A 115,343-nucleotide genomic window follows, 5' to 3' on the forward strand; every position below is an offset into this window, starting at 1 on the left:
GTATGCATCCTTGGCCGTGCAGGCGGAGAAGGTGCTGAAGCTCGATCCCTTTGTCGGGCATCTGTTTGTGTTCCGGGGCCGTCGGGGTGATCTGATCAAAATCATTTGGTGGGATGGCCAAGGCGCGTGTTTGTTCTCGAAGCGCCTGGAACGCGGCAAGTTTGTGTGACCTGCCACCAAGGAAGGCAAAGTGTCCCTCTCGCCTGCGCAACTGGCGATGCTTCTGGAGGGCATCGACTGGCGCACGCCGGGTAGAACCTAGAGACCTTTGCGCGCAGGTTAGGATTCCTTACGCAAATCCAATGGTGTAGGCTGCAGCCATGATGGCCGAAGCGATGACATTGCCGGAAGATTACGGAGAGCTCAAAGAGTTCACGACCCAGCTTCTTGCCGAGATCAAAGCCCAGGCCATGCTGATTGAGAAGCTTCTCCACCAGGTCGCGGGGCAAAAGGCCTGGCGCTAAGGATCGACCTCAGAACAGACCAAGCAGCTCATGTTGGCGCTTGAGGCAAGCGAAGTGGCCGAGGCCGCGATGACGGCCAAGATGAAGCCTCCCCAAATGAGCCCAAGGACAAACCAAAGCGCCGTCCGATCCCGGACCACATCCCACGCAATAACATCGAACTCTTGCCGCCAAAAGATCACTGCACATGCGGCGGTGCATTGCGCCAGATCGGCGAGGACGTGACCGAAGAACTGGAATATGTGCCGGGACGGTTCGTCGTGAACAAGATCACCCGCCGGCGCTTTGCCTGCAAACGCTGCGAGCAGTTCACCCAGGCTATCCTTCCATCTCGCCCCATCGAACGCGGTCGCCCAGGGCCCGGGTTGCTGGCGCATGTCTTGGTCAGCAAATATGCCGACCACTTACCGCTGTATCGCCAGAGCCAAATCTTCGAACGCGATGGACTTGATCTCGACCGTTCCACCTTGGCGGACTGGGTTGGCAAAACGACAACGCTTTTGGCCCCACTGGCAGATGCCATCGGCAAGCACGCCTTGAAGGGCAAGGCCATCTTCACCGACGATACACCCGTCAACATGCTCGCACCCGGAACGGGCAAGACCAAGACCGGACGCCTTTGGGTCTATGGCCGTGATGAACGGCCATGGGGCAGCGATGCGCCTCCCGCTGCTTGGTATCAGTTCTCCGAAGACCGGCGCGGGGCGCACCCGAAGGATCATCTCAGCAAATACAAAGGCTGGATGCACGCCGATGGTTATGCTGGGTATGAGGAGCTTTATCGCGACCACGGCATCAAAGAGGTCGTCTGCATGGCCCACATCCGGCGCAAGTTCGTGGATGTTCATCGATCTCAGGGCTCAAGCATCGCCGAAGAAGCGATCCTGCGGATCAGCCAGCTCTACGCCGTTGAGAAAGAGGCGCGCGGTTCACCGCCAGATCAGCGTGTTGCCATCCGGCAGGCCAAGGCCACACCTGTCTTCGATGACCTGCAGGATTGGCTGGGTAGGCAACTCACGATCATATCGGGCAAATCCCCGCTCGCTCAGGCGATCCGATATGCGCTGACGCGCACGCGGCGGCTCAGGCCTTACTTGGCCAATGGTATCCTAGATACTCGACAACAACACAGCCGAACGCGCCATGCGGGCTATCGCTTTGGGCCGCAAAAACTACCTCTTCGTCGGTTCACCCGCCGGTGGCCGCGCCGCTGCCGTGGCATACACGCTCATAGAAACGGCAAAACTCAACGGCGTTGATCCCCAAACCTGGCTCGCTGACACCATCGCGCGCATCCCCGACTACAAGATCACCCGCGTGAACGACCTGCTGCCTTGGGTAAACGGAAAGGTTATCTCATGACTGCTGAACGTCCTGCACTTGGTCTGCGTCAGGCTTCTTTGTCTTTGACCGAATACGACCCCAGATGGGCTGAATTGTTTGCCAAAGAAGCCGCGTTGATCGCACAGGCTCTGCCAGATGTGCAATTTGATATCGACCATATCGGCAGCACCTCAGTACCCGGTCTGACAGCAAAACCCATCTTGGACATTGCCATGCGCTCAACCCACGAAGAGCAGATTGCGACCGCTCTTACGAAGTTGGGTTACATCGACAGAGGCATTCGAAGCGGGCGGCTGTCTATCCGGCTGCGAGATGGTGACATCAGAACCCACAATCTGCACCTGTACCATCCCGACGATGCCGATTGCCGCGATCAAATCGCCTTCCGTGACGCGCTACGAGGCAACCCAATACTCCGGCATCAATACGAACACCTTAAACAGACGCTTGTCGAAGAACTCGGTGACTGAGCTACTCCCCGAAAATCGGACACTGACGTAAGCTACAATTTGCTGTCTGTTGATCTTCGACGCAGAGGAGATCAGAGATGTCGAAACGGAAGAACCATTCGCCTAAGTTCAAGGCCAAGGTCGCGCTTGAGGCTTTGAAGGGCGAGCGGACTGTCGCTGAGCTGGCAAGCCAATTTGGCGTTCATCCGACAATGATCCATAGCTGGAAGCGGGCGCTCCTGGAGGGCGCGTCCGGCGTATTCGAGCGTGGCGGCAAGAGAACCCCGGAGATTGATGAAGAGCAGGTCAAAGAATTGCACGCCAAGATCGGGGAGCTGGCCGTTGCCAACGATTTTTTGTCACGAAAGCTCAAACCCTGGATCGGCAAGTGAGGCGGAAAATGATCGGACCTGCCAATGCCAATGCCAATGCCAATCTGCCCATTGGCAAGCAATGCAAGCTGCTGTCGATCCCGCGGTCTTCGTTTTATTATCAGCCCAAGGGCGAGACGGTGCTGAACCTGGCGCTAATGCGCCTGATCGGCGAGCAGTTTCTGGAAACGCCGTTCTTCGGTGTTCGGCAGATGACTTGGCATCTTCGCAACGAAGGCCTTCTGGTGAACGCGAAACGGATCAGACGGTTGATGCGGCTCATGGGCTTGATGCCGATCTGCCAAAAGCCCAACACCCGCTGCCTGACAGTACATGCAAAGCATGTGCGAGAGGGGGCAAGGCGGCGAAGGGCCACAAGACGTATCCCTACTTGTTGCGAGGGTTGCGCGTCGACCGGCCCAACCAGGTCTGGGCCGCAGACATCACCTGCCAGCCAATGCGACGGGGCTTCTTGTATCTGGTAGCGATCATGGACTGGCATACCCGCAAGGTTCTGGCCTGGCGCATCTCGAACACGCTGGAAGCCGACTTCTGTGTCGAGGCTCTGAATGAGGCGATCCACCGCTTCGGCCCGCCAGAGATCATGAACACCGACCAGGGGAGCCAATTCACGTCCTTTGCCTGGACAGATCGTCTGCGCCGCTCCGGCGTGCGCATCTCGATGGATGGCAAGGGTCGGTTCCTCGACAATATCTTTGTCGAACGGCTCTGGCGCAGCCTGAAATACGAGTGCGTCTACTTGCACGCATGGGAAACAGGATCAGAAGCAAAGGTGGGCGTCGGCAAGTGGGTCGAATTCTACAACCGCAAACGCCCCCATTCCGCCCTTGGTGGCAAACCTCCGGCCGTGGTTTATTGGCTGAGAAAAGACGAAACCCAAACAGGTCAGCAGGAGCAGAGAGTAGCTTAAGTTACGCCGAAAGCTGTCCAACGATTGGGGAGTAGCTCACATTCAATACTGAAAGATGACCTTCAGAAAATTTCAGAAAATTTCAGCACCAGTTTCAGGACATCTGACCTCAGCGACCTGATGATGATTGTGCAAGGTTCATAAAGACAGGGCCTGCTGCCAATCATCAAAGCGAGGAACTCACTATGTCTACCCTTTTGACAATTAACGTAAAAAATCTTGAGCCGGCAACACAGGGCTTCTTCTTTTTCCAAGAGCCGGCAAACTATACTGGCGGTGCAACGGTGTATTCGAACAGTCTCTTTGCAGAGAACCTTGCCAACTATGGTTCGTCTGGCTCAATCCTGACCTTTCAGGTTGATCTGCAGTATTATGCGGGCATTCAGGAGGCCCATTCTGCGCCGGCCGTTGGCCAGTCCTCAGGCTATTCGTCTGCGAGCCGTGCGATCGATCTTGCGCCTGCTGGTGGCGGCGCTGCCAATGACTCCACGACCGCCAGCGTAAGCCCCGCACTTGGCCTATCGACACCGACGAACGAGGCCGGCGTACAGCCTGGCGCATTCCGGATCAACACACCGAGCTTCTCTTCACCGCCCTTCTACAACGTCGGCTCCGCGGTATCTGTAAACGGGGGGATCGTCTTGTCGAACTTCGTTCAGGCAAATCCACAGTCGCACGTCGATTGCGAGCCGATCCTGAAATACTACGTTGCGACAGGGACCTACACGCCTGGCACGGTGATGGATTTCACCGCTGCGTCAAAAACCTCGGCACTGTGTGATTTCACTGGGGGCTACACTGTGATTGACGTGGAGCTGGCAGCTAATGGGGATTGGAACATCACCAGCCGGACCTAGGCTGATCTTTCTTTGTCCCTGGTGGAACTTCGGAGCAGTTTAGGCTGGGCCGTAGAATGGACTGCACTCATGCCGTACACGCTGACCATAGTAATCAGGAACCTGTCTCAATCTAAAATGCAGTTCTATGCGTTTCAGCACCCTGCAAATTACCAGAGTTCAGGAAGTGTACTTCAGTCGTCATCGGCCAGCTTGGCTACGGGTGCAGTCCTCCCCTACAAATCATCTGGGTCCACGCTTCAGTTTCAATTTGAACGACAACCTTATGTGGCCGCATTTAGCAATCAAGCTAAACTCGCCATGCTTGTGAAGCCGCAACCTTATGAAAATGCTTCTCAAACGTCCGTTGTTGCCAAATGGCCAATTGCTCTGACGCCAAAAGACCAGACCAAGCAGGTGCCCAATAATACTCAGTTGACGGTCGGGTCGCTCGGTTTATCCATGCCGGCCTACGCGTCAGGCATCCCTGAAGGGAACTTTGGTATCCAGATACCAAGCTACACTCCCACTGGTGGTTTGAAGCTCCACTGCGGCAATGGGATCAAGGTGAGAAACACGCAGGTCGTCTTGTCCAGCTACGTCACCCCCGCACCAGTCAGTCACATATTCTGCGCGCCAAAACCGAAATTCTACGTAAAGACAGGCAATCACCCCGTCGGATCACCCATTTCGTTTTCGGTCGCAGGGGCTGTTCTGTGCGATTTCACTCAGGGCTATTCCACCTGCAACGTGGACTATCAGTCAGACGGCACATTCACAGTCCACCGCCAATAACGACTTGTTGCGGGGCCTTGTTGGGCCCCGGGAAACACTTCGCCGTATGGCGATCTCCCTCAAATCTATGGCGAATAAGGAATTTAGATATGACACTTCTTAAACGACTTGCTGCCACCCTCGTGCTGTTGGTTGCCTTGCCTGCCCTTGCGCATGCTGCATGCACAGCAACCAATAATACCGAATATTCTGCCGCCATTGCCCATGGCCACGCATACACGAAGCACTCAGCCGAATTTGTACATGGAAAGGTAATCGATGGCTTGGCATTCCCCGATCCGACGATTGCCAATGCGGATGAATTCGCAACATTCCTTCTGGGGATTATGAACGCTCCGACGGAGTCCAAGCCCTTGGCCAACAGTCGCTATGCATACTGGCATACGCCCACCGGTACGGTCATCATCACAAATGATAATGCCAACGACTGCGGCACCGCGTTTCGTCCATTGACCGGCAAGACCTACTACGACAACCTAAGTTGAGTTCAGTCCTAAATCCATGCCGCCTCTCCGATTTGAGGAGGGCGGCAGATTTAATGAGGAAAGCGCAATGCCTGACAAATCTCCAAACACGTTGACCGCAACAGAGTGCATGGCTTTGGCTAACTGTCTGAATCATATGATTTCACAGACAGAAACGGACGAATTTTCTACCCTTGTAGGTATTGACAAGGAAAGCGCGAAGTCCCTGATGATCAAGCTAAAAACTATGATCGCAAACTGACCAGAAGCTCGTGAACATTGCCCCTACCAGGGCAATGTTGCTCAACCTCTTTCAGGCCAACCAAAATCCACTGAAATATCAACTTGGCCGCCACCTGTTCGGGTTATGGCAGCCTTATTGTTGGGATCTTCGGCCTCCGCCAAGGAGCGCAGCCATTTGCGGTCAGTCTCAACCCCTTCGGAGGTCATTTGAACCGCGAGGCGCGCAACCCTGGGTGCGGCGACACTGGTGCCGCCCATGCGGGTCAAGCTGCCGCTGTTGGATCCCGCGCTCAATACGCCGGTCAAGACCGGACTGTCATCCGCAAGTGCCGCCGCATCCGGTCCCAGTCGGTTTGCCTTTTTCTTCCCCCGAGAAGGGGTAATCGGCCCTGCAGCGGAATAGTCTGACAGCAAGCGATTACTCTGGGTGAAGCCGGCAACCACCAGCGGTGTTTTCCCGCAGGCATAACCGTTCAACGTGCCGGCGCGCCGGATTGGGCTGGTTGTTCCCGCCGGATCCACCGGAAGGGGCGCGCCGAGTGCATTATAATAGACATAGTCAGCGTTGTTAAAATACCCTTGCCGACCACCGGGCAGAAAACCGGGCAAGGTTTCGTCACGCTCTATCCAGATTTGAACGTCGTCACTGCTGTTCATATCGCAGGACGTAATATCGACCCGCCAACGGCCAGCTCGGGCTAAGTCTATAGCAGATTGATGCGCAGTAGGATTGATACTGAAGGTTATCACCCCGCGACGTGTATGCCCCCCGTCGAACCGATACGTCAGGCGTGCGACCTCCTGGCCTTGCTCGTCAACCAGTCGCTGCCCGGTATTGCCGGATACATAAACTGTCTTGCTCGCAGGGCCAGATGGAACCGTGACACGGACCCCCACAAGCCGGGGCGGCGGATTGGTTGCGTGGTATGGCATCCACATCTGGAGATGGCTTGACGTTCGGTCATCCGGCTGAGCAACAAAATCCAGTTTCCACGATGGGTCCTTGGATTTGCTTTTCGCATTCTGAAGATTCAGGTCTGCATGAATACGACTAAGGTTACCATTACCCGCCGGTAGCACAATCTGGCGTGTTTGATTTGCATCGGGCTTCTTTGCTTGTGGCCCGAAATACCGGTCAATCACGCGGTCAATACCGCTGGTTCCATCGTGAGGCCCCGCGAAATTCCCATAGCTGAAGTTGAATATGACAGGAGGTTTACTTTTGTCAGGCAGCCGGAACCGCGCCGCCTGATTGCACAGGCGCTTGAGCGCTAGTTTAAAGCTGGGCAGCGTATTCTGTCCGGTAGAATCCTCAGTAACCCGGGAGGGCAACAACGCGCAGATAATTGGCCGGTTACTCGGGGCATTGCTCATCGAATATCCAGCGGCCAGCGCCATCACATGCGTGCCATGCGAACGACGCAAGGCGACGGCGGAGAGTGCTTTGCTACGCGCATTTACCAAACCTACCGCTGCATAAAATGCAGGCTCATCCAACAAGCCGTTGGTCGTACATTCCTGCAAGAGGGCGTCGATTTGGGCTTTACTATAGCTGCGTCCCGACGCCCCCACCCGAGAGAGCTGTTCAGGAGACGCTGACAGGATTGTTGCAAACTCCACCCGCGACGACACCAGGCCATCTCGAAACAGGTTATGGGCGAAGGCAATCGCATCGTCGATGACGGCTGTGATGACCGTTCCTTCGGGCACCTCAATGATCTTACGACGATTGCTGTCGTCATCATTTGTATCAACGTCAGACAGATCAGAGTCCGTAACAGTTGTTCCCAACGTCAAACCTATCACTGAATAATCGGCGGCGTGACGGTTGAACGCATCTAACAGCGGTTTGCGGGCAAAAATTGAAACGAATTGCGTTTCTTCGACCGTATCACGATCATCTGCATCATAATCAGCTGGGATGACCAGGTCGTCCGGGAACCGGCTTTGCGCACGCTCTTCAAACTCGCGGATACTAATATCTTGCAACTCAACAAGGGCGGACCACCAAGGTTGAGACGCCGCTGATGTAACGTGAATAAGTGGACGTGACAATCGATAGTCAGCAACGTCAGACAGCAGATCCTGCGAATGAAATGTTTCCCAATGCAATGGCATGATTATTGCTCCTTTTTCGGCAAGGCATTGGAGTTATAAGGTAAAATCCTGCCACTCGGCCTGCGCCTTCTTCCACAGCCATGTCAGGACCGGAGAAGCCATGTCCGGTGTCGTCGGGTGACGCTCGCTGGTGGCCCAAGGGTTGCGTTTTTTGCCCGCCTTTTTCGTTTGGCGATCTTCGCGTGCCAGATACAGCGCGTGCCAATCAAAGTCCTCCGCAGCATTGAACGCGGGGCCATTGAAACAGGCACTAGTCAGCTCATTTGCCTCTGGGTCACATACCGCGTGCAGATAGTCCGCTAACGTGAGCCCCAGCATTGCCCCTGCGGCACTATCAACTGGAAAGTGAACGCCTGCGACAGTTCGGTTCGTGGCAATCCGGGATGCCAAACGCATGAACATTTCGCCCCAGACGCCGTCTTTGTGATATTGCTCCGAGTTGGAGGCCCGCAGCAGTTTCCATAGGAGGCGCGCAGTCACGAAGGATTCCGTGGCATGGCCACTCGGCAAAGAGCCGTGAGTGGGCGTTGGGATTATTGGTTGAACCTGTGGCGAAAACTCTATCGGGCGTTTGGCGGAAATACTGTATTTCAAACGCATGCCACAATAGTTGGTGAACCCTAGTGCTGCAGACATCAATTCCAGCGTAAATGGGGTTCTTGCGGGATCCATAAAGGAAATCGACGCCAAAAAAGGCGTAATTGCGCTGGTCTGCGAAAGGATCTCCGCCGCCCGATCGCCGCGCAGGTCAGCATAGGCTGTGAGATAGGCCATCTGTTCCTTGAACTGATCAATCGTCGGGGCTGTGATTTGGACCAGGAGGCTATCTGCTTGAGGCGAACGACCCGCTGGCCGAGTATCCCGCCGCCAAAGGTTGGCGATAGCCGTCTCATCCATGGCATCCGAAAATGCAACCCGCGATCCTAGTTCGGACAAGTATAGGCTGGCCCGGACATCTGCCGACAACCGCGCCAGATTGCGCGGATCATGGGGACTACCCGGAGTAATGTGGGGATTCAGATCTAAGGGCGCACCGACAATACCATCGCGCGTCGTCAACAAAGCCTCAGCTGCGACCGTGCTCCCAGAGGTTCCAAAGCTATTAAAGCTGTTGAAGCTATTAAAACTATTGAAGCTGTTAAAACTATTCTCGGGCGAACCTTTGGCATTGAAGGGCAATTCAACTTTCCTTTGATAAATCATAGGGTGCTAGTGATAAATACCCGATCAGGAAGAGATCAGATGATATGTCACGGCTTTAAATTGATTGGGGCAAGGCTCGTATGAAGAAGTATGCTTAAATGACGCCACTCTATTGGCTGCGCGTACCCTGCCGTTCTCACACTGACCGACGTTCACACCCCCCTGCTGCCTCAAAAATTACCGGAAACCACCACTGGCGACCGATGCGACCCCTGTGCGCCAAGGCGCAGTAGCCACCACCTTAGGGTGTTCCTGGAAAAATGAAACAAAATAAAGTTGTACGCCTTGTCATCGCGCCATGGTGCCGTCAGAACGGCAGATCTGCTGGAGATTGTGCCTAGCTTTCGGGAATCCCGAGGTCCTTCAGTGTTTCCGCAAAACGTAGACCGACTTGATAAGAGGAACTGGGAGACCGCCTGAGCCACCCGTCGACAGTCAGATTAGGCTGCACTCTCAGCAGTTCCCTGGTAGTTTTACGTGCGTCGCTCTCACGTCCCAAGCGCAATTGTGCTACAGCTTTAATCCGCAAGGTAGAGGCATGTGACCGGTTCAGTCGAAGCGAAGCGTCCGCCAGTTCAATGGTACGGGGCAAATTATCAGCGGCGAGGCTCGCCCCGGCAGAAAGCGCCAGGAACATAAAGCGGTGCGGGTCGAGTGGGGCAAGATGCATGGCCAGTTCGGTGTCGCTGACCGCCAGATCTCCCTGTCCTTGAAACGCATAGAGTGTACCCCGCAGCAGGCGTCCGTTTGCATCGTTCGGGTTCACTTCCAGCGCTGTATCGTATCGATCTTGTGCAAGCTCCAAATCTCTAAAGAGGTTGACCAAAACAGCACCTTCACTAATCAGCCCCAATGCGCATTCCGGATCAATTTCGAGCGCACGCGACGTATACTGTAGCGCACTCTGACCATCGTTTTCGGGAGTTTCTGTCCATCCTTGCTGCACCTGAAGAACATACCAGCGGGCCACCCAAGACAAAACCAATGGGTGATCCGGAGTTCGGTCCATCAACTCATCCAGCATCACTCGCGCCGCTTGGAAATCGGACTTGGATAACCGATGCATGAGAGCCACCGCACCCAGCAGAAGCGTCGAATTTTTCAACGATGTGATCGGCTGCAATCGTGATTTTCGTACTTCATTGAGGCTGATCGCTTTGCGAATACTCATCACAATCTCATCGATAACACCGAGATTGTTGATCCAACTTTCTAACGGCTTCAAGATCCGCTCTGACCACAAAATCTTGCCGGATGAAACATCGATCAATTCAAGAGTTACGATCACCCGTGAGCCATCGTCGTCGCAGACGCCGGACACTAAAAATTCTGCGTTGAACGTCTTTTTACAAAGCTCCAACGTCATGTTTTCGGTTCGGATTCCGAAAGTTGAAAGGCGTGAAATTACGTTGAGGTCGGTTGATTGGGATAATGCCGATATGATGTCGTCAACCAGCACATTGGCCAGAACAGGATCATGAGCGCTGCGATCGCGTGTTGTAAACGGTAGGACAGCCACCGTTGGCAATACATCGTCCAGATTGGTGCGCGCAGCAGGATAGTATGCCGATCCGTATCGGTGCACACGATACAAGCGAATACCATTGACCTCAGCCAGCTGATGTTGATCTCCCAGATCCTCGAACTCGCATTCTAGACTGAAGTGTAGCTGATCCCTCACCTCAACGGTGGCGTATTCCCACTCATCGCTCGTTTCTAGCAGCAATTTTGACAAGGCTGCTATCCGGCTTCTTTCAAGAGTATCGAGGGCGGTGCGAAGAACGCCAATTCCCAACGCACGTGCACTCCTGATCAAGGCACTGCTGCATCGAACTGCTTCGATTGGGGTTGCAAAGGTCAGAGTTGCACTGTTTCCATCAATTGCTTTTGCCCCGGTGGGCCGGTGCAGACGTACCACCGATTGTACCGCTTCATGCAGCGAGGTTTCGTCAGGCCCTCCCGCAGGTCGACATATGATCACCACAGTACGCTGGCGTGTCGCCTCCCATTCTATCAGGTCAGCGCTGATATGGTGAGGCAGAGTTTTCTGTGCAGTGCTGGCGGCAACAACGGATCGACTATCCAGCAGGTATCCTTGTTTTGGAATGGTGCGAAGCAACTTGCGATCACTATCCCCCAGCGATTTGCGAATTTCCGAGATGCATTGTGTAAGGCTGTCATCCGTCACACTCGTATTCGGCCAGACGGCAGCAAACAGTTCAGATTTCGTAATCACTGTACCCGATTGTTTGGCCAATACTGATAAGACCTGGCCAGACTGAGGCCGCAACGGTACCGTGTTTCCAGACGGGTCTAAGAGTTCATTGGAGACGGGATCATAGAAATGGTCTCCAATCTGAAGTTGGTTTCCGGCATCGGGATGCTTTACGGTATCGGTCATGAAGCCTAAGCTACCTATATATTTGATATTTTTTGCGCCCACGATCCCCGATTTTTCCACTCGTCAGCCGTCGGTTCTGATGGAAAATCCAGCGAAATTCTAAAAGCGACCAGAAAGCCTCACGCCTCACCCTTCAACATGCAAAAGTTACAATCATAAGAGCAACCCAGAATGTATCCGTCACGTTTCGATGGCGACCCGGGCGCTTGTCTCAGCCACACTCTCCAGTTGGGAACATAACACCAAGGCACGCGCGGCAGCCGCTTGAGCAATTTGAGGGCTCCGCGCTTGCCAAGCCCGAGGCCGACGACTACCACAAGGCCGCTCATCCCGACCATAGGCCCAAATGCGTGCTGTCGTTGTTTCGCTCGTGCCGGGTGTCGGCATCTTTACTGGCGTATCATCAGCGAAGTTGGCCTGACCGGCCGACACATGCCGCCCAATAGCATACGCCAGTGGTTCTATAAGAGCCGTGGACTTGCCGATCCAATCCGCCAGCGTCGAGCGATCAATGTCGATCCCGTCGGGCTCGAAGATGCCGCTCAGGCGGTACAGCGGCAGGTGACCCACGTATTTATTGACCAACACATGCGCTAGTAGGCCCGGACCGGGATGTCCGCGCTCAATGGCCCGCCAACTGATGCCGCAGCTTCTCGATCACGGTGATTTTGCCCTCTTTCGCCGATGGCGAGACGAACCGACCCTTCTCAAGCCGCTTGCTGAACAGGCATGCGCCCTGGCCATCCCACCAGATGATCTTGATCAGATCACCGCGCGGCCCACGAAAGACAAACAGATGCCCTGCAAACGGGTCCCGCTTTAGTGTTTGCCGGGACAGGGATCATGCACAAACGCCTCGAATGAGACGCGCCAAGGCTTTGGATCAATCCTCAATTGATGACCACCTGCGATGTCGATCTCAATCATGCTGTCGCCGGGGGTGCCATTGGACGTAAGCGTCGGGGGTTCTTCGGCAACAGGCCTGTCGACGATCTCAACTGGAAGAAAGCAAGGTGATGGGGCGGCCTGATCTTCGACGCCCTGCAGATCCGGCGCAAATTTAGCGTCACGCAACCACTTGTGGATCAGATTGGTGTTCATCGCGTACCGCCGCACGACCTGCGCTACCGATCCCCCCGGCGTCAGATCGACACCTCCTCCTCATCCGACCAGAAACGCTTCTGCCGACCGTTCTTACCCGCCGTATCTGCACTCAAGACGTCCACCATCGTTGGTGGACACTATCAACACATGCTATGAACCGTCAGAGCAGCGAGGCCGGAGTGAACCGCACCGGGTTTGCCGGAGGCTGATTTCAGTTAGTTACGCGGCAATGCCCTCAGTTTCCAGAGCGGTGTAGAAATTGGCCTCTGCTTCTGCCGGCGGGATGTTCCCAATGGGTTCGAGCAGGCGGCGGTTGTTGAACCAATCCACCCATTCGAGTGTTGCGTATTCCACCGCCTCGCAGTTGCGCCAAGGGCCGCGGCGGTGAATGACCTCAGCCTTGAACAAGCCGTTGATCGTCTCGGCCAGGGCATTGTCGTAACTGTCTCCGACGCTGCCGACAGAGGGCTCGATACCAGCTTCTCCCAACCGCTCTGTGTACTTGATCGACAGGTATTGGCTGCCGCGGTCGGAGTGGTGAACAAGCCCCATCGCCTTTGTCGGCCGCCGCTCGTGAACAGCCTGCTCCAGAGCATCGATAACGAACCCGGCATGCGCCGAGGTGCTGACACGCCAACCAACGATCTTGCGGGCATAGGCATCGATAACGAAGGCGACATAGGTGAACCCCTTCCAGGTGGCAACATAGGTGAAATCGCTGACCCAGAGCATGTTGGGCGCGGGCACACGGAACTGCCGGTTCACCTTGTCCAGCGGGCACGGGGCCCTTTTGTCGGGCACCGTGGTTTTGTGCGGCTTGCCCCGGATGATGCCTTGCATACCCATGCTCTTCATCAGCCGGGCGACCGTGCAGCGGGCAACAGTGAAACCCTCCCGCTGCAATTGCCGCCAGATCTTCCGCACGCCATAGACCCGCCAGTTCTCTTCGAAAATACGCAGGATCTCGGGCCGCAATGCCGCGTCACGCCGGGCACGGTCCGACAACCGGGCCGGATTGGCCCGCTTCGCCAGATGCTCGTAATACGTGGAAGGGGCAATCGGCAGGACAGTGCAGATCGGCTCGACCCCATGCTCACCGCGATGCATGTCGATAAATGACACCATCACTTCGACCGGCGGTCGAGCTCCGCCATCGCAAAATACGCCGATGCCTTGCGGAGGATCTCGTTCGCCTGGCGCAGTTCGCGGTTCTCCCGCTCAAGCGCCTTCATCCTGTCGGCGACATCAGTTGGAACACCCGCCCGCTTGCCGCTGTCGACTTCCGCCTTCTTCACCCACTCATTCAGCGTGTGCGCCGAACAGCCGATCTTCGCAGAGATCGACATGATTGCCTGCCAGCGGGAACTGTGCTGGCCCTGGTTGTCCAGCACCAGACGCACCGCACGCTCGCGGACCTCAGGAGAATACTTGTTTGTTGTCTTGCTCATTGTGACTTCATCCTACTCAGGAGTTGAAGCCTCCGGCAAACCCGGTGCGGTTCAGAGGCTTACCAAAATCCAAACGCAAACAGCGCACAGAACCCCGCCAAATGCAGGCACAGTCGCGTTGGGATCATCAGCCGTAAAAGCTTCACGAAAACGCAAAAACAAAACCGAAAAGCAAAGCGGCCCTAAAAAAACGACGGCGTTTCAGGTCTCCTGGGTCGGCTGTTTTCGGCAGAGATATCCAGAGCAGTCAGTGCTCTGACTGGATCTTTTACCTTTTATTATAATTGAATCGTTAGACATTCTACCAAGTTGCGCTGCCGCCGCGGCCTGCGAAATGCAGGGCCAAGGAGGCTTACGAAGCAAGTGGTCAAGGATTGCCAATGTCTATGTGTTGTTCTCTGTGCCAGGGTGCGCGTCTCAACAGATTCCTGGATCTGGGGCGCCAGCCGCTCGCCAACAAATACCCAAAACCGGATGAGTTCGACAGCGAGCGATATTTCCCGCTGGAGGTCTTCTTTTGCGAGACCTGCAAGAATGTTCAGCTTGGCGAGATGGTGCCACGTACCATCATGTTCGAGGATTATTACTATCTGAGTTCGGTCAATGGCGGGCTGGTTCGCCATTTCGAAGACCTTGCGGCCACCCTGAAGGATGCCGATTTCGTTGTTGATGTCGGATCAAACGATGGTGTTTTGTTGCGGCCGTTGAAGAGGCTTGGCGTTCGCGCGCTAGGCGTCGAACCTTCGGTGAACGTGTCCAAGATCGCAAATGACGAGGGGCTGGAGACGCTCTGTGCCTTTTTCGAGGAAACCTCGGCGAAACAGATCCTGGATCGCCACGGACCCGCCGATGTGATCGTCGCCAGCAGTGTGTTTACTCATCTTGATGCGCCGGATCAGTTCATCAGGGCAGCAGACATCCTACTTGCCGAGACCGGGAAGCTGGTGATCGAGGTGGAGTATATCCTCAACATGGTCACTCAGGTGCAGTTCGAGCGGTTCTATCTCGACCGGATTTTCTACTACTCGATCTCTTCGATGAAGGCGCTGTTTGGCAAACATGGCATGGTGATTGCCGGCGTCGAGCCGGTTGAGCAGCATGGCGGTTCGCTGCGCTTTACCCTGATGCGTGACACCGTGGGCATCGAAGCGCCAGACCTTGAGGACCTGATCGCGACCGAGCTCGAGGTCCTGAATTCCGATGCCTTGACCGATTTCGGTCAACGCTGCCGGGCCTTGACCGACAAGCTGGTATCGGGGCTCAGACGTTGGCAGCAAGAGGGGATAAAGGTGGCCGGCTATGGCGCTCCCGCACGGCTATCGACCATTACCAATTTTGGCGGCATCGATAGCGAATTGCTGCCCTTCACAATCGATGACAGCCCGCTGAAGCAGGGGCGCACTTCGCCCGGAGCGCATATTCCGGTTGTGGCTGCGTCGGAACTTGAGAGCTACCAGCCCCAGGTGCTGGTGGTCTTTGCCTATGAATATATCGACGACATTCGGAGAAAGACGGGTAACGCCTACGATTACTACATGCCTATTCCGCTTGTTGAACTCACAGCCTCCTGATTATTAGAATGGGGACCAAAATGTCTGAAGAAATTCAAAGAATTGTCGAACGCCTTGGTGCTCATGCCCATCGGTTTTCAGGAAAGACCGTCCTGCTTGCAGGCGGTGCCGGCTTCTTGGGGAAACATTTTCTAAAGGTGTTTCAGAAGCTGAACTGCGATGTTCTGAGCCAGCCCTGCCAGGTCATTTCGGTGGACAACTATATCACCGGGACCAAGAACCTGGATGAGAGCATTGAACGCGACCCCAGCATCACGCAGGTCTGGGCCGATGTGACCCATCCGCTACCGGTGCGCGAAGACATCGACTTTATCATTCATGGCGCGGGCATCGCGTCGCCAGTCTACTACATGCGCTATCCACTGGAGACGATCGAAAGCGCGGTTCATGGCACCCGTAACCTGCTGGATCTCGCGTCTCGCAACAAGAACCTCGAAGGTTTCTTGTTCTTCAGTTCCTCGGAAATCTACGGTGATCCTGATCCCCGAGCGGTACCGATCAAGGAAGACTACCACGGCAACGTCTCGACCGTTGGTCCGCGTGCCTGCTACGATGAATCGAAACGCCTCGGTGAAACACTCTGTACCATCTACAATGAGCATCATGGCGTTCCGACAAAGATCGTTCGCCCGTTCAACGTCTTTGGCCCGGGCATGGGCCACAATGATCGCCGCGTGATCCCGATGTTCACCTATCAGGCGCTGAACGGCCGCACGATTCCAGTGCATGGCACGGGGCTGCAAACACGTACGTTCTGCTACATCACTGATGCGATCTACGGTTTCCTGATGACGCTTCTTGAGGGCAAACGGGGAGAGGCCTACAATATCGGCAACCCCGACAATGAAATCTCTATGAACCAGCTTGCGGCAATGTATCCAAGGCTGGTACCGGGCGCGACCTTCACCACGATCGATTATCCGGACACATATCCGGCGGGTGAACCCAACCGGCGTTGCCCGGATATCACCAAGGCCTACGAGGCCTTTGGGTATAAGTCCGAAGTTGATGTAGAGGATGGTCTGAGCAGATTCATCGACTGGGCGCGGCTTGAGCACAGCTACATCGACTATGAACCTGAGACGGCAGTGAAACTGGCCGGTTAAGGCCTCATGACAACCTTGGGTTTGATCGGGCGAGGCGCTTGGGCCCGCACGATTGGCATGACACTGGATAGTCTGCCCGACGTGAACTGGCTGCCAATTACCGATCCCGGCCAACCTGTAGATGGCGTTGTCATCGCCAACAGAAGCAGGGATCACGTCACGTCGGCGCTGCCTTTTGTGGCAGCCGGCGTGCCGTGTTTCGTCGAAAAACCGCTGGCCACCTGCCTTGCGGACTTTGGTGAGCTGAAGGCCGCCGCTGATGCAGCGAAATGCCCGGTCTTTGCCGGGCACCTGCATCGGTTCAATCCAGCCGCCGAAGTCTTTTGTGCAACCCTGTCGCAGATTGGACCGGTCCAATCGGCTTCAGCCTACTGCGCCAACAACAAACCACGCGACGACACATCCGTGATCTGGGACTGGTTACCGCATCCTCTCTCTTTGGCCCGGCAGATTTTCACTAGCCCGGCAGACCATGCCAGGGCGAATAGTTTGCACGGTGGCAATCGTCCGCAGCATGTCAGGGCCGAGCTCTCCTATCAGGGAAGAAAGTTCACTCTGGAGGCCAGCTGGCGAGCATCGACGCCAGCCTTTTGCATCATCGCCAGGGGCCGCGACGCGACGCTGATCTTCGATGACAAGGCTGAGGAGAAGGTTGTACTAACGCGAGAGGGCACCAGTACACCGCTCGCCTATGGGCAGGAGCCACCGCTCACCCGCGAGCTGCGTGCCTTTGTCGATATGATCGGCGGGTGGCGCGAGAATGCCTCATCACTCAGCGCGGCAGAAGATGTCATGCGCAGCCTGGACGCGGTTGCCCGTTCCGTCAGCGAAAGGGGCGCCCGGGTGGCGATCAATTGGCCCGGCTAAGGTGGTGATAGATCTGCGTCAGGATCTCCTGAACGCGCCTGTCCACATGGCTGGTTTCCATGGCCAGCTCATGACGGGCGATCAAACCCGCCTCGCCCTGTGTCCGGAAATGATCGTTGGCCGCCTCTGCTATGGCTCTAGGGTTCTCCAGATCACTCGGCTCAAAATAGAACAGATGCTCCTGCAGCGGCGCCAGCGCAGGTAGTTCCCTGAGGCTGGCTGGCAGGATTGGAACACCGCCGGTGATCAGCGCATCAAATACCCGGATCGGCAGATCGTCGCGCGTTGGAATGATCCAATGGCTCATATGGGCTGCCCATTCATCCAGTCGGTCCAGCTCGGTTCGATTATGATACAGCCGTGTTGCGGGCCCGACATGTTTGAAATGCGTGTTCAACCCTTCCAGCATCGCGTTGCGTTCAGGGAATTGGGGATAGACGATATGACGCCCGAGAGGTTCCGGATCCCGAACAGAGGCCAGAAGGCGACCACGGTGCTCTGTCAAAAAGGACCGGGTCCATTGGATGACCGCAGCACTGATCGGTGCGCTCATCGCCGCCGTCATCTGGGCATAGGTCTCATTGTTATGCGGATGGCATGGGACGTAAAAGTCCGACAGAAGCGCAAAGTTCACGGATTCGGTAATCTGATGATGGTTGTCGAAATCCCAGATACACACATGTGCACGCGGCTGATTGGCAAACATGGCCGCATACTTATTCATACCGGCCTGAATAATGTCATTACTGTTCAGAATATAGATTGTGCCAGCGTCGAAGTGGGTAATGGATTTCAGGTCGACCAGCCCAATCTGATCCGTTTTCTCCGCCTTGCCGAAAATACCGGCGCTGAGAAGAACACTGGTCTGAGGGCGTAGCTTCATTCCTTGAGAGAAAGCGCTGCGGCGTGCTTCCTTTTGCTGGTTCCATTGTGCGATCTGTTTGTTTTGGGGCGATATATGCTGCGACGAAGGATCCTGGGTCTCTTGATAAGTATGTGCCACTGTTCAATCTCTCAAATAATTATCTCTACGCGCTGCCTTGCCGCCTCTGGTTGTACTTTTGCATGGCAGCATCCGCCGGCGCGTCGGTAAGGGGACCAAGACCAAAATAAGCCAATAATACTGAAAATTTCTCTAATCGGGCACTCCGCAGGCAGAATGAAGCAGTATGCCGGAACAGGTTCGGCGCTCCTCACCCGCAGGATATCTGCAATCAACCGCAGATAAAGATCGGCAATACCGCTGGGAGCAGCCCGGGGGCATTCACGGGCGGCAGCGTCACCCGGTCAAGCGGCCTCCAGGCCAATGCGCAAAGCCTCAAGCAGGCTGCTGGCCTCTCCCTCACTCAGGATCAGCGGCGGCGAAAGAATGACATTTGCGCCCGAAACCCGAACCAGGGCACCGGCCTCATAGCAGGCCTCCTGGACGGCCAAGGCCCTGCGCCCGTCAAGTGGCGCTCGTGTCTGGCGATCACTCACCAGTTCAATGGCCGTCATCAACCCATGCCCGCCACGCACATCTCCGACAATCTCGTAACGCTCCTTCAGCGCCAGACAGCCCTCGTAGAGCTGGGTGCCGCGGGCAGCAGCGGTCTCCGTCACCTTCAGCCGCTGCATTTCCGCCAGGCAGGCCAGCGCTGCGGCGGCGCCGACCGGATGGCCGGAATAGGTGTAGCCGTGGCCGATCTTGGCGTCCGGGTTATCCTCGAACACCTCGATCATCCGATCCCCCAGCATAACCGCGCCAAAGGGGAAGAACCCGTTGGTGATGGCCTTCGCGGTGCACATCATGTCGGGCTGAATGCCCCAGAGCCGGGCGCCGGACCAGGCGCCGGTGCGGCCATAGGCGGTGATCACCTCATCGGTGATCAGCAGGATACCATGGCGATTGCAGATCTCCTGAACCATCGGGGCAAATGACTTATGGGGCGGGATGACGCCTCCGGCGCCCAGAATGGGCTCCATGATCATCGCAGCGATCGTATTGGCCCCCTGAAACGCGATTTCATCTTCCAAAGCCGCGACGCAGAGCTGGGCAAGACGCTCGGGGTCGCTCTCATTGAATGGGTTGCGATATGTATAGGGCGCGGGGATATGAAAACAGCCCGGCAGCAATGGTTCATAGGCCGTACGGAAATTGGCGTTTCCGTTGACCGAGGCCCCGCCGATATGGGTGCCGTGATAGCCTTTCTTGAGGCTGAGGAACTTGGTGCGGCCCGCATCGCCGCGCAGTTTGTGATATTGCCGTGCCAGCCGCAGCGCAGTCTCGACGGAATCGGAACCGCCGGAGGTGAAAAAGGCCCGGCTCAGCCCGTCAGGGGCAAAGAACCGGCTCAGCTCATAGGACAGCTCGATCGCCGCATCGTTGGAGGTGCCGCGAAAGGTCGAATAATAGGGCAGCTTATCCAGTTGCGCGGCCATGGCGTCCTTTACCGGCTGGCAGGAATAGCCCAGGTTCACATTCCACAGACCGCCCACCCCATCAATGACCCGATGACCGTCGATATCCGTGATCGACACGCCTTCGGCCTCGGTGATGATCTTCGGGGGCTGGTTGATGCTGTCCTGCGGCGAGGTCATCGGATGCCACATCAGCCGACCGTTCTGTTCCTTGAGAAAGTTAGAATCTTTCATGATGCGATATCCGATACATGTATGTGTGACGGGGACGGTTCTAGCGCGGTTGCCCAGGCAGCCTGCACCGCTGCGGGAACCGCGCCGCCCCAATTGCGGGTGATCTCGCGGCTGGCGGATGTGAGTTCTGTCTTGATCAGCCGCTGCTGTTGCGGTGTGACCCGTGCGGCCACGCTGGCCACCGATACCGCTCCGACAAACAGCCCGGTCTGATCGTAGAGGGGCGCCGACAGGCTATGGATCTCCGCTTCGAAACTCCGGTCTGAGCAGGCAAATCCGCTGGTGCGTGCCGCCGCGACCAATTCGTGCAGCGCCTCAGCTGTTGTTGCGGTATGGGGTGTGAACCGATCCAGCCGGGCGAGGGCAGAGGTCATCAGGGCCTCCGGGCCAAAGGCCAGCGCGCATAGCCCCGACGCCGTCGCATGAAGCGGGAAGGTCGTGATGTCGATAATCGCCCGCGTGCCGTGCCGGGGGGATTCGCAGGACGCCAGCGCGTAGAGCGTCGTTCCCGAGAGCACTGACACATGCGCGGTCTCGCCGGTGACCTCGGCCAGCTGCGACAGCGCCAGCTGAGCGCCCATCTCACGGGGGACGGTGGCCTCCCGCACCTGCGCCAGCTGCAGGATAGCAGGCCCCAGGCGATAGTGTTTTGTCACTGGATTCTGTTCGACAAATCCAGCGGTTTCAAGGGCCTGGAGGTGGCGGTAGGTGGTCGCCTTGTCCCGTCCCGCGATCCGGCACAGCTGCGAAAGGCCGATCTCAGGCCGGTCGGTAGAGAAGTGCGACAAGAGCGCCAGCGTTTTGGTTGCAGAGGACATGCCTTCGGTCACCCTTCAAGCGAATTCAGAAAAAATTTGACACATGATGTTTAGCAAGGCAACCTTTTTTACGTAACGTCGGTTCGATATATGAACCGATGACAGGGAGGGAAACATGTCAAAGTTCAAGATTTCTGCCACTGCGCTTACCTTGGCCATGATGGCTGCTGCCGGTGCGGCATATGCCGAATACCCGGAGAAACCCGTTGAATTTGTGGTGCCATGGCCGCCCGGCGACCTGGAGGACGTCCTGACCCGTATGATCGCGGAGGATTTCTCGGCCGCCTATGATGTGCCCACTGCGGTTGTGAACAAACCCGGTGGTGGTGGCGGCCCGTTCCCCGGTGCGGTCGAGGTCGCCACTGCGCCTGCTGACGGCTATACGGTCGGATCCTTCATCATCGCCATTCCCGTGGTCGGCCCGCAGATCGGCATCCCGGAGCTGAGCCCGGATCCATTTGTACCGCTGGGCAATTTCCTGACCTACCCGTTCGTAATCGCTGCCGGGGCGAATGCGCCCTATGATGATATGGCCGGGCTGGCGGCCCATGCGGCGGAAAACGATGTGGTGCTCGGCCATTTTGGCGCTCCTCTGGTGCCGACGCAGGTCACATTGGGCCTGGCCAAGGAGATGGGGTTCTCCTACGCCTCCGACGCTGCCTTTGACGCCCTGGACTGCAACACGCTGGCCTCCGGGGATGTGGATGTGATCAACACCACGCTTCAGCTGATCCTGCCATGCCTAGCCAGTGTAAAGGTGCTTGCCTCCATCGGCGCCGAGCGGATCCCGCTGACACCAGATGCGCCCACCGTCGCAGAGCTGGCGCCAGACCTGAATGTCTCGTTGTGGAACGGGCTCTTTGTGCACAAGGACACGCCGCAGGACGTGCGCGATAAGATCATCGCTGTCGCGGAGCAGACGGTGATGTCGGAGCGCGCCCAGGCGCTGGCCGCAGAAACCGGTGCGGCGGTCTATTGGCAGCCCGCCGCTGAGGTGGCCACTCAGATCAAGGCCGATATCGAGACCATGGCCCGGATCGACGGTATGTTGAGCAACTAACGGATCTCGCAGGCTCGGCGGCGTCGATCGCCGGGCCTGCGCAGCTCTAGCAAGGGGGCGACCAATGTCGCGGGTCAAAACGCTTCAAGCCTTGTTCAAACGCTACCGAAGACCGGGGGATATCGTCTTTGCCTGGATTGTGCTGGTCGGTGCTCTCCTGCTCCTGTCGCAAATCTTCGAGCAGACCGTCTGGCGTAAAGGCAGCGCGCTTTTTGCTCAGCCTCGGTTCTGGCCAGCGGTGTCTCTTGGTGGCATGGCGGCTTTTGCCGCATTTCACCTGCTTGGCTCGGCGCTGTCCGAAAGGATCGAAGGACGCTGGCAGGAGGTCCTGCTCTGGATCGCCTCGCTGGAATATGCAGGGTGGTTCATCGCCTACGCAGCCGCGGTTCCCTATGCGGGCTACCTGCCGGCCACGGTGATATGCGCGGCCGCTCTGGCGCTGAGGGTGGGCTACCGGCGCCCCGCAACACTGGCGGTCGCGGCGCTTTCGGCGCTGCTGATCGTGGTGCTGTTCAAGACCTTGCTGAAGGTGAATCTGCCCGCAGGCCTCGCCTATGACTCCTTGCCCGACGGGCTACGCCAAATCATGCTGACCTATTTCTGATCGGGGCAACCAATGGAAAATCTCCTCGCCGGGGCCGAGATGCTGGCCCGCTGGGATGTGATCGTCGCGCTGTTGATCGGGTCAATCGGCGGCGTGATCATCGGGGCCATTCCGGGCGTCGGACCCGCAGTGGCGATCGCCATCCTGCTGCCGGCGACCTTTGCCTTCGAGCCTATCGTGGGATTGACGATGCTATTGGGGATCTACGGATCCTCGATGTATGGCGGGGCCATCCCTGCGGTCCTGATCAATACGCCGGGCACGGCGGTGAATGCGCTCACATCATATGACGGCTATCCGATGACGAAACAGGGGCAGGCCCATCGGGCGCTGTCGCTGGCCTATAGCGCGTCGTTCTGGGGGGGGATATTCGGCATCCTCTGCCTGATCCTGCTGTCACCGGTCCTGGCTCTCGTGGCTCCGATGTTCGGCTCCAGAGAGATCTTTCTTGCTGCACTTTTGGGGATCATCCTGGTCATCCTTGCCCACCGGGGCCAGATCTTTGCCGCCGGCGTTCTGGCGATGTTCGGCATCTTTCTACAGACCGTCGGCCTCGATGCGGTGACCTACACCCAGCGCTATACCTTCGGCCTCACCTTTCTCAGCTCTGGCGTGAACCTGATTGTTGTCGTGCTCGGCCTCTTTGCGCTGAGCCAGGCGTTTTTCCTGCTGACCGCCCCCGACAGCCAACCGGATGCAAAGCCGGTATCAGGGCGGATGGGGGCCGGCATCAGGGAGCTGATGCAGCACAAGCGGGTAGCAACCGTCGCCTCCTCCTGTGGCGTGATCCTGGGCATGATCCCCGGCACCGGCGAGTTCACCGCCCAATTCATGAGCTACACCTACGCCCAGAAAACCTCCAAGACGCCGGAGCTGTTTGGCAAGGGATCCCCCGAAGGTCTGATCGCCTCGGAGGCTGCCAATAACGCGGTTCCGGCTGCGGCGATGATCCCGCTTCTCGCGCTCGGCATCCCGGGAGAGGCGCTGACGGCCATGATGCTGTCGGTGTTCTATGTTCATAACGTCATCCCCGGCCCACAGCTGTTTCAGAACAATATCGACCTGGTCTATGGTCTCTATCTGGCGCTGATCCTGCTCAATGTGATCGTGCTCGCCTTCCTGATGGTCTCCACCAATCTGTTGACCCGGATCATTCGCATCCCAACCCGGTTTCTGGGGGTGATGATCCTTTTGCTGTCCTTTGTCGGCGTCTATTCGCTGCGAAATTCCCTGACGGACTGCATGATTTCGGCAGGGTTCGGGGTGGTTGGCCTGATCCTGAAACGTCTGAACCTGCCGATTGTCCCGATCATCCTGGGCATGGTTCTGGGCGGCATCATGGAGGTGAAGCTGCGTTCGGCCCTGCCGCGCCTCAAGACGCCGCTGGATATGATCGACCGCCCGATTTCCTTTCTCCTCTTCGTTCTGATCCTGATCGTTCTGGCCCTGCACCTGCGCGCGCTGATGCGTGAATGGCAGGCGCATCAGCCCGACGAAGACCACGATCTGCACGACAGCCAAACAAGGTAGCCCCATGGACCAAAGCAAGATCGACGCCCTTCGGTCACAACCGGTGCAGCCGGTTTCACATCTCATCGACGGTCGGCAGGTTGCGGCCTCTGATGGGGCGATGCTGGATGTGCTGTCGCCGATCGACGGGTGCGTGCTGACCCGGATCGCGCGGGGAACTGCGGCGGATATGGAGGCGGCCATCGCCTCCGCCCGCGCCGCCTTCGAGGATCGCCGCTGGGCCGGGCAGCCGCCCGCCGCCCGCAAGAAGGTTCTGACGAAATGGGCCGAGCTGATCGAGGCGCACGCGCTCGAACTCGCCGTTCTGGGCGTGCGCGACAATGGCACCGAAATCAATATGGCGCTCAAGGCCGAACCCGGATCAGCCGCCGCCACGATCCGCTACTACGCCGAGGCACTGGACAAGCTCTATGGCGAAATCGCGCCCACGGCGGGTGATGTGCTGGGCCTGATCCACAAGGATCCCGTCGGTGTGGTCGGCGCGATCATTCCGTGGAATTTTCCGCTGATGATTGGGGCTTGGAAACTGGGCCCGGCGCTTGCGATGGGAAATTCCGTGGTGCTGAAACCCGCTGAAACCGCCTCTCTCTCGCTGATGCGGGTGGCGGAACTGGCGCTTGAGGCGGGCCTGCCACCCGGCGTCCTGAACGTGATCACCGGCGAAGGCGCGGTGGTCGGCGAAACCCTCGGCCTTTCGATGGACGTCGACGTTCTGGTGTTCACCGGATCGGGGCAGACCGGGCGTCGGTTGCTGGATTATTCCGCCCGTTCAAACATGAAACGTGTCTATCTGGAGCTGGGCGGCAAATCTCCCAATATCGTCTTCGCCGATGCGCCGGATCTGGCAGAGGCCGCGAAGGTGACCGCCGCAGGTATCTTCCGCAACTCGGGTCAGGTCTGCGTCGCAGGCTCCCGCCTGCTGGTCGAGGCCTCGATCCACGACAGATTTGTGCAGGAGGTCGTGCGGGCAGCGGAGGCGATGCAGGTCGGCGACCCGCTTCGGCTGGAGACCCAGATCGGAGCGATCAATTCCGAAGCACAGCTGAAGCAGAACCTGACCTTCGTGGCCACGGCCCAGCAGGAAGGCGGGCAGATCGTCACCGGCGGGCAGCGTATTTTGTCGGAAACCGGCGGCTATTACATGGCGCCAACCATCGTCACTGATGTCACGCCAGAGGCGACATTGGCGCAGCAGGAGGTGTTTGGCCCAGTGCTTGCCGTGACCCCCTTCAAGACCGAGGACGACGCCGTGCGGATCGCCAATTCCACGGTCTACGGTCTCGCCGGTGCGGTGTGGACATCCGGGCTCAGCCGCGCCCATCGCATGGTGCAGCGTGTCCGAACCGGGGTGATGCATGTCAACACCTATGGCGGCGCGGATGGCACCGTCCCGCTTGGCGGGGTCGGGCAGTCCGGGAACGGGTCTGACAAATCGCTTCATGCCATCGAAAAATACATCAACCTGAAAACCGCATGGATCAAACTATGAAAGGTGGGGCAATGACCGAGAAAACCATTCTGGTGGTTGGCACCTATGACACCAAGGACGATGAGCTTGGTTTTCTGGCGAGTGTGATCGGCGATCAGGGGGGCAGGGTCCTGACCATGGATGTCTCGGTTCTGGGCGACCCATCGACGCCGACCGACTATTCCAAACACGACGTCGCCGAGGCCGGTGGCAGCTCGATCCGGGCGGCCATCGACAGCGGGGATGAAAACACCGCCATGCAGATCATGGCGCATGGTGCCAGCTTGCTGACGGCGCGGCTGCACCGGATGGCGGCTTTTGACGGGGTGATCGTCCTTGGCGGCACGATGGGCACCGATCTGGCGCTTGATGTCTGTTCGGCCTTGCCGCTTGGGGTGCCGAAATACATTGTCTCAACCGTTTCCTTCTCGCCGCTGATCCCGGCCGAAAGACTGGCGGCCGACACCCAGATGATCCTCTGGGCTGGTGGGCTTTACGGGCTGAATTCCGTCTGCAAGGCCTCGCTCAGCCAGGCCGCAGGCGCCGTTCTGGGCGCCGCGAGGGCCGCGCAGATTCCGGACCCGGATAAACCGCTGATCGGTATCATGTCCCTTGGCACATCGGCGCTGAAATACGTCATTCCGCTGAAACCGGCGCTTGAGGCACGTGGGTTTGAGGTTGCGGTCTTTCACGCCACCGGAATGGGAGGGCGCGCCTTTGAAAGCCTCGCAGAGCAGGGCGCCTTTGCCTGCGTGTTTGACTTCTGCACCCAGGAGCTTGGCAACCATATCCACGGATCGTCGATTTCCGCCGGTGCGGATCGCCTTACCAATGCCGGCGCCAGGGGGACGCCGCAGATTGCCGCCCCCGGCTGCTATGATCTGGTTGATGTGGTCGGCTGGCAGCCAATCGCCGAGAAATGGTCGGACCATCCGAAACATGCGCACAACCGGCTGCTGACCTCGATTGTCCTCAACACCGAGGAACGGCGCCAGGTCGCCCGCGCCCATTCGAAACAGCTGGCTGACGCCGGCGGTCCTGTGGCAATGATCCTGCCGGAGCGTGGACTCGGCGAATGGGACCGCGAAGGCGCCGACCTGCACGACAGCGCGGGGCTGGCGGCGTTTCTGGCGGAGCTTGAGGCGACATTGCCCGCGCATGTCTCCGTGCACCGCCTCGACAGCCATATCAACGACCGTGCCTTCGCCGATAAGGCGCTGGAGATTTTCGACCGCTGGTGCGCCGACGGCATTGTTTCGCCGTAACGCCTGCCGCCCGGATCCTGCGCTTGACTCGCCGTGTGCTTTTTACTTAACTTGATAAGCAATAAATCGCCAAGGTGCCCTGATGCCCCATTTCCAGATCGAATACTCCGCCAATCTAGAGGACGTGCTGGACATCTCTGCACTGTGCGAGGCGATCCGCGCAGAGGCGGCCGCGATCGACACCTTTCCCATTGCAGGGATCCGGGTGCGGGCGCTGCGCGTCGATCATGTGGCAATTGCCGATGGCAACCCGGACCATGGTTTCATCGACCTGTCCATCCGCCTGCGGGAGGGGCGCAGCGACACCGTAAAGCAAGACGCAACCGCCCGTATCTTTGCCGTGCTGCGCACCTTCGTGGCCCCGGCGATGGATCGCCATTCCATCGCCCTGTCAGCAGAGATGCGCGACATCAACGCAGCGCTTTCACCGAAATTCGGAAATATCCGTGATCATCTGGAGGACCCGGCATGAGCCAGCTCGACAGCCATATCCGCAAATTGGACAGCTATCTGGAGCGGTTCCGTGCCTCCGGGATCCAGAACCGGATTGCCGGCGCCGATGTGGCCGGCGGAGCAGGGGTGTTTCAGACCATCTCGCCGGTGGACAAAAGCGTGATCTGCGATGTTGCCCAGGGCTCAGCCGCAGATATCGACGCCGCCGCCCGCGCGGCGCAGCAGGCCTTTGCAGATTGGCGCGACCTGTCGGCCTCTGAACGCAGGAAGATCCTCGTTCGGATCGCCGAAGGCATCGAAGCCCGCGCCGAAGAAATCGCGCTCTGTGAATGCTGGGACACTGGCCAGGCCTATAAATTCATGTCCAAAGCGGCGCTGCGCGGAGCCGAGAATTTCCGGTATTTTGCCGATCAGGTTGTGCAGGCGCGCGATGGCCAGCATCTCAAATCCCCAACCCTGATGAATGTGACCACCCGTGTGCCTATCGGCCCGGTTGGGGTGATCACGCCGTGGAACACACCCTTCATGCTCTCGACCTGGAAAATTGCGCCGGCGCTAGCGGCGGGATGTACCGTCGTTCACAAACCCGCCGAAGCCTCACCGCTGACCGCTCGGCTGCTGGTCGAGATCGCCGAGGAGGCCGGACTGCCACCGGGTGTGCTGAACACTGTCAACGGGTTCGGCGATGAGGTGGGCAAGGCGCTGTGCGAACACCCGGCGATCCGGGCCATCGCCTTTGTCGGGGAATCGCGCACCGGCAGCCTGATCGTCAAACAGGGCGCCGATACGCTGAAGCGCAACCATCTTGAGCTGGGCGGCAAGAACCCCGTCATCGTGTTTGAGGATGCCGATCTTGAGCGCGCGCTCGATGCGGTGATCTTCATGATCTATTCGATCAATGGCGAACGCTGCACCTCCTCCTCCCGGCTTCTGGTCCAGGACAGCATCCGCGCCGACTTCGAAACCCGGCTGATCGAGCGCATCAACAATATCAGGGTTGGCCACCCCTTGGATCCCGCGACCGAGATCGGCCCGCTTGTCAGCGAGGAGCATTTCAACAAGGTCACCAGCTATTTCGGCATTGCCAAAGACGACGGCGCGACGATTGCCGCCGGCGGCGAGGTGCTGGGCAACGAGGGGTATTTCGTTCGCCCGACGCTGTTCACCGGTGCCCGCAACGATATGCGGATCGCGCAGGAGGAGATCTTTGGCCCGGTGCTGACCTCAATCCCCTTTGCGACCGAGGAGGAGGCGCTGGCGCTGGCCAATGACACCGCCTATGGGCTCACCGGATATCTCTGGACCAACGATCTGACGCGGGCGCTGCGCTTCACCGACAAGCTGGAAGCGGGCATGATCTGGGTGAACTCGGAGAATGTGCGCCATCTGCCCACGCCCTTTGGTGGCGTCAAAGCCTCCGGCATCGGTCGCGACGGCGGCGACTGGTCGTTTGAGTTCTACATGGAGCAAAAACACATCGGCTTTGCCACCGGCTCCCATAAGATCACCAAGCTAGGAGCGCTCTGATGCCTGTTCCCGCCCCAAATCTCTATCCCGATTTCAACACGATCCGGCTCAGCCACGTTTGCCTGAACGTCAAGGATCTGGCTGCCTCCAAGCGTTTCTACACCGAGATCCTCGGTCTTCAGGTCAGCGACGAGGACACACCGCGCGTCTACCTGCGCGCGATGGAGGAGCGCGGTCACCACTGCGTGATCCTGCAACAATCAGATCAGCCGGGCACGGTTGAGGTGATGGGGTTCAAGACCTTTGACGAGGAGGATCTGGACCGCGCCGACGCCTATTTCCGCAAGAAGGGACGGCCAACAGAATGGGTGCAGCGCCCGTATCAGGGGCGTACGCTGCTGACATCGGACAATATGGGGATCCCGCTGGAGTTCTACCACAAGATGGACCGGCTGGCGCCGATCCACCAGCAATACGCGCTCTATCGCGGTGTGAAACCTTTGCGGATCGACCACTTCAACTGCTTCAGCCATGACGTCGATGCCTCGGTCGCCTTCTATAGCGATTTCGGCTTTCGGGTGACGGAATATACCGAAGACGAAGACAGCAAGAAACTCTGGGCGGCCTGGTTGCATCGCAAAGGTGGCGTGCATGACATGGCCTTCACCAATGGCACCGGCCCGCGTATGCACCATGTGGCCTTCTGGGTGCCGAACCCGCTAAATATCATCGACCTGCTCGATCTGATGGCGACCACCGGCTATGTGACCAATATCGAACGCGGCCCCGGTCGACATGGCATTTCTAACGCCTTCTTCCTCTATATCCTCGATCCCGATGGCCACCGGATCGAAATCTACTGTTCCGATTATCAGACCGTCGATCCCGACCTTGAACCGATCAAATGGGATCTGAAGGATCCGCAGCGCCAGACGCTCTGGGGGGCGCCGGCCCCGGAAAGCTGGTTCAAACATGGCAGCCGTTTTGTCGGCGTCACGCCAAAGGACTCCGATCTGCAAGCCAGCCCGATCATCGCGCCATGAAGTTTGCAAGTTACAGCGCAGCCGGGCAGGCTTTCTACGGGGCCGCAACCGATGACGGGATGATCGCGCTTAGCCCGGACTTCCCGCAATGGCCGACCCTGCTGGATGTGGTGCGCGCGGGCGGGCTGGATCAGCTGATGGTCGCGGCCGAGGGCAGATCCGTCACCCACACAGATGTGCAGTACGACATGGTGCTGCCCAATGCGCGGCGGATCCTCTGTGTCGGCGTCAACTTCCCGGATCGCAATGCCGAATACAAAGACGGCAGCGAGCAGCCGAAATACATGTCGCTGTTCCCCCGCTTTGCCAGTGGCTTCACTGGCCACAATCGCCCGCTCATCCGCCCCCCCGAAAGCCACATGCTTGATTATGAGGGCGAGGTGGCGATTGTCATCGGCAAAGGCGGGCGGCGCATCGCACAGGCCGACGCCTATGACCATATCGCCGCGCTCACCATCTGCAACGAAGGCACCATCCGCGACTGGGTGCGCCACGCGAAATTCAACGTCACCCAGGGCAAGAACTGGGACAACTCCGGTGCCATCGGCCCCTGCCTGGTGCCGTTCCGGGACCCGGCGCAGCTGGATGACGCGCGCATCATCACCCGTGTGAACGGAGAGGTCAGGCAGGACGATGTCCTGTCGCGCATGATGCACCCGATCCGGCGGGAGATCGAATATATCTCCACCTTCATGACGCTTGAGCCGGGCGATATTATCGTGACCGGAACCCCCACCGGGTCCGGCGCACGGCTGGATCCGCCGCAGTTCCTGAAACCCGGCGATGTGGTTGAGATCGAGGTTTCCGGCATCGGCACGCTGCGCAACACGATCGAGGACGAAGCCCCATGACACCGCAGGATCACGCGAGGGCCGCAGAGGATCTCCTGCGGGCGGAGGCAACGGGACAGCAGATCGGCCTGCTCAGCAGACGCTATCCGCAGATGGATATGGACGATGCCTATGCGATCCAGAAGGCGATCTGCGAAGCCAAGCTGGCGCAGGGGCACAACGTCGTCGGCTGGAAAATCGGCCTCACCTCCAAGGCGATGCAATACGCGCTGAACATCGACATACCCGACAGCGGTATCCTGTTTGACGACATGGTGTTTTCACATGGCACGACAGTTCCCGCCGGTCGTTTCATCCAGCCGCGGATCGAGGCGGAGATCGCCTTTGTCATGAAACACGCCCTCAGTGGCGGCGATATTACCCGGGCTGCGGTGCTTGCCGCCACCGACTATGTGGCACCCGCGCTGGAGATCCTCGACACGCGCATCGCGCGCCAGGACAGGGAAACCGGCCAAAGCCGCAACGTATTCGACACCATCAGCGACAATGCGGCTAATGCAGGTGTCGTACTGGGACCGCAGCGCCACGCGGTCGACGCCTTTGATCTGCGCTGGGTCGGGGCAATCACCTCGCGCAATGGCGAGGTTGAGGAAACGGGGCTTGGTGCAGGCGTGCTTGATGATCCGGTCGAAAGCGTGGTCTGGCTGGCCCGCCGCATGGCACAATATGGCCAGCGCATCGAACCCGGTCAGATCGTCCTTTCCGGCAGCTTCATCCGCCCCGTCGAATGCCCCTCCGGCACTGCGATCAGGGCCGATTTCGGCCCCTTCGGCGCGGTGGAGATCACCTTCGCCTGAGACAACTTCACCTGTGCGATGCTTATGGCACTGCGACGGCGCCGCTTGTGAGAATGGGCTTGTTGTTTTTCAGATGCCGCGCCACCAACCGGCGTTGCTGTCTGCCACTGGGGACATGGCAGGCCGTGCGGCATGCGGCCTGCGGCGCAAGCAGCTCGGGAAACAGCAGGGTGACCTCTTCATAGGCCTCCGGCGTCAGCGCCTTCAGCGCTTCGGCACCGGTAAACAGGCTCTCGGTCGGGGCGCCCTCGGCAAAAATCACCTCATGCCTGTCGAACAACAGGTGGAAATACTCCACCGGCTCGCAGGTCTGCTCGATATCAATACCTGGCAGCTCGGTCAGCCGCACGGCGGCGACCAGCACATCGGCGTCGGCAAACATCCGTTCGCTGATCTTTGACGACACCAACATGCGATGCTGCCGAGACACCAGAAGATCGCGCATCGGCAGACCATGCCCCAGCGCCCCGGCGGTGATCCTGACCGGGCGCAGCTTGGGGTTGGCGCGCAGCGCATCCGCCGTCAGCGCGCGGCTCATCACCATACGCAGCGGCCGGTAGCTGCCATCAGCGACCAGCACGCGATCACCGGCGGTCAGGGAGTCGACAGCCACCCGACCCCGTTCGGTTTCGATCAGGGTGCCGCGGACAAAACAGGTGATCTCGGAATAATTCCAGCCCGTGGTGTGGCTCTGGTAACTGCCAAGCGTCGCACCAACGGTGAATTCAGAACCCGGGCCGGGGACAAAATACCAGCTGCCGCCGGTGTTGAAGAAATAGAAGGTCTCGACATGGGGGGTGCCGCCGGTGTCGGTGAAGGAGACGTCAATGGCGTAAGGCTCCCCTACAGATCCGCCGAAGGCGCCCCCGTTGATGCTGATGCTCTCGTTGCCGTCGGCACCGCCCTGATAGGCCCCGTCATCGTCATCCAGCGTCGCGGTATAGGATGTATTGTACTGGGCGTTGTAGCCAGCCGCGCTCCAATTGAAGGCTGTGACAGTATATTGTGGCATCTAGCTCTGCCCCTGCGATCCGCTATCGTCTTGCGACAGCGATTTGAACAGATGGCGCAGCCCTGTGGGATTGAGCTTGTACCGTATCGCCCCGGAGCCAAGCTCAGCCTCGGCCAACTGCCGCTCCGCCGCGTCCACCTCTGTGCCGCAGCGTGTTCTCAGATCTGAACAGAAGTCTTGGTTCTTGCGCGTCGCCATCACTCACCCGGCTCACTCTTTAATCATGGTTACCAATTACTTTAGGCGAGTGTGGCGTTTCGCCAAACAGTTTTTGCGCGACTCCACGCAGCGCCGCCGAAAAGGGGCCCGTAAATGCGCAGATCAGTGGCGATGTGATCGGTATCGCGGCGGCCGGCGCTGGCCTCAGCGCAGCGGCAGATGGCCCAGGTGGTCGTCGCCGCGTTCCCGCGCCAGTCTCATCTGTTTCTGCCGCTCGCGGAACCGGGCCTTGTCGGCCTCAGAGGTCTCATTGATACAGAGATGGCAGGACACCCCCTGTTCAAAGGCCGGATTGGATTTGTCCTCTGGCAGAATGGGCCTGCGGCAGCCGTTGCACAACTCATGCGGACCTTCCTGTAACCCGTGTCCGACGGACACCCGGCTGTCAAAGACGAAACATTCGCCGGTCCAGCTGCTGTCTTCCTGCGGCATCTCCTCAAGATAGCGCAGGATACCACCTTTCAGGTGATAGACATCCTCCACGCCCTGACCAATCAGGAAGTTGGTGGATTTCTCGCAGCGGATGCCACCGGTGCAGAACATCGCAACACGCTTGTTGTGGAACCGGTCCTTGTTCTGTTCCCACCAGGCCGGAAATTCGCGGAAGCTCTCGGTCTTGGGGTCGATCGCGCCTTCGAAGGTACCGATGGCAACCTCGTAGTCATTGCGGGTGTCGATCACAACCACATCGTCCGAGCGGATCAGATCGTTCCAGTCTTCCGGCTCCACGTAATGGCCGACGCGGGCACGCGGGTCGATGTCCGGCTGGCCCATAGTGACGATCTCTTTCTTCAGCCGCACCTTCATCTTGCCAAAGGGGGGCTTGTCGCTGGTGGCTTCCTTCCATTCAAGATCGCTGCAACCGGGCAGCGCCTTGATATGGGCCAGCACCGCATCAATCCCGGCGCGCGGGCCAGCGATGGTGCCGTTGATGCCTTCCTGCGCCAGCAGCAATGAGCCCCTGACCCCCTGCGCCTCGCAAAGGGCCAGAAGCGCCGGTTTCAGAGCGGCGGGATCGTCGAAACGGGTGAAGTGGTAGAGAGCGGCAATCGTATACATGGCGCCGCTCTACACCAAGCAGGCAAGGCGCTGCAAGGTCGTGGAATGCCGCATCGCCGCAGCTTTGTTGACGGGTGGGCGCAGGGGGCGTACCCCTGTCAGGCAAGACGTGGAGAACCCGATGACCAAAGCCCTGATCGTGATTGATGTTCAGCTGGATTTCTGCCCCGGCGGTGCCCTGGCGGTGCCGGACGGGGATCAGGTCGTGGCGCCGATCAATGCGATGATGCCTGACTACGACGCAGTGCTGATGACACAGGACTGGCACCCGGCCAACCACAGTTCCTTTGCTTCGCAACACCGCGACGCTGCCGCCTATGACAGCATCGACATGCCCTATGGCCCGCAGGTGCTCTGGCCCGATCACTGCGTGATCGACAGCGCCGGGGCGCAGTTCCACCCGGATCTGGACCTGCGTGGCGACCTGATTCTGCGCAAGGGTTACCGCCGTCATATCGACAGCTATTCGGCGTTCTTTGAAAACGACCAGAGCACGCCCACCGGATTGCACGGCTATCTGCAGGACCGCGGCATCCGCGATCTGACGCTGGTCGGGCTTGCCACCGATTTTTGTGTCGCATTTTCGGCACTGGATGCCGCCCGTTTGGGCTACGACGTGACAGTGGATTTGACAGCCTGCCGCGCGATTGATCTGGATGGCTCTCTGACAACCGCAGTGACGCATATGCAATCGGCAGGCGTGCGGCTGGTTGGTGCCTTTGGGTAAGTTATTAACGAATTGACGATATTCAGAGACTCGTCGTCATCAGGGACCTTGCAAAGAGATGCCGCAGGCCGATGCGCCCGACACTGGGCCGCTAGAAACCTATAGCAGGCGATACAGCCAACGCGGGCTGCTCAACCGCTATGCGGATGGGCGGTGCCGGTATTTTGCGTTCCGCCAGCTGATCATGGCAGGGCTGTCGGCGCTGATCGGTCTGCTGATATCGCCAATGGCTGGTCTCTTGGTCTTTGTGGTCGCGTTTCTCGGCGACCTGGTTGATACGCTCTACCTTATGCGGGCAGCGCCGATTGCGGATAATGCCCCCTATAAGCGCGTGCTGGCCATCAGCAGCCTCACCGCTGGGGTGCAGGCGGTTTCCCTCTCCTTTCTGGCCTGTTCACCATCGTATTTCATCCACGCGGAAAACCACCTGCATCAGGCCCATGCCACGCCGCTGTTCACCGTCGGTATCCTGGTCGGGGCCGCCATCAATGCCACGGTGATCCTGCCCTATCAGATCTCTGCCGGTATCGTGCGGCTGGTGGTCTATGCGCTGACACCTCTGGTCAGCATCGCGATTGAAACCCTTGCCGATCACAGCACTGCCGTGATCGAGGTGCAGTCCTTTCAATTCGCCGGTCTGGGCGTGCTCTATGTCAGCGTCTTCTTCTTCGTCAGCTTTATCGCGGGTCGCTACCACCGCAGCCGCAAAAACACGCTGGCGATGGCCCTGCAACATAAGCAGCTGGCCAAGATCAACGCCAAGCTACAGGCCCAGCAGCTGCAATCCCAACAGCTTGCTCTGGTGGCCGAGAATGCCAACGACAGCGTCTTCCTCATGGATCAGGAGGGGCGGATCACATGGGTCAATGAGGCGTTCACCCGGATCACCGGCTACCGCTACGATGAGGCGATCGGCAGGATGCCGGGTGAGCTGCTGAACGATGAAGACACCGATATGGCGGTGGTCAAGGCACTGGAGAAGGGGCGCGCCACCGGCAAACCGTTTCGGCTTGAGATCTGCAATCGTCGCAAGGATGGTCAGCGTCTGTGGCTGGAGACCAATCAGGTGCCGATGCTGCGCGACGACGGGACGGTGGAGACCATCATTGCCGTCGAACGTGATATCACCGCCTCCAAACAATACGAACAGCAGCTGAAGGATGCCCGCATCGCCGCGGAGGAGGGCGCGCGGGTGAAATCCGAATTCCTCGCCACCATGAGCCATGAGATCCGCACCCCGATGAACGGGGTTATCGGCATGGCGCAGATGCTGGAACGGACCAATCTGGATGACGAGCAAAAGCTCTATGCCGATACGATCCTCGGCTCGGCCCGCACCCTTTTGTCGCTGATCAACGATGTGCTTGATCTCTCGAAGATGGACGCGGGCGAGGTCATCCTGAGCGAGGTTGATTTTGATCTGCGCGCCTGTTTCCAGCAGACCTTGAAGCTGTTTGAACCGCAGGCGCAGGAGAAGGGCATCAGCCTTGATCTCGATATCGCGCCGGACGTGCCCCGGCTGATCAATGGCGACGATCGGCGCCTGCGCCAGGTCTTGCTGAATCTGGTCGGCAATGCGGTGAAATTCACCGAGACCGGCGGCGTTCGCGTCGCGGTGGCCACCACGCAGGCGGGCGACCGGCTGCGCCTGCGCTTCTCGGTCACCGATACAGGCATCGGCATCGCCAAGGACAAGCAGGATCAGATCTTTGAACGCTTCTCTCAGGCCGATGCGGCGATCACGCGGCGGTTTGGCGGCACCGGTCTTGGCCTCACCATATCGCGCCTCCTGTGCGAGGCGATGGGCGGTGAGATCGACGTGACCTCTGACCTTGGCAAAGGGGCCTGTTTTTCCGTTCACCTGCGCATGCAGCCTGCCACCGGCTCCGCCCTGTCCGACACCGACGGTATCACCCCGCAGGAAGAAGGCTGTTTGCAGGGGATGCGTATCCTCGTCGCTGAGGACAACAGGATCAACCGCCTCCTGGTTGAGAAATACCTTCAGGACGAACCGGTTATGCTGGAATTTGCCGTGGATGGCGCCGAGGCGGTCGAGAAAACGCCGGAGTTTGATCCCGATGTCATTCTGATGGATATGTCGATGCCGGTGATGAACGGGCTGGAGGCCACCCGCATGATCCGCGAGATGGAGATCCGCCAGCCTGTCATTGCGGCACTGACGGCCAATGCCTTTGATTCCGATCGCGAGGCCTGCCTGTCCGCGGGCATGGATGATTTCCTCAGCAAGCCGATCAACCGCGATGACCTGCTTGCGGTTCTGTGCAAACACAGCCTTCCTCAGGGTCGTCGCGCAGCAGTCTGATTTCCTTTGCTCCTGGCTGCGGCCTGTTTTATCAACCATTGAAACACGATGGATGAGGCCGCCTGTGGACATTGCAACCCGCGTCTATAACCACAAGTGGAAGATCGATCCGATCGTGCGCTCGCTGATCGACACCGATTTTTACAAACTGCTGATGTGCCAGTCGGTGTATCGCAATCGCCGCGACACCAATGTCCGCTTCTCGCTGATCAACCGATCCAAACATATCCCGCTGGCCAATCTGATCGACGAAGGCGAGCTGCGCGAACAGCTCGACCACATCCGCTCGCTATCGCTGTCGCGTGGCGAAAGCACCTGGCTGCGCGGCAATACGTTCTACGGCAAGCGCCAGATGTTCCGCTCCGATTTCATGGAGTGGTTCGAGGGGTTGCGCCTGCCGCCCTATGAGCTGGAGCGCAAGGGCGACCAATACGAACTGACGTTTGAAGGCAAATGGCCCGAGGTCATGCTCTGGGAAATCCCGGCCCTGTCGGTCCTTATGGAACTGCGCAGCCGCGCGGTGATCAACAGCATGGGCCGGTTTGAACTCCAGGTGCTCTATGCCCGCGCCATGACCCGGGTCTGGGAAAAGATTGAACAGCTGCGCGACATAGACGGCCTCAGCATCGCCGATTTCGGCACCCGCCGCCGTCATGGGTTTCTCTGGCAGGACTGGTGCGTGCAGGCGATGATGGAGGGGCTGGGCGATAAATTCACCGGTACCTCGAACTGCCTGATTGCCATGCGCCGCGAGGTCGAGGCTATTGGCACCAACGCCCATGAGCTGCCGATGGTCTATTCCGCGCTGGCCGAAGATGATGCCGCACTTGCGCAGGCCCCCTATGATGTGCTGTCCGACTGGCATGACGAGCATGAAGGCAATCTGCGCATCATCCTGCCCGATACCTATGGCACCCGGGGTTTCCTGGATCGCGCGCCGGACTGGCTGGCGGGCTGGACCGGCATCCGTATCGACAGCGGCGATCCCGCAAGCGGCGCCGAAACCGCGATCCGCTGGTGGCAGGAGCGGGGCGAGGACCCGCAGGACAAACGGGTGATCTTCTCCGACGGGTTGGATGTTGCCAAGATCAAGGAACTGCATGCGCAGTTTTCAGGCCGTACCAAAGTGTCCTTTGGCTGGGGCACGCTGCTGACCAATGACTTCCGCGGGCTGGTGCCGGATGACGGCCTCGCGCCGTTCTCCCTGGTGTGCAAGGCGGTGTCGGCCAATGGCCGCCCCACCGTCAAACTCTCCGACAACCCGGAAAAGGCGATGGGCCCGCAGGCTGAAATCGACCGTTACAAGCGGGTGTTTGGTGTCGGTGAACAGCAAAGCCAGGCGGTAATAGTCTAGAAATACTCCGCCCATCTGGGGGCGTTGGGCGCGGATTTCCCAATAAGTTGCGGCAATAGATCTGCCCCAATGTTTCGCACGCGAAACAATGGGTGAGTCCTGCTGACCTTGATCGCGGGCGTCGGCCTAGCCGTGATAGGCCGCAACCGTTTTCAGCTGCGAAAACCCGTAGAGCGCCTCAAAGCCTTTTTCGCGGCCATGGCCCGATTTGCCCACCCCGCCAAAGGGCAGCTCAACCCCGCCACCGGCGCCATAGTTGTTGAGGAAGACCTGACCCGCGCGCAGGCGCTTGGCCAGCCGCATCTGGCGGGCGCCGTCGCGGGTCCAGATGCCCGCGACCAGCCCGTAGTCGGTGCTGTTGGCAATCCGGACCGCCTCTGCCTCATCCTCAAATGGGATCAGCACCTGCACCGGACCGAATACCTCGTCCTGCGCCAGCGGATGATCCGCCGCAACATCTGCAAACAGGGTTGGGCGCACATAGGCGCCTTTTTCGCTGGCCGCCTCACTCAGCACACCCTGCGCCGCAATCGTGAGGTCGGCGCCCTGCGCCAGATAACCCTCGACGATCTCTTTCTGCCGGGCGGAAATCAGCGGTCCCAGACGCAGGTCGGACAGGGCCGGCCCCACGGTCAGCCGGCTGTAGGCCTCGGCCATGGCGGCGCGCACCTGATCATAGACGCCCCGTTGCACCAGAATGCGCGAAGCGGCGGAACAGGTCTGGCCTGCGTTCTGGATCCCTGCGTTTACCAGAAACGGCAGGGCGGCCTCCAGATCGGCATCGTCAAACACCAGCTGCGGAGACTTCCCGCCCAGTTCCAGCGTGACCGGCACCACATTGGCCCCTGCCGCCTGTTGCACCAGCGCGCCGGTTCTGACCGACCCGGTAAAGGAGATATGATCAACACCCGGATGCCCCGCCAGCGCCGCGCCAGCCTCGGCGCCGATGCCCGGAACCACGTTCAGCGCGCCTGCGGGCAGCCCGGCCTCCACCGCGATATGGGCAAAGGCGAGCGCGGTCAGGCAGGCTTCCTCGGCGGGTTTCAGGACGCAGGCATTGCCCATTGCCAGCGCGGCACCGACAGAACGGCCGATGATCTGCATCGGGTAGTTCCAGGGTACGATATGACCGGTGACCCCATGGGGTTCGCGCAGGGTGTAGACGGTATAACCGGCCTGATAGGGGATGGTCTCGCCATGCAGTTTGTCCGCCGCGCCGCCGTAGAATTCCAGATACCGCGCCAGCGCCACCGCATCCGCCCGCGCCTGTGTCAGCGGCTTGCCGACGTCCAGTGCCTCCAGCTGGGCGAGGGTCTCGCAGCGCTCCAGCACCATCTGGCCCATCCGGGTCAGAAGCCGCCCGCGTTCGGTGGCGGTCATCTCTCCCCAAACACCATTCAGAGCGGTGCGGGCAGCGGCAACCGCGGCGTCAATGTCGTGGGAGTCACCACGGGCAATCTGGCAGAGGATATTGCCATCAGACGGGTTCGTGAGGGGAAGCGTTTCGCCCCCAGCAGGGGCCTGCCAGCTGCCACCGATCAGGCAGAGTGCGGGATCAAACCAAAGCGGCGCTGCGTCAGTCATTCTGGGCTCCTGCGATGTGGAAACTGTAACTCTTGATCTGATTCTCGGTAAAAGGCGCGCCTTCACGCAGCTGCTCGACCCCCTTCACGGCGCTGAGACAGGTGCCCCAGAACGCCACTGCATTGGGCGAGCCTGCGGAAATGCCCATTCGCCAATACCCCGGAAATTCGGCAAAGATCAGGCTGGCCGCGGCATGGCCGTACCCCTGCCTGCGATAGGCTGGATCAATGGCAAATTCCGACAGTTCACGGCGATCATCGGGCAGGTTGAGCACGATGGCAAACCCGATGCGGTCCTGCTCTTGGCGGATCCAGAACGCCGTCACATCCTTGCGGTGCAGCATCTGGCCTGCGCGCTCACTGGGGTCGATCCGCAGGTCCGGGGCAATTTCGGAGTAGTAGCGGGTCAGCGCCGCTGCCAGCCGCGCCCGTTCGCGCGGCAGGATCAAGGTCAGTCTAAAGCTCATGCAGCCCCCGTTTTCAGATCGGGTAGCACCGGAGCGGCTGCGATCAGAGATGTCGTATATGGATGTTGCGGATTGGCAAACAGATCTTCTGTCCTGCCGTGTTCGACGATCTGACCCTTTTGCATGACCAGACAGCGGTCGGTCATGCTGCGCACCACATGCAGGTCATGGCTGATGAACAGATAGCTGAGCCCATAGGAGGTGCAGAGCTCTGCCAGAAGGTCAAGGATCTGCGCCCGCACGGAGACATCCAGCGCCGAGACCGCTTCGTCAAACAGGATCAGCTCCGGCCGGGTGATGAGCGCGCGGGCAATGGCGATGCGCTGGCGCTGCCCGCCGGAAAACTGGTGGATATAGCGGCCTGCGTCCTCGGGGTTGAGGCCAACGGCACTTAGTGCCTCAGCCACGCGATCGTCCCGGTCTTGCCCACTGGGGGCGTCTGGAACGCCGTGGAAGGGTTCGGTGATCAGCCGTGCGACGCGGTGGCGGGGGTTGAAACTGCCAAAGGGATCCTGGAACACCACCTGCATCTTGCGCCGCTGCTCGGCGCTCAACCCCCTGGGCGACAGCGGGGTGCCATCCAGCAGGATCTCGCCGCCTTGCAGCGGTTCCAGCCCCAGAATGGCGCGGGTCAGGGTGGATTTCCCGCAGCCGGATTCGCCCACCAGACCCAGCCGTTCGCCACGATGCAGGGCAAAGCTGACGTGATCCACCGCGCGCATATGGTCTGCTGGCGCAAACAGGCGTTTGCGTGGCAGGGGATAGTCGCGCACCGCGTCGCGCACCTCCAGAAGGGGGGTGTCCTGCGGGTCGGTATCCACCACCGGGGGCAGGGCGGCCTGATGGTTCGAGGCGGCAAAGAGTTTTTGCGTATAGGGATGGCGACGATTGGCAAGAAGCTGCGTCGTGCTGCCGGTCTCGACCACTTCGCCTTTTCGCATGACGACGATCTGGTCGGCCATATCAGCCACCACCGCGAGATCATGGGTGATGATGATCATCCCCATACCGTAGTCGCGCACCAGATCGCGCAGCAGGTCGAGGATCTGCGCCTGTGTTGTCACATCCAGCGCGGTTGTCGGCTCATCTGCGATCAGCAGCGCCGGCCGCATGGCGATGGCCATGGCGATGACCACGCGCTGGCGCTGGCCACCGGACAGCTCGTGCGGATAGCGGCTGAGCGGGAAGCGTTCGGCGGGCAGGCCCACCCGGTCCAGCAGGCTGCGCGCCTCTGCTTCGGCTTCGGCTTTGGTCACGCTGCTGTGTAGCAGGAGGGTTTCCATCACCTGATCGCCAATGCTCTGCACCGGGTTGAGCGCGGTCATCGGCTCCTGAAACACCATGCCGATCTTGCGCCCGCGCAGATCGCACATCTGTTCCTCGCTCAGCGCCAGCAGGTCCTGGCCCTCAAGGCTCAGATGCCCGGAAAGGCGGGTGCAATTGGGCAAAAGGCGCAGAATGGTCAGCGCGGTCAGGGATTTGCCGGACCCGCTTTCGCCGGTGATGGCTAGGATCTCGCCCGGATCTACCGACAGGGAGACATCACGCAGGATCGGGAAGGTCCCGATGGAGAGCGAGAGGTTGGTGATCTCAAGCAGGGTCACGCGCGACCTCCCTGCAATTTCGGGTCCAGCCAGTCGCGCAGCCCGTCCCCCATCAGGTTGAGGCCCAGAACGGTGAGGATGATCGCGCAGCCCGGCACCAGCGCCATATGGGGCGCGAGGCTGACCATGGTCTGCGCATCGGCCAGCATCCGGCCCCAGCTGGGCACCGGCGGTTGTGCGCCAAGGCCGACGTAGCTGAGCCCCGCCTCGGCCAGAATGCCAAGCGAGAACTGGATGGTGCCCTGCACGATCAGCAGGTTGGCGACATTGGGCAGGATATGTTCGGCTGAAATTCTGGTCGCGCCCTTGCCTGCGACGCGGGCGGCCAAAATGAACTCCCGCTGCCAGAGCGACAGTGCCGCGCCACGGGTGACGCGGGCAAAGACCGGGATGTTGAAAATGCCGATGGCGATGATCGCATTGATCGCACCGGCGCCAAGGATGGCGGTGATCAGGATGGCGATCACCAGCGACGGGAAGGCAAAGACCAGATCATTGGCCCGCATGATGCCTTCGTCCAGCCAGGACCCGCGTTTGGCTGCCGCGGCGAGGCCAAGCGGCACGCCAAGCCCCATGCCGATGCCCACCGCCACCAGTGCCACTGCAATCGAGGTGCGCGCACCAACCATGATCATCGACAGGATATCGCGGCCAAAGTGATCGGTGCCGAGCCAGTGTATGGCGTTTGGGGCTTGCAGCTTGGCGGGGATGTTCATCGCGGTGTGGTCGTAAGGCGTCCAGATGAACGACAGCAGTGCTGCCAGCAGAACCAGTGCGGAGAGGACACCACCAAGGATGAGACTACGGGTCATCGGGGGCCTCGCGTGTCGCGGAGTGGCTTGCGTCTGACCCTGAGTAGGTGCAAAGCGCCCTTCCGGGGGGAGGGTCGGGCGCTGCCCGGCTGTGCCGGGCATGTGCGGGACATGTGGTTTGTCATCCGCGCCCCCGCAGTCTTGGGTCGACCAGCGCATAGGTCAGATCGACAAGAAAATTCACCAGGATCACCGCAAAGACCAGAAGCATCACGACGCTTTCCACCACGATCAGATCGCGGGCAGAGATCGCCTGAAACACCAGCCGCCCCAGACCCGGCAGGTAGAACACCTGTTCAATGATGATCGCGCCGGCAAGGAGGAAGGAAAACTGCAACCCGATGATGGTCAGCACCGGGATCAGCGCATTGCGCAGCCCGTGACGCCACAGAGCCTGCCGCTGGCTCAACCCCTTGGCGCGGGCGGTGCGGATGAAATCCTCGCCCAGAATATCCAACAGAGCCGAGCGCATGACGCGGGCCAGAATAGCCGCCTGCGGCAGGGCCAGCGCAATGGCGGGCAGGGTGAGGGAATGCAGCGCGGCCAGCGGGCCGGCCTCCCAGCCGACAAACCCGCCGGCGCTGAACCAGCGCAGATTGATGGCAAACACCAGCACCAGCATCATCGCAAACCAGAAGTTCGGGACAGCGACCCCCAGCTGGGTTGCGCCCATCACGGCAATATCCCCTGATTTGCCCCGGCGCGCGGCGGCATAGATGCCTGCGGGCAAGGCAATCAGTGTCGAGAGTGTCAGCGCATAGATCGCAAGCGGCAGCGAGACCCAGAGCCGATCCGCAACCATCTGGGCCACCGGTGTGCGATAGGTATAGGAGGTGCCGAAATCGCCCTGCAACATGCCGGTGAACCAGCTGATGTAGCGGGCGAATTTCCCCTCGTCCAAGCCCAGTTCGCTGCGCAGGGCAGCGATCGTGTCGGGCTGTGCGTTGATTCCCAGCATGAAGGAGGCCGGATCGCCCGGTGCAATCTCGATGACGAAGAAGATCACCCAAGAGGCGATGACAAGGCTGACGATCAGCGACAGCAGGCGTTTGGCGATATAGCGTCCCATTGGCGGCAGGTTAGGGGGGCGCTGGGCGGGGGTCCAGAGCGGGCGGGCATCGACCTTGATAAATCGTCAAAGGCATTGTTTTCCAGTTGTCTGGCAGGATCGCATTAGGCGAAGGCGTGCGGCTATCGCGCAGCTGTCGCGTCGGTTGCAGATACGGGGTTTGGCGGCGCGCGGTTCCGGGCTATCTCTGGTCGCATGACACCGAGAACCGCCACCATTTCACTGTCTGATCCTGCTCGGACAAGATCCGTTCCAAAGGCGCTGGAGGCGCCGGTTTTTATCGGCTCGGAGATTTACCGTGGTTCCAGCTACGGGCGTGCGCATCCTTTGCGGGTGCCGAGGGTCTCAACGGTGATGGATCTGACACGGGCGCTGGGCTGGCTGCCTGCGACGCAGTATCAGGTCTCTCCCCGGGCAAAGCCGGCCGCCCTTCGGCGCTGGCACAGCGCTGAGTATATCGCGGCGCTTCAGGCTGCCGAGCAGGCGCAGGCTGTCAGCGATGAGGTCAAGGCACGCCATCACATCGGCACCATTTCCAACCCGGTGTTCCCCGAGATTTTTCGCAGGCCGGCCACGGCTGCCGGCGGATCTATTCTGGCCGGTGAGCAGCTCGCACATGGTGGGGTGATCTACAATCCGGCCGGTGGCACCCATCACGGGATGCCGGATCGGGCGAATGGGTTCTGTTATCTGAACGACCCGGTGCTGGCGATGCTGTCACTTCGCCATCACGGTGCAGAGCGGATCGCCTATGTCGATATTGATGCCCATCATGCCGATGGGGTCGAGCATGGGTTTGCGGGGGATCCCGATGTGTTGATGATCTCCACCCATGAGGAGAACCTCTGGCCGAAGACTGGTCTGCTGGACGATGACGCAGGCGGAAACGCGCTGAATCTGCCGGTGCCGCGCGGGTTCAATGACAGCGAGATGGGCTATGTGCTGGAAGAGCTGATCCTGCCGGCGGTGGCGGATTTCGCGCCTGATGCGGTGGTCCTGCAATGCGGGGCGGATGCGGTCACCGAGGATCCTTTGGCGCATCTGGATCTGTCCAACAACGCGCATTGGTCGGTGGTGGCGGCGCTGCGCCCGCTTGCGCCGCGCTATCTGGTGCTGGGTGGCGGTGGCTATAATCCATGGTCCATCGGGCGGCTGTGGACCGGGGTCTGGGCGGTGCTGAACGGGCATCAGATCCCCGAGCGTCTGCCACCGGCGGCCGAGGGGGTGCTGCGTGGGCTAGAGTTCAAGGGGCATCGTCTGGGGCGCAACCCGCCGGAGCATTGGTTCACCACGTTGCGCGATGAACCGCGTCCCGGCCCCGTGCGCGATCAGATCCGCGAGGCTGTGACGCTGCTGCGCAGGCGGCGGGGGCTGCGCTGAGGTCTGAGCAAACGGCAGCAGCGCCCCGGTCTGGGGCGCTGTTATTCAGTCTCTAACACTGGGGGAATGGTCTATCTTGCCCAGCTGACCGCCGTCAGGTCGGTGGCCTGTGTGGGCGCATTGGCCCAGAGACCTTGCAGATCCGCCTTGGCCACGCTCAGCGATGCCAGCTGGAACAGGAAGCCATTCACATAGTCGTTTGCGATGATCTCCTGCGCCTGTTGCAGCATCTTTGTCCGGGTGTCGGGATCGGTCGTGCCCGAGAGATCCGTCATCAGCTGCTGGAAGGCGGCATTGTCATACTGGAAGTAGTAATCGGGGCGGGCATAGATGCCGATATCCATCGGCTCCGTGTGGCTGACGATGGAGAGGCCAAAGCTTTTGCCCCGGAACACGGTTTCCAGCCACTGCGCCCATTCCACATTGATGATCTCTGCGGTGATGCCGACCTCGGCCAGCTGGGCGGCGATGATTTCCCCGCCCCGGCGCGCATATGAGGGCGGCGGCAGGTGCAGCGTGGTGGTGAAGCCATCGGCCAGACCCGCCTCGGTCAGGAGGGCGCGGGATTTCTCCGGGTCATGGGCGCTGGTGCCGGTCAGATCGACATAGGCCGGGTTGTGGGGCGCAAAATGGGTGCCGATCGGGGTGCCGTAGCCAAACATCGCGCCATCAATGATGGCCTGACGGTCGATCGCATGGGCGACTGCCGCGCGGACCTTGGGGTCGTCGAAGGGCGCCTGTTTGTTGTTGATCGACAGGATTGTCTCGCCCTCGGTGGAGCCGACAAGCACCTGAAACCGCGGGTCGGCCTCAAACTGGGGCAGGTTTTCCGGCGCGGGGAAACCGGAGAAGGCATCGACATCTTCGGCCATCATCGCCGCAAAGGCCGCCGTGGGGTCGGAGATGAATTTGAAGGTTGCTCCGTCCAGCATGGCGGGCGTGCCCCAGTAATCCGGGTTGCGCACAAGATCTATCCGGTCGCCCTGAACCCAGCCATCAAAGGCAAAGGCCCCGGTCCCGACGGGCATGGTCTTGATGCTCTCGATGCTTTCGGGGGCCACGATGACGGCATCGCCCCATGCAAGGTTGAACAGCATCATACCGTTGGGCTGCGTCAGGGTCAGCCTGACGGTGAGCGGATCGACCACATCAACACTGGCGATATCTGCAAACAGCGCCTTCTGGGCATTTGTGCTATCCTCGGCGCGGGCGCGATCAAGGCTGAATTTCACATCCTCGGCGTCCATCGTGGAGCCATCGTGAAAGCGGACGTCCTTGTGCAGAGAGAAGGTGTAGGTCAGCCCATCCTCGGAGATTTCCCAGCTCTCGGCGAGACCGGGCACAACCGAGCCATCGCCCATGAAGCGGGTGAGCCCTTCAAAGACGTTGGAATAGAGCACCTGATCAATGGCCCCGGCGGCAGCGCTGGTGGGGTCCAGATGCGGCGGTTCCAGCTGCAGGGCCACGGTGACGGTCTCTCGCGCCGCAGCCGCCCCCGCCAGAATGGACAGTGCGGAACTGGCAGCAAACAGGAATGGCAATCGTGTCATTGGTGGTCTCTCCCTCTGGGTGGTGGCCGCATTTTGTGACCTTTCGGAAAACTGTTCCGCGTTTTCCGTCAGGTAATCAAGGTTAGCGGGACATTTCGCCCCCTAGAAGCGCGCAGCGTAAATTGCTAGCGGTGCGCAATGCGAACGGAGAGGACAGCATCATGAGTGCAACGGCCCGCAAAATGGCACCCAATGCCGAGGATATCCGCGCCCGCAAAGGCGGCACCCCGCTGGTGAGCCTCACGGCTTATACCACGCCGATGGCGCAGCTGATGGACGCGCATTGCGATTTTGTGCTGGTCGGCGACAGCGTTGGCATGGTGCTGCATGGCTTGCCCTCGACGCTTGGCGTCACGATGGAGATGATGATCCTGCACGGGCAGGCGGTGGCGCGCGGATTGAAACAGGCGATGATGGTCATCGACATGCCCTTTGCCAGCTATGAGGAAGGTCCGCAGCAGGCGTTTCGCAATGCCGCAAGGCTGATGGCTGAAACCGGCGCCGGGGCGGTCAAGCTGGAGGGCGGTGTCGAGATGGCCGAGACCATCCGCTTTCTCGTCAAACGCGGCATCCCGGTGATGGCGCATATCGGTCTCACGCCGCAGTCGATCAACACGCTGGGGGGCTACAAGGTGCAGGGCCGCGACGCGCAGGCCGATGCCGTGCTGGCGGATGCTCATGCGGTGGCGGATGCAGGCGCGTTTTCCGTGGTGCTGGAAAAGGTGCCGCAGGGGCTGGCCGATCGGATCACCGCTGAGGTGGCGATTCCGACCATCGGTATCGGGGCCAGTGCCGACTGTGACGGTCAGATTCTGGTTGTCGATGACATGCTGGGATTCTTTACCACCTTTAAGCCGAAATTCGTGAAACGTTATGCCGATCTCGGCCCCTTGGCAGAGGCGGCGATTTCCGAGTATGCAGCCGAGGTGCGCGCGCGGAGCTTCCCGGCGGCTGAACATGTATTTGCAGACCAGGCCCCGGCACCGACGACGGCGGCACCGGCCAAGGCCCCGCAAAAGGACTGATCCCATCATGACTGCTCCGATCCTGCGCCGCCTGAGCGAATTGCGTGCGCTGCATTCCGACTGGCGCCGCGAGGGCGCGCGTATCGGCCTGGTGCCCACCATGGGTGCGCTGCACGAGGGGCATCTGTCGCTGGTTGCTGCGGCCAAGGCGGCCTGCGACCGGGTGATCGTCACGATTTTTGTGAACCCCAAACAGTTCAACAATGCCGAGGATCTGGCCAAATATCCGCGCACTGAACTGACCGACGCGGAGAAACTGGCGCCCTACGGGGTCGATGCCATCTATGTGCCCGACCCGGATCAGATCTACCCCGAAGGCTATGCGACCACGGTGTCGGTGGCGGGGCTGACCGATGTGCTGGAGGGCGAGTTTCGTCCGGGTCATTTTGACGGGGTGGCGACGGTCGTGGCGAAGCTGTTCCTGCAAAGCGGCGCCGATCAGGCATTTTTCGGCGAGAAGGATTATCAGCAGCTGATGGTGGTCACCCGTATGGCGCGGGATCTGGATATTCCGATCACCGTGCAGGGCTGTGCCACGGTGCGCGAAGCCTCCGGGCTGGCGATGTCCTCGCGCAATATGCGCCTGTCAGCCGAGGCGCTGGGCAAGGCGGGGCAGCTTTATCCGGTGCTTAGCGACCTGGCCGGGCAGCTGCGCGGTAGGGCCGAGTTTGGTGCGCTTGTCGAGAGCGCGCGTGCGCGACTGGCCGCGGCCGGTTTTGGCGAGATCGAATATCTGGACCTGCGCTGTGCCGAAACGCTGGCCCCACTTGTCCGCCCCGACCGCCCGGCCCGGCTGCTGGCGGCTGCCTGGCTGGATGGCATCCGGTTGATCGACAATATCGCGGTTGATCAACTAAATGATTAGTAGGGGCTGGTAGCGGTCGCAGTTTTACGTCTAATCTCTGCTCCAAACGACCCAGGGGAGGGGCAAGATGACGTATATTCTGGCGATTGATCAGGGCACGACCTCGACCAGAGCGATCCTGTTCGATGATAAGATGCAGGCGGTGGGATCCGCGCAGCAGGAATTCCCGCAGCATTTTCCGCAGGCCGGCTGGGTCGAGCATGACCCGGAGGATCTGTGGAGCACGACGCTGGATGTCTGTCGGCAGGTGATGCAGGCGCAGGACGTCAAGGCGGCGGATATTGCCGGCATCGGTATCACCAACCAGCGCGAAACCACGGTGGTCTGGGATCGCCACAGCGGCAAGGCGGTCCACAATGCCATTGTCTGGCAGGACCGCCGCACCAGCGCCATCTGCGAAGAGCTGCGCGCCGCGGGCCACGAGGACAGCGTGCGCCAGAAAACCGGGCTGCTGCTGGATCCCTATTTCTCGGGCACCAAGCTGAAGTGGATTCTGGACACTGTGCCAGATGCCCGCGCCCGGGCCGAGGCGGGAGATCTGCTGTTTGGCACTGTCGACAGCTTTCTGATCTGGCGGCTGACCGGTGGCGCCTCCCATGTGACCGATGCGACCAATGCGGCGCGGACGCTGATGTATGATATCCGCAAGGGGCGCTGGAGCAGCGAGATCTGCGGCTTTCTCGGGGTGCCGCGCGGGATGTTGCCGGAGGTCAAGGATTGTGCCGCAGATTTCGGCACCACCAAGGCAGAGTTCCTGGGCGGCGAGATCGCCATTCTGGGGGTTGCCGGCGATCAGCAGGCGGCCACCATCGGGCAGGCCTGTTTCCAGCCGGGGATGATGAAATCGACCTATGGCACGGGCTGTTTTGCGCTGCTGAACACCGGTGATACGCCGGTTGTGTCGCAGAACCGGATGCTGACCACCATCGCCTATCAGCTGGACGGCGCGCCGACCTATGCGCTGGAAGGGTCCATTTTCATCGCCGGTGCGGCGGTGCAATGGCTGCGCGACGGTCTGGGCATTATCGGCTCGGCCCAGGAGAGCGGTGCGCTGGCGCGCAATGCCGATCCCGGTCAGGACGTCATTCTGGTGCCGGCCTTTACCGGGCTTGGTGCACCTTATTGGAAACCCGATTGCCGGGGCGGGATGTTCGGTCTGACCCGCAGCTCGGGGCCTGCGGAATTTGCCCGCGCGGCGTTGCAGAGCGTGGCCTATCAGACCCGTGACCTCTGGGAGGCGATGCGGGCGGATTGGCAAGGCGAGAGTCTGGTCACCCTGCGCGTGGATGGCGGCATGAGTGCCAGCAACTGGACCATGCAGAGCCTGGCGGATCTGTTGGGGGCGGCTGTGGATCGGCCGGTGATGCAGGAAACCACCGCGCTTGGGGCCGCCTGGCTGGCGGGGATGCGGGCCGGTGTCTATCCCGATCAGGCCGGGTTTGCCGAGACCTGGGCGCTGGATCAGCAATTCACCCCGGCGATGGATGAAGACCGGCGCAGCGCCGCCTATGGGCGCTGGAAACGCGCGGTTGAGGCAGTGATCGGCGTCTGACATTGCCGCAGGCGGGCGCTCCCGCCTGTTCCTTCACAGTCGTGGACTGTGTCTGCGCAGTTGGGGTGGCGCCGCGCGATGCGCGGCGCCCGGTCGCCTCAGTTGATGCGGGTGCCTGCGGGTATGGTGCGGGGGCGGGCGTTCAGCTCTTCGATCGAAAACCCGGCGATGGATTTGTATTTCGCGGCATGGGCGGCGAGCTGATCCTGCGGGATCACGTCGTTGATGTCGGTGAACTCCCCGCCGCAGAGATCCTCGACCTGTTGCAACACGCCGTCGGGGCCTCCCCCTGCGCGGTTGGCCATGCCAACGGCGGTGGTGACGGGACGCAGGGCGTTTTCGTAGCGGGTGAGGGCCTCAGGTGTTGCGCCATGGGTCAGCATCTGGGCGCCAATCACGCGGGCGTCGACAATGGCCTGGCTGGCGCCGTTAGACCCGACCGGATAGGTCGGATGTGCGGCGTCGCCCATCAGGCTGACCGGGCCATCCTGCCAGCATGGTAGCGGGTCGCGGTCCACCATTGGATATTCATAGACGGTTTCGGCTCCGGTGATCAGCGCGGGCACGTCGATCCAGTCAAAGCGCCAATCGGCAAAATCCGGCAGAATGTCATCTATGTCGGCAGCGCGGTTCCAGCTTTCCTTGTTCCGGGGCACACCGGGATCGAATTGTTTCTCTGCGATCCAGTTGATTACCGCCTTGCCGTCGGCGTCGGGCGCGCTGATCGGATAGGCCACCAGCCGCAGGTGGTCATGGCCGATCATTGCCATGGCCGCGCCGCCGTGGAAGGCCGGGGCCTGTGTGGTGGCGCGCCACAGGATGCGACCGTTCCAGATCGGTGCGCCCTCACCCGGATACATCTGCGCGCGGATGGCGGAATGGATGCCGTCGGCGCCGATCAGGAGATTGCCCTGCGCGCCGCGCCCGCCGTCCAGAAGCAGGGTGACGCCGTGATCTGTGAGCTCATATCCCGCCGCCCGCGCGCCGGTGGTGAGGACGCTGTCGCCCGCGCGGGCGAGGAGCGCGTGATAGAGCATCATCTGCAAGGCGCCGCGATGGACGGAAAACTGCGGCCAGCTGTAGCCCGCCGCCTGGCCGCGCGGCTCCTCCCAGATGGTGTTGCCCAGTTTGGAATAAAATCCCAGCTGCCGTGTGCGGACGCCGATGGCGGAGAGCTCGGCCTCCAACCCCAGATCGAAGAGCTCGCGCACCGCATTGGGTTGCAGATTGATGCCGACGCCCATCGGTTTCAGCGTTTCGGTGGCCTCGTAGATGTGGAAGGGCACACCCAGCTCGTGCAGGGTGAGGCCAAGTGTGAGCCCCGCGATCCCGGCCCCCGCAATCATCACTGTCATCTGGCCTGTCCTTTTGTGCGCTGTCGAAATGCCGATATTAGAATCACGGCACCCGCATCGGGGCAAGGGGGGCAGATGCCTTTGCTAGAGCCTGATAGCCGCGGATGCGTCAGCTGTCCTCGCTGCTGCCGAGGCTGAGGTCGGGGCCGAAGATCACGTCGGAATAGCTGTTGAGGTAGATCTTGAGCCAGGGTGTGAAGCGATCCGGGTGGCGCTTCACCTCGGCCAGAAGGTCGTGGTAATCGACCCAGCGGGTCTCCATCACCTCATCCGGGTTGGGGGTGAGCTGCGGCGCGCGGTGGGCATGGGCGAGAAAGACATCAACCACCTCATGTTCGATCAGCCCGTTGCCGACATCGGCGCGGTATTCGAGGTGATGGCGAAACTCGGGGTAGAGACCGGTGATGCCCAGCTCCTCCTGCATCCGGCGGACCGCGCAGGCGGAGGAGGATTCATCCCATTGCGGATGGGTGCAGCAGGTGTTCGCCCACAGACCGGGGGTATGGTATTTGCCCAGAGCGCGGCGCTGCATCAGGATTTCGCCGCCCTTGACCACAAAGACCGAAACGGCCTTGTGCTTCAGCCCCTGTTCATGGGCGGCCAGCTTATCAACCGGCGTCAGGGTGCCATTCACCCAGGCGGGGATCAGGTGGGTCATTGCAGGAGCTCGCAAGGATTGTGCAAGGGGCTGGGCTGTGCGGCCATCGGGCAGATATGGTTGTCATCGGGTGGAGGTCAATCCCGCAACCAAGGCTGGCCAGAGTTGCGGGTGCGTGGTTGCGGGTGCCGACGCGGAACGGTCAATATCCCAGCAGAAAACGAAAGGCAATTGTGCGAAAAGCCGCGGCCAGGGGCGCGCGGCTTTTGCTGTCGTGTCAGGGGACCGGGATCAGTTGGTCGCGGTCTCATCTGTGGTGGCGTCTGCGTCGCCTTCGGCGGCATCAGCGGGGCCGTGCATCGCGAGGAAGGCATAGATGTCTTCGGCGCCTTTCTTCAGGCGGAAGGACATTTTGGATTTCGCTTTGGAATCATCCAGATAATCGCGCAGGAACGCCTTGGGATCGGCGGTATAGGCGGCGAAGCTCTCTTCGTCCCATACCAGCCCCTGTTCGCCTGCGGCCACCATGTCGTCGCCGTATTTGTAGCCGTCCGCGGTGCCGGCGGTGCGGCCGACAACGCCCCAGAGGTTCGGGCCGGTTTTGCCGCCCTTGATGATCACGTCACCGCTGTCCGAGACAACCATGTGGCAGGATTTGCACTTGTTGAAGCCCGTTTCGCCCTTGTCGGCGTCGCCTTCGGCAAAGGCAGGGGCTGCAATCAGGCCAAGGGCCGCTACAGCAGTCAGAAGTTTCATGTCGCTTGCTCCAAAATTGAGTTGGCTCGATCAATACGCGCCGGATCTGCAGGAAAGTCAAACGGGCGTATTGCCGCGTTGGCTCTCGGTCGGGCGCTGCGACAGTTCACCTGTGTCAGATCGCGCCGAGGTCAAGGGGAGGCCGAGGTCAAGGGGAGGCCGTGGCGTCACATATCCTGCCAAGAGGGCAGCAGATCGCCGGGTTCGGCATGCGCGAGCGCGGCAGCGCGGGCGATGGCGCGACTGAGGCAGAGGGCGGCGGCATGTCCGATGGCGCCCAGATCAGCGCCCAGATCACCGTCGCTGATGGTCTTTGCCGGATCTGCGGCGCTGACCGCAAAAACCAGATCGCCGTCGCCGGGGGAATGTGCCGGTACGATGGCGCGTCCGATGCCATCATGGGCGGCAATGGCGAGCCGCTGGCATTGTGATTTGCTCAGCGCCGCGTCGGTCGCGACAATGGCAATGGTGGTATTGCTGCCCTCGGTCGGCAGTTCGGTGCCCTGCGCCAGCGCCTGCATGGCGGCGATCTTGAGGCTCGGGGCGGGGGTGGTGAAGCCGGTGGCGAGATCGACGCCTGCACCGCCGAACTCGCCGTCAATTTCATAAGGAGCGGCCCAGAAATGGCGGTCTCCCGGTGTGGTGACCGAACCGAGCGGATTGGCCGCGACCAGCGCGCCGACGGTGGTGCCGTCCGGCAGGACAAAGGAGGCTGATCCGAGCCCACCCTTGAGGCGTGCCGCAAGAGCTCCGGTGCCCGCCCCGACGGTGCCAAGGGCAAAGCCGTGATCAGCCGCTTCATAGGCGGCGCGACCGAGGGCGACATAGGGGTTCTCCGACCAGTCCTTATCGCCGCCGTTCAGGAGGTCAAAGAGGATCGCACCCGGCACGATCGGCACGCGCGCAGGCCCCACGGCAAAGCCCCGTCCGGCGGCGCGCAGCCCTGCGACCACGCCGGAGCAGGCATCCAGCCCGAAGGCGGAGCCGCCGGAGAGCACCAGCGCATCAATCTGAGCGACGGATTTGTCCGGTGCCAGCAGATCGGTTTCGCGGGTGCCCGGCGCGCCGCCCATCACATGCACCCCGGCCGTAAAGGGCCGATCGGCGGTCAGCACGGTGGTGCCGGATTTCAGCCGCTGGTCTTGGGCATTGCCAACCTTGAGGCCGGGAACATCGGTGATCAGGTTGCGCGGGCCGGGTTTCATCGGGTGTCTCCTGTTGGGGCGGGCATCTGGGGCAGCTTATGGCAGGGGCGCGCTGGCGCGCGCGGCCTCCGGCGGGAGTATTTCTGGAAAGATGACAGGCGGGTCGGATATTTGGTCGGGCTTGGGCGGTCAGATACAGCGCCCGCCGTCGACCTCCAGCGCGACGCCGGTCACCATGCTGGCCTCATCCGAGCAGAGGTAGCAGGCGGCATTGCCCATATCCTCCGGGGTGGAAAAGCGGCCGATTGGAATGGTGGAGAGGAATTTGGCGCGGATTTCCGGCGTGTCCTCTCCCATGAAGGTTTTCAGCAGCGGGGTTTCGCCCGCGACCGGGTTGATCGCATTGACCCGCACCCCGGCGGCGGCAAGCTCAACCGCCATGGTGCGGGTTGCGGTGATCATCCAGCCCTTGGAGGCGTTGTACCAGTTGAGATTGGGACGGGGTGAGATGCCGGCGGTGGAGGCGACATTCAGGATGGCGCCGGAGTGGCGCGCCTTCATATGCGGCACCAATGCGCGGGCGGTCAGGTAGACGGATTTCATATTGACGGTAAAGACGCGGTCGAAATCCTCTTCGCTGACGTTTTCAAGCGGCGTCGGCAGGTGGCTGACACCAGCGTTGTTGACCAGAATATCGACCTGTCCGAATTGATCCAGCGCCGTGGCCGCCATCTGATCGACCGAGGCGCGGTCGGAGACATCGACGGTCTGGGCAAATGCCCGATCTGTGCCATGGCTGTTGCGGGCCTGTTCTGCGGCCTGTGCGGCGGCGTCGGCGTTGATATCGGCAATCATCACCCGCGCGCCCTCCCGCAGGAATTTGGTGACGATGCCGACGCCAAAGCCTGACGCCCCGCCGGTTACAATGGCGCATTTCCCTGCCAGCCGCATATGCTCTCTCCCCGAATTGACTCGGCGGCAGCTTGGCGGAGACCGGGGATCAGCGCAATCGCCTGTCTCAGTCCGGATCGATCTTACCGCGCGTCGCCTTGATGTCGCCGCGCTGGCGTTTGGCCTCCAGACGGCGGCGTACCGAGCCGCGGGTGGGTTTGGTGGCAATGCGGCGTTTGGGGACAATCAGGGCCTGGCGGATCAGTTCGGCCAGGCGTTCGCGCACCAGATCACGGTTGCGCTGCTGCGAGCGGGTTTCGTCGCATTGCAGGATGATCGCGCCATCCTTGGTCCAGCGGCGGCCGGCCAGCCGTTTCAGGCGCGATTTCACCGCCGGGCTGAGCGCCGGGGAGCGTGCGGCCTCGAACCGCAGTTCGACGGCGGAGGAGACCTTGTTCACGTTCTGTCCGCCGGGACCGGAGGCGCGCATAAAGCTTTCGGTCAGTTCCCAGTCCTGCAGGGCGATGGTTTCGGTAATGTGCAACATGGGCGAACCATAATCCGCCGTATCGCCAAGGTCCAAGCGAAAGCCGTGGCTGGGAGGTCACCGGAGGGCATCGCGTGACGCAAAAAGGGCCGCCCCGACGGAGGCGGTCCTTTCCGAAAGTCTGTAAGAGCAAAGGCAGGTTAGGGTCTGAAACCCAGCCGGATGGCGACTGCCAGAGAGGGCTGCCTCAGAGGGCCGCCGCTCCGGTTGTTGCTACGCCTTGCTCCAATACCTTTCTTGACACTGGATCACCTCCTTTTCTCTCTGTTTCCGCTGTCTTGGATGGTGGCACGGAACCGGAAGATCTCCAAATAAAAAGACGGCTGTCAGTTAACGCTGGCCTGCGACCGTGTAAGACGTGCCACGATCAGGCGGAAGGGGACGAGCGCCAGCAGCGCCAGTGCCACTTTCACGCCCCAGTCGGCAACAGCAAGCGAGACCCAGAGCGGGGCGACGGGGCCAGTGCCGAGGATCGGCAGCATTTCACCGGCCCAGCTGACATCATTGCCGGGTTCCAGCCAGACCAGAGCGCCGGAAAAGGCGATGCTGAAGAACAGCGCGGTGTCGACCGTGGCGCCGATCAAGGTCGAGGCCAGCGGTGCCCGCCACCAGGCGCCATTGCGCAGGGCGGCAAAGATCGAGACGTCCAGCAGCTGTGCTGTGAGGAAGGCAAGGCCGGAGGCGATGGCGATGCGCAGGGTCACGAGGGGGCCGAATTCGCCCATGATCTGGGTGCCGATCAGCGAGCAGATGACGCCAACGACAAAACCGGCCAGCACCACCTTGCGAGCGGGTCCGGTGCCATAGACGCGGTTGGTCACATCGGTCACGAGGAAGGCGATGGGATAGGTGAAGGCGCCCCAGGTCAGCCATTGGCCGAACAGGAATTGCACCAGGATGTTGGAGGCCACAACAACAGCGGCCATGGCAAGAATGCCAGGAAGGTAAGAGCGTGTCATTTTGCAGTCCGTTTTTTAGACAAGGTCGCGGAGACTTGTTTCGCCGATGCGAAAGATCAGGCCCAATAGCGGAAAAGCCCCTGTTTGGGCAAGAGATTTGTCAGGTATTGCCTGCTGTCGCACCGGTGGTGGCCTAATCGGGCAGCCGGTATTCCACCAGTTCGGTGCGTTGCAGCGATTTGAAGTTGTCGTCGGAGACCATAGTGGCGCGCAGCGCGCCGCTGCTGTCGCGCCAGATCGAGACGCCCTCCAGATTGTCGTGCAGACCGAGACCGGTTTGCAGCAATGTGACCTCGCCGCTGATGCCATCGGCGGTGATGTCCCAGCGCCGCAGGCGGCTGCGAAATCCGATGAAGCCAAAGTCGCGTTCCAGGAGGTAGAAGCGGCCGTCAGGGCCGAAATCGGCGCCCACAGGGAGGAATTTTCCCCGGCTCGGCAGATCAAAGGGACGGTCCCATCGGCTGCCATTCCACCGCCAGACGGGGATATCTCCCGCCTCGGTCAGGGCGCGTTCCGGCAGCGTGTAGAGATGGCCCTTGCCGTCGATGGCGAGGGCCTCCAGCGCCTTGTTCAGGGGCAGGCGGCGAAAGGCCTTTGGGCGGGGCAGCACCTCGGCGCGACTGTCACCCCGGCGGTGCCGGGCCACGCGCGAGACGCCTTCAAAGGAGATGAAGAGGGTGCCGTCACGCGCGATGGCGAGGCCTTCTGCGTCGACGATCCGCCCGCGCAGGATCGCGCCGTCTGATGCGCGCAGCTTATGGGCCTCGGTCGGGGTAATGGCCTCGATGGGGTGCAGTTCCGCGGTTCCGCGCTGAATGCGGGCGGTGACGATGGTGGCCCGATCGCTGACCACGGTCATCTGCGCCCCGTCCGGCGACAGCGACAGGGCGGAGAACCCCCCGAACCATTTGGCCGGGTGGGTCCAGCGATAGGCCGCGATGAACTGCGCCCCGCCCGGCTGTGCGGCCGAGGCGACGGGCCGATAGGCCAGCAGCGCCGTCAGAGAGATGGTCAGCGCCGCTGCCAGCCCGAGGCTCAGTTTGATTGCAGAACGGCGGCGCATTGCTGAGGCAGGTCCGAAAGAGTGTATTCACGCCGGGGTTTGGGCGGCGGCGCATTGGGGTCGCGCGGTTTTGGCGGCGGCGGATTCAGGATGTTCTTCACCCACTGGCGCGCGTCATCGCAGCCATCGCCGCGCGGGGGCGGATCCTGATCGACACAGCCGCGCGCGCCGGCCGGGCATTTCAGCCGGACGTGGAAGTGGTAGTGATGGCCATACCAGGGCCGGACCTTGCGCAGCCAGTCGCGGTTGCCCTTCTCGTCGTTGCACATCTGGACCTTGGCGCCGGGGAAAACAAAGATCCGCGCCACGCGGTCATCCTTGGCGGCGGCGCGCAGGATGGCGTGGTGCTGGGGTGACCAGCTGGAATTGGTGTAGGCACCATTGGCCCGGCGCAGGGAGATCGAGGAGATTTTCTCGCGTTCGGCGACGGAGAGGTCGAGGCGCTTGGCCGGCAGCATCCAGATATCGGCGTCCAGACCCACCTGATGACTGCGGTGCCCGGACAGCATCGGGCCGCCGCGCGGCTGGCTGATATCGCCGACATAGAGCCCGTTCCAGCCGCTCTGGCGGGCGGCAACGCGGCTCAGATCCTTGATAAAGTCGATGGTTTCGGGATGGCCCCAGTTGCGGTTGCGCGACAGGCGCATCGCCTGCCAGGTCGGGCCGGTCTGGGGCAGCTGTTCTGCCCCGGCCACGCAGCCCTTGGCGTAGGAGCCATGCGGTGCGGGTTTCTGCGCGGAGCCTGCGCGTTTGGCACCGAACAGCTGCTTTGCGGGTACGTCCGAGTTTGCAGAGCGGCTGACCACCGGATTGGCGGAGGGTGATCGGCTGTCCCCGGCGGGGGCGCAGGCTGTCAACAGGAGGGCGGTGAGGGTGATGTATCGACTGAACTTCAACTCTGGTCTCCTTCTGCATTGACCCAGCGCAGAACGATGAGCCCGATAATGAACAATAGAATAACCGGTGCAATGCCGAGGCGGGCACTGCCGGTGAGCGTGGTGGCTATTCCGATCAGGGCCGGTGCCAGAAAGGCTGTGGCGCGACCCGAAAGGCCATAAAGACCGAAGGCCTCGGTCGCGTTCTCGGGCGTGGTGTGGCGGACCATGAGGCTGCGGCTGGCGGCCTGAAGGATACCACCAAAGCCACCGATCAGCACACCGCAGGCAAAGAAGACGGCGTCAGGCAGGCCGGAGCCTTCGGCGAGAGAGAGGCCAAAGAACTGGTCGCGGGACATGTTGACGACCAGGAAACAGACGGTTGTCAGGATCAGAATTGCGGTGGTGATGACCGGTTTCGGGCCAAAGCGGCGATCTGCCAGCCCGCCGAGCCAGCTGAACAGCGCCGAGGAAATCACGGCGATGATGCCGAAGACGCCGATCAGGGTGATTTCCCAGCCCAGCACCAGCCGCGCGTAAATTCCGCCAAAGGCATAAAGCCCGTTCAGCGCATCCCGGTAGAGCATCGAGGAGATCAGATAGCCGGTCAGGCTGGCGCGATGGCGCAGACTGCGGACGGCGCGACCAACGGAACGGATGGCATCGCCAAACCGCCCGCGCGCGCCGGTGATGGCATCGTCGCGCACCCAGCGGAAATAGGGGATGATAAAGAGCGCAAACCAGATCGCTGTCAGCGGACCTGCGGCGCGGGTGCCTTCGCGGGTCTCCGCATCCAGCCCCAGAATGGGATCAATCCCGATCAGGGTTTTGCCATTCCCCTGTTCGACGAACAATGTGAGCATCAGGAAAAGCGCGATCACCCCACCAAGGTATCCGATGGCAAAGCCGGTGCCTGAGATGGTGCCGACGTCTTCCTTGTTGCCGAGAGAGGGCAGCTGCGCATTGACAAAGATCAGCGCAAATTCGGCGCCGATAAAGCCGAAGCCAAAGCTGATGAGCATCCACCAGAGGTTTGATCCGTCCGGGTCCATGAACCACAGGCCCCAGGCGCCGGTCACATACATCAGCGAAAACATCATGATCCAGGGCATTTTGCGCCCGGAGATATCCGCAAGCGCGCCCAGAAACGGCCCGCCAAGGCCGATCATCAGGCCGGTGATGGTGAGGCACATCGACCAAACCGTCTGCGCCTGCGCCTTTGCCGCCTCATCCGCGAGGCCCTGGGTCAGGTAATACTCGGCGGCAACGGCTGCGAAGAAGGGCGCAAAGACAAAGGTGACCAGCAGCGTGTGATAGGGCTGACTGGCCCAGTCAAAGGCCCACCAGCCCCAGATGCGCTTGCGCATGGATATCTGCGTCATGCCTCGTCGTCCCTTGCCCGATGCCTGTCGTGGTCTTTTGTCGTTACCTTTTGGTATGACAGGCCGGTATGGGGTTAGGCAAGCGTGTCCTGCGTTGACCTGTGGTAGATCGCGCTGGTCCTTCGTACAGCCATATGCTGTGCGGCCGGATGCTGCGGCGGGCCGACCCTAGCCGTTTTGGAGGGTTTCGGGCGCCGCAGGGGCAGGATCCGCCATCATCGGTGGCCAGGGGCGGCCTGCGTCCGCCTCGCACCAGGCCTTGATCCAGGCGGGCATCTCGGGGGCGAGGCTGTCGGTGCGACCGATCGTTTTGAGCACCTCCTGCGGTGCGACGATCCCCTTGGCATCTGTGATGGCGGTGCGCAGCATCACGTGGCTGGCGCAGTCGCCGTTGGATTTCCACATGGATTGTTCCAGATAGATGAAGCGATCGTCCCAGGCCACTGCCCGGCTGCGCATCTCGAACCGTTCAAAGCCGCGGATGCGGCGGCGAAACCGCACCGTGGTGCCCGCAACCGTCATGCCCCAGCGACGGCTGCGCAGGGCACCGATCAGGCCGACACGCTGGGCCAGCATGGTACGGCCCAGATCATAGAGCGTCATCGCACGGCCGTTGTTGAGCTCCATCCAGATATCCAGATCCCAGGGCCAGCAGATGTGGCGGGAAACATGGGTGTCGGTCAGATCCAGCGGCGGCATCCGGCGGGCAACCAGCAGATCCTTGATCAGGCGGACGATGGGAAACATGGGCGCGCTCTCCTGTGTGATGTGCCCGTGTTGCCATCTGTTTACAGCGCGTCAACCGCAACCTCGCGGCAGTCTTGCGATTTTGCGCGGGCGCGCTTACCTGTGGACAGGCTCCAAAAAGGGAAATCAAAGAGATGCTGTCGCTGTTTCAAATTCTGATGCTGATCCTGGACATCGTCTGGTTCTTCATCATCGCCCATGTGATCATGAGCTGGCTGATCAATTTTCAGGTTCTGAACCTCAATCAGCAATTTGTGGCGCAGGTCTGGTATGGTCTGAACCGCTTGTTAGAGCCGCTTTATGCGCCAGTGCGCCGCATTTTGCCCAATATGCAGGGCCTTGATCTGGCGCCGCTGGTGGTGCTGATCGCCGTTTATGCGCTGCGGATTATTCTGACCAACAATATCGCCATGTTCTATTGACCCAATGGGCCGAGGCGCGGCGATCGCTCTGATCGCGGCGCGGCGATTGATGCGGATGGACCGCCCAGGCATCGGCCTGCGGCGGTCTTTTCGGTGCCACTTGTCTGACGGTCGGGGGTGCGCACCCTTGTGGGTCGAATCCCGTTGTGGGATTGTAGCTGCCAAGACGAGCAGAACACAAAACGAGGCCCCCAGCCCCCATGTCCGCATTGCAGCCGGAAATGACCGCTCCGACCGGGGCGACCTCCACTGGCACATCCGTCACCGCTGCCTGTGCTACTGGCGCGACGCCGCTGTTGCGGGAAATCTTTGGCTTTGACGGGTTTCGCCCGGGGCAGGAGGAGATCGTCGACGCCGTGACCGCCGGTGAAAATGTGCTGGCGATCATGCCAACCGGCGGCGGCAAATCCCTATGCTTTCAACTGCCTGCTCTGCTGCGTGAGGGGGTCACGGTGGTGATCTCGCCGCTGATTGCATTGATGCGCGATCAGGTGCGGGCGTTGCAGGAGGTTGGCGTGACCGCCGGGGCGCTCACCTCGGGCAATACCGACGAAGAAACCGAGGCGGTCTGGCAGTCCATCGAGGAGGGGCGGCTGAAGCTTCTTTATATGGCACCGGAACGGCTGGCCTCCGGGGCGGCGATGGGGATGCTGCGGCGGATCGGTGTCAGCCTCATCGCGGTGGATGAGGCGCATTGCGTCAGCCAGTGGGGCCATGATTTCCGCCCCGATTACCTGCGGATTGGTGAATTGCGGCGGGCGCTGGACGTGCCGCTGGCGGCCTTTACCGCGACCGCAGATCAGGAAACCCGCGAAGAGATTGTCGAGAAGCTGTTTGATGGTGTCGCACCGCGCAGTTTCCTGCGCGGCTTTGACCGGCCCAATATCCATCTCGCCTTTGCCACCAAAGACAGCCCGCGCCGTCAGATACTCGAGTTTGCGGCCGCCCGAAAAGGTCAATCCGGCATCGTCTATTGTGGGACACGTGCCAAGACCGAAGCGCTGGCGGCGGGGCTGCGCGAGGCGGGCCACGCCGCCTGTTATTATCACGGTGGCATGGACGCCGAGGACCGGCGCGGGGTGGAGACGCGCTTTGCCCGCGAGGACGGTCTGATCGTTGTGGCCACGGTGGCCTTCGGCATGGGTATCGACAAGCCCGATATTCGCTGGGTCGCCCATGCGGATCTGCCCAAATCCATCGAGGCCTATTATCAGGAAATCGGACGCGGTGGCCGCGACGGCGCGCCTGCCGAGACGCTGACGCTGTTCGGGCCGGAAGATATTCGATTGCGTCGCAGTCAGATCGACGAGGGTCTGGCGCCGCCGGACCGCCGCAGTGCAGACCATGCCCGGCTGAATGCGCTGCTCGGACTGGCCGAAGCGCTGAAATGCCGCCGCCAGACCCTGCTGGCCTATTTCGGCGAGGCGGCTGAGCCCTGCGGCAACTGTGATCTCTGCGACCAGCCGGTGGATGTGTTCGACGGCACCACGGCGGTGCGCAAGGCGCTGTCGGCGATCCTGCGAACGAACGAGACCTATGGATCGGGACATCTGATCGACATTCTGGTGGGCAATGCGACCGACCGGGTGCGTGACAAGCGGCATGACGATCTGTCGGTCTTTGGCTGTGGCAAGGAATATGGCAAGCGACAGTGGCAGGCGGTGTTCCGGCAGATGATGGGGCATGATCTGGTGCGCCCCGATCCCGAACGCCATGGCGCGCTGCGGATGACCGAGGCGGCGCTGCCGGTTCTGCGCGGTGAACAGGACATTGCGCTGCGCCGCGACACCATCAGCTCTGCCAAGCGCAGCCCTGCGGTAAAGGCGCTGGTGTCGGATGAGGACGCGCCGCTGTTGTCGGCACTGAAAGCCAAGCGGCGCGCGCTGGCCGAGGCGCAGAAAGTGCCGGCTTATGTTATCTTTGCGGATCGCACGCTGATCGAGATGGCCGAAACCCGGCCCGATACGCTGGATAAAATGGCGCGGATCGGCGGTGTCGGGGCGAAGAAACTGGAGCGGTATGGCAGCGATTTCCTGTCGGTGATCACCGGCGAGAGCGCGGCGCTGCACCCGATGCGGCGCAAGCTGGCCGGGCGCGATGCCGGATCGGTTTATGATGCGTTGATGGCTGTGCAGGCGGAGCTGGCGCGGGGCAGCGACGGAACCGAGAAACCGCTGAGCTGTTCTGCGGCGCAGCTGGCGAAGCTGGCGAAGGTCCGTCCGCAGACTGAAATCGCCATCACAAGGCTGTTAGGCGAGCGCCGCGCGGAACGTTTTGCAGCGGCGTTTCTGGACGTCTTGCGCGGCGCGGGCTAGGTCTTGTCCAGAACAGATGGGGGCAGAATATGCTGGTAGTGACTTCTCCGGCCAAAAAGCTGGACTGGAGCGAACGCGACGTTGAGATGACATGGCCCGCCATGCACGACGCGGCGGTGGATTTGGCATCCGTGGCGCGCGATCTGTCGGTCGCCGAGCTGATGAAGCTGATGCATATCAGCGAGGATCTGGGAAAGCTGAACTACGAGAGATTTCAGAGCTTTGCCGCCGATCCGGGCAGCGATGCCACGCGCCCGGCCGCGCTGGCCTTTGCGGGTGACACCTATCAGGGGCTGGAGGCAGGATCTCTGGATGCGGAGGAAATGGCCTGGGCGCAGGACCACTTCCGCATTCTGTCGGGCCTTTACGGGCTGCTGCGGCCGCTGGATGCGATGCAGGCCTACCGGCTGGAGATGGGATCGCGGCTGAAGACGGCAAAGGGCAAGAATCTCTATGACTACTGGGGGCGGGACATCTCTGATGCGCTGAATGCCCAAGGTGAGGCCATGGGCAGCGATGTGCTGGTGAACTGCGCCAGCCAGGAGTATTTCGGCGCGGTTGATCGCGAAGCGCTGGCGCTGCGGGTCGTGACGCCTGTCTTCATGGAAGACAAGAACGGCACGCCCAAGGTGGTGAGCTTTTACGCCAAGCGGGCGCGGGGCGCGATGGCGCGCTACATCATTCAGAACCGGCTAAGCGATCCTGCGGCGTTGCGGGATTTTGACAGCGGCGGCTATCGCTACATGCCGGAGATGTCGGAGCCGGATCAGCCGGTGTTCCTGCGCGCGGGCTGAGCGGGGCCGGTGCAGATCAGGCGGCGCCGGTCTGGGTGAGGTCGTCATCCGCCAGCGGCGCCGCCTCGGCAGGCAGATAGGCGTGAATACGTTCGTGGATCAGCGCCTTGCGCAGGGGTTTGGTCAGGTAGTGATCCAGACCTGCGGCGAGAATCCCGTCTGAATCGCCGGCCATGGCATGGGCCGTGAGGGCGACAACCGGCGTGTAGATGCCGGTGCCGTGTTCCAGCGCGCGGATTTTCTGCGTTGCCTCCTTGCCGTCCATCACCGGCATCGAGATATCCATGAAAATCAGGTCAGGCTGGAAGGACTGATAGGCCTCCACCGCCTCAATCCCGTTGCTGGCAAATTGCAGATCTATGTTCAGATCTTTCACCATTTTGCGGAACACAAGCTGATTGGTCCGGTTGTCTTCTGCTGCCAGAATCCGCATCAGCCGGGGCGTCGGGGTGGCATCGACCGCCGCGGCGATCGGGGCCGGCGCCAGGGTCGGCGCCACGGTCGGGGAGGGCGCCGGGGCCGTTGGCTGCGCTGACGGCAGCGGTGTGGCCACCGTGTCGAGCACCTGCGGTGTGGCTGCAACCGGCTCAACCATATCTGCGGCACGCGCCGCTGATCCACGCTTGGGCAGGTCGACAAGCCGCTGGAACAGCTCGTCCCGCTGGATCGGTTTCAGCAGCACGCTGTCTGTCACGGATTGTACAACCGCGTTGCTGGCTGCTGTGGGGTCGCTGCTGAGCATGAGGATCGGCACACTGGCAAAGGAGCCGGAGCGCAGTTTGCGGGCCAGTTCGACCCCATCCTGATCGGGCAGTTGTTCATCGCAGATGACCAGATCGACGTCCTCAGGCATCTGGGCAATTGCGGTGGTGCCATTGTCAAAGACCGTCACATCCAGCCCCAGCGTCGCCAGCTGTTTGCTGAGCACGTCGCGCATGACCGATTGGGACTCGATAACCACGACCTGACACAGCCCCTTGGGCAGCGTCGGGATGCTGGTTGAAGCGCCCTCTGCCAGTGGCAGCTCCATGCGGAAACCGAAACAGGACCCCTTGCCCTCCTCGCTTTCGACCCAGATTTCGCCGCCCATCAGTTCAATCAGCCGCTTTGAGATCGCAAGGCCAAGGCCGGTGCCCTCAAACTGGCGATTGCGCTCATCCTCGACCTGATTGAATTCGCCAAAGATGTCCTGCACCTTCTCTGCGGGGATACCGATGCCGGTGTCTTCGATGGTGACATGGATCGAACAGATCTTGTCGTCAGCATTGGAGATGCCGGTGATTTGCAGGGCAACATGACCTTCTGAGGTGAATTTCACCGCGTTGCCGACAAGATTGGTGAGCACCTGGCGAATGCGTCCGGGATCCCCGACGAAGCTGGTTGGCAGGAACAGATCGTAGTCCAGCAGCAGTGTCAGACCCTTGTCCCGTGCCGTGGGCTGAAGCAGCATCAGCACCTCATGCACACTGCGCTCCAGGTCAAAGGGTTCAGGGTGCAGCTGCAGTTTCTGCGCCTCGATCTTGGAATAGTCGAGCACGTCATTGATGATGACCAAAAGCGCCTCGCCGGAGTTTTTGATCGTGTTGGCGTAGAGCTGTTGTTCCTCGTTCAGATTGGTGTCGCTGAGCAGCTCGGCCATGCCGACAACACCGTTCATCGGGGTGCGAATCTCATGGGACATATTGGCCAGGAAGGCGGATTTGGCACGATTTGCGGCCTCGGCCCGCTCGCGGGCGGCCTCAAGCTCCTCCTCGTATTGGACGGTGGAGGTGATATCGAGCGCCAGGCTGACCATATCGCCGCCATGGCCGCGCTGATCCAGCAGCCGCAGGTAGCGGTCGTCCCACATCCGTACGACCACAGGTTCGGGGGAGGGCGACAGCCAGCGCTCCGACATCTGGGCGCGCCAGTGATCGGGATCCTGTTCTCCGGTGTTCACCAGCCCCTCATCGGTGAGAATCTGCAGGATCCGTACGTAGGAGACGCCAGGCGCCACTTCCTCCAGCCCGTCGAACAGGTCGAGATAGGCGCCATTGGCGCCGATCAGTTTGCTGTCGGCATCAAAGAAGGCAAAGCCGTCCTGAAAGGCCTGGATCGAATGCCAAAGCCGTCGCTCGGCGCGCTCAACCTTTTCGTTGGCGGTGGACAGGTCCGATTTCACCTTGGCGTTTTCGTCGCGCACCGTCGCGACTTCGGCCTGGGTGACGCCGATCTGGCGGGTCAGTGCCAGCGCATGGCGCCCGAGTTTGCGGTTGGCTGCCGAAAGTTCCGCCTGCTTCAATTCAAGCAGGCGCTCCGCCGCGAGACGCGCGCGTCGTTCTTCCGTCAATCTGTCAGCAAGGTTCATCCCTGCGAACTCCACATAAAACCAACACGACCTGTCTGCCCTACTTTGGCGGGCAGAGATTAAATTGAGATTAGTTCATCTGTTACGTTGCGATATCTTGCTATGGCGTTAACCCCGTGCCAGCCTCTTGGCAGGTCTGGAGGGTTCTATTGTGCGTGTGCCTGTTTCATTTGTTGTACTTTTGTGCGGTTGGCTTGTTCAACCATTAGTTGTTTTCGCTGATTCAATTTTTCCGGAAACGCGCTATGTCATTCAGCGCGACACCGATCATTTCGGGGCCGATCTTGGGCCGCTTTTTGACACCGATATGCGCAGTTGCGCGCGGGCTTGTTCGGCACAGACCGATTGTGTCGGGTTTGCCTTCAACAGCCGATCAAACGCCTGTTTCCCAAAATCGGCGATGGATCAGCCGTCGCCCTATGACGGGGCGTTTTCAGCGCATAAGCTTCTCGCCGGTGCGGCAGAGAAGCAGGCGGCCAAACAGCGCGCCGCGGCCTTGCAGGGGCTGGAGGTTGCGGATCTGGCTGCGGTGTCCAAACAGGCAGAAAACCTTGGCCTGCGCTTTCCAACGGGTGGATCCAGCGTTGAGGATCTGATTGCTGCGGCGCAGGGGGCACCGTCGGCAGCGGCGCTGCGGTGGGTTGCCGAGGCTGTGGTGCTGAGTGATCGCGGCGATCTGTGGCTTGACTATTCCCGCAGGCTGCTGCGTCAGGAACTCAACGGATCCGCCCAACGCCGCGCCCATGAAGAGGCCTTTGCGGCAGCGCTCAATGCCTATCTGCGCAGTTCGCAGCCGGCGGCGCAGGCGGCCGGATTGATCACCGCCGCAGAGGCGTTGGAACAGCTGGGGCGGGGACGTGCCGCGCTGGCGGTTCTGCGGCTGGCGGCAGATCGTGACACCAGCGCGAAACTGTCGCTACGTCTGGATGAGGCAATTGCCAAATATGGATTTCGTGTCACCGGGAGCCGGGTTGAGAGCGACAGTGCATCGCCCCGCATTTGTGTCGAATTTTCTGAAGATTTGGTACGCAGCGGGATCGACTACAGCGACTTTGTAAAACTGGCCGATCCGCGTCTGGTTGCCGAGTCGACCGCGCGCGAGCTGTGTATCGACGGTGTGGAGCATGGCACCCGCTACCGGGTGATGCTGCGGCGCGGGCTGCCGGCGGCAACCGGCGAGAGATTGGCCAAGGATGTAACGCTGACCCACTACGTGCGGGATCGCGCCCCCAACGTGCGATTCTCCGGGCGGTCCTATGTGCTGCCCAAGGGGGATCAGGTGGCGGTGCCGGTTGAGACGGTAAACGCGACCACGCTCGATCTGCGCCTGCGCGGTGTGAGCGATCGCAACCTGCTGCGAACCCTACAGGAGGATTATTTTGCCCGGCCGCTTTCGCAGTGGCAGGATGAACATTTCGCCAGCGATATTGCCGAGGAAATCTGGACCGGCACCGCGGAGGTCCAGCAGGATCTGAACCAATCGGTGACCACACGGCTGCCGCTTGATGAGGCGCTGGCGGATCAGCCGGTAGGTCTTTATGCGCTGAGCGCGCAGGTTCCGGGGGCCGATCCCTATGAGGCGCCTGCGGCAACCCAATGGTTCGTGCTGACGGATCTGGGTTTGAGCACCATGCTGGGCAGTGATGGGCTGCATGTGCAGGTACAGGGACTGGCAGATGCCGCGCCGCGCGCGGGCGTTCGTTTGCAGCTGGTCTCCAATGCCAACGCGGTGCTGGGGACGGCAGTCAGCGACGCTGACGGCTATGCCCGTTTCGACGCGGGGTTGACCCGTGGAGAGGGGGCATCGGCTCCGGCTGTCATCATGGCGCTGACCGGCGAGGAGGACGCGGCGGAGGTCGATTTTGCCTTTCTCTCATTGCGGGACGCCGCCTTTGATCTGTCGGACCGGGGGGTGGAGGGGCGTTTGGCGCCGGGTCCGATTGACGTGTTCCTGACCACTGATCGGGGGGCTTATCGTGCGGGTGAGGTGATTCATGCGACCGCCCTTGCCCGTGATCCGAGGGCCGAGGCGCTTCCGGGCGTGCCCTTGATCGCGGTTCTGAACCGCCCGGACGGGGTCGAATACGCCCGGGTGGTTTCCGATCAGGGGGTGCTGGGCGGCCATGTGTTCCGCCTGCCGATTGGCGATACGGCACCGCGCGGAACCTGGCGGTTGTCGATCCTGTCGGACCCCGAAGCCCCGGCGCTGGCCAGCAGGCAAATTCTGGTCGAGGATTTTCTGCCTGAACGCATTGATTTCACGCAAGAGCTGGCGGCAGGAGCCGACCAAGGTCTGCGTCCGGGCACAAGCGCCCCATTGCGGATCGAAGCGCGGTATCTGTTTGGTGCCCCGGGCCGCGACCTGACTATCGAGGGCGAGGTGACCCTGCGTCCGGCGGAACAGGTGAGCGGTTGGACGGGCTATCGCTTTGGTCGCCATGACGAGGTCGTCGCGCCGCAGAGCCGCTATTTCGGCGGGATGAGCACCGATGCCTCGGGTCTGGGCGTGGTTACCGTGACACTGCCGGAGATTGACGCGCCGGGTCAGCCTCTGATTGCGGAGGTGACCACCCGGCTGGCCGATGGGGGCGCGCGACCCGTCGAACGGCAGATGACTGTGCCCATGCAGCCTGACGGGCCGGTGATTGGTATCAAGCCGCTTTTTGAAGAGGTCGTCGCAGAGGGCGATGCAGCGCGGTTTTCGGTGATTGCGCTGGCCCCGGACGGTAGCACGCGGGATATGCCGGTCACATGGAGTTTGAACCGGGTGGAAACCCGCTACCAGTGGTATCAGCTCTACGGCAACTGGAACTGGGAGCCGACCACCCGGCGCAGCCGGATCGCGACGGGTGAGGCAACCCTGAGCGCGGCGACGCCTCTGGTGCTGGAGCAGCCGGTGGACTGGGGCCGGTATGAGCTGGTGATCGAACATCGGGGCACGCCCTATGTGGCGGCTTCGACCGATTTCTATGCAGGGTGGTATGTGCCTGACGAGGGGGCGGATACGCCCGACCAGCTGGACGTCTTTCTTGATCGCGACAGTTATCAGCCCGGCGATACAGCGCGGTTGCGGCTGGTCACCCGCGCGGCTGGCACGGCTCTGGTTTCGGTGATGTCGAACCGGTTGATCAGCCGCCAGATGGTCGAGGTTCCCGCCGGGGAGACGGTGATTCCACTGGCAGTTGGTGCCGACTGGGGCAGCGGGGCATATGTCTCGGCGATGGTGGTGCAGCCGCTTGCTGGCAAGGCGGATCAGACCCCGACCCGCGCATTGGGGCTTGCCCATGCTCGCGTCATTCGCCCTGGCCAGGCGCTGGAAGTAACCTTGGACCTGCCGGAGGTGGCCCGACCCCGCCGGACACAGCTGGCCCGCGTCGAGGTCGCGGGGGCCGCTCCCGGTGAAGAGGTCTGGCTGACGCTGGCGGCGGTTGATCTTGGGATTTTGAACCTCACCGGGTTTCAGAGCCCGGACCCCCTAGCGCATTACTATGGCCAGCGGCGGCTCGGGATGGAGCTGCGGGATCTTTACGGTCGCCTGATCGAGAGTGGCAACGGCGCCTTGGGCCGGGTGCGCTCCGGCGGCGATGCTGGGGCGGGGATGCGACTGCAGTCGCCGCCACCGACGCAGGATCTGATGGCGGTGTTTTCCGGTCCGGTGAAGGTCAAGGCCGATGGAACGGCCGAGGTGCCGATCGCGCTGCCAGCGTTTAACGGCACGGTGCGGGTGATGGCTGTCGCCTGGTCGCAAGATGCGGTTGGACAGGCGGAGCGGGACATGGTGGTGCGCGATCCGATCGTGGTGAGCGCCAATGCCCCGCGTTTTCTGGCGCCCGGAGACAGCAGCCGGGTTCTTGTGGAGCTCACTCATGCAGATGGGCCCGCAGGCCAACTGAGCCTTGCGGCGCGGGTCCTTGGCGGCGGGCTTGAGATCGGGACATTGCCGCAAGTCCTGGAGCTGGCCGATGGCGCAGATACCACCCTGATGCTGCCGGTCGAAGCGCTGGCTGTCGGAGATCCGGAGATTGAGCTCGCCGTGACGACACCAGAGGGCGAAACGCTGATCCAGACGCTGCGCCTGCCGGTGCGGGCCAATGATCCGATGGTTGCCACAACCAGACGGTTCAGGCTGGCGGCGGGGGATAGTTTTCTGTTCTCATCTGACGTCTTTACCGGGCTGCGACCGGGCGGCGCGCGGGCAGTGATGTCTGCGGGGCCGCTGGCGCGGTTCGACGTGCCGGGTCTGCTGACGGGCCTCGACCTCTACCCCTATGGCTGTACCGAGCAGATCACATCCCGGGCGCTGCCGTTGCTGTATCTGTCGTCGGTGGCACGGGCTGCCGGGTTGGGTGACGGGCCGCAGGTTGACGCCCGGATTGACAGCGCCATTCAGCAGGTGCTGTCGCGGCAGGCCAGCAATGGCGGTTTTGGTCTGTGGCGCGCCGAAAGCGGTGATTTCTGGCTGGATGCTTATGCCAGCGATTTTCTGAGCCGCGCGCGTGTGCAGGGCTATCAGGTCGCTGACACCCGGTTCCGGCAGGCCTTGGACAACCTGCGCAACCGGGTGAATTATGCCCCCGATTTCGAGAATGGAGGTGAGGACATCGCCTATGCGCTGCTGGTGCTGGCGCGCGAGGGGGAGGCGGCGATGGGCGATCTGCGCTATTACGCCGACGTTAAGGCTGCGGATTTCGCCACACCCCTGGCCGTTGCCCAGATCGGGGCGGCGCTGGCGGCCTATGGCGATCAGCGCCGGGCCGATCAGATGTTTGCCCGGGCGGCCTCTATGTTGCAGGGGGATGATCCCGATCCGACCCTGTGGCGCGCCGACTATGGCAGCCAGCGCCGCGATCAGGCCGGTGTTCTGGCCTTGGCCAGCGAGGCCGGTTCGCAGGCGGTGGACAGCCGTCGTCTGAGCGCGGGCCTGACAGCCGATGGCCGGCTGCTGTCCACGCAGGAAAGCGCCTGGACGCTGATGGCGGCTCATGCGCTGATCGAGGGCGGTGGTGGCTCCGGTCTGCTGGTCAATGGGCAGGCGACGGACGGGCCATTTGTTGAGGTCTTGGATGGGGATCAGGATCGCGATCCGCTGGCGCTGACGGCCGCCTCGGGCAAGGAGGTCGATATCACCCTCACCACCCTTGGCGTTCCGCTGGTGGCAGCGCCGGCAGGGGGAACTGGCTACAGCATCGAGCGGAGCTATTACACACTGGAGGGCGAGGCGCTGGCTCCGGATCAGTTCACGGTTGGCGACCGCTTTGTCACCGTGCTGCGGGTGGTCGCGTTTGAGCCGGGTGGCGCGCGGTTGATGATCAATGATCCGCTGCCTGCGGGGCTGGAGATTGATAATCCCAGCCTGCTGCGATCCGGTGATCTGAGCGGGCTAGACTGGCTGACGCTGAGCGACGCGCGACATGCAGAATTCCGTGCGGACCGGTTTCTGGCGGCTGTCGATCTGCGGAGGGGCCGCGGCGACGAGGCCGGGGCGCCGGTGACGCTGGCCTATGTGGCGCGGGCGGTGACGCCCGGACTGTTCCACCACCCGGCGGCGTCGGTTGAGGATATGTACCGGCCCGCCAGCCGGGCCCGCACCGCCACCGGGCGCGTGCAGGTCCGGTGATCCGCGCGCCAAAGATGCGGCTACGGGCGCGCTCCTCCTGGCGGCTGCTGGGAGGGGCGGCTGCCCTATGCGTGACCATTGCTGCGCTGGGATTGGGGGTCGAGACCTGGATCGCCCGAACGCCGATGCCCGCAACACTGGCGGAGACAGCCACCGAGGTGCGCGACCGAAACAGCCAGTTGCTGCGGGCCTATCCGGTTGCCGATGGGATCTGGCGGATGGCGGTGCGGCCGGATCAGGTCGACGCGGGCTATCGCGCGATGCTGCTGCGCTATGAGGACAAGCGGTTCTACGACCATGGCGGCGTTGATGCGCTTGCTCTGCTGCGGGCGGCGGCGCAGGCGGTGTGGCAGCGGCGTGTGGTCTCGGGTGGCTCGACACTGACGATGCAGGTGGCGCGGCTGCTGGAGGATGGCAGCACCGGGCGCTGGGCAGGAAAACTGCGCCAGATTCGGCTGGCGCTGGCGCTGGAGCGGCGCCTGACCAAGGCGCAGATCCTTGAGTTGTATCTGGTTCACGCGCCCTTTGGTGGCAATCTGGAAGGCGTGCGGGCGGCGAGCTATGCCTGGTTCGGCAAGGAGCCGTCGCGGTTGTCTCCGGCGGAGGCGGCGCTGCTGGTCGCCTTGCCGCAGGCACCGGAGGCGCGCCGCCCGGATCGCGCTCCGAAACCTGCAGAGATGGCCCGCAACCGGGTATTGGCGCGGATGGCAGCCGCAGGCGTCTTGCCGGTGGAGGCGGCCGAGGCTGCGCAGCGGGCGCGGATCCCCCGGCAAATGCGCCCCTTCCCGCAGATGGCCGCGCATCTGGCGGATCGCGTGATAGCCGAGACGCCGGAGCTTGCGCGGATTGATCTGACGGTGGAGGCCGGATTACAGCACCGGCTGGCGCGGCTGGTGGCGCAGACCGTCGCGCGGCAGGACGCCCGGCTGTCGGCGGCGGTGCTGGTGGCCGATCACCAGAGCGGCGAGATCCTCGCCTCGGTCGGCTCAGCCGGATATCAGGATGATCTGCGACAGGGGTTTGTGGATATGACGCGCGCGGCGCGTTCGCCGGGGTCCACGCTGAAACCGCTGGTCTATGGTCTTGCCTTTGATCAGGGGCTGGCGCACCCGGAAACCATGATCCACGACGGGCCTATTGATATCGACGGGTATGCGCCACAGAATTTTGACGGAGGTTATCGCGGCGACCTGCGGATGCGGCGTGCGCTGCAATTATCGCTGAATACGCCGGTAATACGCGTGATGCAGGCGCTGGGTCCGGCGCGGTTGATGTCAGCCCTGCGGCGCGGAGGCGCGCGACCGCAACTGCCCGGCGGCAAGCCGGGACTGGCGGTGGCGCTGGGCGGGGTGGGCCTGTCGCTGCATGATCTGATGCAGGTCTATGCCGGGCTGGCGGCGGGCGGGCAGGGGCCTCGGTTGCGGGTGCGTATGGAGGCGTCGTTTGAACGGATGCCACGCCTGTTGAGCGAGGTCTCAGCCTGGCATCTCACCGATGTTCTGCGCGATGTGCCGCCGCCAGCAGGTGCGCCTGCTGGCGTGCTGGCCTATAAGACAGGGACGTCCTACGGGCACCGCGATACCTGGGCGATTGGCTGGGATGGTCGCCATGTGGTTGGCGTCTGGCTTGGCCGGGCCGATGGCACGCCGGTGCCGGGCGCCTTTGGCGCGGAGCTGGCGGCCCCACTGTTGTTTGAGGCCTTCGGGCGGCTCGGGACCGGTTTTGCACCGCTCCCTCCGGCGCCTCGCTCGGCGTTGCGGGTGGCCACTTCGGAGCTGCCGCTGCCCTTGCAGCGCTTTGACGGCGGTCGGGCGGGTGGCCAGCCCGCTGACGCGGTGCAGCTGGCGTTTCCACCGGACGGTGCGGCGCTGATGCTGGCAGAGGATGGACAGGTCACGCTGCGGATCAAAGGCGGCGAGGCGCCGTTTCTGGTGCTGGCCAATCAAAAGCCGGTGGTGACCGGCGCCCGCCGCCGCAGCATTGATCTGCCGGGGATGGAGCGCGGATTTTCAACACTGGTGGTGGTTGATCGCAATGGTCGCTCCGATCAGGCCCGCGTGCGGATCACCCGCCCAGGTGAGTAGCGCAGATCCGGCACCCCGCAAAGGCTGATGGTCACCGCCGCCCTTCGCGCAGCCAGCCTGCGAGAATCGCCGCGCTGGCCAGCAGCAGCACCAGCCAAGCGGGAAGCAGCGGCGTCTGGTTGACCGAGACGGTGCGATAGGCGTCGCGCGGGGTCAGTCCGATCCAGCCACGTCCAGCGGCAACGCGTCCCTCGCGCACATCGCGCAGGCTCGGGATACCGTCGTGCAGCGCGCGCACGCCGCCACGGGTCTGGGCCACGGCGGCGGCCATGATATCGCCGGTGGCAATGGTCTGTTCAAATTCACGCGGCGCCGCAGGGCCGAGGCCGATGACGGTGGACTGGCTGCCTTCTTCCAGTCGGTAAAGACCGGGTTCCGGCCCCTCGTAGCGGCCTTCCCAGCGGCCGGGCGCGGTTTGGGTCATCGTGACGGTGACTGTGCTGCCATCGGGATTTGTGACCGTGACATCGCCGACATCTTCGCCCAGGCTGCGGCGCTGGATGCGCATACGCTGCCCGGTTGCCTCGGCTGACAGGACGTCCTCTTCCAGCTCGGGCTCTTTCATCATCCAATGGGCAAGGCGCCGCAGCAGCTCAAGCTGCGGGCCGCCGCCTTCGTATCCCCGGCTCCAGAGCCAGGCATGATCGGAGGCCAGCAGCGCCACGCGCCCCTCGCCGACCCGGTTCAGAACCAGCAGCGGGCGGTCATCCAGGCCGCTCATCAGGACATTGCCCTGGGGGACGTCGACTTCGATCTGCCGCAGCCAGCGACCCCAGTCGGAGGCGCCGGTGAGATCGGCGGTAACAGGGTGGCGCTGGCCCAGATCGGTGATTTCCGGGCGATAGGCGCGCTCCAGCACCCGCGCCGAGGGGCTGGCAGGCAGGATGCTGGCCAGCGGAGAACGATAGATGCTGTCGGCGCTGGCAAAATCCGGCCCCGCCGCCACCAGAACCGCGCCTCCGCGTTCAACATAATCGGCCACATTGTCGAGGTAGATCGCCGGCAGGATGCCGCGCCGTTTGTAGCGATCAAAGATGATCAGATCGAAATCATTGATCTTTTCCAGAAACAGCTCCCGCGTTGGAAAGGCAATCAGCGACAGCTCATCGACCGGTACCCCGTCCTGTTTTTCCGGTGGGCGCAGAATGGTGAAATGCACCAGATCCACCGCGCTGTCGGATTTCAGCAGATTGCGCCAGGTGCGCCCGCCCGGATGCGGCTCGCCCGAGACCAGCAGCACGCGCAACCGATCGCGCACCCCGTTGATCTGGACCAGCGCGGCGTTGTTGCGATCGGTCAGCTCGCCCTCGGCGGTGGGGACGGTGAACTGGATCACGTTGCGCCCCCCATGTGGCAGGGTCAGTGGCAGGTCAAAATCGACACCGACAGGCAGGTTGAAGCGCTGCGGTTCGGCGCCGCCGATGGAAATCGCCAGCTCTGCCAGATTGCCGGTTGCGGGGGCCTCGCCCTGATCCTCGATCCTGAGGGTCAGGGTCACGGGTTCACCGATAATGGCAAAGCTGGGGGCGTTCTTGACGATCAGCCGCCGGTCCCAATCGCTGGGGCGACCGGTCAGCAGCAGATGCAGCGGGGCAGGCAGGGCCGGGGTCTGCGCAATGTCATGGACCTGGCCATCGCTGAGCGCGATCATCCCGGCAACCCGACCGCGCGGCACATTGGCAAGCGCCTCGGCCAGTGCGCCCATCAGCAGGGTGCCACTGTTGTCGCTGCTGCCATCACGCGGCGGGACGCTGTCGACGGCAATCCAGCGAACCTCGGTGTTCGGGCGCTGACTGAGGGCGGTCTCCAATGCGGCACGGGCGGCCCCTGTCTGGTCGGGGCGGTCGGACAGGGCCTGGCTGGCGGTCTTATCCTCAAGCACCAGAACGATGTCACTGAGCGCGGCGCGGTCTTCGATCTGGTACACCGGGCCGCTGAGGGCCGCGATCAGCACCAGAGCGGCGAGCGCACGCATCGGCCATCCCGCAAGGCGTTTCCAGGCCGCCAGAGCCAGCACCGCAACCGACAGCGCCGCAAGCAGGCCGATCAGCGGCCAGGGGACCAGTGGGTCAAAGAGGATGGTCTGTGTCATCTGTCCAGCCTCATGTCATTGCCCCAGCCGATCGAGCAGGGCGGGGACATGCACCTGATCGGATTTGTAGTTGCCAGTGAGTACATGCATGACCAGATTGACCCCAAAGCGGTAGGCCAATTCGCGCTGACGCTCGCCGGTATAGCCGCGCCCCACTGGCAGCAGAGGGCGGCCGTTGTCATCCACGGCCCAGGCGGAGGCCCAGTCGTTGCCGCCGATGACAACCGGTGTGACACCATCATTTAGGTTGCGGAAGGGGATGCCTTCCACCTGCTGGGCATCGGCGGGCGCGGCTTCGACCCAGAGCGTGCCGCGGCTGTGGCGTCCGGGGAAATCCTGTAGCAGATAGAAGGCGCGGGTCAGCACATGGTCTGCGGGCAGCGGTTCGAGTGGCGGCACGTCCAGCCGCAGGGCCAGTTGTTGCAGGCGCCGCCCTGCCGGGCTGCTGGCTCCGGCGCGGGTCAGGTCGGCGTCGCGGGTGTCAAAGAGGATCATCCCGCCGGTGCGCAGATAGGTGTTGAGCCGGTCGTAGGCCGCACCCGAGGGCAGCGGCTGATTGGCGGTCACCGGCCAGTAGAGCAGCGGGTAGAACGCCAGCTCGTCGCGCTCCAGATCAACGCCGGCGGGGGGAGAGGGTTCAACCGATGTGCGGAACCGCAATGTGTTGGACAGCCCTTGCAAGCCGTCGCGCGCCAGCTGGTCAATCTGCGGGTTGCCGGTCAGCACATGGGCCAGCGTCAGCTCGGCCGCGCGGTCTGCGGCGAGGGCGTCTGCTGCGGGATCGGATGCGTCGGACCGGGCCGCGCTGTCGGTTTGCTCGATCACCAAGGCGTTGCCCTGGGCGTGGCTGCGCAGGTCGCTGCCGGAGCCGGTGGCCCAGATACAGGTGGCGAGGACCAGGGCCGATGCGAGGTTTTGCGCCTTGGGTGCGGTCGGTCGTGTCCGACGCATCAGTAATCCCGACAGCAGCAGCGCGGCGATTACGTCGAGCGCCAGCAACAGCAGGGAGAGGCTGATCAGGATGCCGCCAAGCGGGCGCTCCGGCGTGCCACCATAGCCAAGGATTGGCAGCCCGACGGGCCAGCCAATTGGCGTCAGCTGATCCTCGGCCCGCATGACATTGCGGGCAATCCGCCGATCCCCGTTCTGGTACAGGCCGGGTTGCAGGCCGGGGCCGGTCAGGGCGGCAATCAGATCAGGCCCTGCGACACCGGGCAGGGCATCGGCATCCGAAAGGTCACCAAAGCCATCGAGCACCTGAAGCGGCGCCCATGTGGTGCCCTCCAGATCCGTAGCCTCGGCCGGTTTGGCACCGGAGGAAACCGCCAGCCGCTCCATCATCTGCACAAATAGGCCCGAGAGCGGCAAGGTGCTCCATTCCGCATTGGCGGTGACATGGAAGAGCACGATCTGACCATTGCCGAGCGGTTTGCGTGTCACCAGCGGCGTCCCATCGGAGAGTTCCGCAATCACCCGCTCCGCAAGGCTGGGATCGGGTTGTGCGACCACCTGTGAACTGACGGTGACGTCCTCGGGGATGGTCAGCCCGAAGAAAGGAGAGCCTTCGGCAAAGGTGGCCAGCGTCTTGGGCTCGCCCCAGCTCATGGCGCCGCCAATGCTGCGGCCTCCGATCCGCAGGCGCACCGGCAGCAGCGGCTCTTCGTCGGTGCGGGCGGTATCGCTGGCGGCCAGCCGGGGACCGGCAAACCGCAGGAGCAATCCGCCTTCGTTGACCCAGTCCACCACCGCTGCCTCCTGATCGGGGGGCAGACGTGCGGTATCGGCCAGGACGATCACATCCGGGTTGGCAGGCAAGAGATCGTTCAGCCCGCCTTCCAGCAGGTCTGCGTTTGGCGCCAGCGCCTTGCGCAGATAGTGCAGGGGCGACAGCAGGGCGAGGCCTTCGTTGCCGCTCTGGCTGGAGATCAGCGCCACCTCGCGGCGGCGCAGACCGTCATCGGTAAGCGATATAGCCCCTGCGCTGCGGTGACCCTGCAGTTCGAAGAGCCGGATACGTGCGCGCAGCTCAGCGGGCAGGGACAGGCGGGCGGTGGCCTCAAGCCCGTTGGCGGCAGCGGTATCTGTATCGGCAAAATCCACCGTCGCCGCGCCCAGAGTCCGCATGGTGCCGCCCGGATCCGGCCCACGGGCAAGCACGGTGACGGTCTGGTCACTGCCGGGGGTGATCTGGGTGTGGTTGCGAGTGACCGTGATTTCCATAGCGCCGTCGACATAGACCACCGGACGCAGGGCCAGCCTTGGGGTGGGATGTTGATAGACGGTCAACTCGCCGCGCTGGCGCAGCGTCGCCATCAACGCATCGCGACCCGGATAGTCCAAGCCGTCACTGAACCACAGGCTGTCAAAGCCCCCGTCAACTGCTGCTATCTGCGCCTGTGCCGTCGTGAGCTGGTCTTGCGAGGGTTGCCAGGCCTGTGGCGTTTCGCCGATCAGCTGTCGGCGCCAGCTGACTGCGCTTTGGAATTGCGGGGGCTGCGGTGCGGTGAGCCGCAGTACGGCTACGGGTCGATTGGCGCGTCCAGCCTCGGCCAGGAGGCGGTCGATCTCCTCGCGGGTGCGCTCCCATTCCGGGGCGCCGGCCCAGCTGCCATCAAGCACCACCAGCAGCGGGCCGCGGCCCGAGGGTGCGGTGCTTGGGTTGAGCACAGGCCCGGCCAGACCAACGATGGCCGCTGCCACCGCCATCAGCCGCAGTAAGAGCAGCCACCAGGGGGTCCGATCCGAAAGACTGTCATCGTCGCGCAACCCCAGCAGCAGTGTGACCGCCGGAAACAGGCGCTTGCGCGGGGCAGGCGGGACTGCCCGCAGAAGCAGCCAGAGCAACGGCAGTGCCAGGAGTGCCAGAAGCAACCAGGGGGCCGTGAAGCCGATGCCCGCAATCGTTGTCATGTGCCGGATCTTTCCATGGCATGGTACAGCCACATCAGGGCCGCCTGTGCGCTGTCGCCGGTGTGATGGGTGCCGAGGCGCCAGCCTGCCACGCGGCAGAGGTGTTCCAACGCGTCGCGCCGTTCGGCCAGGCGATCAAGGTAGCGTTGCCTAAGCGCGCCTGCCTTCAGGGTTTCGTGCCGCAGACCGCCGCCGATGCTTTCGAATATCGTGCGCCCGTCAAAGGGGAACTCCTCCTCTGCCGGATCAAGCACCTGCATCAGCACGCCGTGCACGCCGCGATCGGCGGCCTTGGCCAGCGCCTGTTCCAGTGGCGCGAAGGGGCCCAGAAAATCCGACAGGAACAGAACCCGCGCGTTGGGTTGCATGGCGCGATCTTCCGGCGGGGCATAATCTGTGGCGTCGTCCCTGCTCAGATACTCGGCCAGTCGCAGGATCTGGGCATTGCCGCGCCGGGGTGGCAGATGCCCACCGGTCAGACCGACCCGTTCGCCGCCACGTAGCATCATCACCGACGTCGCCAGCCCCAATAGCCGCGCCCGGTCAGTTTTCTGCGGCAGGGCACTGCCGGAGGCAAAGCGCATCGACGCCCCCTGATCGACCCAGAGATGCACCGTCTGCGCAATCTGCCATTCCCGCTCGCGTACGAATTGCTGATCGCCCTTGGCCGAGCGCCGGTGGTCGATCATGCGGCGGCTGTCACCGGCCTGAACCGGGCGATATTGCCAGAAATCATCGCCCAGCCCGGCACGGCGGCGACCGTGTTCGCCAATCAGCACAGATCCGGCCAGTTGTTGCGCCTGCACCAGGAGCGGCGGAAATCGGCTGGCGGCACTTTCGGCGCGGTGGCGCAGATCCGCCGCTGCCGGCTGGAGCGCGCTGCCGGTCGGCCGGGCTGGCTGAAGGGCGCGCGGCTGTGTCACGCGGCGACACCGGGCCGGGCCATCGCCTCGGCTGTGCTTGTGATAAGAGCGCTCAGGTTCTCGCCACGGGCACGCGCGGCGAAGTTCAGCGCCATCCGGTGGCTGAGTACGGGCTGGGCCATATCCAGCACGTCGTCGGCATTGGGAGCGAGGCGCCCCTCGAGCAGGGCGCGGGCGCGCACCGCCAGCATCAGCGCCTGAGCAGCCCGTGGTCCGGGCCCCCAGGCAACGGTTTGCTGCACCTGTTCGGAGGCCGCCGGATCATCCGGGCGGAAGGCGCGCACGAGATCGAGAATCAGTTCGACCACGCCGTCACCGACGGGCATCCGGCGCAGCAGGGTCTGCGCGGCCATAAGTTCATCGGCGGTGAAGACCTGATAGGCGCTGCCTTCCTCAACCCCGGTTGTGGCCAGCAGGATATCGCGTTCGGTCTGCCGCGTCGGATAGGGGACATCAATCTGGAACAGGAAACGGTCCAGCTGGGCTTCGGGCAGCGGATAGGTGCCCTCCTGTTCGATGGGGTTCTGGGTGGCCAGCACGTGGAAGGGCATCCCCAGCGGTCGGTCGGCGCCCGCCACGGTCACCATACGCTCCTGCATCGCCTGCAACAGTGCCGATTGTGTTCGTGGGCTGGCGCGGTTGATCTCATCGGCCATCAGCAGCTGGCAGAACACCGGCCCCGGCACAAAGCGAAAGGCGCGGCTGCCGTCGCTGGCGGTGTCCAGGACCTCGGAGCCCAGAATATCGGCAGGCATCAGGTCCGGGGTGAACTGCACCCGGTTGCCGGCCAGCCCCATAACGGTGGACAGGGTTTCGACCAGCCGGGTCTTGCCCAGCCCGGGCAGGCCGATTAACAGCCCATGGCCACCGCACAGCAGCGTGCTCAGAGTGAGATCAACCACTCTTTCCTGACCGATAAAGCGCCGGGTGATAGAGGATCTGGCCTGTGTCAGCTTTTCTTCAAGCGCTTCAATCTCGGCCAGCAGATCGTCGGGTTCGGACATGACTTTCCCTTCACGGCGAATATATAGTGTTACTGTATCGCGTTGAGAGAAAATGGCAAAAGCAATGAGCGGACAAAATCCCGTGAGTTCCGGCAGCAAATCCCCTGAAACAGGATCAGAACCGCCCAGTGCCGAGGGGCTGGCGGCCGCTGCCAAGACGGCGAGCAAAGGCGGGTTGCCGCCGGTACATCTGTGGAATCCGCCGTTTTGCGGCGATCTGGACATGCGGATCGCCCGTGATGGCACCTGGTTCTACCTTGGCACGCCGATTGGCCGGTTTGAACTGGTGAAGCTGTTTTCCTCCATTCTGAAGCTGGAAGACGGCAAATACTTTCTGGTGACCCCGGTCGAGAAAGTGGGCATCACGGTCGAGGATGCGCCTTTCGTTGCGGTGGATTTCGAGGTCGAGGGCGACGGCGCCGCGCAGATTCTGCGGTTCGAGACACATGTCGGCGACAGGGTCGAAGCCGGGCCTGCGCATAAGATCCGTGTGGTAAGAGACGATGCAACCGGCGAGCCCTCGCCCTATGTGATGGTGCGTGCCGGGCTGGAGGCCTTGATTGATCGCAAGAGCTTTTATCGGCTGGTCGAGCTGGGATGCCACCGAGACGGCTGGTTCGGGCTGTGGTCGGGCGGCGAGTTTTTTGGGATGATCCCGTCGGCTGATTTGCCGGAGGGCTGACCACGCCGCATCCGACCCGGCGCTCGTCGGCAGGGGTTTGCCGGTGGCAAAGGGCAGCGGCAGGAAGTCGCTGACCCGCTTGAGTATATTGTTAAATTACCGAAAATTCTTGTGAAAACCCGCTCAAAATCGGCGGAGATATGGGGCAGATTGGGGGCGTGCAAAAACGGGCCGATCAATGGCGCAACCGGCGGGGGCCGGGACGAGCCTTTGGTGACTTTTGCCCGGAGCATGTCTGTTTGGCCGCCAATCGGGGGTGGCTCCAAAGGAGGTTTTCGATGCCGAAGTTTGCGGCCAATATTTCATTGCTGTTTGCCGAATTGCCCTATCTGGATCGTTTTCCGGCGGCGGCGCGGGCCGGATTTGAGGCGGTGGAAATCCTGTTTCCCTATGAGCTGGCTGCGAAGGAAACCCAGCGCGCCCTGCTGGCCAATGGTCTGGAACTGCTGCTGATCAATGCGCCGCCGCCAAATTATACCGGCGGGATGCCGGGCTATGCCGCGCTGCCGATGGGGTCGGATCGCTTTCAGCGCGATATTCGGCGGGTGCTGCGCTATGCGGAGGTGTTGCGGCCCGGAATGATCCACATCATGGCCGGCTACGCAAAAGGGGATGTCGCCAAGGAAACGCTGATCCGCAATCTGCAATGGGCGGCCGACTATGCGCCGGGCCAGCAGTTCACCATCGAGCCGCTGAACAGCGGTGATCAGCCGGGGTATTTTCTGGATGACTACAATCTCGCCGTAGAGGTGCTGGAGGCGGTGGATCGCAAGAACGTGGGACTGCAATACGACGCCTACCATGCGCAGTTGATCCACGGCGATGCGGTGAAGGTCTGGGAGGCCTTTGGTAACCGGGCTGTCCATGTACAGATCGGTGCGGCGCCGGGGCGTTGCGAACCGGGAACCGGGCCAGTCGATTTTGAGCAGCTGTTCGCGGCCATCGACGAGAGCGGCTATGGTGGTTGGGTCAGCGCGGAATACACCCCCAGTACCAAGCGGACAGAGGACAGTCTGGCCTGGATGGGGTGAGAGCGGGCCGAACCCTGTGAGGGGGGCTGGCGGACCCTGAGGCTTGGGGAGGGCTGCGGCCAAACGTCCAGCGGGACAGAAATACATATTCGTGAATTGAAATATGACTGAGCGCTGGGCATAAGGCAGTAAGTCGTGATCTGGAGACCTCCATGCTGCCTGCGCGTTTTGCCCCCATCCTATTTGGTCTGATTCTGTCGGGTATCATGTCGTGTATCGTCACCGGGGTGGCCACGCTGAAGGCGGTGGGCCTGAGTTCCGAAGCGCCGGGACTTTGGATGGCTGCCTGGAGTTTTGGCTGGCCGGTGGCCTTTGGCGTGGTGCTGGTTGTTGCACCCGCCGTGCGCCGCATGGTGGCATGGATGGTGAAGCCGCCGCAGGAAGCCAGCAAGGGTACGGTTTCCTCTCCCCGGCAGGATCGCTGAGCGAAGCCCCTCCGACAATGTCCTGACCGAGCAAGCGCCCCCGCCCGTCATCACAGCATCATGGATGCTATTCTTCCCGTTGGGCCGGGCGCCATGCCTAAGGCATGGCGTGCCGCTGAAATGCGAGGCGGGCGTCCGATCCGATCCGCTTCGGTCAGGTTTTGAAAGCGGCCCGGATCTTTGGCATCAAGCCTCGGCCAAAGCTAGTGAGCTTCGGCCCAGTTCCGCCCTTTGCCTGCGTCCACTACCAGCTTCACGTCGAGATGCACGGCCGGATCTGCGGCGGTTTCCATCACCCTGCGCGCGGTTTCGATGGTGTCGTCGACAGCGGCCTCGGGCACTTCGAACAGCAATTCGTCATGCACCTGTAGCAGCATCCGCGCGGGCAGATGGGCGATTGCGGCGGGCATACGGATCATGGCGCGGCGGATCACATCCGCAGCCGTGCCCTGTATCGGTGCATTGATCGCCGCGCGTTTGGCAAAACCTGCACGTGGTCCCTTGGCGGAGATTTCCGGAGTATGGATCTTGCGCCCGAACAGGGTCTGGACATGGCCGTGTTCCTTGGCAAAGGCGACGGTGTCATCCATGTAGCGGCGAATGCCGGGGAACCGCTCGAAATAGCGATCGATGAAGCCCTGCGCCTCGGCGCGCGGGATGCGCAGATTGCGGGCCAGACCAAAGCCGGAGATCCCGTAAATCACGCCAAAGTTGATAGCTTTGGCCTGACGGCGGATTTCGGGGGTCATTTCATTCAGCGGCACGTTGAACATCTCGGACGCGGTGAGCGCATGGATGTCCTGACCTTCAGCAAAGGCCTGCTTCAGCGTATCGATCCCGGCGACATGGGCCAGGATGCGCAATTCGATCTGGCTGTAGTCAAGCGACAGCAGGACATTGCCATCCTCGGGCACGAAGGCTTCGCGGATGCGGCGCCCTTCCTCGGACCGGACCGGGATATTCTGGAGGTTGGGATCGGTTGAGGCCAGGCGGCCAGTGTTGGCACCGGTCTGCACATAGGAGGTGTGCACGCGCCCGGTTTCCGCATTTATGTGATCCTGAAGCGCGTCGGTATAGGTCGATTTGAGCTTGCTCAGCTGGCGCCAATCCAGCACCAGACCAGGCAAGGCGTGTTCCGTCGCGAGATCCTCCAGGATATCGGCTCCGGTGGCATAGGCGCCGGTCTTGCCCTTTTTGCCGCCTTCCAGGCCGAGTTTGTCAAACAGGATTTCCCCCAGCTGCTTGGGGGATCCGACGTTGAATTCCTGGCCTGCCAACTGGTGAATTTCCGCCTCCAGCCCGGCCATTTTCTGCGCGAAGGCGTTCGACATGCGGGACAGCGTATCACGATCGACCTTGATGCCTTCGCGCTCCATCCGGGCGAGCACCGGCACCAGCGGGCGTTCCAGCGTTTCATAGACCGTGGTGACCGCTGACCGGTGCAATTGCGGTTTGAACAGCTGCCAGAGGCGCAGGGTGATATCGGCGTCTTCCGCGGCATAGGCGACCGCATCGGCAATGGGCACACGGTCGAAGGTGATCGCGGATTTTCCACTGCCCAGCAGCGGTTTGATCGGGATCGGCGTGTGGTTCAGGTAACGCTCTGACAGCGTGTCCATACCGTGCCCGTGCTGACCTGCGTGCATGGCATAAGACATCAGCATTGTATCGTCGATCGGCGCCACATCAATGCCACGGCGGGCAAAGATCTTGGCGTCATATTTCATGTTCTGGCCGATCTTGAGGATGCTGTCGTCCTCAAGCACCGGTTTCAGCAGATCGAGCGCCTCCTGCAAAGGCATCTGCCCCTCCGCCAGCTCGTCCGAGCCAAACAGATCGTCGCTATTGCCGGATTTATGGGTGAGCGGGATATAGCAGGCGGTCCCCGGCTCCACGCAGAGTGAAATGCCAACCAGATCCACCACCATTTCATCAAAGCCGGTGGTTTCCGTATCAACAGCGACCCAGCCGCGTTCGCGGATCCGGGCAATCCACTTCTTTAACGCCTCGGCATCGCGGACGCATTCATATGACGCGCTGTCAAACGGCAGGTCGGTTACGGTCGGAGCGTCCGTTGCCGCGGTATCTTTGGCCGGGGCGTCCGTGATTGTGGGTGGTTCCTTACCAAGCTGGTCCGCGATGCGTTTGGACAGGGTGCGGAATTCCATTTCGGCGAGGAAGGCCAGCAGGTGATCGGCGTCCGGATCGCGCACCTCTAGGTCATCCAGAGTGAAATCCAGCGTCATGTTGCTGTCCAGCTGAACCAGTCTCTTGGACAGTTCGATCTGCTCGCGATTTTCGATCAGGGTCTGTCGGCGCTTGGGTTGTTTGATCTCTTCGGCGCGGTCCAGCAGCTCTTCCAGGGAGCCGTATTCGTTGATCAGGAGTGCGGCGGTCTTGATCCCGATCCCGGGTGCGCCGGGCACATTGTCGACCGAGTCGCCCGCCAGCGCCTGCACGTCCACTACACGGTCCGGGCCAACCCCGAATTTCTCGACAACGCCATCGCTGTCGATCCGCCTGTTTTTCATCGCATCCAGCATTTCAACACCGCCACCGACGAGCTGCATCAGATCCTTGTCGGAGGAGATGATGGTCACGCGGCCACCGGCGTCGCGGGCCTGGCAGGCGAGGGTGGCGATGATGTCATCGGCCTCGAACCCCTCCTGTTCCTTGCAGGCGATGTTGAAGGCTTCGGTCGCGATGCGGGTCAATGGAATCTGCGGCCGCAGATCCTCGGGCATGGCCTCGCGGTTGGCTTTGTATTGATCATAGAGATCGTTGCGGAAGGTATGCGACCCCTTGTCAAAGATCACCGCAACATGGGTTGGTGCATCGGGACCACCATTGCCCTCAACATAGCGCTGAAGCATGTTGCAGAAACCGGCAACCGCCCCGATTGGCAGGCCGTCGGACTTGCGGGTGAGGGGCGGCAGCGCGTGGTATGCGCGGAAAATGAATGCCGATCCGTCGATCAGGTGCAGATGGCAGCCCTTGCCAAAAGATGCGGTGGTCATGGCCGATGCTCCGGGTGTTGCGCGTTGGCCCCCGTTATCGGTGATCAGCGGAGGGAGAGCAATTGCCCATTCTCGGCCTTTGTGATGTCGGCTGGCGTCAGGCTGTTTTTGCCTGTTTGTTCGCCTCGACGATCAGGCGCATTTCGTCCCGTGCCATTGGTCGGCCAAAGTAAAACCCCTGTACGGAGGCGCATTTCTCGGTGCGCAGGAACTGCAATTCATCCTCTACCTCGACACCCTCGGCCAGGACCGGGATATTGAGCGCAGCGCCCAGGAGCAGGGTGGATCGGACAATTGCCGCCCGTTGATCGTTTTTGTGGACGTCCTGTACGAAGCTGCGGTCGATCTTGATCTTGTCAAAGGGGAAGGTTTGCAGCATCGCGAGCGACGAGTAGCCGGTGCCAAAATCATCCATGGCGATCCGCAGGCCCATGTTTTTCAGCTGTTGCATGACCTTCAGGGTATGGACCTGATCGTCGATAATGCTGGCCTCGGTGATTTCCAGTTCCAGACGTTCAGCAGCAAGGCCGGTTTCCAGCAGGATGTCGGAGACATGTTCGACGAAAGAGGGCTGCATCAGCTGCTGTGGCGCCACGTTGACCGCGATGTTGAAATGCTCGGGCCAACCACTTGCCTCACGGCAGGCCGTGCGCAGAACCCAAAGGCCGATTTCGCGGATCAGCCCGGTTTCCTCGGCGATGGGAATGAAGGTGTCGGGGGGAATGCGGCCTTTTTCCGGGTGGTTCCAGCGCAGGAGAACCTCGAACCCGATGGGAGCGAGAGAGCGCAGATCGTTCTGCAGCTGATAGGCCAGTTCGAACTGATTGCCCGCGATGCAGGCCTGCCGCAGATCGTTGACCAGTTCCAGACGGTCGCGGTTGTGTTTTTCCATCTGCGCATTGAACAGGCATATGTGCCGGTCTGCGTCCGATTTGGCACGATACATGGCCACATCCGACTTGTGCAGCAGATCGCGCAGGTCGCGGCCGTCTTCCAGGCTGGTGGCAACACCGATGGCGACACCGACGATCGCCGATGTGTTGTCAAAATCCACCGGCTCGACGGTCAAGGCGTGCAGCCGCTCGGCAAAGGCCATGACCTGATCGACCCGGCGAAACCCTTGCTTTAGAGCGACAAATTCGTCGCCGCCGACGCGCGCGATATATTCATCTTTCTCCAGAACGCTATTCAGCCGGTCGGCCACGGTCATCAGAACAGCATCCCCGGCTGCGTGACCATAAAGATCGTTGATTTCCTTAAACAGATTGAGATCAAGGGTCAGCACGGCAACGCGTTCGGTCTCGTCGCGCGCCAGCAAGTCGGTCAGACTGGCCATCTTGCGCGTCAGGGACATCCGGTTGGGCAGTCCGGTCAGGGGATCGTGCAGGGCGGCGTGCTGCAGCTGGTCGCGGGCCTCGCTTTCGACGTTTGTTTCGATGCTGAGCGCCGCAAAGCCGATCACCAGGATGATCGTCATCGTACCCAGAACAAACAGGCCAAGTGTCGCATCCGAGATCACCTCGGGCGGGACGGAATACAGTGGGCTGAGCTGTACGGTGATGGCCGACATGCCGGTGAAGTGCATCGTACAGATCGTCAGCGTCATCAGGGCGACGGCAACAAGCCAATGCCGTCCGGTGTTGAACCGGGTGAGATACTGATAGGTCGCCATTCCGAACACCGTGCCCAGCAGAATGGAGGATATGAGCGGTGTGGTCTGCCAGACGATCTCTCCTGGCAGTAGATAGCCGCTCATCCCGAGATAATGCATGGTCGAGACGCTGAGGCCAAACATCGCACCGCTGGCCGCAACGCGGTGATTGGTCGAATGTGCAATGGCGTAGACACCGTTTGACATCAGCATACCGACAACGGCTGCACCCAGGGACAGTGCCGTGATCAGCGGATCATATCCGTGGACATATCCGGGATCAAAAGCAAGCATGGCGATGAAATGGGTGGTCCAGACGGTGCCGCCGCTGATCAGGCTGGTCAGCACCAGCTGGACGATTTTGCGATTACCGACGGTCTGACCGAGCCGCTGTGTCATCAGGACGGAAAGACAGGATCCGATGACGCAGACAAGCGCAGCCACGGTCACAAGGCCGAGGCTGTGTTCTTGCGTAATGCATTGAACGACGCTGTACATCACAGTCTCCGGTAGCAGCAGATATACCTTCTATCCTGTGCATCATCATCGTAAAGAATCCGCTACCGCGACCGGATCGACGCTGTCTTGATCACTAAAATTCGCCTCAACCTCGTCGCACTTTTCACGAGCTGGCGCAGGTGTTGGCTTAAACGCAAAACGCCGCCCGTTCCGGCGGCGTTTCCAATCTTGTGACTTTTTTCAGGCGGTTATGCCTGGTTCTGTGCTGCATCCTTATGGACAAACTTGCAGTCGCAATAGGGGCATTCGACAAAGCCTTCGGCTTCGGGGATTTGCAGGTAGACCCGCGGATGTCCCAGCGCACCTTCGCTGCCGTCGCAGGCGACGCGGTAGCTGTCCACGATCTTGGTTTCCGGCGCTTCGATGGTCATCTCTGGCGGTCCTCTTGGTTATCGTTTAGGGGCTTTTATGAGCCAAGGGAAAACCGGGGGCAAGAGCCGCGATGACAGAGGACGCAATCCGTATTGAAGGTTTGCAAAAAACCTACAAGGGCCGCAGGGGGCAACCCGCGAAAGCCGCGCTGAAAGGTGTGGATCTGAGCATTCCGCGTGGCTCTGTGTTTGGTCTTCTTGGTCCCAACGGTGCCGGCAAATCCACGATGATCAACATCCTGGCCGGGTTGGTTCTGAAAACCGCAGGCAAGGTCACGATCTGGGGCTTTGACCAGGATGAAAATCCGCGTCAGTCGCGGGCGGCTATCGGGGTGATGCCGCAGGAGCTGAATCTTGATCCGTTTTTCAGTCCACGTGGCGCCTTGGAAGTGCAGGCCGGGCTGTATGGTGTGCCAAAATCCGAGCGGCGCAGCGATGAGATCCTGCGTATGGTCGGGCTTGAGGACAAGGCACATGCCTATGCGCGAACCCTGTCCGGTGGAATGCAGCGGCGGCTGTTGCTGGGCAAGGCGCTGGTGCATCATCCGAATATTCTGGTGCTGGATGAGCCGACAGCAGGCGTGGATATCGAATTGCGCCAGATGCTGTGGGAGAACATCCGCAAGCTGAACGCGCAAGGCATGACAATCATCCTGACGACCCATTACCTCGAAGAGGCCGAGGAAATGTGTGATGAGATCGCAATCATCAACCAGGGCGAGCTGGTTGCCCGCGACACCACCGCAAATCTGCTGGGGCGTCTGGACGCCAAGGCGATGGTGGTGCATCCGGCGGCGGCGGTGACGGAACTGCCAGCCGGTAAGGGGATCACATCGGAGTTGCGCGGCGATGGGGCAGTGATCCTGCGCTATCATGGCAACGCAACCAGCGCCGAGGAGGTGCTCTCAGCGGTGCGCGCCGCAGGGATCTCCATCCGCGATGTGAAGACCGAGGAGGCGGATCTGGAAGACGTGTTCCTGGCGCTGACGACGTCGCGCAGCTGAGACGCGTATTAAAGCAGTCGCGCTGTTGGCTACAAGCATCGGGACCCGTGTTAGAGACGATAGGTTAGCCCAGCCCGGCGTGACGCGGTTATTGGGTTTCGACGCAGTGGCGGCGAAAGGCGCGTTTCAGCATGTCCAGTTCGGCGCGCAAAAGCTCGACCTCGACTCGCAGGTCATCGCCCGTGAGTTCACCGCAGATCAGGGTGAAATCGCCGAGTTTGACATCGCTCTTGAGGTCGTAGATCACAAAACTCTGCACCCCGTCGGCGATCGCTTCGGTTGGGATCGGGATTGTCAGCGACCATTCGCCTGCGGTGTCGCTTTCGGTCAGGGCAACATCGCGAACCGGGCGATCCAGGTGCCGGACCTCAATCAGCGGGGCGGAGGTGCTGTGACCGGACCCCGTGATCCGGCCTTCCCAGAGCCCCTCGCGAAAACGAATTTTGGTCAATGTCAGTTGGCTCATGTCCGGCCTTTCGAATGTGGGTTACAGGCTGGCGCGGCGACTACGCGACAGAGTGACATCGCGCAGGGTCACCTGGTTCATTTCCGGGGCTTCAAAGATCAGCTCCAGCCAAAGCCGCTCGACCCGTTTTTCGTTCAACTCAGCATAGGCTAGGTCGTATTCCACATGGGTGCGTTTGTCGCCCATCGGCAGTTCCCGCACCATCTGTTCGGTATTCGGGCCGTGTTTGATATTGAGCCGGGCAAAGATCTCGATCGGTTTTTCCGTCTCAAGCGTGCAGTCCACCCGCAGCAGATGGTCACGGTTCAGCCCTGCGGTGACGTCTTGCGGCAACTCGATGACCAGTGACAGGAACGAGCCGTCAAACCCGAACACATCCAGACGCACACCATAAGGGGCGAGGTCTTCCTCGCGGTTGTTGCGCAGCTGGCGCAGGGTGAGTTCGGAAACGGTGCAGTCGTGAAACAGCTCCACCTCTCCGCCGAGCCGTGTTTTGCTGGCGACGGCCGAGGCACCTGGAACCGGCAGCGGGCCACGCCACAGTTCGGGCCGCCAGCCCCAGTCGGTGCCGTGAGGGCGGGGAAAAGCGTTCGAGCCCACCTGCGGCAGCGCCAGCCGACCTTCGGCGATGTGAATGAGCCGGTCCAGATGCAAGCGCAGGGTTCGGGCGCGATTGCGTTGTTCCCTCAGACGGCTGAGGGGCATTTTCGACGCCTGCTGTGCCAGCCGACGCCAACGCCTGAGAACGCGCGCGAACAGCAGTTTTTCTATTGTCCTGCCCATTGGCTCAATATCCTGTCCTGCGAGTCATGCTTTTCGGCGATGCGGCAAAGCAGCAGCGTTTCATTGTTTTCTTCGACCCTAGCCAAAGCGGTGACCGCTGACAAACTCGGAAGCGGAAATCCGTTTGGATGGTTGGTGCTTGGCAGCTCCCGTCGCCGTGTCATCGCGCCCGCCGGTCTGGCGTGGATATCACCGGGTGATACCATCGGTAGCGGGATCAAGATCGGCAGTCACCGAGGCTTCGAGCGTTTTTGCGGTCAGTTCGTTCAGCAATTGTGCGCCGCGTCGACCAAGGTTGCGGCTGCCGCTGGGCGCGTAGAGCGCAACGGCCACCAGTTGGTCGTTCAGCACGAAGGCGCCGCGCCAGTGCACGGGGCTGGCGCCACGAGCGCGGTGGTCCGGCATGTTCAGCTTGACCAGCGGCAGCATCATGTCGTTGCGCTCAGCCACCAGCCGGGCGCCGGGTGCTGTCTTTAACAGATCAGCGCTGGTCAATGCCGCATCCGCTGGGCCAGCGGGTCCGACAGCGACGGTGATCAAGGCGCGGTTGCGACTGGCGGGGCCTGGACGCAGACTGGAACAGGGAACGACGATGGCAAACCCACCTTCGGCGCGATGGCCCGTCATGCGGGGATCGATGCAGAAGCCGGCTGGTGGCACCAGATGAATGGTGTCACTGGCAAAGCTCATCCGGGTGATATCCCCGGGCTGCGGCTCAGTCGTGGCCCCCACCAGCGAGAGACCTGAATCGGCGGTGCAGGCGGCCAGAGCGGCGGCGGCAAGCAGGGTCAGAGCACGCCGATACAGTCGGTGGCAGCCGGTCACCTGCAACGTCGTGCGTGCGCCATCGCAAAGCCACTGTGCAATCGCGGTAGAAAAGCAACAACCGGATAGCCGGGGTTGAGCGGACCGATACCCGTTTTCCGTTTGTGCCTCTGACTGCGCTCCATCAGAAATAGATACTATTTTTCCGTCGCTTATGATGGTCACGGTGGTCTCTGCCTGTCGTTGTCTTGCTCGATTCCGGAATAGTCCGGGGGCGCCTCTGTCGCAAGCAGCCCACGCAAAAGTCGGCCGGGTGTTGCCTTGTAATGTCAGGGGGCAGTGATTAGGGTCTGACCGCTGCAGAGCCAGCAGGCGATTTCGCGCTGACACCTTCCGACACGTAAGAGGAGCAGGGGATGCAATCCACCCTGTTTTCATTCATCTGGACCTATTCACGGCGCCAGCAGATAGGTCTGTTGGCGCTGACCATGGTCACATTCCCCTTTCTCTACGCTGCGTTGGAACTGCCCAAGCGGATCATCAATGACGCCATCGGCGCACCGATGGATCAGGTTGAGGTACTGGGCCAGGAGATTGGCCAGGTCGATTACCTGCTGCTGCTCTGTTTTGGGTTCCTTGCTGCGGTTCTGATCAGCGGGCTGCTGAAGATGCGTCTCAATACCATGAAGGGGGTTGTGGCGGAGCGACTGCTGCGACGTCTGCGCTATACGCTGATCAACCGGATGATGCGCTTTCCCACGCCCTATTTCCGCACCACGAGCCAGGGTGAACTTGTGTCGATGATCACCTCGGAGTCGGAGCCGATGGGCGGGCTGATGGGGGATGCCGTCGCCCAGCCGGTGTTCCAGGCCGGGCAGATGCTGACGATCGTCGTGTTCCTGTTCATGCAGAGTCTGTGGTTCGGTCTCGCGTCCATCGCATTGATCCCGCTACAGGCCTGGCTCATCCCGATGCTGCAACGGCAGATCAACCTGCTGAACAAGGATCGTATCCAGGAGGTGCGGGCTTTCTCGGCCGAGATCGGTGAAACGGCGGCCGGGATCAGCGATCTGCGGATCAATGGCGGACGACGCTACCGGCTGGCGCAGATTTCGACGCGTTTGGGGCGACTGTTCGATATTCGGCGACGCATCTACAGCAAGAAATACTTCATGAAGTTCCTCAACAACATGATCGGCCATCTGACGCCTTTTGTGTTCTATTCCGCCGGAGGGGTGCTGGCGATCCGCGGCGATATCACAGTGGGCGCTCTGGTGGCGGCGCTGGCAGCTTACAAGGACCTTTCCGCGCCGTGGCGGGAGTTGCTGACCTATTATAATCAGGTGCAGGACATGAGCCTGCGCTGGTCGATCATGACCGATCGTTTCTCGCCCAAGGGGATGATCCCGGAGACACTGATCGACGGTGTGCCCGCCGATATTCCCCATCTGCGCGGGGAGATTGAGCTGCGCAATGTTTCGGTGAAGGACGCCGATGGCAATATGGTGCTTGAAGATCTGTCGCTGACCATTCCCGCCGGGGGACGTGTCGCGATCCAGAGCGGCAGCGAGGCCGAACGCGCAGCTTTTGCCGCATTGCTGACGCGTGAGGTGATGCCGTTTCGAGGTACGGTGACCATTGCAGGCCATCGGCTGGATCAGCTGCACCAAGGCGTGATCGCGACGCGCGTCGGCTATGCCTATTCGCGGCCCTACCTATTTGACGGATCGCTCGGGGACAATGTGCTGATGCCGCTGCGTGATCAACCTCACATGCCAGCCCACACCGAGGCGCGCGGCAAAAACCGGGCGCTGACCGAAGCCTGCCGTGCGGGTAACAGCCCCGACCCGCTGACGGCGGATTGGATCAATCCGGCGCTGGCCGGGCTCGGATCGGAAAGCGAGCTGCGCGATTGGTGGTTCCAGCTGGTTGAGGCGATGGGCATTGATGAGCAGCTGTTTCGACGCACCCTGCACACGCGTTTTCAGATCGGACCGCATCTGGGGCTGGTCCAGCAGATCATCGGGCTGCGAGCTCTGGTTGCTGAACGGCTGGAGCGTGCCGGGCTGTCTGACGTCGTGCACCGTTTCGACCCCGACAGTTTCAACCCGGCGGTGCCGTTGGGCGGCAATATCCTGTTTGCCGCGCCCACGCGCGCCATCGCCCCGGAAGAGTTGATTGCCGAAGATGGGCCGATTATCAGTGCGCTGCGTGACAATGGCTTGCAGCAGGATGTGATCGCTTTTGGCCTCGGGGTTATGGAAACACTGCGGCAGACCTTTGGTCTGGCTGATACCGACCATCCGCTGTTCAAGCGGCTGGGGCTGGACGAGGCGCTCTATCAGCGTATCGCTGAGGTTGCCGACCGGCAGAAGACACTGGGTGTGCCGGGATTGCGGGAGGATGAGCGGGGTCTGCTTGCATCGGTTCCGTTTCTGATTTCCGAAGAGCAGATCGGCACCGCGTTCCCGGAACGCTTCAAGCAGCAGATCCTGACGATGCGGCGTGATATGGCGCAGACCCTGCAGGCGCAATTGGGCGATCTCTTTATTTCGATCTCGCCCGACGCCTATCTTCCGCGTCTCACCGTGTTGGAGAATCTTCTATACGGGCGGCTGTCGCTGGGCGCGGGAGCAAAGGCGAAACAGGTTGAGGATCTGGTCGCCGACGTGCTGGAGGAACACGGTCTGCGCAAGCGGCTGGCGCTTATTCTCTATGATCTGCCGGCAGGTCTGGGCGGCGCGGCGCTGGAGCCGGTGTTTCAGGAGCGCGCGGCCTTTACCCGTGCAGCGATCAAACGGCCGGATGTCCTGATCCTGGATCGCGCGCTGGCGAGTCATGACAGCGCCAGTCGGCTGAAATCACGCGAGCGCCTTGCTGAGCTGATGCCAAATACCACGATGCTGTTTCTGGAAGATCAATTCAATCACCCCGAACGCTATGATATTTTTGTTAAAATTCAGAACGGGCGCATCGACGGGGTGGAAGGCGGATTGACCGACCCGATGGAGAATGCCGCGCGAAACGACCTTGGCAAACGGCTGGAGCTTATTCAAAGCACAGATCTGTTCTCGAAACTGGATGCGCGGAACCAGCGTCTGTTGGCCTTCTCGGCGCGCTGGCATGATGTGGCCAAGGGCGATTACGTGTTCCGATTTGGAGAGAGCGGCGATGCGGTGTTTCTCTGTCTGACCGGTACAGCGGAACTGTACTGGCCCGATCGAACGCCGGAGACCACGCCGATTTCCCGGGTTGAGCCGGGGCGGTTGATCGGTGATCTGGCTGTTATCCTGCGCGACACACGGCAATTGGACCTGATTGCGGTGGAAGATTGCCGTTTTCTCAGGATTGGCGCCGAAGAGTACCGTGCCGTGATCGAGGCGGATGCGGGCGTGGCCGTGCAGCTGCTCGAAACGGTCTCACGGCATCTGGTGCAGGTTGCGGGTGTTGTCCGCGCGGCGGATCAGAATGTTGCAGGCAGCCAAGCACCGGCGGTGGCTGCGACCAGTACACTTGCGGAGGAGCATAGCGGCAATGTCCATTGATCCCACAATGGCGGCCTATGCTGCCCATGCGCAACTGGTCGATCCGGCCCGGCGCAGCCCGCAGATCTGGCGGCTGCTGCTTGGTATGCTGCTCGTGGCAGTACTCAGCTACGCGATGACCAATGTCGCTGTCCAGCTGCTGATTGCTGTCGCGCCGGGTGATTGGGTGAGTGATTTGCCGACCGGGGGCTCGCCTGTAGCCATGCTGGTGCTGCTGGGCAGCTTCTTACCCGTGACCGTGGCTGTTGCCTGCGTGCTGCGCCTGTTGCACCGACGCGGCCTGACCAGCCTGATCGGCCCGATACCGCAGACCTTGCGACAGTTCTGCAGGACCGGCGTTCGACTGATGGTCCTGATGATGGGGCTTGCCGTTCTGTGGTTGGTCCTGCCGGGCGGGCTGGACGGCGGTGTGATGTCGGATCTGGTGCCGAACCTGCCACCAGCGCAATGGCTGCTGTTGCTACCATTCGCGCTGATGGCGATATTCGTGCAGGTCAGCGCCGAGGAAATCCTGTTCCGGGGGTATCTCCAGCAGGCGCTTGCGGCGCGGTTTTCTCATCCGCTGGTCTGGCTTCTGGTGCCGTCGATCCTCTTTGCTGCTGGTCACTATGTGCCGGCCGATGCCGGGGTGAATGCGCCCTTCATTGCGCTCTGGGCGGGGGCGTTTGGACTGCTGATGGCGGATCTGACGGCCCGGGCGGGCACGTTGGGCCCCGCAATCGCAGTACATTTTGCCAATAATATCATTGCTATCCTCTTGTTCGGATCGCCCACCAGCCTGTCGGGATTGGCGCTATATCTGGTCCCGTTTGAGCTGTCGGATCCCGTTGTCATGCGGCAAATGCTCTGGCTGGATCTCGCGGTTGTGGGCTTCTGCTGGTTGGTTGCGCGGCTTGCCATCCGGCGCTGATTGCATTTAGACGCGCGGGGCCTTATTTGAAGGTCCAAACCGCCCCTACAAAGGCATGGCTTATGAACTGGATCACCAACTACGTCCGGCCGCGGATCAATTCGATCTTCTCGCGCCGCGAAGTTCCCGAGAACCTCTGGCGCAAATGCGACGAATGCGGCACCATGCTGTTTCACCGCGAGCTGAGCGACAATCTGAATGTCTGCAACAATTGCGGACACCACATGCACATCACGCCACGCGACCGGTTTCTGGCGCTGTTTGATGGCGGTGTCTTCACCGAAGTCAAAGTGCCTGAACCTCTGGCCGACCCGCTCAAGTTCCGTGATCAGAAACGTTATCCCGACCGGATGAAAGCGGCGCAGAAGAAGACCGCGGAGAAAGAGGCGATGCTGGTGGCTGCCGGTGAAATCGGCCGGACGCCGATCATCGCTGCGGCACAGGATTTCTCCTTCATGGGCGGCTCCATGGGCATGTTCGTAGGCAATGCGATCATCGCGGCCGCTCAGGAAGCCGTGAAGCTGAAACGCCCGCTGGTGCTATTCTCCGCCGCCGGAGGCGCACGCATGCAGGAGGGCATCCTGTCGCTGATGCAGATGCCGCGGACCACCGTTGCGGTGCAGATGCTGAAAGAGGCGGGCCTGCCCTATATCGTCGTGCTGACCCATCCGACGACCGGTGGTGTGACAGCCTCTTACGCGATGCTGGGGGATGTCCATATCTCCGAACCCAATGCGCTGATCTGTTTTGCTGGCCCCCGGGTGATCGAACAGACCATTCGCGAGAAACTGCCTGAGGGCTTTCAGCGCGCCGAATACCTTCTGGATCACGGCATGTTGGACCGGGTGACCCCGCGCACGGAGATGCGTGACGAGCTGATCACCATCACCCGCATGCTGCTGGGCCTGCCGCCGCAGATTGTCGGCGACCTGCCCGCCCCGGATGCGAGCGAACAGGCCGGGAACGACACCAAGGGTGCCGCAGATGCACCGGCCTCAGGCGGCTGATCCTGATAATCTCTGATGTTGCGGCCCGCTCGTTCTTCGGGTGGGCCGTTTGCATATCTTACCGCCTGTACCAACGCCAGTGAGCTGTAGAATGACCCAGACCTCCGACGCGATCCTTGCCCGTATGATGGCGCTGCACCCCAAGATCATCGACCTGACGCTGGACCGGGTCTGGCGGCTGCTGGAAGCGCTGGACAATCCGCAGGACAAGCTGCCGCCGGTGATCCATCTGGCGGGCACCAACGGCAAGGGCTCGACCCAGGCGATGATCCGGGCCGGGCTTGAGGGGATGGGAAAGAGCGTTCATGCCTATACCTCGCCGCATCTTGCGCGCTTTCATGAGCGGATCCGGCTGGCCGGAGAGCTGATCTCGGAACAGCATCTGACCGAGGTGCTGGACGAGTGCTATGCCAGGAACGGCGGCGAGAACATTACCTATTTCGAGATAACAACGGTGGCGGGGATTCTCGCCTTTTCCCGCAGGCCTGCCGACTACACGCTGCTGGAAGTGGGCCTGGGCGGGCGTCTGGATGCGACCAATGTGATCACCCCGGCGCTCAGCGTGATCACCCCGGTTTCGATTGACCATGAGCAGTTCCTGGGCAACACGCTGGCCAAGATCGCGGGCGAGAAAGCCGGCATCATCAAGCGCGGGGTACCGGTTGTGGTTGGCCCGCAGCCCGAGGAGGCCATGGAGGTGATCGAGGCCACCGCCGCCCGTCTTGGCGCGCCGCTGATCGCCTATGGCCAGCACTGGCATGTCTGGGAGGAGCGCAGGCGGCTGGTGTTTCAGGACGAGAACGGCCTGCTGGATTTGCCGCTTCCGGTCCTGCTTGGCGCGCATCAGGTCCAGAACGCCGGCGCCGCACTGGCGGCGCTGCGCCATCTGGGCGCCGATGAGGCGGCTTGCGAGGCGGCGATGGCGAACGCCGAATGGCCCGCCCGGATGCAACGGCTCAAAACCGGCCCGCTGATCGAGGCCGCGCCGGAGGTCGAACTCTGGCTGGACGGCGGTCATAACGCCGCGGCGGGCGTGGCGCTTGCGGATGTGCTGGCCAAACTGCCGGAGCGCCCAACGCATCTGATCTGCGGCATGCTGAACACTAAGGACGTGCGCGGCTACATGGCCCCGCTGGCCCCGCATGTTGCAAGCCTGACGGCGATTTCGATCCCCGATGAGGTGAACACGCTGAGCGCCGGGGAGACCGAAGTCGCGGCCAAATCCGTGGGTATCGAGGCCGGCACGGCAGACAGCACTATGGCAGCGCTGGAGGCGATTGTCGCCAAGGACCCGCAGGCACGAGTGCTGATCTGCGGCTCGCTCTATCTGGCCGGTCACATTCTGCGCGAAAACGGCTGACGACTGATGACTGACGGCGCCGGTGATCGGTGCCAGTGCTTCCCGTCATCTTTCCAAAAATACTCCGGGGGTGAGAAAGCCGTGCTTTCGAGGGGGCAGCGCCCCCTTGTTGCTCTCAGCCCTCGCGTCCCCAGTCCCGGTCCTGCATCTCACGCAGCCGGGAGGCTGTGCGCTCGAATTCAAATGTGCCTTCCCCCTCGACATAGAGCATTTCCGGCTCCGCAGCGGCTGAGCAGATGAGGCGCACCCCTGCCTCGTAAAGCGCATCAATCAGTGTCACAAAACGCTTGGCTTCATTGAAGTTGTTGCGGCTGAGACGGGGAATATCCTCAAGCACCAGAACCTTGACTACCTCGGCGATGGCCAGGTAGTCGCCGGGACCCAGCATTTTGCCGCAGAGATCATAAAATCCGGCCCGAGCGACACCGTTGCGGAAGGCAGGCAGCGTTACGTCTCGCCCCTTGACCTCCAGCGTCAGGGGAAGGGCCGGGCCGCCGGAGAGATCCTCCCAGATTTCGCGAATCTTGGCGTTTGCCTCGGCATTTACTGGCGAGAAATAGACCTGTGCCCCAGTCAGACGATCCTGACGATAATCGACCGGGCTGACCATTTCATGGACCTGCATCTGCTGCTTGATCAGGTCGATGAAGGGCAGGAACAGCTGCCGGTTCAACCCGTTCTTATAGAGATCATCCGGCACCCTGTTTGACGTTGTGATCACCGTTACACCAGCGGCGAACAGCGCCTCGAACAGGCGGCCGACAATCATTGCATCGGTGATATCGCTGATCTGCATCTCGTCGAAGGCCAGCAGCCGGACCGACTCCGCCACCTCTGCCGCAACGGGTGCCAGCGCGTCTTCGACCCCCTGCTGGCGCGCTTCGTGCATTTTGCCGTGGATTTCCTGCATGAAGGCGTGAAAGTGTACGCGCCGCGATGGAACGTCATCAAGGCTGTCGACAAACAGATCCATGAGCATCGACTTGCCCCGTCCAACCCCACCCCAGAGATAAAGGCCCTTCACCGCCTGATAGCTGGCCTTGCGAAAGAGGCCGCGTTTCACCGGCGGGGCTTTCAGGCCCGCGGCGATGCGGTCGAAATGGGGAAGCACGGCCTCCTGCGCAGGGTCGGGCTTCAACATGCCTGCGTCGATTTTCTGCTGATAAAGCGCGGTCAGATGGGTCATGTCGGAAGGGATAGCCTGAGGGCCTTCGGATGGAAAGATATCTCAGCCTATCGCGGTTTTGCAGCTGCAAGGACAGATGCGGGCGGTCGCGAAGTCTCTGTGGAAAAGGGCAGGCTGTAATACATCAAATATTCTTGCCTATAGGCGCAAAAATCCTGATTTGACCGACCCTGTTTTTTCCGTACCGTCGCCTGACCGGAGCCCCTCCGGCAAGGAGAGTGATCATGACCCGCCCCGCACCGCTGTTTACCCCTGTCCTGATTGTCGGCTGCATCATTATTATGGCAAGCTTTGCGGTGCGTGCGTCTTTTGGCGTCTTTCAGATCCCGATTGCCGAGGAATTCGGCTGGTTGCGGTCCGAATTTTCGCTGGCGATTGCCATCCAGAATCTGGCCTGGGGCATCGGGCAGCCGATTTTCGGCGCCATCGCAGAGAAGATCGGCGACCGCAAGGCGATCATCATCGGCGCGCTGATCTATGCAGCCGGTCTGGTGCTCAGCGCCTTCGCAACCACGCCGTTTGAGATGCAGGCTTATGAATGGCTGGTGGGTTTCGGCATAGCCGGAACCGGGTTTGGTGTCGTGCTGGCCGTGGTTGGCCGGGCCAGTTCGGATGAGAACCGGTCAATGTCTCTCGCAATTGTCACTGCCGCTGGCTCTGCCGGGCAGATTTTCGGCGCGCCGACTGCCGAATGGATGCTGACGTTTTTGAGCTGGCAGAGCGTTTTTCTGGTGTTTGCGGGCGTTGTTCTGGCGCTGATCGCGACCCTGCCCCTGATGCGCGCACCGGAAGCGGCCTCCAAGGCGGAGCTGGAAGAGAGCATGGGGGCAATCCTGGTAAAGGCGTTCAAGGATCCGTCCTATACGCTGATTTTCCTCGGCTTTTTCAGCTGCGGCTATCAGCTGGCCTTTGTCACGGCGCATTTCCCTGCGTTTGTGACAGAGATGTGCGGCCCGATCCTGCCGGGAGGTGCGCTTTATTCGATGGGTATCACCTCAACCTCGACATTGGGGGCGGTTGCGATATCGCTGATCGGCGCGGCCAATGTCGGGGGAACCCTGCTCGCCGGTTGGCTAGGCAACCGGTATTCCAAGAAATACCTGCTGGCGGCGATCTATACCGGCCGCACGATTGCGGCGGCGGCCTTTATTCTGGTGCCGATCACGCCGGTTTCGGTCATCATTTTTTCCATCGTGATGGGGTCGCTGTGGCTGGCGACGGTGCCGCTGACCTCCGGTCTTGTCGCGCATCTCTACGGGCTGCGTTACATGGGCACGCTTTATGGGATCGTGTTCTTCAGTCACCAACTGGGTAGTTTTCTGGGCGTGTGGCTGGGGGGGCGGATGTATGACATCTACGGAGATTACACGCTGGTCTGGTGGATCGGTGTCGGGATCGGCGCGTTCAGCGCCATTGTGCACCTGCCCATTCGCGAACACCCGCGGGCCCGGATGGCCGCTGCCTGAGAGCTGCGACCTGGGGGTTAGCTCCCTCCTCGCCAGCAGTCCAGAATGTGGCGGCTGGTGATCAGATCCATATGTGCGCCGCCCCCGTTTTTGAACAGGGTGATCTTGGTAGGGTCGAATTCGGGAAAGCGCTCCAGATCGTAGAAGTCCGCCAGGATTTCGTTGCGGCGGATCACGCCGTCGGCCAGCGGAATCTTGAACTCCCCAATGTGATCGATGGTGGTGTCAAAGCTGTCACAATAGATCTCGGCGCGTTGCAGAGCGGTATCGTCCGCCTCGCGCATATCTGGGCGGTAGGCGCCGATCAGATTGAGATGCTGGCCGGGGTGCAACCAGTCCCCATGGATGATAGGCGTCGACGACATGGTGCAGGTCACGATGATATCCGCCGCCCGCACAGCAGTTTCCAGATCGGGTGCTGTTTTCGTATGGGGGTAGCGGTGTGCCAGCGCCTCTGCCTTTGCCAACGTACGATTCCAGATGCGGATCTGAGCTTTGGGATAGGCGGTGCCAAAGGCCTCTATCAGCGAGGCCCCGACTGTACCGGCCCCAACAATCAGGATCTCCCGGCTGTCTGGATTGGCCAAGCGGAGCGCCCCCAGCAGGCTGTCACCAGCCGTTTTCCATTTGGTCACCAGATGGAAGTCGATCAGCGCCTCCAGCATCCCGTGTTGATCGTCGTAGAGGCACACCGCACCATTGACCATCGGCTGGCCGCGATCCGGGTTGCCGGGAAAGATCGTCGCGCTTTTCACCGCAAGACCAAGCCCATCAATCCACGCAGCGCGGTTCAGCAGCGTGTCCTTGCCCCGGTAGAGGAAACTATCGGTGACCTCAGCCTTTGGCAGCCGGTGTCCTGCGGCGAGGGCATCACAGAACGATCGCCAGTCCAGATTGGCTTCGCCCTGGTCGAATGGGATTTGCAGGATCGCGCTCATTGGGCCTCCTCCGGCGACAGCAGTCCCTCTGTTACCAGGCGATCAGCCCAGGTCTGGGGATGGGTAAAGAGATGCGTCTGCCAGCCGCGTTCGGCGGCAGCCTCGATGTTTTCGGGGCGGTCGTCGGTGAACAGGAGACGCTCAGACGGTACGCCGGTATCCTGTTCAAGCTGGGCGTAGATCTCTGCCTCAGGTTTGATCGTGCGTAGATGGCCGGAGACAAATGCTTTGTCGAACTCGTCGAAGAACGGGTAGGTGGTTCTGGCCAGTTCAAAGGTGCCAATCCCAAAATTCGTGAGCGCAAAGACCGGCACAGCGCGTCGGCGCAGAGCGCGCATCAGGCGAACGGAGTGAGGAATCGCAGGGCTGGCCATCTGGAGCCAGCTGTCGTGCCAATGGCGAATCTCGTCGGCCCATTCGGGATGCTGATCGGCCAGCGCATAGACGGCGCCCTTGAAATCGTCGCCCCGGTCTATGCCCAGGTTCATTTCATGCAGGTCGACCTCGCGAAACAGCGCTTCGCGTCGCTCCTTGCCGATCTTGGCATCGTAGAAGCGTTCAGGCTCCCATTCGATCAGCACGCGGCCGATGTCAAAAACGACGGCTTGGATGGTCATCTTCAGGCTCTCCTATCCGGTCGAACGCGGTCGTGGGCGAGGGGCAGGGCGACTGCGGCGGGTTTCGCGCCAGACTGAAACAAGACCGGCGCCAATGATCAAGGTCGATCCGATCCAGACCGGGCCGTCTGGCCATTCGTCAAAGACCAATACGCCCCAAACCACGGCCATCGGCATGGCGATATATTCAAACGGAGCAACCAGACCAGCCTCGCACTGGCGATAGGCCTGGCTGACCAGATAACCGCCGACGGAGCCGGCTAGCCCCACGGTCAGAAACAGGAGCCAATCCTGAGAGGCAGGCCAGATCCAGGCGCGCAGGATGAACTGCAGACCAGCGCTGTCGGAGGTGGCGAAGCGCCCGTCACCGGCTAGCAGCCCGACAAGGGAGCTGACCAGCAGAAACCCAAGCGTCGGGTAGAAGGACAGTGTCGCCGCCTTGTCCGAACCGCCAGCCCGGCGGGTCAGGACATGCAGCGTGGCATAGCCGCAGGCACCGAGAAACGGCAGGATTGCAGCAGGCTGAAAGGTGCCGGGACCCGGGCGCATGATCATCAGAATACCGACAAAACCGATGGCAACCGCCATCCAGCGCCAAGGGCCAACCCGCTCTTTCAGAAACAGGACTGACAGGCTGGTGACAACCAGCGGCGTGGCAAAGGCAATCGCCACCGCTTCGGCGATGGGCATGATCGCGAGACCGGTAAAGAAACAGAGATTGGCAAATAGCACCGCGAGGCTGCGCAGCAGATGCAGACGGGGTTGCCGCGTGCGCAGAATGCCATAGCCGCCTTCCAGAGGGATGATCAGCGCCAGCAAGACGAACATGGCCACGACGGAGCGGAACATCACCACCTGATATAGCGGGTAATCGCCGGACAGGAATTTGAAGATGACGTCGATGATGGAGAAACAGATCGCGGCCCCGACTGCCGCAAGGACGCCAAGAATGGGGAGGCCTGCCTGTTGCTGCGTCACATCTGCTCTCCGCCTCGGTGATTGGTGCAATCAGTGACGCAACGATGTGCAAAGGGCAAGAGCAGGGGGCGACCGGACCGGTTCAGGTGGCGCTTGCGGCGCGGATCTCACGCTCGAGCGCGTCGAGAAAGCGGGATCGGTCGGCTTTGGTAAAGCCTTTGCCGCTGCCCCCGGCACCAAGCGGATTGGCGGCGCGCAGATCTGCCATCAGATCGCGCATCGCCAGTTGCTGGCCGATATTGGCCTCTGTGAAGCGTTCCCCATTGTGCCGCAACACCCGGGCGCCGGCCTCGATACATTTTGCGGCCAGCGGAATATCTCCGGTGACCACGACATCGCCGTTTCCGCAACGCTCGGCGATCCACATGTCGGCTACATCGGCGCCTTCAGATACGATCACGGTCTCTACCAGCGGGTTCTGCGAGGGGCGCAGCCCACCGTTTGAGACAACATACATCGTGACCTTGTGGCGGGTTGCCACGCGCTCTGCCTCGGCTTTGACGGGGCAGGCATCGGCGTCGATATAGAGCGCCATCACTCAGCGGCCTTGGTGGGTTTTACCTTGGCGGCCGGTTTCGCCTTGGCGGCGGTCTTGGAGGTCTCGGGGCCGGTCTTCTTCACCTTGAACTCCTCCGGGATCGGCATTCGGTTGAACGCGTCAAGGCCCGCAATCTTATAGGCCTCGGCCAGGGTCGGATAGTTGAAGGTGTTCTGGACGAAGTAATCCACCGTGCCTTTGAGGTTGAGCACCGCCTGGGCGATATGGATCAGTTCGGTTGCGCCTTCGCCGACAATCTGAACACCGAGCACTCGGCGCGTCTTGAGAGAGAACAGCATCTTCAGCATGCCGTGTTCCAGCCCCATGATATGACCGCGAGAGGTTTCGCGGAAGCGCGCGATGCCGATTTCGTAGTGGATGCCACGTTCCTGGAGTTCTTCCTCCGACATGCCGCAGGTTGACATCTCAGGCACCGAATAGATGCCATAGGGGAACCATGGGCTTTCGGGCAGGGTCGGTGTTTCCAGCGCGTGACAGGCTGCAACCCGCCCCTGCTGCAATGAGGTCGACGCCAGGGAGGGGTGGCCGATCACATCGCCGGTGGCATAGATATGCGGCACAGCGGTCTGATAGGATTTGCGATCAACACTGAGACGGCCGCGGTGATCCGTTTCCAGACCAACAGCCTCAAGGTTCAGCGCCTCGGTATTGCCCATGCGACCAGCGGCGAACAGCAGCATGTCGCCGCGTACATGACGTCCGTTCTCCAGGCTCACCTCGATATGGCTGCCTTCGTCCTCGATCTTGGTGATGGCAGAGCCGAGACGCAAATCGACGCCGTTCTCGCGGATCTGGTGAGTGAAATCCTGAATCAATGTGCTGTCGATGAAGTCGAGGAAGGTGTCGCGCGGCTCGATCAGGGTCACACGGACATCAAGGGCAGAGAACATGGTGGCATATTCGACGCCGATCACCCCGGCTCCGACCACGACCAGCGAACGCGGGATTTCCTCCATTTCGAGGAACTCATCGCCGTCGACGACGGTTTTGCCGTTGAATGGTACATACTCCGGGCGATAGGTGCGCGTGCCGGTGGCAATCAGGAATTTCTCGCCGGTGACACGGGTGGTATCGCCTGCCTCGGTAGCGACTTCGACCTCGTTCGGGCCGACAAAACGCGCAAAGCCGGCCAGGACCTCGACGTGGTTTCGGTTGAACTGATGTTCCAGCACGTCGACCTCATGGTCGAGGGTCATGTGCAGGCGGGCCTTGAGATCCTCGGCCTGGATCTGATCCTTCACCCGATAGGCGCGGCCATAGAAACTGCGCTCGCGCCAGCCAGAGAGGTTCAGCACGGTCTCTCGCAGGGTTTTGGACGGGACAGTGCCGGTATGCACCGAGACACCGCCCAGACGATCCTTGCGGTCGATGACCAATACGCGGCGGTGCAGTTTGCCTGCCTGAATCGCTGCGGTGCGCCCGGAGGGGCCGGATCCGATAATGATGAGGTCGTAGTTGAAATCTGCCATGTATCAGCCCCGGTAGAGCGCTTCGGCATGGAAGGACACATGGTCCTCCATGAAGGTAGAGACAAAGAAATAGCTGTGGTCATATCCCGGCTGCATCCGCAGGACGGCCTGCTGGCGGCGGGCCGCCGCAGCCTCGGCCAGAGCCTCCGGTTTCAACAGGTCGAGGAATTGATCGGATGTGCCGGTGTCGATCAGGATTGGCCCGTCAAAGCCGCTCTCCTGCATCATCAGGGTGGCGTCGTGGCGCGCCCATGCGGCTTCGTCAGTGCCCAGATAGGCCGTCAGCTGCTTGCGGCCCCAGTCACTGGCCGAGGGGTTGCAGATCGGCGCGAAGGCCGACACCGACCGGAACCGGCCCGGCAGGTTCATCGCCATCGTCAGCGCGCCATGTCCGCCCATGGAATGGCCGGTGATCGACTGGCGATCCATATCCAGTGCAAACTGCTCGGCCAGCAGGGCAGGCAGCTCCTCGGTGACGTAATCCCACATCCGGAAATGCGGCGCCCAGGGATCCTGGGTGGCGTTCACGTAGAAACCAGCCCCCTGTCCCAGATCATAGGCCTCGTCATCCGCAACCCCGTCGCCGCGCGGGGAAGTGTCCGGAAACACGATGGCGATCCCCTGTTCCGCGCACCAGGCCTGCGCGCCTGCCTTGGTCATGGCGTTTTCGTGGGTGCAGGTCAGCCCGGACAGATACCACAGCAGCGGAACCGGCCCATCGGCGACTTCCTCCGGCAGGAACAGCCCAAAGGTCATGTCGCAATTGGTGCTGCTGCTGGCATGGCGATAGACGCCTTGCACGCCTCCGAAGGCGGCATTTTCCGAGACGGTTTCCATGGGGCGACTCCTTTGTTCTATGTTGCTCTATCGCTACCTGTGGTCAGCCATAGGGTCCAGTGACTGCGCGTCTGTGGTCCCTGTTTTTGCGACATATCATTGCAAAAACCTGAAGACTGCGGACGCCAATGGCCGCGATTGATGCCAATATCGCCCGGTCAGTGGCCGGATCGGCTCAGGGCTGCGTCAATACCGAGACCCCGGCGATCACCAAGGGCAGTGTCAGGATCGAGAGTGTCGTCGACAGCAGGATGGCGGCTGAGGCCCGGTGTGGGGCGATCCCATAGTGTTGCGCCAGCATGTAGACGTTTCCGGCCACCGGCAGCGCTGCGGCGGCGATGGCGACACCGGCGGCATAGGGATCCACAGGCACCAGCACCAGCACGCAGAGCGCCACTGCGGCCGGGTGCAATACCAGCTTGGCGAAGCTGAGCCAGCTGGCAATCTGCACCCGTTCGGCAGATTTCGAGGCCAGAGACGCGCCGATCGCAAAGAGCGCGCCGGGCGTTGCGGCATCGCCCAGCAAGGCAAGAAACGCATTCGCAGGGGTCGGTATCGGCAGCGCGAGCGCCGACCAGATCAGACCTGCGCAGATCGACAGGATCATCGGGTTTCGCAGCAACCCACGACCAACCAGCCCCAGCGTGGCGCCGCTAAGGCCGCTGCCGCGCCCCAGGTTGATCAGGACGACGATCAGAGAGGAAAACACCACCAGATCGACGCTGAGAACCAGCATCATCGGCCCTACCGAGGCCGGGCCGAACAAGATGATCATCATTGGCAGGCCGAGAAATCCAACGTTGCCGATGGCCGCGCATTGCGCCTCTACTGCGGCGGTTTGCATGTCGAGGCGACGCAGCGCAGCCACCAGCGTGGTGACCCCATAAACTACCGATGTGCCCAACAGATACCCGAGCACCAGCCGGGGATCGAAGATCTCCGAAAAAGACAGATTGGCGGCAAATCGGAAGATCATTGCCGAAAGTGGGAAATAGAAGACGAACTTTGTGAGGCTGGCGGTGGCCTCTTCCGAGAAAAAGCGGCTGCGACCGGCCCAATATCCAAGACCGATGATCGCAAAAAACGGGAGTGTTCTCAGAAATATGTCGAGCATCGTGGGAATTGGTAACCTAATTTGACCAACTCGGGAAGAGCGTTTCTCACCCCGCGCAGGGCTCCCGCCTGTCATCGGACCTCGGATGAGGTCCTCTTCCAGCTGGGCCGGGCAGCGCTGACGCGCTGGCACCTATCCGTTGGCCCCCATGGCGCAGCCGCAGAGCCGTCGCCATAAGCGGTTCCGGTGTGTTTCCATCCGCGCGTTTGCCTATGCCGACAAACGCGTTAAGCTGATGTCATGAGTTGGACAGATCGTCGGCGCAAGCGATTTTTTGTTCGCCGCGCAGGGCTCTGGCTCATAGACTATCACGACGCCGCAACCGTTTGTGAGGTCACGCTTGACCTTGCCGCAGAATGCCTAGATTGGGCCTGCAACCCGCGATATCCGATCACTGTATCGCCCCCTGACCGAGAGTATTGATGAACCAGCCAACCGCTATTCCCCGCAAGGGTCGCAAATATGATCAGGTGCTCCTCGGTGCGCGGGATGTGTTTATGGCCCATGGGTTTGAGGGCGCCAGCGTGGATGATATTGCCCGAGAAGCCGGGGTCTCGAAGGCAACGCTCTACAGCTACTTTCCGGACAAGCGGCTGTTGTTCATGGAAGTTGCTCGGCACGGTTGCGCGCGTCAGGCTGACACAGCGGTCAGCATTGGCGCGGGTTGCTGTGACCCTGAGACCGCGCTGCGTGAGGCGGGGCACCACGTTCTGTCGGTGATCCTGTCGGAGTTTGGCGTGAAGATGTTTCGCATCTGCGTTGCCGAGGCGGACAGGTTTCCGGATCTGGGGCGCCGCTTCTACGAAAGCGGACCGGCAACCATTCGGGCGCAGCTGCGCGAGTATCTGACAGAAGCGACCGCACGGGGCGAGCTGCGGATCGAGGATCTGGATCTAGCGGCTGATCAGTTTGCGGAACTGTGTCGCGCGGATATGTTCCTTAGGCTGCTTTTCAACATCGACGCCGATATCGGCGATGACGAGCGTGAGCGTGTGGTTGAGGCCGCGATTAAGACGTTTCTTGCCCGCTACGGGGTCGCTGGTACGGCAGGCAACAGTGCTGGCTGATCGGCCATCGGGTCGAACCGGCTAGGGCAGCTCAGTGAGTGGTGAATTCGCGCGGTGTCTCACGGTAGATTTGGTGGCAGTTGTGACAGGCGGATAGCAGGCGCGGCAGGCTGCGTTTCAACCCGGCCGCCGAGCGGGTATTCAGTGCGCGTGCCGCGCGTTCGGCAGACTCCGCATGGCGTTTGAAATCAGCCCAGTTTGCCCAGATACCGCCGCGTGCATGGGATGACAGATCGGTGACATCCTGGCGGAATTCGCGCGGGATGCGGCGCGTCGACCGGATCAGAGCGCGTCGGGCCGCGCGCGCGGCACCGCGATCGAATGCGATGTAGTCGCGGGTCATCGCTGCAAGATCCTGAACGGCCGTTTTTTGGCCACCCATCAGAGCGATACGTTGGGCAACGTGTTTGTTGGTCGGTTGAGGATCGGCATCGACCTTGCCGGCCAGCAGTAGAAGTGAGGCGATCAGCAACGCGCTGCCCATGAGAAGGCAGAGGCCCCCCAGACCACGCCAGTGCTCGTCGGCTCGGGTCTGAACGCGGTCAGGTCGATGGCGTCGTTGTTTGGGGTCATGCTGCATGGTCTCTTGGCTCCAGATCCTGATCAGGCGCGATGCGAAAAAACTATGCGGTTGAGGTTAGATCCCGGTTAATGATGGGACAGACGGGCTGGCTAGAACCCTTCGGCGATGGTCGAAGCGTTTGTACTAGGCGCAATCGCGGGCGGCGGGTTATCGTCTGACCATGAGCACTCCTCGATTTGATATTCTGGGCCAGGCGCTTTCCGATGCCAGCCGCACCCGTATGTTATGCGAGCTGCTGGACGGTCGGTCCTACACCAATAAGGAGCTGGCGGCGGCGGCAGGTGTCACCGCGCCGACAGCAACAGCGCATCTGCAGCTGCTGCAATCCGCAGGCCTGGTCGTTGCTGAAAAGCGAGGGCGCTGCGTTTTTCACAGGTTGGCCAGCGCCGAGGTGGCACAGACCCTTGAGCAACTGGCTGCGATTGCGCCGTCGGATCATCTGCATCGTGCGCAGCAGCGAAAGGCGGGTGTCCTGGCACCATTGCGCAGTTGCTACGACCACTTTGCCGGTCCATTGGCGGTGGCGATGACCCGACGGTTTCTCGATCTTGGAATTCTGGTTGAGCGCAACGGCGGGTTCGAAGTGATTCCGGCAGCAGAATGGGACCGGCTGGGAGTGACCCTGCCGACACGGCCTTCACGGCAAGCCTTTGCGAAGCCCTGCATGGACTGGACGGAGCGGCGCCTGCATATCTCGGGCGAATTGGGGCGTCAGCTGTTGTCTCACGCGCTGACTTCGGGCTGGGTCAAGCGTCAGCCGGTCAAACGGGGGCTGCTGCTGACCGCCCCTGGGCGTGCGGCTTTTGAGCAGACCATCGGTCTGGACACACGCTCTGTTCTGCCCGAGCTTTCGCCTTCCTGAGGACGCCAGCTGCGCCGCAAGGTGGCAATAATGCTTGATTTGCTGTCTGTTTGGCGCAACGCTGTCATTATGAGCTTTGACCAAGTGCAGCCCTTCTCATCGTTTTCCGGCCCGCAGCAGGTTGCCTTTCACCGGACCGAACTCTCGGTGATCCTGTCGTTGTATGGCCGTATGGTTGCAGCCGGGGAATGGCGGGACTACGGCATTTCGACCCTTCGGGATCTGGCCGTTTTCTCGGTGTTCCGGCGCACCGCTGAGCACCCTCTTTATCGTATCGAGAAACGTCCCAAGCTGCGTAATAGGCAGGGGCAATATGCGGTTGTCGGTATGGATGGGCAGATTCTGAAGCGCGGCCATGATCTCAAATCCGTGCTGCGTGTGCTCGAACGCAAGCTCATCCGATCCGTGACCTGACCGCCGATTGCGGCGCTGCCTGATGATCCGGGCCGCGAAGAAGCGGCTTTAGAGGTCTGGGCGCCGGTGACGAGTGATCGGTCCATCGCCCTGCACCATGATCCGCTCCACCGCATCCGCCACCGGCTCCAGTGCAACCGCCATATGATGGGCGTTTGCATGGATCATGGTTTCGTGGTCCTGCATCAGGGCGACATGGCCCTTCCAGAACAGGAGATCGCCACGTCTGAGATCACTGGGAACCGCTGTGTTGCCGAGCAATATGTTCTGGCCCATTTCATTTTCCTGCTGGTCGCTGTCACCGGGGCAGGTGACCCCGCAGGCCAGCATCGCCGCCTGGACCAGACCCGAGCAGTCGATCCCCCAGCGGCTGTTTCCGCCCCACAGATAAGGCGTACCGAGAAAGAGCTGTGCAACCGCGACCGGATCGGTTTCGGGCACTGAAACCGGCCGCAGATGAGACGCGGGGATGAACCCCAGATTGGTTTCCGCAAATCGATCTGTGAAAGCTAGGACGCTCACCCTGCTGCCGTGGCTGAGACTGCAGAGGTCGGAGGATTTCATATCTGCGGCGCTATAGGCATGTGTTGCCGGTGTGCAGACCCGATGGGTTGCGGGGGCGGCATCGGTTGCGAGGGCTGTGGCCGGAACATAGCCGACATAGTCATCAGCCACAGCCTGCACGAACGCCCATCCATCGCGCTCTTCGTAGATCGTGATCTCGGCGCCAAGCAACAGTTGACGGTCACGCGGCCCGTCCGGGCGCCGTAACAGGTTTACCACGGGCAAACGAATACAGGCGGGTTGTCCTGTCACTGCCGTGCGGTCGGGCGATTGCTGCGCCAGATGTGCAGCGATCACGCGGCCATTGGCCGGGGTGCGGCGGGGATCGGTCATCCGGTGCCTCAGAGGTTCAGCATGGTTGGCAACGCATCGAGCAGGGCCCGAGCGCCCTGCAATGCGCCGCCCTTTGGTCGGGCCGGGGCGGCGGTCGGCGTCCAGCCATAGATGTCGAAATGCATATACCGGCTGCCGTTGGCAAAGCGGCGCAGGAACAGAGCTGCGGTGATGGATCCGGCAAAGCCGCCGCTTGGCGCGTTGTCCAGATCAGCGATCAGCGGTTCAATCATGGTCTCATAGGGCGCGTGAAAAGGCATCCTCCAGACCGGGTCGGCTGAGGCGGCGGCGGCCGCGCTGAGCGCATCGGCATCGCTATCGCTATCGGTGTAAAACGGCGCCAGATCCGGACCGACCGCCACACGCGCCGCGCCCGTCAGCGTGGCCATGGAGATAAGCAGATCCGGGGCGTCTTCCGCCGCGTAGGACAGGGCATCGGCCAGGACCAGCCGACCTTCGGCATCGGTGTTGTTGATTTCGACGGTCAGACCGTTGCGCGCGGTGAGTACATCACCGGGGCGAAAGGCATTCGCCGAAACGCTGTTCTCAACCGCTGGGATCAGGACGCGGAGCTGCAAAGACAATTGCAGCGCCATGATCATCTCTGCGAGCCCCAGGACATTGGCGGCACCTCCCATATCCTTTTTCATCAGGGCCATGCTGCTGCCGGGTTTGAGATTGAGGCCGCCGGTGTCAAAACAGACGCCCTTGCCTACAAGGGTGAGCTTCGGGCCAGTATTGCCCCAGCGCATATCCAGCAGGCGGGGGCGACGATCCGAAGCGCGGCCAACGGTGTGGATCATGGGAAAGTTCTGCGTCAGAAGATCTTCATCGGCGACAACGTCGAGGGCGGCGCCATATCGATCCGCCAGCGCCTGTGTTGCCTCCTGCAAATCCTGCGGCCCCATGTCAGAGGCGGGCGTATTGATCAAGTCGCGAGTCAGATATTCCCCGGCCGCGCAGGCCTCGATCCGGGCTGTATCGACTCCCTCGGGTGCGATCAGATGGGTTTCGGAGACGCGCCCGGATTTATACCGATCAAACCTATATTGGGCGAGCAGCCAACCTAGGCACTCAGCCGGGCGATCCTCCTCGGCGATCCCTTCAACCAGGCGATAGGTTGCTCCGGGCAGCGCAGAGAGGGCGCCGGCCAGAATGAACCTGCCCCTCGCGCGGTCCTTGGCGGTGCCGTATCCCACCAACACCTGTCTGGGCGCACCGTCGCGATCCGGAATGACGAGCACCTGCCCGATGGCGCCGCGAAACCCATTGGTGCGGGCCCAGTTACCGGTCTCGCTCGGCGCATTGGCAAGCCAGTCTTCGCACTTGTCCTGATCCAGCACATGCAGATCGAGGCTGGCCGTCGCCGGGTCGGCGAAGGCCGGACGCGAGAGGCGGCTGATGGCGGATGGCTTGGCAGAGGGCATGACAGGATACTCCGGAACCGGGGGGCGATTTCATGGTCAGAGTATCTGTCACAGCGCCGTCTGCAAGCCCTGCTGATTGTCGGTCAACCCGTGGTTTCAACAGGTTGCATCCGTCACGGCCGCAGGCGCAACGCCAATAAGGGCCCCGCGAAGAGCCCGGACGCATAACCTGCGTCGCTACGAAATTGCCATTTGGTTGGCATCAGGCCTTGGTCTGACAGTTGAAGACCGGCTCCATCGGCGGCAGATCCGCTGTCAGATATATCCGAGCAAGTGTCCCCCCAGGATCACTTGTCAGACCGAAAGGTCCTGTTGCTCCCATACAGCGGTCAGGGATCGCTCGCCGATCCGCATCAGCCGGAACAGGGTCGCCGAAACTGCTGCAAAATCGTTTATGTCGATCGCGCCGGTCACGTCACGGGCAACCCGTGCCATTGCTGTCATGCCAATCTGATCGGCGATAGCGATCAGGGAACGCGCACTTTTGCGTAGGTTTGGCAAATCGTTCTGGCGCCAGAGACGTTCGCAATGAGACAGCCGCACGGCGAGTTCCTCGATCGCGCGACAAACCACATCTTCGGCCCCGGCTTCGCCGAGTTGCGTATAGAGATCCGACAGTTTGTCGGAGTCTAGGCGCACATTTTCTTTGTGTACTACAGTGAGTATTTGAGCCACCACATTAAACCCCAATTTATTCATGCCCCCACGGCACGGGCCAAACTTGCGCCTTAGAAGTTGTCAAAAGGTTTCCAGCCGGATGACCAAATCTCTCGAATTTGCTAACAATCCTTGGTAACAGACCTGCCAGAGGTCAATCGAGGAACGACACATGCAATTTGCCAAACCCCTGCCGAGCTATCTGGTGACGCGCTATCATGGGTGGAAAGCCACGACCTATAGCGAAAATCAAGGCTGGTACCGGCGGCTCGCCAGCGAAGGGCAGCGCCCGCGCGCGATGGTTATTTCCTGCTGCGACAGTCGGGTTCATGTCACCTCGATTTTCGGTGCCGATCAGGGCGAGTTCTTCATTCACCGCAATATTGCGAATCTGGTGCCGCCTTATCAGCCTGACGGCGATCACCATGGCACCAGCGCGACCGTTGAATACGCAGTCACCGTTCTGAAGGTGGCACATCTGATTGTGTTGGGGCATTCACAATGCGGTGGTGTGCAGGGATGTATCGACATGTGCAAAGGCCATGCACCAGCGCTGGATGCCAAGGAGAGCTTTGTCGGGCGTTGGATGGATATCCTGAAGCCGAAGTTTCCGCTGGTCGAAGATATCGAGGATACCGACGCGCAGGCGCGTCAGTTTGAACGGCAGGCGGTGGTTGCATCGCTCGAAAACCTGATGACCTTCCCCTTCATTGATAGCGCCGTGCGGGATGGAACATTGAGCCTGCATGGCCTTTGGACCGATATCGGCGAGGGTGGTCTGGAGTGTTATGAGCCGCGCAGCGGCAAGTTCCAGCCGGTCTGATCGGGGGCATCTCGCCAACGCAAAACGGTCCCAATCAGACCTCAGGCCGCCGCCGGATTTGAAGCGGCGGCCATTCTCAGCGCTGCTTGCGTATAGCCGCCCGCGGCCCCGTCGATGAAATGGACGTGATCGTCGCGCATCGCGGACGGTACGATGCAGGTTACCAGCGCTTCGTCCTGTTCGTGAAGGCCATAGCGCACCTGCCCTGCGGCCGCGGCTTTCTCCAGGATATGTGTGATCTCGTCGCGCACCTCTGCCGGACAGTCGAGTGTCAGTTTCAGGCCATCGTCGAATTTTCGAAAATCCGCGTTGGCGACGAGCATTCTGCGGTAATGCTGGGCATCAAAGCCACCAATCGGACGCTTGCGGGTGAGCGCATAGGCCGCAAAGACAGTCTGAACAAACAACTGCAGCTTTCGCAAAATCAACGCGGTTTTCCCGCGTGACATCTTTGCCTCCAGCGTCAGACCCGGCGGGGGGAAGCTGAAGCTTGGCCCGCCCTCCGGCACCGGATGACCATGGCGCTGCAACTTGTCTGCAACTGCGAGAACATCGCTGGCGATTTTGGCAAAATCCCTGGCTGAGGCCCGACTATGGGGCTGCACCACGACCGAGAGGATCATCCCGTTGCGAGCCGGTATCGTATTCCAGCGGCAGGACAGGCCTGTCAGATCCGGCGGATCGGGTAGCGGTGCGGGGGGCACTTCGAAACCTCCCAGCTTCATCTGCCGTTCCGCCCAGTTGAGGCCACCACCGGCAAACATTGCGTAGTCGGCCGCGT

General features: G+C 61.4%; 94 protein-coding genes, 5 pseudogenes and 1 other annotated feature (1 of these 100 running past the window's edge). Of the genes and pseudogenes, 45 read left to right on the forward strand and 54 right to left on the reverse strand.

Annotated features, from left to right (window positions below; translation table 11 throughout):
* From tnpB (WLQ66_RS10615) to WLQ66_RS10655, 7 genes and pseudogenes are all read left to right on the forward strand, one after another.
* A pseudogene (gene tnpB, locus WLQ66_RS10615) lies at positions 1–262 on the forward strand (IS66 family insertion sequence element accessory protein TnpB); the annotation flags it as partial.
* Between the two features lie 58 nt (positions 263–320).
* Positions 321–1,826, forward strand: a pseudogene (gene tnpC, locus WLQ66_RS18810) (IS66 family transposase).
* The gene (locus tag WLQ66_RS10635) at positions 1,823–2,278 is read left to right on the forward strand and encodes a GrpB family protein (protein ID WP_340546351.1); all 456 of its coding nucleotides are present in this window, start codon (positions 1,823–1,825) and stop codon (positions 2,276–2,278) included. Before tnpC ends, WLQ66_RS10635 begins: the two are co-directional and overlap by 4 nt.
* 77 nt (positions 2,279–2,355) lie before the next feature.
* A pseudogene (locus WLQ66_RS10640) lies at positions 2,356–3,559 on the forward strand (IS3 family transposase).
* Between the two features lie 185 nt (positions 3,560–3,744).
* Complete coding sequence (locus WLQ66_RS10645) at positions 3,745–4,416, forward strand: hypothetical protein (protein ID WP_340546352.1); 672 nt, start codon at positions 3,745–3,747, stop codon at positions 4,414–4,416.
* 69 nt (positions 4,417–4,485) lie between these two features.
* Entirely contained in the window at positions 4,486–5,190 is a 705-nt protein-coding gene (locus WLQ66_RS10650; RefSeq protein WP_340546353.1) for a hypothetical protein, read from the forward strand.
* Positions 5,191–5,279: 89 nt separating this feature from the next.
* Positions 5,280–5,675: a hypothetical protein gene (locus tag WLQ66_RS10655; RefSeq protein WP_340546354.1), complete on the forward strand. Its 396-nt coding sequence runs from the start codon at positions 5,280–5,282 to the stop codon at positions 5,673–5,675.
* A 282-nt stretch (positions 5,676–5,957) separates the two neighbouring features.
* Here the strand turns inward: WLQ66_RS10655 and WLQ66_RS10660 are convergent, their stop codons facing one another.
* The 7 genes and pseudogenes from WLQ66_RS10660 to WLQ66_RS10690 form a co-directional block, all read right to left on the reverse strand.
* Positions 5,958–8,015, reverse strand: coding sequence for a S8/S53 family peptidase (locus tag WLQ66_RS10660; protein ID WP_340546355.1), 2,058 nt, complete (start codon positions 8,013–8,015; stop codon positions 5,958–5,960).
* Between the two features lie 33 nt (positions 8,016–8,048).
* Entirely contained in the window at positions 8,049–9,194 is a 1,146-nt protein-coding gene (locus tag WLQ66_RS10665; protein WP_340546356.1) for a phosphatase PAP2 family protein, read from the reverse strand.
* A gap of 361 nt (positions 9,195–9,555) precedes the next feature.
* Positions 9,556–11,619: a winged helix-turn-helix domain-containing tetratricopeptide repeat protein gene (locus tag WLQ66_RS10670; protein ID WP_340546357.1), complete on the reverse strand. Its 2,064-nt coding sequence runs from the start codon at positions 11,617–11,619 to the stop codon at positions 9,556–9,558.
* 294 nt (positions 11,620–11,913) lie between these two features.
* Positions 11,914–12,252: pseudogene (locus WLQ66_RS10675) on the reverse strand (IS66 family transposase); the annotation flags it as partial.
* Positions 12,242–12,442, reverse strand: a pseudogene (gene tnpB, locus WLQ66_RS10680) (IS66 family insertion sequence element accessory protein TnpB); the annotation flags it as partial. The pseudogenes tnpB (WLQ66_RS10680) and WLQ66_RS10675, both read right to left, overlap by 11 nt.
* A complete protein-coding gene (locus WLQ66_RS10685; RefSeq protein WP_340546358.1) occupies positions 12,439–12,720 on the reverse strand; it encodes a hypothetical protein in 282 nt (93 codons plus the stop codon). The pseudogene tnpB (WLQ66_RS10680) and the gene WLQ66_RS10685, both read right to left, overlap by 4 nt.
* A 222-nt stretch (positions 12,721–12,942) precedes the next feature.
* Positions 12,943–14,171 (reverse strand): IS3 family transposase gene (locus tag WLQ66_RS10690; RefSeq protein ID WP_340546359.1). Its coding sequence is split into 2 segments (ribosomal slippage): positions 12,943–13,883 and positions 13,883–14,171, totalling 1,230 coding nucleotides; the frame shifts between segments, so codons are not numbered across the junction.
* Positions 13,774–13,890: a sequence feature (AL1L pseudoknot), on the reverse strand. Its footprint overlaps the gene before it by 117 nt.
* Positions 14,172–14,551: 380 nt before the next feature.
* Between WLQ66_RS10690 and WLQ66_RS10695 the strand changes: the two genes are divergently transcribed.
* Genes WLQ66_RS10695 through WLQ66_RS10705 form a run of 3 tightly spaced genes read left to right on the forward strand, consistent with a single transcriptional unit; the run spans position 14,552 to position 17,715 of the window.
* Entirely contained in the window at positions 14,552–15,742 is a 1,191-nt protein-coding gene (locus WLQ66_RS10695; protein ID WP_340546360.1) for a class I SAM-dependent methyltransferase, read from the forward strand.
* A 20-nt stretch (positions 15,743–15,762) separates the two neighbouring features.
* Entirely contained in the window at positions 15,763–16,848 is a 1,086-nt protein-coding gene (locus WLQ66_RS10700) for an NAD-dependent epimerase/dehydratase family protein (RefSeq protein WP_340546361.1), read from the forward strand.
* Positions 16,849–16,905: 57 nt separating this feature from the next.
* Positions 16,906–17,715 carry a Gfo/Idh/MocA family protein gene (locus tag WLQ66_RS10705; protein ID WP_340546362.1) on the forward strand — a complete coding sequence of 270 codons (810 nt, stop codon included), beginning with the start codon at positions 16,906–16,908 and terminating at the stop codon, positions 17,713–17,715.
* Here WLQ66_RS10705 and WLQ66_RS10710 read toward each other — a convergent pair.
* From WLQ66_RS10710 to WLQ66_RS10720, 3 genes are all read right to left on the reverse strand, one after another.
* Positions 17,699–18,598: a hypothetical protein gene (locus tag WLQ66_RS10710; protein ID WP_340546363.1), complete on the reverse strand. Its 900-nt coding sequence runs from the start codon at positions 18,596–18,598 to the stop codon at positions 17,699–17,701. The two genes, WLQ66_RS10705 and WLQ66_RS10710, sit on opposite strands and share 17 nt — an antisense overlap.
* A gap of 404 nt (positions 18,599–19,002) precedes the next feature.
* Positions 19,003–20,349: an aminotransferase class III-fold pyridoxal phosphate-dependent enzyme gene (locus WLQ66_RS10715; RefSeq protein WP_340546364.1), complete on the reverse strand. Its 1,347-nt coding sequence runs from the start codon at positions 20,347–20,349 to the stop codon at positions 19,003–19,005.
* Positions 20,346–21,167, reverse strand: a complete 822-nt coding sequence (locus WLQ66_RS10720; RefSeq protein ID WP_340546365.1) for an IclR family transcriptional regulator — start codon at positions 21,165–21,167, stop codon at positions 20,346–20,348. Before WLQ66_RS10720 ends, WLQ66_RS10715 begins: the two co-directional genes overlap by 4 nt.
* A gap of 115 nt (positions 21,168–21,282) precedes the next feature.
* On the opposite strand from WLQ66_RS10720, the gene WLQ66_RS10725 reads away from it, so the two are divergent.
* From WLQ66_RS10725 to hpaH, 10 genes are all read left to right on the forward strand, one after another.
* The gene (locus WLQ66_RS10725; RefSeq protein ID WP_340546366.1) at positions 21,283–22,227 is read left to right on the forward strand and encodes a tripartite tricarboxylate transporter substrate binding protein; all 945 of its coding nucleotides are present in this window, start codon (positions 21,283–21,285) and stop codon (positions 22,225–22,227) included.
* 64 nt (positions 22,228–22,291) lie between these two features.
* The gene (locus WLQ66_RS10730; RefSeq protein ID WP_340546367.1) at positions 22,292–22,831 is read left to right on the forward strand and encodes a tripartite tricarboxylate transporter TctB family protein; all 540 of its coding nucleotides are present in this window, start codon (positions 22,292–22,294) and stop codon (positions 22,829–22,831) included.
* A gap of 12 nt (positions 22,832–22,843) precedes the next feature.
* Positions 22,844–24,361, forward strand: a complete 1,518-nt coding sequence (locus WLQ66_RS10735; RefSeq protein ID WP_340546368.1) for a tripartite tricarboxylate transporter permease — start codon at positions 22,844–22,846, stop codon at positions 24,359–24,361.
* 4 nt (positions 24,362–24,365) lie between these two features.
* Positions 24,366–25,850 carry an aldehyde dehydrogenase gene (locus WLQ66_RS10740; protein ID WP_340546369.1) on the forward strand — a complete coding sequence of 495 codons (1,485 nt, stop codon included), beginning with the start codon at positions 24,366–24,368 and terminating at the stop codon, positions 25,848–25,850.
* An 11-nt stretch (positions 25,851–25,861) separates the two neighbouring features.
* Positions 25,862–27,094, forward strand: coding sequence for a Tm-1-like ATP-binding domain-containing protein (locus WLQ66_RS10745; RefSeq protein WP_340546370.1), 1,233 nt, complete (start codon positions 25,862–25,864; stop codon positions 27,092–27,094).
* Positions 27,095–27,176: 82 nt separating this feature from the next.
* Positions 27,177–27,566: a 5-carboxymethyl-2-hydroxymuconate isomerase gene (locus WLQ66_RS10750; RefSeq protein WP_340546371.1), complete on the forward strand. Its 390-nt coding sequence runs from the start codon at positions 27,177–27,179 to the stop codon at positions 27,564–27,566.
* On the forward strand, positions 27,563–29,074 hold the full coding sequence (gene hpaE / locus WLQ66_RS10755; RefSeq protein ID WP_340546372.1) for a 5-carboxymethyl-2-hydroxymuconate semialdehyde dehydrogenase: 1,512 nt from the start codon (positions 27,563–27,565) through the stop codon (positions 29,072–29,074). The genes WLQ66_RS10750 and hpaE overlap by 4 nt, the downstream gene beginning before the upstream one ends.
* Entirely contained in the window at positions 29,074–30,057 is a 984-nt protein-coding gene (hpaD, locus tag WLQ66_RS10760) for a 3,4-dihydroxyphenylacetate 2,3-dioxygenase (protein ID WP_340546373.1), read from the forward strand. The genes hpaE and hpaD overlap by 1 nt, the downstream gene beginning before the upstream one ends.
* Positions 30,054–30,908 (forward strand): fumarylacetoacetate hydrolase family protein, encoded by an 855-nt coding sequence (locus WLQ66_RS10765; RefSeq protein ID WP_340546374.1) that lies wholly within the window; start codon positions 30,054–30,056, stop codon positions 30,906–30,908. The genes hpaD and WLQ66_RS10765 overlap by 4 nt, the downstream gene beginning before the upstream one ends.
* On the forward strand, positions 30,905–31,705 hold the full coding sequence (gene hpaH, locus WLQ66_RS10770; protein ID WP_340546375.1) for a 2-oxo-hept-4-ene-1,7-dioate hydratase: 801 nt from the start codon (positions 30,905–30,907) through the stop codon (positions 31,703–31,705). The genes WLQ66_RS10765 and hpaH overlap by 4 nt, the downstream gene beginning before the upstream one ends.
* A gap of 22 nt (positions 31,706–31,727) precedes the next feature.
* On the opposite strand, the gene WLQ66_RS10775 is transcribed toward hpaH, so the two are convergent.
* From WLQ66_RS10775 to trhO, 3 genes are all read right to left on the reverse strand, one after another.
* On the reverse strand, positions 31,728–32,717 hold the full coding sequence (locus WLQ66_RS10775) for a Hint domain-containing protein (RefSeq protein ID WP_340546376.1): 990 nt from the start codon (positions 32,715–32,717) through the stop codon (positions 31,728–31,730).
* Complete coding sequence (locus WLQ66_RS10780; protein WP_340546377.1) at positions 32,718–32,915, reverse strand: hypothetical protein; 198 nt, start codon at positions 32,913–32,915, stop codon at positions 32,718–32,720.
* 165 nt (positions 32,916–33,080) lie between these two features.
* Entirely contained in the window at positions 33,081–33,995 is a 915-nt protein-coding gene (gene trhO / locus WLQ66_RS10785) for an oxygen-dependent tRNA uridine(34) hydroxylase TrhO (RefSeq protein ID WP_340546378.1), read from the reverse strand.
* Positions 33,996–34,116: 121 nt separating this feature from the next.
* Here trhO and pncA point away from each other — a divergent pair, with 121 nt between their 5' ends.
* The 3 genes from pncA to pncB all read left to right on the forward strand — a co-directional run bounded on the left by pncA (position 34,117) and on the right by pncB (position 38,399).
* On the forward strand, positions 34,117–34,722 hold the full coding sequence (pncA, locus tag WLQ66_RS10790; RefSeq protein ID WP_340546379.1) for a bifunctional nicotinamidase/pyrazinamidase: 606 nt from the start codon (positions 34,117–34,119) through the stop codon (positions 34,720–34,722).
* A gap of 58 nt (positions 34,723–34,780) precedes the next feature.
* Positions 34,781–37,045: a PAS domain-containing hybrid sensor histidine kinase/response regulator gene (locus WLQ66_RS10795; protein ID WP_340546380.1), complete on the forward strand. Its 2,265-nt coding sequence runs from the start codon at positions 34,781–34,783 to the stop codon at positions 37,043–37,045.
* A gap of 64 nt (positions 37,046–37,109) precedes the next feature.
* Positions 37,110–38,399, forward strand: a complete 1,290-nt coding sequence (gene pncB, locus WLQ66_RS10800; RefSeq protein ID WP_340546381.1) for a nicotinate phosphoribosyltransferase — start codon at positions 37,110–37,112, stop codon at positions 38,397–38,399.
* 126 nt (positions 38,400–38,525) lie between these two features.
* Here pncB and WLQ66_RS10805 read toward each other — a convergent pair whose 3' ends face one another.
* From WLQ66_RS10805 to WLQ66_RS10825, 5 genes are all read right to left on the reverse strand, one after another.
* The gene (locus tag WLQ66_RS10805; RefSeq protein ID WP_340546382.1) at positions 38,526–39,983 is read right to left on the reverse strand and encodes an aldehyde dehydrogenase family protein; all 1,458 of its coding nucleotides are present in this window, start codon (positions 39,981–39,983) and stop codon (positions 38,526–38,528) included.
* Positions 39,976–40,449, reverse strand: coding sequence for a GNAT family N-acetyltransferase (locus tag WLQ66_RS10810; RefSeq protein WP_340546383.1), 474 nt, complete (start codon positions 40,447–40,449; stop codon positions 39,976–39,978). Before WLQ66_RS10810 ends, WLQ66_RS10805 begins: the two co-directional genes overlap by 8 nt.
* Complete coding sequence (locus WLQ66_RS10815) at positions 40,446–42,053, reverse strand: ABC transporter ATP-binding protein (RefSeq protein ID WP_340546384.1); 1,608 nt, start codon at positions 42,051–42,053, stop codon at positions 40,446–40,448. Before WLQ66_RS10815 ends, WLQ66_RS10810 begins: the two co-directional genes overlap by 4 nt.
* A complete protein-coding gene (locus WLQ66_RS10820) occupies positions 42,050–42,865 on the reverse strand; it encodes an ABC transporter permease (RefSeq protein WP_340546385.1) in 816 nt (271 codons plus the stop codon). The genes WLQ66_RS10815 and WLQ66_RS10820 overlap by 4 nt, the downstream gene beginning before the upstream one ends.
* Positions 42,866–42,986: 121 nt before the next feature.
* Positions 42,987–43,934, reverse strand: a complete 948-nt coding sequence (locus WLQ66_RS10825; RefSeq protein WP_340546386.1) for an ABC transporter permease — start codon at positions 43,932–43,934, stop codon at positions 42,987–42,989.
* Positions 43,935–44,129: 195 nt separating this feature from the next.
* Here WLQ66_RS10825 and WLQ66_RS10830 point away from each other — a divergent pair, with 195 nt between their 5' ends.
* Positions 44,130–45,314, forward strand: a complete 1,185-nt coding sequence (locus WLQ66_RS10830) for an acetoin utilization protein AcuC (protein WP_340546387.1) — start codon at positions 44,130–44,132, stop codon at positions 45,312–45,314.
* 71 nt (positions 45,315–45,385) lie between these two features.
* Here the strand turns inward: WLQ66_RS10830 and WLQ66_RS10835 are convergent, their stop codons facing one another.
* Positions 45,386–46,864, reverse strand: a complete 1,479-nt coding sequence (locus WLQ66_RS10835; protein WP_340546388.1) for an ABC transporter substrate-binding protein — start codon at positions 46,862–46,864, stop codon at positions 45,386–45,388.
* Positions 46,865–47,025: 161 nt separating this feature from the next.
* On the opposite strand from WLQ66_RS10835, the gene panB reads away from it, so the two are divergent.
* The 3 genes from panB to glpK all read left to right on the forward strand — a co-directional run bounded on the left by panB (position 47,026) and on the right by glpK (position 50,306).
* Positions 47,026–47,889 (forward strand): 3-methyl-2-oxobutanoate hydroxymethyltransferase, encoded by an 864-nt coding sequence (gene panB, locus WLQ66_RS10840; RefSeq protein ID WP_340546389.1) that lies wholly within the window; start codon positions 47,026–47,028, stop codon positions 47,887–47,889.
* A 7-nt stretch (positions 47,890–47,896) separates the two neighbouring features.
* The gene (panC, locus tag WLQ66_RS10845; RefSeq protein ID WP_340546390.1) at positions 47,897–48,754 is read left to right on the forward strand and encodes a pantoate--beta-alanine ligase; all 858 of its coding nucleotides are present in this window, start codon (positions 47,897–47,899) and stop codon (positions 48,752–48,754) included.
* A gap of 67 nt (positions 48,755–48,821) precedes the next feature.
* The gene (gene glpK, locus WLQ66_RS10850; RefSeq protein WP_340546391.1) at positions 48,822–50,306 is read left to right on the forward strand and encodes a glycerol kinase GlpK; all 1,485 of its coding nucleotides are present in this window, start codon (positions 48,822–48,824) and stop codon (positions 50,304–50,306) included.
* Positions 50,307–50,404: 98 nt separating this feature from the next.
* Here glpK and WLQ66_RS10855 read toward each other — a convergent pair whose 3' ends face one another.
* The 11 genes from WLQ66_RS10855 to WLQ66_RS10905 all read right to left on the reverse strand — a co-directional run bounded on the left by WLQ66_RS10855 (position 50,405) and on the right by WLQ66_RS10905 (position 60,624).
* Positions 50,405–51,661: a flavin-dependent oxidoreductase gene (locus WLQ66_RS10855; protein WP_340546392.1), complete on the reverse strand. Its 1,257-nt coding sequence runs from the start codon at positions 51,659–51,661 to the stop codon at positions 50,405–50,407.
* A 109-nt stretch (positions 51,662–51,770) separates the two neighbouring features.
* Positions 51,771–52,319 (reverse strand): isopentenyl-diphosphate Delta-isomerase, encoded by a 549-nt coding sequence (gene idi, locus WLQ66_RS10860; RefSeq protein ID WP_340546393.1) that lies wholly within the window; start codon positions 52,317–52,319, stop codon positions 51,771–51,773.
* Positions 52,320–52,550: 231 nt separating this feature from the next.
* The gene (locus WLQ66_RS10865; protein WP_340546394.1) at positions 52,551–53,015 is read right to left on the reverse strand and encodes a c-type cytochrome; all 465 of its coding nucleotides are present in this window, start codon (positions 53,013–53,015) and stop codon (positions 52,551–52,553) included.
* 167 nt (positions 53,016–53,182) lie between these two features.
* Positions 53,183–54,220, reverse strand: coding sequence for a P1 family peptidase (locus WLQ66_RS10870; protein ID WP_340546395.1), 1,038 nt, complete (start codon positions 54,218–54,220; stop codon positions 53,183–53,185).
* Between the two features lie 129 nt (positions 54,221–54,349).
* On the reverse strand, positions 54,350–55,111 hold the full coding sequence (locus WLQ66_RS10875) for an SDR family oxidoreductase (RefSeq protein WP_340546396.1): 762 nt from the start codon (positions 55,109–55,111) through the stop codon (positions 54,350–54,352).
* Positions 55,112–55,178: 67 nt separating this feature from the next.
* Complete coding sequence (arfB, locus tag WLQ66_RS10880; RefSeq protein WP_340546397.1) at positions 55,179–55,598, reverse strand: alternative ribosome rescue aminoacyl-tRNA hydrolase ArfB; 420 nt, start codon at positions 55,596–55,598, stop codon at positions 55,179–55,181.
* 326 nt (positions 55,599–55,924) lie between these two features.
* Positions 55,925–56,557: a queuosine precursor transporter gene (locus WLQ66_RS10885; RefSeq protein WP_340546398.1), complete on the reverse strand. Its 633-nt coding sequence runs from the start codon at positions 56,555–56,557 to the stop codon at positions 55,925–55,927.
* A 133-nt stretch (positions 56,558–56,690) separates the two neighbouring features.
* Entirely contained in the window at positions 56,691–57,620 is a 930-nt protein-coding gene (locus WLQ66_RS10890) for an esterase-like activity of phytase family protein (RefSeq protein ID WP_340546399.1), read from the reverse strand.
* Positions 57,593–58,516, reverse strand: coding sequence for a penicillin-insensitive murein endopeptidase (gene mepA / locus WLQ66_RS10895; protein WP_340546400.1), 924 nt, complete (start codon positions 58,514–58,516; stop codon positions 57,593–57,595). Before mepA ends, WLQ66_RS10890 begins: the two co-directional genes overlap by 28 nt.
* Positions 58,513–59,934 carry an MFS transporter gene (locus WLQ66_RS10900; RefSeq protein ID WP_340546841.1) on the reverse strand — a complete coding sequence of 474 codons (1,422 nt, stop codon included), beginning with the start codon at positions 59,932–59,934 and terminating at the stop codon, positions 58,513–58,515. Before WLQ66_RS10900 ends, mepA begins: the two co-directional genes overlap by 4 nt.
* Positions 59,935–60,045: 111 nt before the next feature.
* Entirely contained in the window at positions 60,046–60,624 is a 579-nt protein-coding gene (locus tag WLQ66_RS10905) for an acyl-CoA thioesterase (RefSeq protein WP_340546401.1), read from the reverse strand.
* A 134-nt stretch (positions 60,625–60,758) separates the two neighbouring features.
* Between WLQ66_RS10905 and WLQ66_RS10910 the strand changes: the two genes are divergently transcribed.
* The 3 genes from WLQ66_RS10910 to yaaA all read left to right on the forward strand — a co-directional run bounded on the left by WLQ66_RS10910 (position 60,759) and on the right by yaaA (position 64,155).
* Positions 60,759–61,046, forward strand: coding sequence for a YggT family protein (locus tag WLQ66_RS10910; protein ID WP_014873231.1), 288 nt, complete (start codon positions 60,759–60,761; stop codon positions 61,044–61,046).
* A 200-nt stretch (positions 61,047–61,246) separates the two neighbouring features.
* Entirely contained in the window at positions 61,247–63,361 is a 2,115-nt protein-coding gene (gene recQ / locus WLQ66_RS10915; RefSeq protein WP_340546402.1) for a DNA helicase RecQ, read from the forward strand.
* Positions 63,362–63,390: 29 nt separating this feature from the next.
* Positions 63,391–64,155 carry a peroxide stress protein YaaA gene (yaaA, locus tag WLQ66_RS10920; RefSeq protein WP_340546403.1) on the forward strand — a complete coding sequence of 255 codons (765 nt, stop codon included), beginning with the start codon at positions 63,391–63,393 and terminating at the stop codon, positions 64,153–64,155.
* A 16-nt stretch (positions 64,156–64,171) separates the two neighbouring features.
* Here the strand turns inward: yaaA and WLQ66_RS10925 are convergent, their stop codons facing one another.
* Complete coding sequence (locus WLQ66_RS10925; protein ID WP_340546404.1) at positions 64,172–66,502, reverse strand: response regulator; 2,331 nt, start codon at positions 66,500–66,502, stop codon at positions 64,172–64,174.
* A gap of 307 nt (positions 66,503–66,809) precedes the next feature.
* On the opposite strand from WLQ66_RS10925, the gene WLQ66_RS10930 reads away from it, so the two are divergent.
* Both WLQ66_RS10930 and pbpC read left to right on the forward strand, forming a co-directional pair.
* Positions 66,810–72,119: an alpha-2-macroglobulin family protein gene (locus tag WLQ66_RS10930; protein WP_340546405.1), complete on the forward strand. Its 5,310-nt coding sequence runs from the start codon at positions 66,810–66,812 to the stop codon at positions 72,117–72,119.
* A gap of 14 nt (positions 72,120–72,133) precedes the next feature.
* Positions 72,134–74,203, forward strand: coding sequence for a penicillin-binding protein 1C (pbpC, locus tag WLQ66_RS10935; RefSeq protein WP_374015604.1), 2,070 nt, complete (start codon positions 72,134–72,136; stop codon positions 74,201–74,203).
* A gap of 31 nt (positions 74,204–74,234) precedes the next feature.
* On the opposite strand, the gene WLQ66_RS10940 is transcribed toward pbpC, so the two are convergent.
* From WLQ66_RS10940 to WLQ66_RS10955, 4 genes are read right to left on the reverse strand one after another with little or no spacing between them, the layout of a single operon-like run.
* On the reverse strand, positions 74,235–76,295 hold the full coding sequence (locus tag WLQ66_RS10940) for a hypothetical protein (protein WP_340546406.1): 2,061 nt from the start codon (positions 76,293–76,295) through the stop codon (positions 74,235–74,237).
* 15 nt (positions 76,296–76,310) lie between these two features.
* The gene (locus tag WLQ66_RS10945; RefSeq protein ID WP_340546407.1) at positions 76,311–79,205 is read right to left on the reverse strand and encodes a DUF4159 domain-containing protein; all 2,895 of its coding nucleotides are present in this window, start codon (positions 79,203–79,205) and stop codon (positions 76,311–76,313) included.
* Complete coding sequence (locus tag WLQ66_RS10950) at positions 79,202–80,128, reverse strand: DUF58 domain-containing protein (protein WP_374015462.1); 927 nt, start codon at positions 80,126–80,128, stop codon at positions 79,202–79,204. Before WLQ66_RS10950 ends, WLQ66_RS10945 begins: the two co-directional genes overlap by 4 nt.
* Positions 80,125–81,132, reverse strand: a complete 1,008-nt coding sequence (locus WLQ66_RS10955) for an AAA family ATPase (RefSeq protein ID WP_340546408.1) — start codon at positions 81,130–81,132, stop codon at positions 80,125–80,127. The genes WLQ66_RS10950 and WLQ66_RS10955 overlap by 4 nt, the downstream gene beginning before the upstream one ends.
* Positions 81,133–81,196: 64 nt before the next feature.
* Between WLQ66_RS10955 and WLQ66_RS10960 the strand changes: the two genes are divergently transcribed.
* The 3 genes from WLQ66_RS10960 to WLQ66_RS10970 all read left to right on the forward strand — a co-directional run bounded on the left by WLQ66_RS10960 (position 81,197) and on the right by WLQ66_RS10970 (position 83,270).
* Complete coding sequence (locus WLQ66_RS10960) at positions 81,197–81,814, forward strand: DUF1285 domain-containing protein (protein ID WP_340546409.1); 618 nt, start codon at positions 81,197–81,199, stop codon at positions 81,812–81,814.
* 278 nt (positions 81,815–82,092) lie between these two features.
* On the forward strand, positions 82,093–82,845 hold the full coding sequence (locus WLQ66_RS10965; protein WP_340546410.1) for a hydroxypyruvate isomerase family protein: 753 nt from the start codon (positions 82,093–82,095) through the stop codon (positions 82,843–82,845).
* A 152-nt stretch (positions 82,846–82,997) separates the two neighbouring features.
* Positions 82,998–83,270: a DUF2798 domain-containing protein gene (locus WLQ66_RS10970; RefSeq protein ID WP_340546411.1), complete on the forward strand. Its 273-nt coding sequence runs from the start codon at positions 82,998–83,000 to the stop codon at positions 83,268–83,270.
* A 203-nt stretch (positions 83,271–83,473) separates the two neighbouring features.
* Here WLQ66_RS10970 and polA read toward each other — a convergent pair whose 3' ends face one another.
* The 3 genes from polA to WLQ66_RS10985 all read right to left on the reverse strand — a co-directional run bounded on the left by polA (position 83,474) and on the right by WLQ66_RS10985 (position 88,828).
* Positions 83,474–86,287: a DNA polymerase I gene (gene polA / locus WLQ66_RS10975; RefSeq protein WP_340546412.1), complete on the reverse strand. Its 2,814-nt coding sequence runs from the start codon at positions 86,285–86,287 to the stop codon at positions 83,474–83,476.
* 97 nt (positions 86,288–86,384) lie between these two features.
* Positions 86,385–88,436 (reverse strand): bifunctional diguanylate cyclase/phosphodiesterase, encoded by a 2,052-nt coding sequence (locus tag WLQ66_RS10980; RefSeq protein WP_340546413.1) that lies wholly within the window; start codon positions 88,434–88,436, stop codon positions 86,385–86,387.
* Between the two features lie 209 nt (positions 88,437–88,645).
* On the reverse strand, positions 88,646–88,828 hold the full coding sequence (locus tag WLQ66_RS10985) for a zinc-finger domain-containing protein (protein ID WP_340546414.1): 183 nt from the start codon (positions 88,826–88,828) through the stop codon (positions 88,646–88,648).
* 71 nt (positions 88,829–88,899) lie between these two features.
* Between WLQ66_RS10985 and WLQ66_RS10990 the strand changes: the two genes are divergently transcribed.
* Positions 88,900–89,832, forward strand: a complete 933-nt coding sequence (locus WLQ66_RS10990) for an ATP-binding cassette domain-containing protein (RefSeq protein ID WP_340546415.1) — start codon at positions 88,900–88,902, stop codon at positions 89,830–89,832.
* Between the two features lie 88 nt (positions 89,833–89,920).
* Here the strand turns inward: WLQ66_RS10990 and WLQ66_RS10995 are convergent, their stop codons facing one another.
* From WLQ66_RS10995 to WLQ66_RS11005, 3 genes are all read right to left on the reverse strand, one after another.
* Complete coding sequence (locus tag WLQ66_RS10995) at positions 89,921–90,298, reverse strand: hypothetical protein (RefSeq protein WP_340546416.1); 378 nt, start codon at positions 90,296–90,298, stop codon at positions 89,921–89,923.
* Positions 90,299–90,319: 21 nt separating this feature from the next.
* Positions 90,320–91,081 carry a DUF6478 family protein gene (locus WLQ66_RS11000; RefSeq protein WP_340546417.1) on the reverse strand — a complete coding sequence of 254 codons (762 nt, stop codon included), beginning with the start codon at positions 91,079–91,081 and terminating at the stop codon, positions 90,320–90,322.
* A gap of 189 nt (positions 91,082–91,270) precedes the next feature.
* Positions 91,271–91,906 carry a hypothetical protein gene (locus tag WLQ66_RS11005; RefSeq protein WP_340546418.1) on the reverse strand — a complete coding sequence of 212 codons (636 nt, stop codon included), beginning with the start codon at positions 91,904–91,906 and terminating at the stop codon, positions 91,271–91,273.
* A gap of 356 nt (positions 91,907–92,262) precedes the next feature.
* On the opposite strand from WLQ66_RS11005, the gene WLQ66_RS11010 reads away from it, so the two are divergent.
* The 4 genes from WLQ66_RS11010 (at position 92,263) to WLQ66_RS11025 (ending at position 98,668) form a co-directional block, all read left to right on the forward strand.
* Entirely contained in the window at positions 92,263–95,391 is a 3,129-nt protein-coding gene (locus WLQ66_RS11010) for an ABC transporter transmembrane domain-containing protein (RefSeq protein ID WP_340546419.1), read from the forward strand.
* The gene (locus WLQ66_RS11015; protein WP_340546420.1) at positions 95,381–96,301 is read left to right on the forward strand and encodes a CPBP family intramembrane glutamic endopeptidase; all 921 of its coding nucleotides are present in this window, start codon (positions 95,381–95,383) and stop codon (positions 96,299–96,301) included. The genes WLQ66_RS11010 and WLQ66_RS11015 overlap by 11 nt, the downstream gene beginning before the upstream one ends.
* 62 nt (positions 96,302–96,363) lie before the next feature.
* Entirely contained in the window at positions 96,364–97,308 is a 945-nt protein-coding gene (gene accD / locus WLQ66_RS11020) for an acetyl-CoA carboxylase, carboxyltransferase subunit beta (protein WP_340546421.1), read from the forward strand.
* A gap of 91 nt (positions 97,309–97,399) precedes the next feature.
* The gene (locus WLQ66_RS11025; protein WP_340546422.1) at positions 97,400–98,668 is read left to right on the forward strand and encodes a bifunctional folylpolyglutamate synthase/dihydrofolate synthase; all 1,269 of its coding nucleotides are present in this window, start codon (positions 97,400–97,402) and stop codon (positions 98,666–98,668) included.
* 115 nt (positions 98,669–98,783) lie between these two features.
* Here the strand turns inward: WLQ66_RS11025 and zapE are convergent, their stop codons facing one another.
* On the reverse strand, positions 98,784–99,854 hold the full coding sequence (gene zapE / locus WLQ66_RS11030; RefSeq protein WP_340546423.1) for a cell division protein ZapE: 1,071 nt from the start codon (positions 99,852–99,854) through the stop codon (positions 98,784–98,786).
* A gap of 224 nt (positions 99,855–100,078) precedes the next feature.
* Here zapE and WLQ66_RS11035 point away from each other — a divergent pair, with 224 nt between their 5' ends.
* Positions 100,079–101,320: an MFS transporter gene (locus tag WLQ66_RS11035; protein WP_340546424.1), complete on the forward strand. Its 1,242-nt coding sequence runs from the start codon at positions 100,079–100,081 to the stop codon at positions 101,318–101,320.
* Between the two features lie 17 nt (positions 101,321–101,337).
* On the opposite strand, the gene WLQ66_RS11040 is transcribed toward WLQ66_RS11035, so the two are convergent.
* The 7 genes from WLQ66_RS11040 to WLQ66_RS11070 all read right to left on the reverse strand — a co-directional run bounded on the left by WLQ66_RS11040 (position 101,338) and on the right by WLQ66_RS11070 (position 107,832).
* The gene (locus WLQ66_RS11040; protein WP_340546425.1) at positions 101,338–102,258 is read right to left on the reverse strand and encodes an ornithine cyclodeaminase family protein; all 921 of its coding nucleotides are present in this window, start codon (positions 102,256–102,258) and stop codon (positions 101,338–101,340) included.
* Positions 102,255–102,875: an HAD-IA family hydrolase gene (locus tag WLQ66_RS11045; protein WP_340546426.1), complete on the reverse strand. Its 621-nt coding sequence runs from the start codon at positions 102,873–102,875 to the stop codon at positions 102,255–102,257. Before WLQ66_RS11045 ends, WLQ66_RS11040 begins: the two co-directional genes overlap by 4 nt.
* Before the next feature lie 12 nt (positions 102,876–102,887).
* A complete protein-coding gene (locus WLQ66_RS11050) occupies positions 102,888–103,853 on the reverse strand; it encodes a DMT family transporter (protein ID WP_340546427.1) in 966 nt (321 codons plus the stop codon).
* Positions 103,854–103,935: 82 nt separating this feature from the next.
* The gene (locus WLQ66_RS11055; protein ID WP_340546428.1) at positions 103,936–104,391 is read right to left on the reverse strand and encodes a YaiI/YqxD family protein; all 456 of its coding nucleotides are present in this window, start codon (positions 104,389–104,391) and stop codon (positions 103,936–103,938) included.
* Positions 104,388–105,881 carry a Si-specific NAD(P)(+) transhydrogenase gene (gene sthA, locus WLQ66_RS11060; protein ID WP_340546429.1) on the reverse strand — a complete coding sequence of 498 codons (1,494 nt, stop codon included), beginning with the start codon at positions 105,879–105,881 and terminating at the stop codon, positions 104,388–104,390. Before sthA ends, WLQ66_RS11055 begins: the two co-directional genes overlap by 4 nt.
* A 3-nt stretch (positions 105,882–105,884) precedes the next feature.
* Positions 105,885–106,718 carry an S-formylglutathione hydrolase gene (gene fghA / locus WLQ66_RS11065; RefSeq protein WP_340546430.1) on the reverse strand — a complete coding sequence of 278 codons (834 nt, stop codon included), beginning with the start codon at positions 106,716–106,718 and terminating at the stop codon, positions 105,885–105,887.
* Positions 106,719–106,893: 175 nt separating this feature from the next.
* Entirely contained in the window at positions 106,894–107,832 is a 939-nt protein-coding gene (locus WLQ66_RS11070) for an AEC family transporter (RefSeq protein WP_340546431.1), read from the reverse strand.
* A 422-nt stretch (positions 107,833–108,254) separates the two neighbouring features.
* Between WLQ66_RS11070 and WLQ66_RS11075 the strand changes: the two genes are divergently transcribed.
* Positions 108,255–108,899, forward strand: coding sequence for a TetR/AcrR family transcriptional regulator (locus tag WLQ66_RS11075; protein WP_340546432.1), 645 nt, complete (start codon positions 108,255–108,257; stop codon positions 108,897–108,899).
* Between the two features lie 31 nt (positions 108,900–108,930).
* Here the strand turns inward: WLQ66_RS11075 and WLQ66_RS11080 are convergent, their stop codons facing one another.
* Positions 108,931–109,479 (reverse strand): cytochrome c, encoded by a 549-nt coding sequence (locus tag WLQ66_RS11080; protein WP_340546433.1) that lies wholly within the window; start codon positions 109,477–109,479, stop codon positions 108,931–108,933.
* Between the two features lie 163 nt (positions 109,480–109,642).
* Between WLQ66_RS11080 and WLQ66_RS11085 the strand changes: the two genes are divergently transcribed.
* Positions 109,643–110,344 (forward strand): ArsR/SmtB family transcription factor, encoded by a 702-nt coding sequence (locus tag WLQ66_RS11085; protein ID WP_340546434.1) that lies wholly within the window; start codon positions 109,643–109,645, stop codon positions 110,342–110,344.
* 69 nt (positions 110,345–110,413) lie between these two features.
* Positions 110,414–110,758, forward strand: a complete 345-nt coding sequence (locus tag WLQ66_RS11090) for a DUF2794 domain-containing protein (protein WP_340546435.1) — start codon at positions 110,414–110,416, stop codon at positions 110,756–110,758.
* A 48-nt stretch (positions 110,759–110,806) separates the two neighbouring features.
* On the opposite strand, the gene WLQ66_RS11095 is transcribed toward WLQ66_RS11090, so the two are convergent.
* The 3 genes from WLQ66_RS11095 to WLQ66_RS11105 form a co-directional block, all read right to left on the reverse strand.
* Positions 110,807–111,655 (reverse strand): C40 family peptidase, encoded by an 849-nt coding sequence (locus tag WLQ66_RS11095; RefSeq protein WP_340546436.1) that lies wholly within the window; start codon positions 111,653–111,655, stop codon positions 110,807–110,809.
* 8 nt (positions 111,656–111,663) lie between these two features.
* Complete coding sequence (locus tag WLQ66_RS11100) at positions 111,664–113,082, reverse strand: leucyl aminopeptidase family protein (protein WP_340546437.1); 1,419 nt, start codon at positions 113,080–113,082, stop codon at positions 111,664–111,666.
* A gap of 294 nt (positions 113,083–113,376) precedes the next feature.
* Positions 113,377–113,781 carry a hypothetical protein gene (locus WLQ66_RS11105; RefSeq protein ID WP_340546438.1) on the reverse strand — a complete coding sequence of 135 codons (405 nt, stop codon included), beginning with the start codon at positions 113,779–113,781 and terminating at the stop codon, positions 113,377–113,379.
* Between the two features lie 130 nt (positions 113,782–113,911).
* On the opposite strand from WLQ66_RS11105, the gene WLQ66_RS11110 reads away from it, so the two are divergent.
* Entirely contained in the window at positions 113,912–114,562 is a 651-nt protein-coding gene (locus WLQ66_RS11110) for a carbonic anhydrase (RefSeq protein ID WP_340546439.1), read from the forward strand.
* Positions 114,563–114,603: 41 nt separating this feature from the next.
* Here WLQ66_RS11110 and WLQ66_RS11115 read toward each other — a convergent pair whose 3' ends face one another.
* Positions 114,604–115,343, reverse strand: the 3' portion of a protein-coding gene (locus WLQ66_RS11115) for a DUF3095 domain-containing protein (protein WP_340546440.1). The gene runs 418 nt beyond the window's last position; the window shows 740 of its 1,158 coding nt (coding positions 419–1,158); its start codon lies beyond the right edge, outside the window; its stop codon occupies positions 114,604–114,606.

It is taken from the genome of Phaeobacter sp. A36a-5a, assembly GCF_037911135.1.
Taxonomy (GTDB): domain Bacteria; phylum Pseudomonadota; class Alphaproteobacteria; order Rhodobacterales; family Rhodobacteraceae; genus Phaeobacter; species Phaeobacter bryozoorum.

What these genes read in the sequence shown, in the direction of transcription:
- WLQ66_RS10635 (WP_340546351.1), top strand. Translation starts at nt 1,823, where the DNA reads ATGACTGCTGAACGTCCTGCACTTGGTCTGCGTCAGGCTTCTTTGTCT.
- WLQ66_RS10645 (WP_340546352.1), top strand. Translation starts at nt 3,745, where the DNA reads ATGTCTACCCTTTTGACAATTAACGTAAAAAATCTTGAGCCGGCAACA.
- WLQ66_RS10650 (WP_340546353.1), top strand. Translation starts at nt 4,486, where the DNA reads ATGCCGTACACGCTGACCATAGTAATCAGGAACCTGTCTCAATCTAAA.
- WLQ66_RS10655 (WP_340546354.1), top strand. Translation starts at nt 5,280, where the DNA reads ATGACACTTCTTAAACGACTTGCTGCCACCCTCGTGCTGTTGGTTGCC.
- WLQ66_RS10660 (WP_340546355.1), bottom strand. Translation starts at nt 8,015, where the DNA reads ATGCCATTGCATTGGGAAACATTTCATTCGCAGGATCTGCTGTCTGAC.
- WLQ66_RS10670 (WP_340546357.1), bottom strand. Translation starts at nt 11,619, where the DNA reads ATGACCGATACCGTAAAGCATCCCGATGCCGGAAACCAACTTCAGATT.
- WLQ66_RS10685 (WP_340546358.1), bottom strand. Translation starts at nt 12,720, where the DNA reads ATGAACACCAATCTGATCCACAAGTGGTTGCGTGACGCTAAATTTGCG.
- WLQ66_RS10695 (WP_340546360.1), top strand. Translation starts at nt 14,552, where the DNA reads ATGTCTATGTGTTGTTCTCTGTGCCAGGGTGCGCGTCTCAACAGATTC.
- WLQ66_RS10700 (WP_340546361.1), top strand. Translation starts at nt 15,763, where the DNA reads ATGTCTGAAGAAATTCAAAGAATTGTCGAACGCCTTGGTGCTCATGCC.
- WLQ66_RS10705 (WP_340546362.1), top strand. Translation starts at nt 16,906, where the DNA reads ATGACACTGGATAGTCTGCCCGACGTGAACTGGCTGCCAATTACCGAT.
- WLQ66_RS10710 (WP_340546363.1), bottom strand. Translation starts at nt 18,598, where the DNA reads ATGAAGCTACGCCCTCAGACCAGTGTTCTTCTCAGCGCCGGTATTTTC.
- WLQ66_RS10715 (WP_340546364.1), bottom strand. Translation starts at nt 20,349, where the DNA reads ATGAAAGATTCTAACTTTCTCAAGGAACAGAACGGTCGGCTGATGTGG.
- WLQ66_RS10720 (WP_340546365.1), bottom strand. Translation starts at nt 21,167, where the DNA reads ATGTCCTCTGCAACCAAAACGCTGGCGCTCTTGTCGCACTTCTCTACC.
- WLQ66_RS10725 (WP_340546366.1), top strand. Translation starts at nt 21,283, where the DNA reads ATGTCAAAGTTCAAGATTTCTGCCACTGCGCTTACCTTGGCCATGATG.
- WLQ66_RS10730 (WP_340546367.1), top strand. Translation starts at nt 22,292, where the DNA reads ATGTCGCGGGTCAAAACGCTTCAAGCCTTGTTCAAACGCTACCGAAGA.
- WLQ66_RS10735 (WP_340546368.1), top strand. Translation starts at nt 22,844, where the DNA reads ATGGAAAATCTCCTCGCCGGGGCCGAGATGCTGGCCCGCTGGGATGTG.
- WLQ66_RS10740 (WP_340546369.1), top strand. Translation starts at nt 24,366, where the DNA reads ATGGACCAAAGCAAGATCGACGCCCTTCGGTCACAACCGGTGCAGCCG.
- WLQ66_RS10745 (WP_340546370.1), top strand. Translation starts at nt 25,862, where the DNA reads ATGACCGAGAAAACCATTCTGGTGGTTGGCACCTATGACACCAAGGAC.
- WLQ66_RS10750 (WP_340546371.1), top strand. Translation starts at nt 27,177, where the DNA reads ATGCCCCATTTCCAGATCGAATACTCCGCCAATCTAGAGGACGTGCTG.
- hpaE (WP_340546372.1), top strand. Translation starts at nt 27,563, where the DNA reads ATGAGCCAGCTCGACAGCCATATCCGCAAATTGGACAGCTATCTGGAG.
- hpaD (WP_340546373.1), top strand. Translation starts at nt 29,074, where the DNA reads ATGCCTGTTCCCGCCCCAAATCTCTATCCCGATTTCAACACGATCCGG.
- WLQ66_RS10765 (WP_340546374.1), top strand. Translation starts at nt 30,054, where the DNA reads ATGAAGTTTGCAAGTTACAGCGCAGCCGGGCAGGCTTTCTACGGGGCC.
- hpaH (WP_340546375.1), top strand. Translation starts at nt 30,905, where the DNA reads ATGACACCGCAGGATCACGCGAGGGCCGCAGAGGATCTCCTGCGGGCG.
- WLQ66_RS10775 (WP_340546376.1), bottom strand. Translation starts at nt 32,717, where the DNA reads ATGCCACAATATACTGTCACAGCCTTCAATTGGAGCGCGGCTGGCTAC.
- WLQ66_RS10780 (WP_340546377.1), bottom strand. Translation starts at nt 32,915, where the DNA reads ATGGCGACGCGCAAGAACCAAGACTTCTGTTCAGATCTGAGAACACGC.
- trhO (WP_340546378.1), bottom strand. Translation starts at nt 33,995, where the DNA reads ATGTATACGATTGCCGCTCTCTACCACTTCACCCGTTTCGACGATCCC.
- pncA (WP_340546379.1), top strand. Translation starts at nt 34,117, where the DNA reads ATGACCAAAGCCCTGATCGTGATTGATGTTCAGCTGGATTTCTGCCCC.
- WLQ66_RS10795 (WP_340546380.1), top strand. Translation starts at nt 34,781, where the DNA reads ATGCCGCAGGCCGATGCGCCCGACACTGGGCCGCTAGAAACCTATAGC.
- WLQ66_RS10805 (WP_340546382.1), bottom strand. Translation starts at nt 39,983, where the DNA reads ATGACTGACGCAGCGCCGCTTTGGTTTGATCCCGCACTCTGCCTGATC.
- WLQ66_RS10810 (WP_340546383.1), bottom strand. Translation starts at nt 40,449, where the DNA reads ATGAGCTTTAGACTGACCTTGATCCTGCCGCGCGAACGGGCGCGGCTG.
- WLQ66_RS10820 (WP_340546385.1), bottom strand. Translation starts at nt 42,865, where the DNA reads ATGACCCGTAGTCTCATCCTTGGTGGTGTCCTCTCCGCACTGGTTCTG.
- WLQ66_RS10825 (WP_340546386.1), bottom strand. Translation starts at nt 43,934, where the DNA reads ATGGGACGCTATATCGCCAAACGCCTGCTGTCGCTGATCGTCAGCCTT.
- WLQ66_RS10830 (WP_340546387.1), top strand. Translation starts at nt 44,130, where the DNA reads ATGACACCGAGAACCGCCACCATTTCACTGTCTGATCCTGCTCGGACA.
- WLQ66_RS10835 (WP_340546388.1), bottom strand. Translation starts at nt 46,864, where the DNA reads ATGACACGATTGCCATTCCTGTTTGCTGCCAGTTCCGCACTGTCCATT.
- panB (WP_340546389.1), top strand. Translation starts at nt 47,026, where the DNA reads ATGAGTGCAACGGCCCGCAAAATGGCACCCAATGCCGAGGATATCCGC.
- panC (WP_340546390.1), top strand. Translation starts at nt 47,897, where the DNA reads ATGACTGCTCCGATCCTGCGCCGCCTGAGCGAATTGCGTGCGCTGCAT.
- glpK (WP_340546391.1), top strand. Translation starts at nt 48,822, where the DNA reads ATGACGTATATTCTGGCGATTGATCAGGGCACGACCTCGACCAGAGCG.
- WLQ66_RS10855 (WP_340546392.1), bottom strand. Translation starts at nt 51,661, where the DNA reads ATGACAGTGATGATTGCGGGGGCCGGGATCGCGGGGCTCACACTTGGC.
- idi (WP_340546393.1), bottom strand. Translation starts at nt 52,319, where the DNA reads ATGACCCACCTGATCCCCGCCTGGGTGAATGGCACCCTGACGCCGGTT.
- WLQ66_RS10865 (WP_340546394.1), bottom strand. Translation starts at nt 53,015, where the DNA reads ATGAAACTTCTGACTGCTGTAGCGGCCCTTGGCCTGATTGCAGCCCCT.
- WLQ66_RS10870 (WP_340546395.1), bottom strand. Translation starts at nt 54,220, where the DNA reads ATGAAACCCGGCCCGCGCAACCTGATCACCGATGTTCCCGGCCTCAAG.
- WLQ66_RS10875 (WP_340546396.1), bottom strand. Translation starts at nt 55,111, where the DNA reads ATGCGGCTGGCAGGGAAATGCGCCATTGTAACCGGCGGGGCGTCAGGC.
- arfB (WP_340546397.1), bottom strand. Translation starts at nt 55,598, where the DNA reads ATGTTGCACATTACCGAAACCATCGCCCTGCAGGACTGGGAACTGACC.
- WLQ66_RS10885 (WP_340546398.1), bottom strand. Translation starts at nt 56,557, where the DNA reads ATGACACGCTCTTACCTTCCTGGCATTCTTGCCATGGCCGCTGTTGTT.
- WLQ66_RS10890 (WP_340546399.1), bottom strand. Translation starts at nt 57,620, where the DNA reads ATGCGCCGCCGTTCTGCAATCAAACTGAGCCTCGGGCTGGCAGCGGCG.
- WLQ66_RS10905 (WP_340546401.1), bottom strand. Translation starts at nt 60,624, where the DNA reads ATGTTTCCCATCGTCCGCCTGATCAAGGATCTGCTGGTTGCCCGCCGG.
- WLQ66_RS10910 (WP_014873231.1), top strand. Translation starts at nt 60,759, where the DNA reads ATGCTGTCGCTGTTTCAAATTCTGATGCTGATCCTGGACATCGTCTGG.
- recQ (WP_340546402.1), top strand. Translation starts at nt 61,247, where the DNA reads ATGTCCGCATTGCAGCCGGAAATGACCGCTCCGACCGGGGCGACCTCC.
- yaaA (WP_340546403.1), top strand. Translation starts at nt 63,391, where the DNA reads ATGCTGGTAGTGACTTCTCCGGCCAAAAAGCTGGACTGGAGCGAACGC.
- WLQ66_RS10925 (WP_340546404.1), bottom strand. Translation starts at nt 66,502, where the DNA reads ATGAACCTTGCTGACAGATTGACGGAAGAACGACGCGCGCGTCTCGCG.
- WLQ66_RS10930 (WP_340546405.1), top strand. Translation starts at nt 66,810, where the DNA reads ATGCGCAGTTGCGCGCGGGCTTGTTCGGCACAGACCGATTGTGTCGGG.
- pbpC (WP_374015604.1), top strand. Translation starts at nt 72,134, where the DNA reads ATGCGGCTACGGGCGCGCTCCTCCTGGCGGCTGCTGGGAGGGGCGGCT.
- WLQ66_RS10940 (WP_340546406.1), bottom strand. Translation starts at nt 76,295, where the DNA reads ATGACACAGACCATCCTCTTTGACCCACTGGTCCCCTGGCCGCTGATC.
- WLQ66_RS10945 (WP_340546407.1), bottom strand. Translation starts at nt 79,205, where the DNA reads ATGACAACGATTGCGGGCATCGGCTTCACGGCCCCCTGGTTGCTTCTG.
- WLQ66_RS10955 (WP_340546408.1), bottom strand. Translation starts at nt 81,132, where the DNA reads ATGTCCGAACCCGACGATCTGCTGGCCGAGATTGAAGCGCTTGAAGAA.
- WLQ66_RS10960 (WP_340546409.1), top strand. Translation starts at nt 81,197, where the DNA reads ATGAGCGGACAAAATCCCGTGAGTTCCGGCAGCAAATCCCCTGAAACA.
- WLQ66_RS10965 (WP_340546410.1), top strand. Translation starts at nt 82,093, where the DNA reads ATGCCGAAGTTTGCGGCCAATATTTCATTGCTGTTTGCCGAATTGCCC.
- WLQ66_RS10970 (WP_340546411.1), top strand. Translation starts at nt 82,998, where the DNA reads ATGCTGCCTGCGCGTTTTGCCCCCATCCTATTTGGTCTGATTCTGTCG.
- polA (WP_340546412.1), bottom strand. Translation starts at nt 86,287, where the DNA reads ATGACCACCGCATCTTTTGGCAAGGGCTGCCATCTGCACCTGATCGAC.
- WLQ66_RS10980 (WP_340546413.1), bottom strand. Translation starts at nt 88,436, where the DNA reads ATGTACAGCGTCGTTCAATGCATTACGCAAGAACACAGCCTCGGCCTT.
- WLQ66_RS10985 (WP_340546414.1), bottom strand. Translation starts at nt 88,828, where the DNA reads ATGACCATCGAAGCGCCGGAAACCAAGATCGTGGACAGCTACCGCGTC.
- WLQ66_RS10990 (WP_340546415.1), top strand. Translation starts at nt 88,900, where the DNA reads ATGACAGAGGACGCAATCCGTATTGAAGGTTTGCAAAAAACCTACAAG.
- WLQ66_RS10995 (WP_340546416.1), bottom strand. Translation starts at nt 90,298, where the DNA reads ATGAGCCAACTGACATTGACCAAAATTCGTTTTCGCGAGGGGCTCTGG.
- WLQ66_RS11000 (WP_340546417.1), bottom strand. Translation starts at nt 91,081, where the DNA reads ATGGGCAGGACAATAGAAAAACTGCTGTTCGCGCGCGTTCTCAGGCGT.
- WLQ66_RS11010 (WP_340546419.1), top strand. Translation starts at nt 92,263, where the DNA reads ATGCAATCCACCCTGTTTTCATTCATCTGGACCTATTCACGGCGCCAG.
- WLQ66_RS11015 (WP_340546420.1), top strand. Translation starts at nt 95,381, where the DNA reads ATGTCCATTGATCCCACAATGGCGGCCTATGCTGCCCATGCGCAACTG.
- accD (WP_340546421.1), top strand. Translation starts at nt 96,364, where the DNA reads ATGAACTGGATCACCAACTACGTCCGGCCGCGGATCAATTCGATCTTC.
- WLQ66_RS11025 (WP_340546422.1), top strand. Translation starts at nt 97,400, where the DNA reads ATGACCCAGACCTCCGACGCGATCCTTGCCCGTATGATGGCGCTGCAC.
- zapE (WP_340546423.1), bottom strand. Translation starts at nt 99,854, where the DNA reads ATGACCCATCTGACCGCGCTTTATCAGCAGAAAATCGACGCAGGCATG.
- WLQ66_RS11035 (WP_340546424.1), top strand. Translation starts at nt 100,079, where the DNA reads ATGACCCGCCCCGCACCGCTGTTTACCCCTGTCCTGATTGTCGGCTGC.
- WLQ66_RS11040 (WP_340546425.1), bottom strand. Translation starts at nt 102,258, where the DNA reads ATGAGCGCGATCCTGCAAATCCCATTCGACCAGGGCGAAGCCAATCTG.
- WLQ66_RS11045 (WP_340546426.1), bottom strand. Translation starts at nt 102,875, where the DNA reads ATGACCATCCAAGCCGTCGTTTTTGACATCGGCCGCGTGCTGATCGAA.
- sthA (WP_340546429.1), bottom strand. Translation starts at nt 105,881, where the DNA reads ATGGCAGATTTCAACTACGACCTCATCATTATCGGATCCGGCCCCTCC.
- fghA (WP_340546430.1), bottom strand. Translation starts at nt 106,718, where the DNA reads ATGGAAACCGTCTCGGAAAATGCCGCCTTCGGAGGCGTGCAAGGCGTC.
- WLQ66_RS11070 (WP_340546431.1), bottom strand. Translation starts at nt 107,832, where the DNA reads ATGCTCGACATATTTCTGAGAACACTCCCGTTTTTTGCGATCATCGGT.
- WLQ66_RS11075 (WP_340546432.1), top strand. Translation starts at nt 108,255, where the DNA reads ATGAACCAGCCAACCGCTATTCCCCGCAAGGGTCGCAAATATGATCAG.
- WLQ66_RS11080 (WP_340546433.1), bottom strand. Translation starts at nt 109,479, where the DNA reads ATGCAGCATGACCCCAAACAACGACGCCATCGACCTGACCGCGTTCAG.
- WLQ66_RS11085 (WP_340546434.1), top strand. Translation starts at nt 109,643, where the DNA reads ATGAGCACTCCTCGATTTGATATTCTGGGCCAGGCGCTTTCCGATGCC.
- WLQ66_RS11090 (WP_340546435.1), top strand. Translation starts at nt 110,414, where the DNA reads ATGAGCTTTGACCAAGTGCAGCCCTTCTCATCGTTTTCCGGCCCGCAG.
- WLQ66_RS11095 (WP_340546436.1), bottom strand. Translation starts at nt 111,655, where the DNA reads ATGACCGATCCCCGCCGCACCCCGGCCAATGGCCGCGTGATCGCTGCA.
- WLQ66_RS11100 (WP_340546437.1), bottom strand. Translation starts at nt 113,082, where the DNA reads ATGCCCTCTGCCAAGCCATCCGCCATCAGCCGCCTCTCGCGTCCGGCC.
- WLQ66_RS11105 (WP_340546438.1), bottom strand. Translation starts at nt 113,781, where the DNA reads ATGAATAAATTGGGGTTTAATGTGGTGGCTCAAATACTCACTGTAGTA.
- WLQ66_RS11110 (WP_340546439.1), top strand. Translation starts at nt 113,912, where the DNA reads ATGCAATTTGCCAAACCCCTGCCGAGCTATCTGGTGACGCGCTATCAT.